Source organism: Citrobacter sp. T1.2D-1 (genome assembly GCF_950098555.1).
Classification (GTDB): Bacteria; Pseudomonadota; Gammaproteobacteria; order Enterobacterales; family Enterobacteriaceae; genus Citrobacter_A; species Citrobacter_A telavivensis.
Genome location: NZ_CATNHH010000001.1, coordinates 228,528 through 343,870, shown reverse-complemented (window position 1 = coordinate 343,870; position 115,343 = coordinate 228,528). Strand labels below are relative to the sequence as shown.

General features: G+C 52.7%; 104 protein-coding genes and 1 tRNA gene (2 of these 105 cut by a window edge). 51 read left to right on the top strand and 54 right to left on the bottom strand.

Annotated features, from left to right (window positions below; genetic code table 11):
• Both sdhE and QQZ17_RS01615 read left to right on the top strand, forming a co-directional pair.
• Positions 1–49: the final stretch of an FAD assembly factor SdhE gene (gene sdhE, locus QQZ17_RS01620; RefSeq protein ID WP_152402139.1), read on the top strand. 218 nt of this gene lie to the left of the window's left edge; 49 of the gene's 267 nt are visible here — the last part of the coding sequence; its start codon lies off the left edge, out of view; its stop codon occupies positions 47–49.
• Positions 30–437 carry a protein YgfX gene (locus QQZ17_RS01615; protein ID WP_152402141.1) on the top strand — a complete coding sequence of 136 codons (408 nt, stop codon included), beginning with the start codon at positions 30–32 and terminating at the stop codon, positions 435–437. The genes sdhE and QQZ17_RS01615 overlap by 20 nt, the downstream gene beginning before the upstream one ends.
• Positions 438–536: 99 nt before the next feature.
• Here the strand turns inward: QQZ17_RS01615 and fldB are convergent, their stop codons facing one another.
• Positions 537–1,058, bottom strand: a complete 522-nt coding sequence (gene fldB / locus QQZ17_RS01610; protein WP_102603584.1) for a flavodoxin FldB — start codon at positions 1,056–1,058, stop codon at positions 537–539.
• A gap of 100 nt (positions 1,059–1,158) precedes the next feature.
• On the opposite strand from fldB, the gene xerD reads away from it, so the two are divergent.
• The 5 genes from xerD to lysS all read left to right on the top strand — a co-directional run bounded on the left by xerD (position 1,159) and on the right by lysS (position 7,262).
• Complete coding sequence (gene xerD / locus QQZ17_RS01605; RefSeq protein ID WP_152402144.1) at positions 1,159–2,055, top strand: site-specific tyrosine recombinase XerD; 897 nt, start codon at positions 1,159–1,161, stop codon at positions 2,053–2,055.
• Positions 2,056–2,078: 23 nt separating this feature from the next.
• The gene (gene dsbC / locus QQZ17_RS01600; protein WP_152402146.1) at positions 2,079–2,792 is read left to right on the top strand and encodes a bifunctional protein-disulfide isomerase/oxidoreductase DsbC; all 714 of its coding nucleotides are present in this window, start codon (positions 2,079–2,081) and stop codon (positions 2,790–2,792) included.
• 5 nt (positions 2,793–2,797) lie between these two features.
• On the top strand, positions 2,798–4,531 hold the full coding sequence (gene recJ, locus QQZ17_RS01595) for a single-stranded-DNA-specific exonuclease RecJ (protein WP_152402148.1): 1,734 nt from the start codon (positions 2,798–2,800) through the stop codon (positions 4,529–4,531).
• A 105-nt stretch (positions 4,532–4,636) separates the two neighbouring features.
• Positions 4,637–5,735, top strand: a protein-coding gene (prfB, locus tag QQZ17_RS01590; protein ID WP_152402150.1) for a peptide chain release factor 2 whose coding sequence is annotated in 2 segments (ribosomal slippage) — positions 4,637–4,711 and positions 4,713–5,735 — 1,098 coding nt in all. Because the reading frame shifts where the segments join, the coding sequence is not laid out codon by codon here.
• 9 nt (positions 5,736–5,744) lie between these two features.
• Positions 5,745–7,262 (top strand): lysine--tRNA ligase, encoded by a 1,518-nt coding sequence (lysS, locus tag QQZ17_RS01585; RefSeq protein ID WP_152402152.1) that lies wholly within the window; start codon positions 5,745–5,747, stop codon positions 7,260–7,262.
• 67 nt (positions 7,263–7,329) lie between these two features.
• On the opposite strand, the gene idi is transcribed toward lysS, so the two are convergent.
• The 11 genes from idi to mocA all read right to left on the bottom strand — a co-directional run bounded on the left by idi (position 7,330) and on the right by mocA (position 23,016).
• Complete coding sequence (gene idi / locus QQZ17_RS01580) at positions 7,330–7,875, bottom strand: isopentenyl-diphosphate Delta-isomerase (RefSeq protein ID WP_152402154.1); 546 nt, start codon at positions 7,873–7,875, stop codon at positions 7,330–7,332.
• Positions 7,876–8,008: 133 nt separating this feature from the next.
• Complete coding sequence (locus QQZ17_RS01575; protein ID WP_268878668.1) at positions 8,009–8,134, bottom strand: hypothetical protein; 126 nt, start codon at positions 8,132–8,134, stop codon at positions 8,009–8,011.
• 1 nt (position 8,135) lies between these two features.
• Positions 8,136–9,584: a nucleobase:cation symporter-2 family protein gene (locus QQZ17_RS01570; protein ID WP_152402156.1), complete on the bottom strand. Its 1,449-nt coding sequence runs from the start codon at positions 9,582–9,584 to the stop codon at positions 8,136–8,138.
• A gap of 61 nt (positions 9,585–9,645) precedes the next feature.
• A complete protein-coding gene (gene ghxQ, locus QQZ17_RS01565) occupies positions 9,646–11,013 on the bottom strand; it encodes a guanine/hypoxanthine transporter GhxQ (RefSeq protein ID WP_152402158.1) in 1,368 nt (455 codons plus the stop codon).
• Between the two features lie 32 nt (positions 11,014–11,045).
• Entirely contained in the window at positions 11,046–12,362 is a 1,317-nt protein-coding gene (guaD, locus tag QQZ17_RS01560) for a guanine deaminase (RefSeq protein WP_152402160.1), read from the bottom strand.
• A gap of 17 nt (positions 12,363–12,379) precedes the next feature.
• Positions 12,380–13,780, bottom strand: a complete 1,401-nt coding sequence (locus tag QQZ17_RS01555; RefSeq protein WP_152402161.1) for a nucleobase:cation symporter-2 family protein — start codon at positions 13,778–13,780, stop codon at positions 12,380–12,382.
• A 162-nt stretch (positions 13,781–13,942) separates the two neighbouring features.
• Positions 13,943–16,813, bottom strand: coding sequence for a molybdopterin-dependent oxidoreductase Mo/Fe-S-binding subunit (locus tag QQZ17_RS01550; protein WP_152402164.1), 2,871 nt, complete (start codon positions 16,811–16,813; stop codon positions 13,943–13,945).
• A complete protein-coding gene (gene ygfM / locus QQZ17_RS01545) occupies positions 16,810–17,589 on the bottom strand; it encodes a molybdopterin-dependent oxidoreductase FAD-binding subunit (RefSeq protein ID WP_152402165.1) in 780 nt (259 codons plus the stop codon). The genes QQZ17_RS01550 and ygfM overlap by 4 nt, the downstream gene beginning before the upstream one ends.
• A 46-nt stretch (positions 17,590–17,635) precedes the next feature.
• Positions 17,636–18,964, bottom strand: a complete 1,329-nt coding sequence (gene ssnA / locus QQZ17_RS01540; RefSeq protein WP_152402167.1) for a putative aminohydrolase SsnA — start codon at positions 18,962–18,964, stop codon at positions 17,636–17,638.
• Positions 18,965–18,966: 2 nt separating this feature from the next.
• Positions 18,967–22,065: a putative selenate reductase subunit YgfK gene (gene ygfK / locus QQZ17_RS01535; RefSeq protein WP_152402170.1), complete on the bottom strand. Its 3,099-nt coding sequence runs from the start codon at positions 22,063–22,065 to the stop codon at positions 18,967–18,969.
• Between the two features lie 378 nt (positions 22,066–22,443).
• A complete protein-coding gene (gene mocA, locus QQZ17_RS01530; RefSeq protein WP_152402171.1) occupies positions 22,444–23,016 on the bottom strand; it encodes a molybdenum cofactor cytidylyltransferase in 573 nt (190 codons plus the stop codon).
• 48 nt (positions 23,017–23,064) lie between these two features.
• On the opposite strand from mocA, the gene yqeC reads away from it, so the two are divergent.
• Both yqeC and yqeB read left to right on the top strand, forming a co-directional pair.
• Positions 23,065–23,832: a selenium cofactor biosynthesis protein YqeC gene (yqeC, locus tag QQZ17_RS01525; protein WP_152402173.1), complete on the top strand. Its 768-nt coding sequence runs from the start codon at positions 23,065–23,067 to the stop codon at positions 23,830–23,832.
• Positions 23,833–23,880: 48 nt separating this feature from the next.
• On the top strand, positions 23,881–25,506 hold the full coding sequence (yqeB, locus tag QQZ17_RS01520) for a selenium-dependent molybdenum cofactor biosynthesis protein YqeB (RefSeq protein WP_152402178.1): 1,626 nt from the start codon (positions 23,881–23,883) through the stop codon (positions 25,504–25,506).
• A gap of 103 nt (positions 25,507–25,609) precedes the next feature.
• Here yqeB and arcC read toward each other — a convergent pair whose 3' ends face one another.
• The 5 genes from arcC to ygeW are packed head-to-tail and all read right to left on the bottom strand — an operon-like array spanning position 25,610 to position 31,721.
• Positions 25,610–26,542 carry a carbamate kinase gene (gene arcC, locus QQZ17_RS01515; protein ID WP_152402180.1) on the bottom strand — a complete coding sequence of 311 codons (933 nt, stop codon included), beginning with the start codon at positions 26,540–26,542 and terminating at the stop codon, positions 25,610–25,612.
• Between the two features lie 13 nt (positions 26,543–26,555).
• Positions 26,556–27,962: a dihydropyrimidinase gene (gene hydA / locus QQZ17_RS01510; RefSeq protein WP_152402183.1), complete on the bottom strand. Its 1,407-nt coding sequence runs from the start codon at positions 27,960–27,962 to the stop codon at positions 26,556–26,558.
• Between the two features lie 48 nt (positions 27,963–28,010).
• On the bottom strand, positions 28,011–29,222 hold the full coding sequence (locus tag QQZ17_RS01505) for a YgeY family selenium metabolism-linked hydrolase (RefSeq protein ID WP_152402185.1): 1,212 nt from the start codon (positions 29,220–29,222) through the stop codon (positions 28,011–28,013).
• 58 nt (positions 29,223–29,280) lie between these two features.
• Entirely contained in the window at positions 29,281–30,477 is a 1,197-nt protein-coding gene (dpaL, locus tag QQZ17_RS01500) for a diaminopropionate ammonia-lyase (RefSeq protein ID WP_152402188.1), read from the bottom strand.
• A 56-nt stretch (positions 30,478–30,533) separates the two neighbouring features.
• Positions 30,534–31,721, bottom strand: a complete 1,188-nt coding sequence (gene ygeW, locus QQZ17_RS01495; protein WP_152402191.1) for a knotted carbamoyltransferase YgeW — start codon at positions 31,719–31,721, stop codon at positions 30,534–30,536.
• Positions 31,722–32,188: 467 nt separating this feature from the next.
• On the opposite strand from ygeW, the gene QQZ17_RS01490 reads away from it, so the two are divergent.
• On the top strand, positions 32,189–33,967 hold the full coding sequence (locus QQZ17_RS01490) for a sigma-54 interaction domain-containing protein (RefSeq protein ID WP_152402193.1): 1,779 nt from the start codon (positions 32,189–32,191) through the stop codon (positions 33,965–33,967).
• A gap of 65 nt (positions 33,968–34,032) precedes the next feature.
• Here QQZ17_RS01490 and xdhC read toward each other — a convergent pair whose 3' ends face one another.
• From xdhC to xdhA, 3 genes are read right to left on the bottom strand one after another with little or no spacing between them, the layout of a single operon-like run.
• Positions 34,033–34,512 carry a xanthine dehydrogenase iron sulfur-binding subunit XdhC gene (gene xdhC / locus QQZ17_RS01485; protein ID WP_152402195.1) on the bottom strand — a complete coding sequence of 160 codons (480 nt, stop codon included), beginning with the start codon at positions 34,510–34,512 and terminating at the stop codon, positions 34,033–34,035.
• A complete protein-coding gene (xdhB, locus tag QQZ17_RS01480) occupies positions 34,512–35,387 on the bottom strand; it encodes a xanthine dehydrogenase FAD-binding subunit XdhB (protein WP_152402197.1) in 876 nt (291 codons plus the stop codon). Before xdhB ends, xdhC begins: the two co-directional genes overlap by 1 nt.
• A gap of 10 nt (positions 35,388–35,397) precedes the next feature.
• On the bottom strand, positions 35,398–37,695 hold the full coding sequence (gene xdhA / locus QQZ17_RS01475; RefSeq protein WP_152402199.1) for a xanthine dehydrogenase molybdenum-binding subunit XdhA: 2,298 nt from the start codon (positions 37,693–37,695) through the stop codon (positions 35,398–35,400).
• Positions 37,696–38,016: 321 nt separating this feature from the next.
• Here xdhA and actS point away from each other — a divergent pair, with 321 nt between their 5' ends.
• Positions 38,017–38,766: an amidase activator ActS gene (gene actS / locus QQZ17_RS01470; RefSeq protein WP_152402200.1), complete on the top strand. Its 750-nt coding sequence runs from the start codon at positions 38,017–38,019 to the stop codon at positions 38,764–38,766.
• A 79-nt stretch (positions 38,767–38,845) separates the two neighbouring features.
• A tRNA-Gly gene (locus tag QQZ17_RS01465) sits at positions 38,846–38,919 on the top strand.
• A gap of 396 nt (positions 38,920–39,315) precedes the next feature.
• Here the strand turns inward: QQZ17_RS01465 and QQZ17_RS01460 are convergent.
• Complete coding sequence (locus QQZ17_RS01460) at positions 39,316–40,068, bottom strand: hypothetical protein (protein ID WP_152402202.1); 753 nt, start codon at positions 40,066–40,068, stop codon at positions 39,316–39,318.
• Positions 40,069–40,483: 415 nt separating this feature from the next.
• On the opposite strand from QQZ17_RS01460, the gene arsR reads away from it, so the two are divergent.
• From arsR to QQZ17_RS01375, 16 genes are all read left to right on the top strand, one after another.
• Entirely contained in the window at positions 40,484–40,837 is a 354-nt protein-coding gene (gene arsR, locus QQZ17_RS01450; protein ID WP_152402204.1) for an As(III)-sensing metalloregulatory transcriptional repressor ArsR, read from the top strand.
• A gap of 47 nt (positions 40,838–40,884) precedes the next feature.
• On the top strand, positions 40,885–41,568 hold the full coding sequence (arsD, locus tag QQZ17_RS01445; RefSeq protein ID WP_152402206.1) for an arsenite efflux transporter metallochaperone ArsD: 684 nt from the start codon (positions 40,885–40,887) through the stop codon (positions 41,566–41,568).
• 45 nt (positions 41,569–41,613) lie between these two features.
• Complete coding sequence (gene arsB, locus QQZ17_RS01440; protein ID WP_152402207.1) at positions 41,614–42,903, top strand: arsenite efflux transporter membrane subunit ArsB; 1,290 nt, start codon at positions 41,614–41,616, stop codon at positions 42,901–42,903.
• Between the two features lie 12 nt (positions 42,904–42,915).
• Positions 42,916–43,341, top strand: coding sequence for a glutaredoxin-dependent arsenate reductase (gene arsC / locus QQZ17_RS01435; RefSeq protein WP_152402209.1), 426 nt, complete (start codon positions 42,916–42,918; stop codon positions 43,339–43,341).
• Positions 43,342–43,638: 297 nt separating this feature from the next.
• The gene (locus QQZ17_RS01430; protein ID WP_152402211.1) at positions 43,639–44,643 is read left to right on the top strand and encodes a D-cysteine desulfhydrase; all 1,005 of its coding nucleotides are present in this window, start codon (positions 43,639–43,641) and stop codon (positions 44,641–44,643) included.
• On the top strand, positions 44,636–45,355 hold the full coding sequence (locus tag QQZ17_RS01425; protein WP_152402213.1) for an aspartate/glutamate racemase family protein: 720 nt from the start codon (positions 44,636–44,638) through the stop codon (positions 45,353–45,355). Before QQZ17_RS01430 ends, QQZ17_RS01425 begins: the two co-directional genes overlap by 8 nt.
• Before the next feature lie 56 nt (positions 45,356–45,411).
• Positions 45,412–46,419: a taurine ABC transporter substrate-binding protein gene (locus QQZ17_RS01420; protein ID WP_152402215.1), complete on the top strand. Its 1,008-nt coding sequence runs from the start codon at positions 45,412–45,414 to the stop codon at positions 46,417–46,419.
• Positions 46,416–47,186, top strand: a complete 771-nt coding sequence (locus QQZ17_RS01415) for an ABC transporter permease (protein ID WP_152402217.1) — start codon at positions 46,416–46,418, stop codon at positions 47,184–47,186. Before QQZ17_RS01420 ends, QQZ17_RS01415 begins: the two co-directional genes overlap by 4 nt.
• Positions 47,186–47,962, top strand: a complete 777-nt coding sequence (locus tag QQZ17_RS01410; RefSeq protein ID WP_152402219.1) for an ABC transporter ATP-binding protein — start codon at positions 47,186–47,188, stop codon at positions 47,960–47,962. The genes QQZ17_RS01415 and QQZ17_RS01410 overlap by 1 nt, the downstream gene beginning before the upstream one ends.
• Positions 47,963–48,015: 53 nt before the next feature.
• Positions 48,016–49,233, top strand: a complete 1,218-nt coding sequence (locus QQZ17_RS01405) for a M20 family metallopeptidase (RefSeq protein WP_152402221.1) — start codon at positions 48,016–48,018, stop codon at positions 49,231–49,233.
• Positions 49,234–49,255: 22 nt separating this feature from the next.
• Positions 49,256–50,818: an ABC transporter substrate-binding protein gene (locus tag QQZ17_RS01400; protein WP_152402223.1), complete on the top strand. Its 1,563-nt coding sequence runs from the start codon at positions 49,256–49,258 to the stop codon at positions 50,816–50,818.
• A 12-nt stretch (positions 50,819–50,830) separates the two neighbouring features.
• Entirely contained in the window at positions 50,831–51,787 is a 957-nt protein-coding gene (locus QQZ17_RS01395; RefSeq protein WP_152402225.1) for an ABC transporter permease, read from the top strand.
• Positions 51,784–52,644 carry an ABC transporter permease gene (locus tag QQZ17_RS01390; RefSeq protein ID WP_152402228.1) on the top strand — a complete coding sequence of 287 codons (861 nt, stop codon included), beginning with the start codon at positions 51,784–51,786 and terminating at the stop codon, positions 52,642–52,644. The genes QQZ17_RS01395 and QQZ17_RS01390 overlap by 4 nt, the downstream gene beginning before the upstream one ends.
• Positions 52,637–53,626, top strand: coding sequence for an ABC transporter ATP-binding protein (locus QQZ17_RS01385; RefSeq protein WP_152402230.1), 990 nt, complete (start codon positions 52,637–52,639; stop codon positions 53,624–53,626). The genes QQZ17_RS01390 and QQZ17_RS01385 overlap by 8 nt, the downstream gene beginning before the upstream one ends.
• A complete protein-coding gene (locus tag QQZ17_RS01380; RefSeq protein ID WP_152402232.1) occupies positions 53,623–54,423 on the top strand; it encodes an ABC transporter ATP-binding protein in 801 nt (266 codons plus the stop codon). The genes QQZ17_RS01385 and QQZ17_RS01380 overlap by 4 nt, the downstream gene beginning before the upstream one ends.
• 213 nt (positions 54,424–54,636) lie before the next feature.
• The gene (locus QQZ17_RS01375) at positions 54,637–55,671 is read left to right on the top strand and encodes a LacI family DNA-binding transcriptional regulator (RefSeq protein WP_152402234.1); all 1,035 of its coding nucleotides are present in this window, start codon (positions 54,637–54,639) and stop codon (positions 55,669–55,671) included.
• Positions 55,672–55,711: 40 nt separating this feature from the next.
• Here the strand turns inward: QQZ17_RS01375 and QQZ17_RS01370 are convergent, their stop codons facing one another.
• From QQZ17_RS01370 to QQZ17_RS01355, 4 genes are all read right to left on the bottom strand, one after another.
• Positions 55,712–56,131 carry an RbsD/FucU family protein gene (locus tag QQZ17_RS01370; protein ID WP_152402236.1) on the bottom strand — a complete coding sequence of 140 codons (420 nt, stop codon included), beginning with the start codon at positions 56,129–56,131 and terminating at the stop codon, positions 55,712–55,714.
• 47 nt (positions 56,132–56,178) lie between these two features.
• Complete coding sequence (locus QQZ17_RS01365; RefSeq protein WP_152402237.1) at positions 56,179–56,943, bottom strand: SDR family NAD(P)-dependent oxidoreductase; 765 nt, start codon at positions 56,941–56,943, stop codon at positions 56,179–56,181.
• Positions 56,944–57,061: 118 nt separating this feature from the next.
• The gene (locus tag QQZ17_RS01360; RefSeq protein ID WP_046486785.1) at positions 57,062–58,936 is read right to left on the bottom strand and encodes a TRAP transporter large permease; all 1,875 of its coding nucleotides are present in this window, start codon (positions 58,934–58,936) and stop codon (positions 57,062–57,064) included.
• Positions 58,937–59,016: 80 nt separating this feature from the next.
• Positions 59,017–60,060: a TRAP transporter substrate-binding protein gene (locus tag QQZ17_RS01355; protein WP_152402239.1), complete on the bottom strand. Its 1,044-nt coding sequence runs from the start codon at positions 60,058–60,060 to the stop codon at positions 59,017–59,019.
• 449 nt (positions 60,061–60,509) lie between these two features.
• On the opposite strand from QQZ17_RS01355, the gene QQZ17_RS01350 reads away from it, so the two are divergent.
• Complete coding sequence (locus QQZ17_RS01350; protein ID WP_152402242.1) at positions 60,510–61,244, top strand: aspartate/glutamate racemase family protein; 735 nt, start codon at positions 60,510–60,512, stop codon at positions 61,242–61,244.
• A 7-nt stretch (positions 61,245–61,251) separates the two neighbouring features.
• Here QQZ17_RS01350 and hypT read toward each other — a convergent pair whose 3' ends face one another.
• The 4 genes from hypT to QQZ17_RS01330 form a co-directional block, all read right to left on the bottom strand.
• The gene (gene hypT / locus QQZ17_RS01345) at positions 61,252–62,160 is read right to left on the bottom strand and encodes a hypochlorite stress DNA-binding transcriptional regulator HypT (RefSeq protein WP_152402243.1); all 909 of its coding nucleotides are present in this window, start codon (positions 62,158–62,160) and stop codon (positions 61,252–61,254) included.
• 70 nt (positions 62,161–62,230) lie between these two features.
• Positions 62,231–63,397, bottom strand: a complete 1,167-nt coding sequence (gene iadA, locus QQZ17_RS01340; protein ID WP_152402245.1) for a beta-aspartyl-peptidase — start codon at positions 63,395–63,397, stop codon at positions 62,231–62,233.
• Positions 63,398–63,409: 12 nt separating this feature from the next.
• Complete coding sequence (locus QQZ17_RS01335; RefSeq protein WP_152402246.1) at positions 63,410–63,871, bottom strand: YjiG family protein; 462 nt, start codon at positions 63,869–63,871, stop codon at positions 63,410–63,412.
• On the bottom strand, positions 63,868–64,554 hold the full coding sequence (locus tag QQZ17_RS01330; RefSeq protein WP_152402248.1) for a nucleoside recognition domain-containing protein: 687 nt from the start codon (positions 64,552–64,554) through the stop codon (positions 63,868–63,870). The genes QQZ17_RS01335 and QQZ17_RS01330 overlap by 4 nt, the downstream gene beginning before the upstream one ends.
• Positions 64,555–65,013: 459 nt before the next feature.
• Between QQZ17_RS01330 and evgA the strand changes: the two genes are divergently transcribed.
• From evgA to QQZ17_RS01295, 7 genes are all read left to right on the top strand, one after another.
• A complete protein-coding gene (gene evgA / locus QQZ17_RS01325; protein ID WP_152402249.1) occupies positions 65,014–65,643 on the top strand; it encodes an acid-sensing system DNA-binding response regulator EvgA in 630 nt (209 codons plus the stop codon).
• Positions 65,640–68,825: an ATP-binding protein gene (locus tag QQZ17_RS01320; RefSeq protein WP_235922358.1), complete on the top strand. Its 3,186-nt coding sequence runs from the start codon at positions 65,640–65,642 to the stop codon at positions 68,823–68,825. Before evgA ends, QQZ17_RS01320 begins: the two co-directional genes overlap by 4 nt.
• A 459-nt stretch (positions 68,826–69,284) precedes the next feature.
• The gene (locus tag QQZ17_RS01315; RefSeq protein WP_152402251.1) at positions 69,285–69,809 is read left to right on the top strand and encodes a helix-turn-helix transcriptional regulator; all 525 of its coding nucleotides are present in this window, start codon (positions 69,285–69,287) and stop codon (positions 69,807–69,809) included.
• Positions 69,810–69,922: 113 nt separating this feature from the next.
• Complete coding sequence (locus QQZ17_RS01310) at positions 69,923–70,441, top strand: fimbrial protein (RefSeq protein WP_152402253.1); 519 nt, start codon at positions 69,923–69,925, stop codon at positions 70,439–70,441.
• Positions 70,442–70,485: 44 nt separating this feature from the next.
• Positions 70,486–71,163: a fimbrial biogenesis chaperone gene (locus QQZ17_RS01305; protein WP_152402255.1), complete on the top strand. Its 678-nt coding sequence runs from the start codon at positions 70,486–70,488 to the stop codon at positions 71,161–71,163.
• Between the two features lie 11 nt (positions 71,164–71,174).
• A complete protein-coding gene (locus QQZ17_RS01300; protein ID WP_446715165.1) occupies positions 71,175–73,676 on the top strand; it encodes a fimbria/pilus outer membrane usher protein in 2,502 nt (833 codons plus the stop codon).
• A 12-nt stretch (positions 73,677–73,688) separates the two neighbouring features.
• On the top strand, positions 73,689–74,702 hold the full coding sequence (locus QQZ17_RS01295; protein WP_152402258.1) for a fimbrial protein: 1,014 nt from the start codon (positions 73,689–73,691) through the stop codon (positions 74,700–74,702).
• Between the two features lie 139 nt (positions 74,703–74,841).
• Here QQZ17_RS01295 and QQZ17_RS01290 read toward each other — a convergent pair whose 3' ends face one another.
• Together QQZ17_RS01290 and QQZ17_RS01285 are read right to left on the bottom strand one after the other, a co-directional pair.
• Positions 74,842–76,140: an anaerobic C4-dicarboxylate transporter gene (locus tag QQZ17_RS01290; protein ID WP_152402259.1), complete on the bottom strand. Its 1,299-nt coding sequence runs from the start codon at positions 76,138–76,140 to the stop codon at positions 74,842–74,844.
• A gap of 111 nt (positions 76,141–76,251) precedes the next feature.
• The gene (locus tag QQZ17_RS01285) at positions 76,252–77,682 is read right to left on the bottom strand and encodes an aspartate ammonia-lyase (protein WP_152402260.1); all 1,431 of its coding nucleotides are present in this window, start codon (positions 77,680–77,682) and stop codon (positions 76,252–76,254) included.
• Between the two features lie 138 nt (positions 77,683–77,820).
• On the opposite strand from QQZ17_RS01285, the gene QQZ17_RS01280 reads away from it, so the two are divergent.
• Positions 77,821–78,762, top strand: coding sequence for a LysR family transcriptional regulator (locus QQZ17_RS01280; protein WP_152402263.1), 942 nt, complete (start codon positions 77,821–77,823; stop codon positions 78,760–78,762).
• Positions 78,763–78,865: 103 nt separating this feature from the next.
• Here the strand turns inward: QQZ17_RS01280 and QQZ17_RS01275 are convergent, their stop codons facing one another.
• The 3 genes from QQZ17_RS01275 to QQZ17_RS01265 form a co-directional block, all read right to left on the bottom strand.
• A complete protein-coding gene (locus QQZ17_RS01275) occupies positions 78,866–80,224 on the bottom strand; it encodes an MFS transporter (protein WP_152402265.1) in 1,359 nt (452 codons plus the stop codon).
• Between the two features lie 116 nt (positions 80,225–80,340).
• The gene (locus QQZ17_RS01270) at positions 80,341–81,135 is read right to left on the bottom strand and encodes an enoyl-CoA hydratase/isomerase family protein (protein ID WP_152754356.1); all 795 of its coding nucleotides are present in this window, start codon (positions 81,133–81,135) and stop codon (positions 80,341–80,343) included.
• Positions 81,128–82,342 (bottom strand): CaiB/BaiF CoA transferase family protein, encoded by a 1,215-nt coding sequence (locus QQZ17_RS01265; RefSeq protein WP_152402267.1) that lies wholly within the window; start codon positions 82,340–82,342, stop codon positions 81,128–81,130. The genes QQZ17_RS01270 and QQZ17_RS01265 overlap by 8 nt, the downstream gene beginning before the upstream one ends.
• A gap of 164 nt (positions 82,343–82,506) precedes the next feature.
• Here QQZ17_RS01265 and QQZ17_RS01260 point away from each other — a divergent pair, with 164 nt between their 5' ends.
• On the top strand, positions 82,507–83,658 hold the full coding sequence (locus tag QQZ17_RS01260) for a carbohydrate ABC transporter substrate-binding protein (protein ID WP_152754355.1): 1,152 nt from the start codon (positions 82,507–82,509) through the stop codon (positions 83,656–83,658).
• 28 nt (positions 83,659–83,686) lie between these two features.
• Here QQZ17_RS01260 and QQZ17_RS01255 read toward each other — a convergent pair whose 3' ends face one another.
• A complete protein-coding gene (locus tag QQZ17_RS01255; RefSeq protein ID WP_152402271.1) occupies positions 83,687–84,346 on the bottom strand; it encodes a GntR family transcriptional regulator in 660 nt (219 codons plus the stop codon).
• A gap of 351 nt (positions 84,347–84,697) precedes the next feature.
• Between QQZ17_RS01255 and QQZ17_RS01250 the strand changes: the two genes are divergently transcribed.
• On the top strand, positions 84,698–85,000 hold the full coding sequence (locus QQZ17_RS01250) for an antibiotic biosynthesis monooxygenase family protein (protein ID WP_152402273.1): 303 nt from the start codon (positions 84,698–84,700) through the stop codon (positions 84,998–85,000).
• 282 nt (positions 85,001–85,282) lie between these two features.
• On the opposite strand, the gene QQZ17_RS01245 is transcribed toward QQZ17_RS01250, so the two are convergent.
• Entirely contained in the window at positions 85,283–85,741 is a 459-nt protein-coding gene (locus QQZ17_RS01245) for a helix-turn-helix transcriptional regulator (RefSeq protein ID WP_235922366.1), read from the bottom strand.
• Positions 85,742–87,577: 1,836 nt separating this feature from the next.
• On the opposite strand from QQZ17_RS01245, the gene QQZ17_RS01240 reads away from it, so the two are divergent.
• Positions 87,578–88,213 (top strand): acyl-homoserine-lactone synthase, encoded by a 636-nt coding sequence (locus tag QQZ17_RS01240; protein ID WP_152402277.1) that lies wholly within the window; start codon positions 87,578–87,580, stop codon positions 88,211–88,213.
• Between the two features lie 13 nt (positions 88,214–88,226).
• Here QQZ17_RS01240 and QQZ17_RS01235 read toward each other — a convergent pair whose 3' ends face one another.
• From QQZ17_RS01235 to QQZ17_RS01185, 11 genes are all read right to left on the bottom strand, one after another.
• A complete protein-coding gene (locus tag QQZ17_RS01235; RefSeq protein WP_152754354.1) occupies positions 88,227–88,910 on the bottom strand; it encodes a helix-turn-helix transcriptional regulator in 684 nt (227 codons plus the stop codon).
• A 186-nt stretch (positions 88,911–89,096) separates the two neighbouring features.
• Positions 89,097–90,518 (bottom strand): EAL domain-containing protein, encoded by a 1,422-nt coding sequence (locus tag QQZ17_RS01230; RefSeq protein WP_152402279.1) that lies wholly within the window; start codon positions 90,516–90,518, stop codon positions 89,097–89,099.
• 16 nt (positions 90,519–90,534) lie between these two features.
• Positions 90,535–91,440 (bottom strand): fimbrial protein, encoded by a 906-nt coding sequence (locus QQZ17_RS01225; protein ID WP_152402281.1) that lies wholly within the window; start codon positions 91,438–91,440, stop codon positions 90,535–90,537.
• Between the two features lie 16 nt (positions 91,441–91,456).
• A complete protein-coding gene (locus QQZ17_RS01220; protein WP_152402283.1) occupies positions 91,457–91,957 on the bottom strand; it encodes a fimbrial protein in 501 nt (166 codons plus the stop codon).
• A gap of 12 nt (positions 91,958–91,969) precedes the next feature.
• A complete protein-coding gene (locus QQZ17_RS01215; protein ID WP_152402285.1) occupies positions 91,970–92,497 on the bottom strand; it encodes a fimbrial protein in 528 nt (175 codons plus the stop codon).
• A 10-nt stretch (positions 92,498–92,507) separates the two neighbouring features.
• Positions 92,508–95,144 (bottom strand): fimbrial biogenesis usher protein, encoded by a 2,637-nt coding sequence (locus tag QQZ17_RS01210; RefSeq protein ID WP_152402287.1) that lies wholly within the window; start codon positions 95,142–95,144, stop codon positions 92,508–92,510.
• 77 nt (positions 95,145–95,221) lie between these two features.
• Positions 95,222–95,923, bottom strand: a complete 702-nt coding sequence (locus QQZ17_RS01205) for a fimbria/pilus periplasmic chaperone (protein ID WP_284554097.1) — start codon at positions 95,921–95,923, stop codon at positions 95,222–95,224.
• A gap of 56 nt (positions 95,924–95,979) precedes the next feature.
• Entirely contained in the window at positions 95,980–96,519 is a 540-nt protein-coding gene (locus QQZ17_RS01200) for a fimbrial protein (RefSeq protein WP_152402289.1), read from the bottom strand.
• A 68-nt stretch (positions 96,520–96,587) separates the two neighbouring features.
• The gene (gene fimA, locus QQZ17_RS01195; RefSeq protein ID WP_152402290.1) at positions 96,588–97,136 is read right to left on the bottom strand and encodes a type 1 fimbrial major subunit FimA; all 549 of its coding nucleotides are present in this window, start codon (positions 97,134–97,136) and stop codon (positions 96,588–96,590) included.
• Between the two features lie 494 nt (positions 97,137–97,630).
• The gene (locus QQZ17_RS01190) at positions 97,631–98,227 is read right to left on the bottom strand and encodes a tyrosine-type DNA invertase (protein WP_152402293.1); all 597 of its coding nucleotides are present in this window, start codon (positions 98,225–98,227) and stop codon (positions 97,631–97,633) included.
• A gap of 468 nt (positions 98,228–98,695) precedes the next feature.
• Entirely contained in the window at positions 98,696–99,301 is a 606-nt protein-coding gene (locus QQZ17_RS01185; RefSeq protein WP_152406262.1) for a tyrosine-type DNA invertase, read from the bottom strand.
• 842 nt (positions 99,302–100,143) lie between these two features.
• Between QQZ17_RS01185 and QQZ17_RS01180 the strand changes: the two genes are divergently transcribed.
• Both QQZ17_RS01180 and QQZ17_RS01175 read left to right on the top strand, forming a co-directional pair.
• Positions 100,144–100,719, top strand: a complete 576-nt coding sequence (locus tag QQZ17_RS01180) for an LOG family protein (protein ID WP_152406263.1) — start codon at positions 100,144–100,146, stop codon at positions 100,717–100,719.
• A 167-nt stretch (positions 100,720–100,886) separates the two neighbouring features.
• Positions 100,887–101,411, top strand: a complete 525-nt coding sequence (locus QQZ17_RS01175; protein ID WP_152402295.1) for an HD family hydrolase — start codon at positions 100,887–100,889, stop codon at positions 101,409–101,411.
• Here QQZ17_RS01175 and QQZ17_RS01170 read toward each other — a convergent pair.
• Positions 101,408–102,031 carry a DNA-binding protein gene (locus tag QQZ17_RS01170; protein ID WP_152402297.1) on the bottom strand — a complete coding sequence of 208 codons (624 nt, stop codon included), beginning with the start codon at positions 102,029–102,031 and terminating at the stop codon, positions 101,408–101,410. The genes QQZ17_RS01175 and QQZ17_RS01170 overlap by 4 nt on opposite strands.
• Positions 102,032–102,311: 280 nt before the next feature.
• Between QQZ17_RS01170 and QQZ17_RS01165 the strand changes: the two genes are divergently transcribed.
• Positions 102,312–102,863 (top strand): hypothetical protein, encoded by a 552-nt coding sequence (locus tag QQZ17_RS01165; RefSeq protein WP_152402299.1) that lies wholly within the window; start codon positions 102,312–102,314, stop codon positions 102,861–102,863.
• A gap of 45 nt (positions 102,864–102,908) precedes the next feature.
• On the opposite strand, the gene QQZ17_RS01160 is transcribed toward QQZ17_RS01165, so the two are convergent.
• Together QQZ17_RS01160 and QQZ17_RS01155 are read right to left on the bottom strand one after the other, a co-directional pair.
• Positions 102,909–103,391 (bottom strand): hypothetical protein, encoded by a 483-nt coding sequence (locus QQZ17_RS01160; protein ID WP_152402301.1) that lies wholly within the window; start codon positions 103,389–103,391, stop codon positions 102,909–102,911.
• Positions 103,384–104,232, bottom strand: a complete 849-nt coding sequence (locus QQZ17_RS01155; RefSeq protein WP_152402303.1) for a winged helix-turn-helix domain-containing protein — start codon at positions 104,230–104,232, stop codon at positions 103,384–103,386. The genes QQZ17_RS01160 and QQZ17_RS01155 overlap by 8 nt, the downstream gene beginning before the upstream one ends.
• An 814-nt stretch (positions 104,233–105,046) precedes the next feature.
• Here QQZ17_RS01155 and yjdI point away from each other — a divergent pair.
• Together yjdI and QQZ17_RS01145 are read left to right on the top strand one after the other, a co-directional pair.
• Entirely contained in the window at positions 105,047–105,277 is a 231-nt protein-coding gene (gene yjdI / locus QQZ17_RS01150; RefSeq protein ID WP_152402305.1) for a 4Fe-4S mono-cluster protein YjdI, read from the top strand.
• Positions 105,278–105,289: 12 nt separating this feature from the next.
• Positions 105,290–105,562: a GNAT family N-acetyltransferase gene (locus QQZ17_RS01145; RefSeq protein ID WP_152402307.1), complete on the top strand. Its 273-nt coding sequence runs from the start codon at positions 105,290–105,292 to the stop codon at positions 105,560–105,562.
• A gap of 39 nt (positions 105,563–105,601) precedes the next feature.
• On the opposite strand, the gene QQZ17_RS01140 is transcribed toward QQZ17_RS01145, so the two are convergent.
• Positions 105,602–106,534 carry a LysR substrate-binding domain-containing protein gene (locus tag QQZ17_RS01140; RefSeq protein WP_152402309.1) on the bottom strand — a complete coding sequence of 311 codons (933 nt, stop codon included), beginning with the start codon at positions 106,532–106,534 and terminating at the stop codon, positions 105,602–105,604.
• Positions 106,535–106,647: 113 nt separating this feature from the next.
• Positions 106,648–107,142 (bottom strand): DUF1097 domain-containing protein, encoded by a 495-nt coding sequence (locus QQZ17_RS01135; RefSeq protein WP_152402312.1) that lies wholly within the window; start codon positions 107,140–107,142, stop codon positions 106,648–106,650.
• 254 nt (positions 107,143–107,396) lie between these two features.
• Here QQZ17_RS01135 and QQZ17_RS01130 point away from each other — a divergent pair, with 254 nt between their 5' ends.
• The 6 genes from QQZ17_RS01130 to QQZ17_RS01105 all read left to right on the top strand — a co-directional run bounded on the left by QQZ17_RS01130 (position 107,397) and on the right by QQZ17_RS01105 (position 114,294).
• A complete protein-coding gene (locus QQZ17_RS01130) occupies positions 107,397–108,002 on the top strand; it encodes an ankyrin repeat domain-containing protein (protein ID WP_152402314.1) in 606 nt (201 codons plus the stop codon).
• A gap of 39 nt (positions 108,003–108,041) precedes the next feature.
• Positions 108,042–108,905 (top strand): DUF2877 domain-containing protein, encoded by an 864-nt coding sequence (locus QQZ17_RS01125; protein WP_152402316.1) that lies wholly within the window; start codon positions 108,042–108,044, stop codon positions 108,903–108,905.
• Positions 108,895–110,442, top strand: coding sequence for an acyl-CoA synthetase FdrA (gene fdrA / locus QQZ17_RS01120; RefSeq protein ID WP_152402319.1), 1,548 nt, complete (start codon positions 108,895–108,897; stop codon positions 110,440–110,442). The genes QQZ17_RS01125 and fdrA overlap by 11 nt, the downstream gene beginning before the upstream one ends.
• Positions 110,442–111,860, top strand: coding sequence for a DUF1116 domain-containing protein (locus tag QQZ17_RS01115; RefSeq protein WP_152402321.1), 1,419 nt, complete (start codon positions 110,442–110,444; stop codon positions 111,858–111,860). Before fdrA ends, QQZ17_RS01115 begins: the two co-directional genes overlap by 1 nt.
• Before the next feature lie 88 nt (positions 111,861–111,948).
• Complete coding sequence (locus QQZ17_RS01110; RefSeq protein ID WP_152402323.1) at positions 111,949–112,899, top strand: carbamate kinase family protein; 951 nt, start codon at positions 111,949–111,951, stop codon at positions 112,897–112,899.
• Positions 112,900–112,911: 12 nt separating this feature from the next.
• Positions 112,912–114,294, top strand: coding sequence for an amidohydrolase family protein (locus QQZ17_RS01105; protein WP_152402325.1), 1,383 nt, complete (start codon positions 112,912–112,914; stop codon positions 114,292–114,294).
• Between the two features lie 15 nt (positions 114,295–114,309).
• Here QQZ17_RS01105 and QQZ17_RS01100 read toward each other — a convergent pair whose 3' ends face one another.
• Both QQZ17_RS01100 and stbD read right to left on the bottom strand, forming a co-directional pair.
• Entirely contained in the window at positions 114,310–115,035 is a 726-nt protein-coding gene (locus QQZ17_RS01100) for a fimbria/pilus periplasmic chaperone (protein WP_152402328.1), read from the bottom strand.
• Positions 115,001–115,343, bottom strand: partial view of a fimbrial usher protein StbD gene (gene stbD / locus QQZ17_RS01095; RefSeq protein WP_152402330.1) — the final stretch only. It continues 995 nt past the right edge of the window; the window shows 343 of its 1,338 coding nt (coding positions 996–1,338); the start codon falls outside the window, past its right edge; its stop codon occupies positions 115,001–115,003. Before stbD ends, QQZ17_RS01100 begins: the two co-directional genes overlap by 35 nt.

The window sequence follows — 115,343 nt, the reverse complement described above, 5'->3', positions numbered from 1 at the left end:
ACGACTCATTCAGACACGGAATCGGGATCGTGGTCCTGTGGCAATCTGATCTCCGCGTCTCATGGCGCGCACAGTGGTTATCGCTACTTCTGCATGGGCTGGTCGCTGCGGCTATTCTATTAATGCCATGGCCGCTGAGCTACACGCCGTTGTGGTTGATACTGCTTTCGCTGGTTGTGTTTGACTGCGTCCGTAGCCAGCGTCGAATTAACGCCCGTCAGGGGGAGGTCAAACTTCTGATGGATGGACGGCTCCGCTGGCAGGGGCAGGACTGGCTTATCGTCAGTGCGCCGTGGATGATTAAAACCGGCATGATGTTGCGCTTGCGGTCAGAAACCGGTAAACGCCAGCATTTGTGGCTCGCGGCAGACAGTATGGATAAAGCTGAATGGCGAGATTTACGCCGCCTGATGATGCAAAATTCGACGCTGGGATAGGCGTAATGGGTGGAATGCGCTGGCAGGGCTGACGGTTTTTACTGCCAGCCCTACGGGTCAGGGGTTTTGTCTCAGATAATCGGTATCAGGAAATCGGTATCAGGAATAGTGCTCGGCCATTTCACCAAGAATTTGCTCGCACCATGCCTGAATACGCTCATCGCTGAGATCGTATTGATTGGTTTCATCCAGGGCGAGACCGACGAACAGCTGACCCTCGGCAATGACCGGTTTAGGGCTGGTGAACTCGTAGCCTTCGGTAGGCCAGTAACCGACGAATTTGACCCCTTTGGTCGACAGTTTGTCATGCAGCATGCCCAGCGCGTCAAGGAACCACTCGCCGTAGCCTAACTGGTCGCCCATACCGTAAAGTGCGACAATTTTGCCTTCGAGGTTGAGCTCGTCCAGTTGATCCCAGACGGCCTCCCAGTCTTCCTGAATTTCACCGAAATCCCAGGTGGGAATGCCTAAGATCAGCACATCGTACTGCTCCATCAGGGCCGGGGCATCATCTTTCAGATTATGCAGTGTTACCAGTTCCGGGCCGATGATGTCGCGAATTTTCTCTGCCGCCATCTCGGTGTAGCAGGTGCTGGAACCGTAAAAAAGACCAATATTCATCGCGTAAACGTCTCAATACTTGCTATGACTTTGCGCGTAGTGTACCAGAAACCCGTATCATTGAGTCATAATGGCGGGTTGCAGAATCAAAGAGGCTGATGTGGAACAGGATCTTGCGCGCATCGAACAATTCCTTGATGCGCTCTGGCTGGAGAAAAATCTGGCGGAAAATACGCTGAGCGCCTATCGCCGCGATTTGACCATGTTGGTGGAGTGGCTCGCACACCGTCAGGTGTCGCTGGATACCGCGCAAAGCGACGATCTGCAGGCATTACTGGCCGAGCGGATGGACGGCGGGTATAAAGCGACCAGTACCGCACGACTGCTGAGCGCGGTGCGGCGGCTTTTCCAGCATCTTTATCGCGAGAAGATCCGTTCAGACGATCCAACAGCGACGCTGGCGTCGCCTAAATTGCCACAGCGCTTACCGAAAGATCTCAGTGAAGCGCAAGTTGAGCGATTATTACAGGCGCCAGTGGTTGACCAACCGCTGGAGTTACGCGATAAAGCCATGCTTGAGATCCTGTATGCCACGGGACTGCGTGTGTCTGAACTCGTCGGGCTGACGATGAGTGACATCAGTCTGCGCCAGGGTGTGGTTCGGGTGATCGGTAAAGGCAATAAAGAGCGACTCGTTCCATTGGGCGAAGAGGCGGTGTACTGGGTGGAGACGTACCTGGAGCATGGGCGTCCGTGGCTGCTGAACGGCGTGTCGATTGACGTGCTGTTTCCCAGTCAACGCGCCCAGCAGATGACGCGCCAGACCTTCTGGCACCGCATTAAGCACTATGCCGTATTAGCGGGAATCGACAGTGAAAAGCTGTCACCGCACGTTTTACGCCACGCATTTGCCACGCATTTGCTCAATCATGGCGCCGATTTACGCGTGGTGCAGATGTTGCTGGGTCACAGCGATCTCTCCACCACGCAGATTTATACTCATGTTGCGACAGCGCGCTTGCGTCAACTTCATCAACAGCATCACCCAAGAGCGTGAATGCTGAGCGAACAGGAAAGGTTATGAAAAAAGGTTTAATGCTGTTTACCCTGCTGGCCACCGCGTTTTCCGGCCTGGCACACGCCGACGACGCCGCGATCCGCCAGTCTCTGACGAAACTGGGCGTGCAGAGCACGGATATTCAACCCGCCCCAATTGCCGGGATGAAAACGGTGCTGACCAACAGCGGCGTGCTGTACGTGACGGAAGACGGTAAACATATCATTCAGGGGCCAATGTACGACGTCAGCGGTGCGACGCCGGTCAACGTGACCAATCAGCTGCTGATGAAGCACCTGAACGCGCTGGAAAATGAAATGATCGTCTATAAAGCGCCACAGGAAAAACACGTTATCACCGTCTTTACCGATATCACCTGTGGCTACTGCCACAAGCTGCATGAAGAGATGAAGGACTACAATGCGCTGGGCATTACCGTCCGCTACCTCGCCTTCCCGCGCCAGGGACTGGAAAGCCAGGCCGAACAGGATATGAAGTCCATCTGGTGTGCAAAAGACAAAGCCAAAGCGTTTGATGACGCGATGGCTGGCAAAGGTGTGAAAGCGGCAACCTGTGATGTGAACATCGCGGATCACTACGCGCTGGGCGTGCAGTTTGGCGTAAGTGGCACGCCAGCCATTGTGCTGAGCAACGGCTATGTCGTACCAGGTTATCAGGGGCCGAAAGAGATGAAAGCGTTTCTTGACGAGCACCAAAAACAGACCAGTGGTAAGTAATTCGCGTGAAACAACAGATACAACTTCGTCGGCGGGAAGTCGATGAATCGGCAGAACTGCCTGCCGATCTCTCGCCGCTGTTACGCCGCTTGTACGCCAGTCGTGGTGTACGCAGTGCCCGGGATCTCGAGCGCAGCGTAAAAGGCATGCTGCCCTGGCAGCAACTGAGCGGCGTCGAAAAAGCGGTCGAAATCCTCTATAACGCCTTTCGCGAGGGGACGCGCATCATCGTGGTCGGCGACTTCGATGCGGACGGCGCAACCAGTACCGCCCTGAGCGTGCTGGGGATGCGCTCGCTGGGCTGCGATAACATCAGCTACCTGGTGCCAAACCGTTTTGAGGATGGTTACGGTTTAAGTCCGGAAGTGGTCGATCAGGCCCATGCGCGCGGCGCGCAGCTGATTGTCACCGTCGATAACGGTATCTCTTCCCATGCCGGTGTGGATCACGCCAGGGCGCTGGGGATCCCGGTGGTGGTTACCGATCACCACCTGCCGGGCGAGACGTTGCCAGCAGCCGAAGCCATCATCAACCCAAATCTGACTGACTGTGATTTCCCGTCGAAATCGCTGGCCGGCGTGGGCGTGGCGTTTTATCTGATGCTTGCCCTGCGCACTTTCCTGCGCGATAAGGGCTGGTTTGACGAACGTGGCATTGCGCCGCCTAACCTGGCGGATCTGCTCGATCTGGTCGCGCTGGGCACCGTGGCGGACGTGGTGCCGCTGGATGCCAACAACCGGATCCTCACCTGGCAGGGCTTAAGCCGCATTCGCGCCGGAAAATGCCGTCCGGGGATCAAAGCGCTGCTGGAAGTGTCCAACCGCGATGCGCAAAAGCTTGCCGCCAGTGATTTAGGTTTCGCCCTCGGTCCGCGTCTGAACGCCGCGGGTCGGCTGGATGATATGTCCGTCGGTGTGGCGCTATTGCTGTGCGATAACATCGGCGAAGCGCGAGTACTGGCCAATGAGCTGGATGCGCTGAACCAGACGCGTAAAGAGATTGAGCAGGGGATGCAGGCGGAAGCGCTGACCCTGTGCGAGAAGCTGGAGCGCAGCCGCGAGACGCTGCCTGGCGGTCTGGCGATGTATCATCCTGAGTGGCATCAGGGAGTGGTTGGGATCCTCGCCTCGCGCATTAAAGAGCGTTTTCATCGCCCGGTGATCGCTTTTGCACCGGCAGGTGACGGCACGCTGAAAGGCTCCGGGCGATCCATTCAGGGTCTGCACATGCGTGATGCGCTGGAGCGGCTGGATTCGCTGCATCCGGGGTTGATGATTAAATTCGGCGGCCATGCGATGGCGGCGGGACTGTCGCTGGAAGAGGCGAAATTCGATCTGTTCCAGCAGCGTTTTGGCGAGCTGGTCACCGAATGGCTGGATCCGTCGCTGTTACAGGGGGAAGTGGTCTCTGATGGCCCGCTGAGCGCGGCGGAGATGACGATGGAGGTCGCGCAGTTGCTACGCGACGCCGGTCCGTGGGGGCAGATGTTTCCGGAACCGCTGTTTGACGGGCGTTTCCGCCTGCTTCAGCAGCGTCTGGTTGGCGAGCGGCATTTGAAAGTGATGGTCGAACCCGTTGGCGGAGGACCGCTGCTGGACGGCATCGCCTTTAACGTCGATACCGCCTGCTGGCCGGATAACGGCGTGCGCGAAGTTGAACTGGCCTACAAACTGGATATTAACGAATTTCGCGGCAACCGTAGTTTGCAGTTAATCATCGATAATATCTGGCCCGTGTAATCTGACCACTTTACCGTCACTATTCTCTATAAAAAAGAGCGTGGATTGGTTACAATCCCGCTCTTATCACCGCATTTTGACAAGTCCAATAAAAGAAATCAGACCATGTTTGAAATTAATCCGGTAAAAAACCGCATTCAGGACCTCACGGAGCGCTCTGACGTTCTTAGGGGGTATCTTTGACTATGATGCCAAGAAAGAGCGTCTGGAAGAAGTAAACGCCGAGCTGGAACAGCCGGACGTCTGGAACGAACCCGAACGCGCGCAGGCGCTGGGCAAAGAACGTTCCTCGCTTGAAGCGATTGTCGACACCCTCGACCAAATGTCTCAGGGGCTGGAAGATGTTTCCGGCCTGCTGGATCTGGCTGTAGAAGCCGACGACGAAGAAACCTTTAACGAAGCCGTTGCGGAACTTGAAACGCTTGACGAAAAACTGGCGCAGCTGGAGTTTCGTCGTATGTTCTCCGGTGAATATGACAGCGCCGATTGCTACCTCGACATCCAGGCCGGTTCCGGTGGGACTGAAGCGCAGGACTGGGCAAGTATGCTGGAGCGTATGTATCTGCGCTGGGCAGAAGCGCGCGGCTTCAAGACCGAAATTATTGAAGAGTCAGAAGGGGAAGTGGCCGGGATCAAATCCGTGACCATTAAGATTTCTGGCGAATATGCCTACGGCTGGCTGCGTACGGAAACTGGCGTTCACCGTCTGGTACGTAAGAGCCCGTTTGACTCCGGCGGTCGTCGTCATACCTCGTTTAGCTCCGCGTTCGTTTACCCGGAAGTGGATGACGATATTGATATCGAAATCAACCCGGCAGACCTGCGTATCGACGTGTATCGCGCATCCGGCGCGGGCGGTCAGCACGTTAACCGTACCGAATCTGCGGTGCGTATTACTCACATCCCGACCGGGATTGTGACGCAGTGCCAGAACGACCGTTCCCAGCACAAGAACAAAGACCAGGCCATGAAGCAGATGAAAGCAAAGCTTTATGAACTGGAAATGCAGAAGAAGAACGCCGAGAAGCAGGCGATGGAAGATACTAAATCCGACATCGGCTGGGGAAGCCAGATTCGTTCTTACGTCCTTGATGACTCCCGCATTAAAGACTTGCGTACCGGGGTTGAAACCCGTAACACGCAAGCCGTGCTGGACGGCAGCCTGGATCAATTTATCGAAGCAAGTTTGAAAGCAGGGTTATGAGGAACCAACATGTCTGAACAACACGCACAGGGCGCTGACGCGGTAGCCGATCTTAACAACGAACTGAAAACGCGCCGTGAGAAGCTGGCAGGACTGCGCGAGCAGGGTATCGCCTTCCCGAACGATTTCCGTCGCGATCACACCTCAGACCAACTGCACGCTGACTTCGATGCGAAAGAGAACGAAGAGCTGGAAGCGCTGAACATCGAGGTGTCCGTTGCAGGCCGCATGATGACCCGTCGTATCATGGGTAAAGCGTCCTTTGTTACGTTGCAGGACGTGGGGGGGCGTATTCAACTGTACGTTGCCCGTGACGATCTGCCGGAAGGCACTTACAACGAGCAGTTTAAGAAATGGGACCTCGGCGACATCCTTGGTGCGAAGGGGAAACTGTTCAAGACCAAAACGGGCGAACTGTCTATCCACTGCACCGAATTGCGTCTGCTGACTAAAGCGCTGCGTCCGCTGCCGGATAAATTCCACGGTTTGCAGGATCAGGAAGCCCGTTATCGTCAGCGCTATCTGGATCTCATCTCTAACGATGAATCCCGTAACACCTTTAAGGTGCGTTCCCAGATCCTGGCGGGCATCCGTCAGTTCATGGTCGGTCGCGGCTTTATGGAAGTTGAGACCCCGATGATGCAGGTGATCCCAGGCGGCGCCTCTGCGCGTCCGTTTATCACCCATCACAATGCGCTGGATCTGGATATGTACCTGCGTATTGCACCGGAACTGTACCTGAAGCGTCTGGTGGTGGGTGGTTTCGAGCGCGTGTTCGAAATCAACCGTAACTTCCGTAACGAAGGGATCTCCGTACGTCATAACCCAGAGTTCACCATGATGGAACTCTACATGGCGTATGCGGACTACAAAGATCTGATCGAACTGACCGAGTCTCTGTTCCGTACCCTGGCGCAGGATGTGTTAGGTAAAACGGAAGTCCCTTACGGTGATGAAGTGTTCGACTTCGGCAAGCCGTTCGAAAAACTGACCATGCGCGAAGCTATCAAGAAATACCGTCCGGAAACGGAAATGGCTGAACTGGATAACTTCGACTCCGCCAAAGCGATCGCCGAATCTCTCGGTATCAAGGTAGAGAAGAGCTGGGGTCTGGGCCGTATCGTGACTGAAATCTTCGAAGAAGTGGCCGAAGCGCATCTGATTCAGCCGACCTTCATTACCGAATACCCGGCAGAAGTGTCTCCGCTGGCGCGTCGTAATGACGAGAATCCGGAGATCACCGATCGCTTTGAGTTCTTCATCGGCGGCCGTGAGATCGGTAACGGCTTTAGCGAGCTGAACGATGCGGAAGATCAGGCGCAGCGCTTCCAGGATCAGGTTGACGCGAAAGCGGCGGGCGACGACGAAGCGATGTTCTACGACGAAGACTATGTGACTGCGCTGGAGCATGGTCTGCCGCCGACGGCGGGTCTGGGTATTGGGATTGACCGTATGGTGATGCTGTTCACCAACAGCCACACTATTCGTGACGTGATCCTGTTCCCGGCGATGCGTCCGGTAAAATAAGCGGTGAAATGTTGGATAGCGTTACGCTTGCCGTAGGCCGGATAAGCGTAGCGCCATCCGGCGTCAATTAACGTCGGCAATATTCTCGCAGTCGCTCGCGCGCATTATCATCAGCAGCCTGCATCACCATCCACGGACTGAAGGCCCACGGCGTCGCGTCAGTTCCGCGTAAAACATCCTCCAGACTGCTCCATTGATAATCCATCACTTCGTCGTGATTGACCTGCAGTTCACTGGTTACCCGTGCCGCATAGACCGGACAAACCTCATTTTCTACGATCCCACTGGGATCGGTCGCCCGATAGCGGAATGCAGGGTAGACGGGGGTCAGGCTGGCAATCTCTACGCCAAGCTCATGACGGCAGCGGCGGATAACGGCCTCTTCGTGGCTTTCACCCCGTTGAGGGTGGCCGCAAACCGAGTTCGTCCAAACTCCCGGCCACGCTTTTTTCGCAAGCGATCGGCGAGTCACCAAAAGTTGCCCCTCTGCATTGAACAGCCAGGAAGAGAAGGCGAGATGCAATGGTGTGTTGGCGGTGTGGGCGCTGTATTTTTCCAGCGTGCCGGAAGGGGTGTCCTGTGCATCCAGCAAAATGACGTGTTCCTGTCGCATAATGTCTCACTGTAATTCTTAAGCACGTACCAGTATATGAGATCTCACGACGTATTGATTAACTCTGGGAGCGTTTAACGGCGGAATTTGACATCCGTATCTTGCGGTACGGATGTCGGGCGCAGGCGCGATTTTAGAAAAACAGCAGCATAAACTGGAAGCGACTTTCGATACCCAGCGCAATGCCGTCTGAAACGGCGGGGATCGACATCAGCATAAGCAACAGCAGGGTTATCAGGCAGCGCAAAAAGAGACTCATGCTACTCATCCTGCTGATTTTTTTTCAGCTTGCGCATCAGCAGCCACATTCGCACCGTTCTGACCTTCAGGTTTTTATCCGAGATGGATTCCTGTACCAGTCCGGTATGGTGGTGATAACCATTGAAAAACAGATTCAATACCACCGCGCTGAAGGTGGCTAGCATAATGCCGCTGTGCAGCAGCGGCTGGAGTACAGCAGGCAGGCGAGAAAAAAAGTCATGTGATAACGTCGGCGTCATGCCAACGCCCAGGCTGATGGCCACAATGTAGAGGTTGTAACGGTTCGCGGTGTAATTGCAGCGTGAGAGAATGCGGATCCCGGTCGCCAGTACCATGCCAAACATCACCAGCCCTGCGCCGCCGAGGACGAACTGCGGAATGGAGGCGACCAGAACCGCCATTTTCGGCACCATGCCAAACAAAATTAAGATGACGCCAGAGGCGATGCAGACCCATCGACTGTGCACGCGCGTGACGCTGACCAGACCAACGTTTTGGGAAAACGAGGTATGCGGAAAGCTGTTAAACAGTCCGCCAATCATCGTCCCGACGCCATCCACGCGCAGGCCGCGAATGATATCCTGCGAAGAGAGTTTGCGACCGACGATTTCACCGAGCGCCAGGAACATCCCCATCGATTCAATAAACACAATAATCAGCACGGCCGTCATGGTCAGAATCGACACTGGATCAAAGACGGGCGTACCGAAGGCCATCGGTGTGACAATCGCGAACCACGAAGCATCGTGCAGGCCTGACAAGTTCACTTCATTCATCATCCATGAGAGCGCAAAGCCAAAGATGATCCCCAGCAGGACTGCGACGTTGGACATAAAACCTTTGGCATATCGGGTGATTAATAAAATAAAAATTAAGACCGCAAACGAAATGCCCAAATAGACCGGATTCCCATATTCAGGATTGCCTTTCCCGCCTGCTGCCCAGTCAACGCCCACCTGAATAATGCTCAGGCCAATTGAGGTGATCACCACACCCGTCACCAGCGGCGGAAATAACGGCATCAGGCGACCGACAAGCGGCGCTAAGAGTGTGGTTATCACCCCAGCGGCGATAGTTGAGCCAAAAATGCCCAACAGACCGATATCCGGATTGATGCCAATCGCAATCATCGGCGTCACGGCGGCAAACGTCACCGACATAATCACGGGCAGGCGAATCCCCATAAAGCGGCCGATGCCAATACATTGCAGTAGGGTAACGATCCCGCAGCAAAAGAGATCAGAACTGATTAACAGCGTGATGGCTTCTTTACTGAGGCCGAGCCTGTCGCCAATCATCAACGGGACAGCGACCGCGCCTGCGTACATGACCAACACATGCTGTAAACCGAGTACGACCAGTTTGCCTGGCGATAACAGGCGGTCTACCTCATCGGTGGCGCGGTCTTGCCCCGAAGGTGAGGGATGTTGGGAATCTATGGCGCTCATGCGTTTTCTCCTGAAGGGCGAGGCCGATAGAACAGCTCCGCGCGCGTGCGCGGAGCATCGCTTAAATTGCCCATCCGCCGGCGTAGAACGCGACCAGCGCGACGGTAATGATGACGGTACCGATATTCAGCTTCTGCCATTCCCGGGCAAAAACACGACCAACAACCAGCGTCACGAAACCGAGCATAATGCCGGTAACGATGTTACAGGTCAGGACGATAAAGACCGCGCAGACCAGACCGGCCATCGCATCGATAAAATCATCGAAATCCAGTTTTGAGACGTTGCTGAGCATCAGTAAGCCTACGTACATCAGCGCAGGGGCAGTCGCATAGCCTGGAATCAGGTAAGAGAGAGGAGATAAAAACAGGATAAGCAGGAATAAACAGCCGACGATGGTGGCGGTCAGCCCTGTTTTCCCTCCGGCGGCGGTTCCTGCAGCGGATTCAATATAGACGGCAGCCGGTGCTGCGCCTACCAGCCCGGAAAACACGGAGCTGATGGAGTCGCTGGTCAGCGCTTTACCGCCGTTGATTATCTGGTTGTCCTTATCCAGCAGATTCGCCTGTCCGGCGACGGCGCGGATGGTGCCGGTGGCATCGAATACCGCCGTCATCACCAGCGCCAGTACGCTTGGCAGCACCGCAGGTTGTAAGGCCCCCATAATATCAAGGCTAAAAATCAGAGACTTACCATCTTCGCCGCTCAGACTGGGCATGGCGACCAGACCGTGATATTTGACGGCAGGGTCAAATATCAAACCGATAATGGAGATGGCGATAATCACCAGCAGGATCCCGCCGGGGACGCGGCATTTCTCCAGCCCGAAGATGACCGCCAGCCCCAGCAGACTCATCAGCACCGGGAAAGAGGTAAATGCGCCGAGTGCCACCGGAAGTCCTTCCAGCGGATTTTTAATCACCATGCCGACACCGTTTGCCGCGATCAGCAACAGGAACAGCCCAATACCGATCCCTGTGCCGTGTGCAATACCCATGGGTAAGTTTCGCAGGATCCAGGTCCGGACCCCGGTTACCGAAATGGCGGTAAAAATCACCCCCATCAGGAAAACCGCGCCGAGGGCGACAGGAATCGAGATCTGCTGGCCCAGCACCAGGCTGAATGCGGTAAAAGCAGTTAGAGAAATTGCGCAGCCGATAGCCATCGGCAGGTTGGCCCAGAGTCCCATCAACAGCGAACCGAAGCCTGCGACGAGACAGGTGGCGACAAAGACGGCGGCGGGTGGGAATCCCGCTTTCCCCAGCATTCCGGGCACGACAATGACTGAATAGACCATCGCCAGAAAGGTGGTCAACCCGGCCAGTATCTCCTGGCGCACGGTACTGCCACGCTCAGTAATCTTGAAGTAATTATCCAGCGCGCCGCGAGGTTTCGACGCGCCGGGGGTTTGCAGTATATCTCCAGACATAATAATGTCCTCAGCAGGATGTTAGCGTTCTGTCAGGTCCGTTCGTACACCAGACGCCCATCGACGTAGGTGCGGTAAATAGAGCGATCGTCGCCCAGCGTCATCATCACGAACAATTTGTCGACCAGGGATTTAGAGTTGTCATAGCGCAGTTGCTGTAGCGGCGTCGCCGTCGGTTCCAGTACCACGAAGTCCGCCTCTTTGCCGGGCATAAAGTTGCCAATAAGATGGTCGAGGCCCAGCGCTTTTGCGCCGCCGAGGGTCGCCAGGTAAAATGCTTCGTATGCCGAAAGGCGGTAACCCTGCAATTGCACCACTTTGTAGGCTTCGTTCAGCGTTTGCAGCATATTGAAAGTGGTGCCCGCACCGATATCGGTTCCCATGCCGACGCTGATCTTCTTACGCCAGGCTTTCTGCAGATTGAACAAACCGCTGCCGAGGTAGAGGTTAGAGGTTGGACAAAAGGCGATGCTGGAGCGGGTTTCACTCAGGCGATCCCACTCTTTCTCTTCGAGATGTACGCAGTGGGCGAAGACGCAGTTTTTGCCGGTCAGCCCGTACTGGTGGTACACATCCAGGTAGCCGTCATGTTCAGGATAGAGTTCCTTAACCCAGGCAATTTCGTCTTTGTTTTCACAGAGATGGGTATGCACCCAGGTATCGGGATATTCCTCACGCAGACGCTGTGCCATCGCCATCTGCTGTGGAGAAGAGGTCGGCGCAAAGCGCGGCGTGATGGCGTACAGCAGGCGGCCATTTTTATGCCAGCGCTCAATCAACGCCTTACTTTGCAGGTAGCTGCTTTCGGCGTCGTCCAGCAGGTAATCCGGTGCGTTACGATCCATCATCACTTTGCCGGCGATCATACGCATATTGATGTGGCTTGCGGCTTCGAACAACGCGTCAACGGACTGTGGATGGACCGTACCAAAAACCAGTGCGCTGGTGGTGCCGTTACGCAACAGCTGCTTGATGAAAAAAGCCGACATCTCGCGTGCGTATTCCAGATCCTCGTAGCGTTTTTCGGTCGGGAAAGTGTGTTTATTCAGCCATTCCAGTAACTGCTCGCCATAGGCGCCGACCATTTCGCTCTGGGGGTAGTGGATATGCGTATCAACGAATCCCGGCACGACCAGTTTCCCGCGATAGTCGCGGATACGGATGGCGTCAGGGATCCGTTTTTTCCCTTCTTCCCACTCGCCAAACCATTCGACTTTCCCCTGGCGAATCAGCAGTAATCCGTCTTCCACAAATCGCAGCGCTGAGGCAATTTCTTCCGGGTCTTCGGCGGTGCGGGTGACATCAATAAAGCTGCCGCGCACCGCTTTCAACGTGTGTTCTCCAGACATCGTAAACTCCTTTACCGTTAATCCGTTTCCTCCGCAGAGGCGATGCCAGGCAGCACTTCTTCAGGCCGGTAGCCTCCAGGGAGAATGATATTCAGTAGAATGGCGGTCAGACCGCCTGCGCAGATGGGGTTTTCCACCAACACATAAATTGAGGCAGGCAGGATTTTGAAAATTTCCGGGTCATAGGAGACGCCCAGACCCAGCCCCAACGAGGTGGCGACAATCAGCGTTTCACGGCGCTTAAGCCCGTTGGTGATGATGATGCGGATCCCGGCGATCGCGATCATCGAGAACATCAGCGTCATCGCGCCCCCCAGCACCGCCGAGGGAATGGTAGTGAAGAAGCCGCCAATCATCGGAAACAGCCCAAGCAACACCAGCATGATGGCGATGGTGCGTCCGATATAGCGTGAGGCGACGCCGGTCATCTGGATAACGCCGTTGTTTTGCGCAAAGGTCGTCAAGGGGAGTGAACCCACCGCAGAGGCAATGACCGAGACCAGTCCATCGGCCAGCACGCCACCCTTCAGGCGCGACTGATATTCATCTCCCTGAATCGGACGCCGGGAAACCATCGCTGTCGCGGTAATGTCGCCTACAGCTTCCAGCACGCTGAGCAGATAAATGGTCCCGACAACCAGGAAGTGATGAAAATTGAACTGGAAACCGTACTTAAACGGGGTCGGGATGGTGACCCACGGCAGATTGCGTATACCACTGAAGTCCACCATGCCAAGGCACAGAGAGACGATATAGCCCACGCAAAGGCCGATCGCGATACCCCCCATTCTCAATAACGGACTGCGACAGCAGTTAAAACCGATCACCACGACCAGTACCAGCAACCCGACGCCGATGTTCTCGTAATTCCCGTAGGTGCCGCTGCTTTTCGCCGCAAAGCCGCCGCCAAAATCGATGATCCCGACTTTAATCAGGCTCAGGCCAATCATCAGCACCACAATGCCGCTGACGGTTGGGGTGATGACTCTGCGCAAGTAAGGCAGAATGAAAGACGACCCCACCACCAGAAATGCCCCGACAAAGGAAACGCCGAGCAGCGATGACATGATCAACTCTTCATGGAAGCCGTCGTTTTTCATCCCGCTGCCCAGCGCAATCATCACCGTGACAAATGAGAAGTTCACCGACTGAATCGAGAGTAAACCGGAGCCGACCATGCCATAGCGATTGACCTGCAGCCAGGTGCCGATGCCGGAGGCAATCATCGCCATTGAGACCAGATAGGCGGTGGTTTCCGCCGAGAGCTGTAGCGCGGTGCCGACAATTAATGCTGGCGTAACCATGGGAACAAAAATGGCCAGCAGGTGGGTGATCGCGCCAATAATCGACTGATGAAAGGGAGGGCGATCCTCCAGTTCGTAAATCAGATCTGAGCCTGCACGTGATATATCAGACATCCCTTCACTCCTTAATAAGTAAATTTGATCATCTGAATCAGCAGAATTAAATTCTGCGAATTTGAGGCGCAGGTTGCCCTGAGAACGGCTTATCTCATTTCCGCAGACGGCATTTAATCATTATTGAGTCATGAACACGGGCCGCCTGAGCGGCCCGCGTCGCTACAGTTTTTCCAGCGCGGTCAGTATTTTCTCCGGTGTGAAATGCCATTCGCGCAACCACACGCCGCAGGCATCATGAATCGCGGTAGCAATGGCAGGCGCCGCGCCATTTACGCCAATTTCAGAGATCGATTTAGCGCCGAACGGGCCGACCTTATCGTCGCTTGGCACCAGCACGGCACGAAAATCCCGGGGGATATCGCCAATTTTGGGCGCGCCATAGCTGCGCAGGTCGCGGGTCAGAGGATGGCCTTCGGCATCATAGAGGATCGCTTCGCTCAGGCTATGACCGATGGCCCGCATTGATGCCCCGTAGATTTGCCCCAGCGCGAGTTCCGGGTTAACCGGCGTGCCGCAGTCCAGCAGCGCGTAGAACTTGTCGAGACGGATTTCGCCGGTTCGGGTATTCACCGCGACTTCGGCGAAGTTCGCCCCATAGGGGAATGCGAAGTCTGCGGTGATGTAACTGGCCGTGGCGACCAGTGTGCCAAAACCGGTCCCCGTCTCCGCTTTATGCGCGATGTCACCGTAACTCACTTCTCCCTGCTTGCCGCGCACGACGCCAGGGGCCGCCAGTTGAACGTCAGAAACGGGTTCGCCCAGCATTTGCGCACCGTGAAAGAGGATTTTCTCGCGCAGGTTTTCCGCCGCCTTACGCGCCGCGTTCCCCGAGAAGCAGGTGCCGGATGAGGCATAAGCGCCTTTGTCGAAGAGCGCATGGTCAGTATCGCCGGAGATGACATGCACTTCCTCTGGCGCGCAGTGCAGCACTTCCGCCGCCAGCTTGGTGACCACGGTATCCAGTCCGGTGCCGATGTCCGCCCCGCCGGAATGGACGATGAAGGTGCCATCGGACTCCAGTTTGATCATGCAGTTGGCCTGATCGATATCCGGGATCCCTGATTTCTGCATGATAATGGCGACCCCGCGACCGGTATGCCAGTCACCGTCCTGCGGTTTGGGGGAAGACCAGTCGATCATCTTCCGCCCCTGGCGCAGGATCTCTTCCAGCGCACAGCTGGCGGCGGAAGGGACAGAGGTCGGCGCTTTCCCTTCACCGATTGCGCCGAGGATTTTCAGTTCCTGTCCTTCGTGAACCCGGTTGCGCTCGATGATCTCCAGTTGGTCAATTTGTAACTGTTCGGCAAGCTCGGCTAACGCCATCGTCATTGCAAAGGTGCCTTTCGGCGCGCCATAGCCCTGATACGCCCCGGTTGGACAGATATTGCTGTAGTAGGTGGTGACCTGGAAATCGACGTTGTCGCAAGGATACAGCGGTAGCGAGAGCGCCGGACCGTTGCTCGGCACGGTCAGCGAATGGTTGCCGTAAGGGCCGGTATTGGCGCGGAAGTCCATTTTTACCGCCGTCAGGCGACCATCGTTCTTCGCGCCCAGTTTAACCGTGACTTTCGCAACGTGGCGGGAGGTATTGGCAATAAACTCCTCTTCACGGGTATAGCGAAAATAGACCGGGCGTCCGGTCACGCAGGTCGCCCAGGCACAGACTTCTTCCAGCAGGATATCCTGTTTGGAACCAAAGCCGCCGCCGACGCGCTCCTTGATGACGTGGACCTTGTGCTGCTTCATGCCGACGAGACGGGCGACCTGGCGACGAAGGTGCCACGGCACCTGCGTTGAGGCGTGAATGATCAGGCGATCGCCGTCCATGCGGGTAAAACAGATGTGAGGCTCAGCCGGGCACTGCTGCGCCTGTGTGGAATGGTAGGTACGCTCAATAATCACATCCGCTTCGGCGAAACCTTTCTCCATGTCGCCGATATGACCATGAATACTGGCGGCGATATTCTTGCGCGGACGAGAACCAATCGGAAAGTTGATGATCATGTGCTCGCCACGCTGGGCGGCATGGCGGTTGTCTTCTTCCAGCGTCTCCGGCGCGCCAGCAACATATACCACCGGTTCATCGTGTACGACTGGCGCATCGTCCGCCATCGCTTCGTCAATCGACAATACCGGTTTAAGCACGTCATATTTCACGTCGATAAGCGCCAGCGCTGCCAGTGCAATCTCTTCGCTTTCTGCAACCACGGCGGCAACACGATCGCCGACGTGGCGCAGTTTCTTACCGAACATGCGACGGTCAAGCGGGGAGGGTTCCGGCGCGCTTTGCCCGCCTGGCGTATAGTAGATATCGGGACAGTTACGGTGGGTGATAACGTGAACCACGCCGGGTAACGCTTCGGCTTTGCTGACGTCGAGATGAGTAATCAACGCATGGGCATGCGGACTGCGCAGCATTTTAATCACGCAGGCGTCAGGGGTGATGCGATCTTCCACATAGCAGGGCTTGGCCTGGACCATTTTTGCGGCATCGGTTTTTGGCCAGGGCTTGCCAATGACCGCGAGATCGTCGCGGAACGTGGGGGCGACATTGATATGGGCTTGCGGATCGCTTTTACGCGCTACCGCCAGTTCGATCACCTGATAATATTGCTGCCAGCCCGCGTCGCGACTGAACAGACCGGACAGCGCATCGTCAATCTCTTCCCGCGTGGGGAGTGCGATACGCTCCAGCAGATCGCTGATGATAAGCGCAGCGGCAGGATCGTTGTAACCGGACTGTACAACGCCGACATCCACCATCGCCTGTTGTACCAGGCTCAGCGCATTCCATTTACCGAGTGATTCGCTGGTGCGGATCTCCGCGTGATCCAACTGCGCGGCAATCAGTAATGAGGCATTGACGATGCGACCGTTGTAGAGAATCGCATCCGAACCGGCGAAGCCGAATCCGTCGTCGCTGTTGCGCACCGAGTGCATACCGAGGTTGAACAGCAGTTTCTGTACGTTTTCGCCCGGGTTAATCTTCATTTCACGGACCATGCCGTTCAATGTGAAGTGAATCATCATACAACGTCCTCCCCGGCCATCAGGCAGTCGGCATACAGATCGGCCACCACCACGCCGGTGATATAGCGCTTATAGGCGGCGCTGCCCCGTATATCTTCCTGCGGGAATATCGCGTTAGCGACCGCCTGTTCCAGTTCCGTACCTTCACGCGTTTGTGTTTCCACATCACGCAGGCGTTGTGCTTTGTCCGCCACGCCGTCCAGCGCGATGCAAATCCCTCCGTGTTCGGTTAACGCGACCGCCGCCGTCACGACGGTGAGTCCGGCCTGTGAACGGCTCACTTTGCGAGTGGCGCAAGGGCGGAAGGGATCTTTAATGATAACTTCGGTGATCAGGCGATCGTGCGGGGAGGCGAGATAGCTTTCCAGCGACAGGGTTTCGCCATCACCAAAAACCAACTGAGCGTCCAGCGCCAGCAGGACGGGGAGTAACACGGACTCTTTCTGGTGCGCGGCAATCTCTCCGCCGAGGGTTGCCTGGTTGCGTAAATGACGCGAGTAGATAAAGCCGATTGCCTCCCGCAGTGCCGCCGGGAGATAGCGGGCGTCGCGTAACGGTTGCAGGCGAGTCATTGCCCCAATACGCAATGCGCCATTGTCCCAGTCGATCCACTCCAGCTCCAGCTCCTGCAGTGAAATGGCAATCCGCTTATCGGTACGCGTTGGCGTGGCGTTGAGTTTGCTGCCCCCGGCAAACCAGACGGCGTCCTCCTGATAGCGGCGCTTGAGTTCCAGCGCCTGGTCAACGGAGTCGGGCCTGAAAAATTGTTCAATCATCAATCATTCCTCATCACTCCCTCTCCCGTTCAGGAGAGGGTATGGGCTATGCCAGCGCATCCATTCGCCGCCACATGCTGGCGGCGGCTTTTCGGGCCTGCGCATAAATGGAATCGGTATCGAAAGTGAACTGACGGTCTTCATACACCATCACACCATTCACCATCACGCTGTGCACGCTGCCTGAACCGAGGCCGAAAGCGATATGCCCGGCAACGTTTTCAGCGATCAGCGGCGTCGGCGACGAATAGTCGAGGAAGGTTAAATCGGCTTTATAACCGGCTTGCAGTTGACCAAAGTTTTCCCCGAAGTTGCGGTGCAACAGTTCGTTGCCGTTCGCCAGCGCTTTCGCAAAGCTGTCAGGCCACAGAGGACCGCCCGCGTCACGATGTTTGAAGAAGGCAAATTTCATCTCTTCAAGCATGTCGGAGCCGATGCCGTCCGTCCCCAGCGCCAGATTGCGAATGTGGGTAAGGTGGGGGTTGTAACCCACATGGTTATTCATGTTGGAGCGGGCATTGTGTACCAGGAAGGCATCCTGCTGATTCAGCAACGCGATATCTTCCGCAGACAGGTACAGTCCGTGTGCCACCAACGTTTTACTGTCGATAAGTCCGTATTCCGCGAGCCTTACCAGCAGGTCTTTACCGTACAGGTGATGACTGTGGGAGACATCGTAGCTGTCTTCCGCCGCATGAATGTGCAGGCCGCGCCCGGTGGCGTTGATGGCCTCGCGCAACATCTTCAGACCGGCGTCGGATACGGTAAACGGGGCGTGCGCGCCAATGTGCGCTTCCACCAGATACGGCTCGTTACCGGTCTCCCGCGCGTGGTCTATCTGACGGGCGAAGCGGATATTCTCTTCAACGCCGGCCTGCAACTCGTTGATTCCCTCGTTACGGTCGGTGGTTTCAAAGCAGGTCATTGCCCGCAGGCCCACCTTTATAAATGCTGAACGCAGCGTAGAGAGCGACCCCTGTATGTAGCCCGGCGAAGCGTGGTGATCGATAACTGCAGAGCATCCGCTCTTAATCGCTTCCATCGAGCAAATCAGCCCGCTGTAGTAGAGCGACTCTTCGTCCAGAGCCCGGTCCAGACGCCACCACAGGTTCTTCAACGTTGAGATAAAGTCCGGGCTGGGGGCAATATTGGCCTGGATCCCACGCGATAAACCGGAGTAAAAGTGGTTATGCGCGCAGACCAGACCCGGCATCACGATTCGCCCGTGCATCTCTTTCCATTGCGCCTGCGGGTAGCGCTGCGTCAGCGCATTGCCCACTTCGACGATGGCGTCTTTATCTATTGCAATATCCACGCCTTCGCGCACGCTGGCCGGATGAAGTTGTACGGCGGTGACATTTTTTAGAATCAACATGATTACACCTCCACGCGGCCTAACAGGTAATGGTGATGCTGGTGGACATAGCTGATGATGCGGCACATGTCATCCAGCTCCGGCGGGATGCTGGCGAACTGCCCATCACTGCGGATGTTCAATGTCCAGCGTTGGTCATTCAACCGGACCCTGACCCGACCGTCTTCCACCAGGAAACCGGGGTTGCTGCTGTTGTCGAAATCCTCGGCCAGGCTAAAGAGCGTGACTTTGTCTTTATACGGTTTGCCCTGCCATGGGCAGAATTGGGCGCAGTTACCGCATTCGTTGCAGTAAGCGTCCAGGTGCAGCGTCTGGAAGCGGTTCTGGAAGCCAGGAACGGGAATCGACACATTGGCGCGGTTCGGACAGACGTCCACGCATTTGCTGCAGATATAGTTACATTCAAGGCAACGGGCCGCTTCCTGGGCGACAAAGGCGTCACGGTCGTCTTTATCGACCTTCGCGACCGCTATCTCACCTTTACGCTGATAGATTTCAGCGGGACTGACGTTACCCCAGCGCTTATCGCCGTGGTGGGAGCGGATATTTTCCCGCCAGAGAATTGTATCTGTGGCCCGTCGCGCAGAGCCGATGGCGGCAACAATGGATAACGGGCCGCGCTGGACATCGCCAATCATGAACACGTTGGAGAGACGGGTTTCGCCATTGTTGTTCACCGCAGGCCAACCTTTGCTATCCAGCGGTACGCCCATTGCGCTCAGCGCGTCGCTATCCTGCTGTTCACCGATGGCGGTAATCAGGCTATCGATGTGCAGGGTCAGCGTTTCGTCGGTTTCCACCGGACGGCGACGCCCTTTCTCATCCGGTTCCCCGAGCGTCATGACGCGCAGGGTGAGCGTACCATCCGCATCAAAGCGTTCCGGATTGTTGAGGAAACGGAATTCAACTCCGTCGTGCAGGGCTTCTTCATACTCTTCACGCCAGGCGGGCATCTCCTGTAGCGAACGACGGTAGACCACCGTGACGTTTTCCACGCCCGGCACGCGCAGTGCCGCACGGGCGCAGTCCATCGCCGTGTTGCCCGCGCCGACGATCGCCACATGTTTACCGAGCGTCAACGCCGTTCCCTGGTTGTATTCACGCAGGAAAGGAAGTGATTTCCAGATGTTGGGGTTGTCGCCGTTGAGCTTCACGCCGCTGTTTTTATCCGTACCGGTTGCGATCAGGACATAGTGGAAACCCCGATCTTTCAAGCCCTGAACGGTCAGATCCGGTGTACAGCCATATTCGAACTTCACGCCGTGTTCGGCGACAAAATCGATATCGTGCTGAATGAGCTCTGCCGGAATACGGAACTGGGGAATAATATTTTTCACCACGCCACCCGCATTGGCTTCGCGCTCGAATAGCGTCACCGGATGTCCTGCCCGGGCAAGGAAATAACCGGCCGCAAGCCCGGCCGGACCCGCGCCGATGACCGCAACAGGATGACGTGAACCCGAGCCTGCAGGTTTATGCCAGCGCCGTTTGTACTCTTCCCAGCCTTTTTCCAGCGCCACTTTTTTCAGTTCACGAATGTTAAGCGCACTGTCGTAGTCCAGACGGGTACAGTTGTACTGGCATTGATGATCGCAGATATGGCCGGTGATCGCGGGGAGGGCGTTTCGCTGATAAATCAGCTCCAGCGCGTCGGCATAACGCTGCTCGCCAAGCAGGCGAATATACTCCGGAATATCCTGTTTGATGGCGCAGGCTGTAATACAGGGGGCCACGTAGCAGTCGGTCAACGGTAAGCCGTCGGCCACGTCAATGCGCTCTTCAGGCTTCCAGTGTTTCTGGGTGTAGGCCATCGTAACGGCCTCTTCCGCCAGCCGATTCAGGCGATCGACATCGACATGTTCCATTCCCCACGTATCCGAGGATTCCAGCTCACGCATACAGGCGCTAAGACGCAGATAACCGCCTGGTTTTAACAGGTCGGTCGCCATCGTGATCGGGCGGATTCCGGTGTCGAAGATATCGCGGATGGTCAACTGGCTGGCGCCGCCGGAATAGGAGATGGGTAATTTGCCGTCAAAGGCCCGGGAAAGCACGGCTGCTACGTTGATCGAGAGGGGAAACAGCGCCCGGCCGGACATATACATCTCTTCACCGGGAAGCGCGCCTTTGTTATTAATGGTGCCCAGCGTATTGGTGAGTTTGACGCCGAAACCCAGTGATTTTTCTTTTGCCAGCGTCATCAACCGTTGCAACATTTCCAGCGCCTGGGTGAGTTTGAGATCGTGCTCGAACGACTCCTCTTTTAAGCCGATATAACCAAAGCCGCAGCGGTCCAGAATTTCATGTGCGCGTGGGTAACCCAGCAGCGTCGGATTCAGCTTCACAAAGGTATTCAGGCCTTTCTCTTCCAGCATGTAGCGGCAGATGGCTTCTATTTCGTGCGGTGGACAACCGTGCATCGTGGACAGCGTGACGCCCTGCACCAGTTTTGCGGGAATGCGTGCTGGCAGCGCCTGTAGACGCTGTCGATGTTCGTTCAGCCCGTGGCGAGCCAGGAACGTCTCATCGTGCAGCCAGTGCTGCAGCGTGTCGCGATACTGCGCGAACTTAGGATGCGCCGACGCGTCCATCATGTTGTCGATGAACTGCTGCATGGGCGGTTGCTTGATGCCGTCAAGGTTATAGCCGACACTCATATTAAAAATGAACGACTTACCAGCACCGGAAGGTTGCAGCAGTTGTTCCAGCAAATGCAGTGCGAACCAGGCTTTAAGATACTCATCCCACGCTTTCAGCAGGGTAAATTCAGTTGACCATTCGGTATTGAAGCACTCATCCTCCGCATCAATACAGGGTTTTTCCAGCTCCAGCCGATCGAGAATCTGGACGGTTTTGAGTTCGATGAACCGGCCGCCTGTCAGCCAGGCGGTGATGATATTTTGGGCGAGTTGAGTGTGCGGGCCGGCGGCGGGGCCGACGGGGGTGGCACAGGTTTCACCGAAGACGCTTACCGATTTGCTTTTTTCCGGTGAATAGAACTGCTGCTCAGGAATACCAAAGATCGAGCGCTGCTGCTGATATTCATCAAATAGGCGCGTCAAAAGTTCCTCAAATGGAATCGGACGCATTATATCCCCCATAACCCTCTCCTTAGCTTTACTCGACCTCCTTCAGGGAGTTGCAAGGCAACGGGAAGGAGCGCGTGTTCATAGATGTCATTGGTTGACCGGGACTAATAAGGCCAGCGGTTTGGAGAGATAGAGCAACATTCGCACCACTCTGACAAAACAGCGCTATAAAAATATAATTTTGTGAAGCGGTTCTAATCTTAAGTCCGCTTTGTGAAATATCTCACAAACGCTAAATGAGAATGAAAATCAGCCGGGGAGTTATTGCGATAAGGCAATTTCATTGCCGCATTCTATTTTCTCAAAAATGGTGGCCTCTTATCATTATGATAAGTGGGAAATGAGGCGGGAGAATATTTGAACGCAATCGTTTAACTACTGGCTCTCTATTTATTTGTGTCGGTTCTGCGCATTGATAAAATCCTCTGGAGTATCGATATCCAGAGTGATCCGGGGATCGTTCATTTCAGCGATATTATGTTTCCCGCGCAGCAATGCCTGACGCATGCTGTTGACATTCGGCTGTGATATGGCCTGCAACAGGCATTTTTTAGAGAGTAAAATAGGATGCCCTGGCTGGCCCTGATAGCAGGGGATAAGGGCGCTATCATTGCGTAATGCCCAGATTTTACGAAAGATATCGCGGTTCAGTTCTGGCATGTCACCGTGCGTAATGAAGCAATATTCACTGCGCACGGCGGCGGCGCCGACCTTAATTGATGTAAATAAGCCCTGAGCATAATCTGGATTGTACGTAATAATAATATTCGGCTGATTAGCATAGCGATTATGTATCTCAGTTGCGCGATGACCGGAAACTAATATCACCCTGTTGCAAAATTGCAGCGCGTTTTTGATACTTGCATCAAGAATTGTTCCCCCATGCCAGGGTAACATCATTTTCCATTTTCCCATTCTGGATGATAACCCAGCAGCAGTAATTATACAGTCGACCGCAGGCATAGCGACTCCATAATGTCTATTAGACGTTGCGTCACTTCAGAGAGGCTTATGAGTATATCGGGTCATGCTTCTTTATTCTTTGATTTGGGTGCACAGAAACGGCCTACGGTTATTTCGGTTGTCGGTGCCGGTGGGAAAACCAGTACCCTTTTCTGGCTCGCTCGCCTCTTTCAATTATCAGGTCGACGGGTATTTATCACCACCACGACGCATATGTTTCTGTCTGACCAACCCTGGCCGACCCTTTTCTGTCGGGAGCCCGCCGGGTTGCCATATCACACCTTAATGCAACCCATCATAACCTGCTTTCAGTCATGGAAAGCGGCATCAGGAAAAGCGTGTGGCTTCTCGCCAGACGCCATAGATGCGCTAGCCCGGCGGGCGGAATGTGACGTGGTTCTCGTCGAGGCAGACGGTGCCCGCGGAATGCCGCTCAAAGCGCCAGATGAGCACGAACCTTGCATACCTGAAAGCAGTTGCTGCGTGATTGCCGTTATGGGTGGACACCTTATGGGGAAAAGCGTGGGGGGAGAGCAGGTGCATCGCTGGCCGCAGTTCGCCGGGATTACTGGTCTGACGGAGGGATCCCCCTTACCGCTGAAGGCGCTTATCCGACTGGTTCAGCATCCACAGGGGGCATTCAAAAATGCACCGCCTGCCAGTCGACGAGTCTGGTTTCTCAATCGTTTTTCTCAATCTGAGAATGCTATTGATGAAAGTGAGCTCATCCAGCCGTTGTTAGACGGTGATGTGGAGGCTATCTGGCTGGGAAATGCACAGGAAACACCTGCAATCGCGCGCAGATTTGTGAGATAGCGACGCCGGGAACACCGGGTTACTGAAAGGATATCCATTGAGGTTCGTATGAATATTTTCACAGAGGCTGCAAAACTTGAAGAGCAAAACCGCCCCTTTGCGCTGGCGCAGATTGTCGACAGCCGGGGTTCCACCCCCCGCCATTCGGCACAGATGCTGGTGCATCAGGATGGATCTATCGTCGGGACTATTGGCGGGGGCATGGTGGAGCGCAAGGTTATCGAGGAGGCGCTGCTGGCGTTGCAGGAGAGAAAGCCGCGCATGTTCCATGGCCGGATGGCCCGCAACGGTGCCGATGCCGTTGGCTCGGACTGCGGCGGCGCGATGTCGGTCTTTATTAGCGTGCACGGCTTGCGTCCGCGACTGGTGCTAATTGGCGGTGGGCATGTGAACCGGGCGATTGCGCAGAGTGCGGCACTGCTAGGGTTTGATATTGCCGTGGCGGATGTTTATCGCGAGAGTGTCAATCCGGACGCTTTCCCCCCTTCGGTACAGTTGTTACATGCCGATTCTTTTTCCGCGGCGGTGGATGCGCTGGAGATTCGTCCAGACAACTTTGTGCTTATCGCGACGAATAATCAGGATCGGGAAGCGCTGGACAAATTGATCGAGCAGCCCGTCGCGTGGTTGGGTTTGCTGGCGAGTCGTCGAAAAGTGCAGTTGTTCCTGCGTCAGTTGCGGGAAAAGGGCGTCGGTGAAGAGCACATTGCGCGTCTGCATGCGCCTGTTGGTTACAACATTGGTGCGGAAACGCCGCAGGAAATTGCGGTTAGCGTGCTGGCGGAGATCCTACAGGTTAAAAACAATGCCCCAGGCGGACTGATGATGCGAGCCGCACATCCATCCGGTCATCAGCGCGTGGTGATTCGCGGCGCGGGCGATATTGCCAGCGGCGTGGCGCTGCGTCTGTTTCATGCCGGTTTCAAAGTGATCATGCTGGAAGTGGAGAAACCGACCGTCATTCGCCGCAGCGTCGCGTTTGCACAGGCGGTCTTTGATGGCGAAATGATTGTAGAGGGCGTGACGGCCCGGTTGGCCACCTCGTCAGCAGAGGCGGCGGCGTTAGCCGAACGCGGCTTCATTCCCATTCTGGTTGATCCCGCCGGTTCGCTGATTGACGCACTGAAACCCGTCTGCGTGGTCGATGCTATCCTGGCAAAACAGAATCTGGGCATGCGCAAAGAGATGGCGCCCGTCACCATTGCGTTGGGGCCAGGGTTTACTGCCGGTGAAGACTGCCATGCGGTGATTGAAACGAATCGCGGACACTGGCTGGGACAGGTGATTTACGCCGGTTGCGCGCAGGAAAATACCGGTATTCCTGGCAATATCATGGGGCATACCGCACGACGGGTGATCCGTGCGCCTGCCGCAGGCATCATGCGTGCCAGAGTGAAATTAGGCGATCTGGTGGAAGAAGGCGACGTGATTGCCTGGATTGGAGAAAACGAAATCAAAGCGCCACTGTCGGGTATGGTGCGCGGCCTGTTAAGCGACGGACTGGCGGTGGTGGGCGGCTTTAAGATCGGCGATATCGATCCACGCGGCGTGACGGCTGATTTTACCAGCGTCTCCGACAAGGCGAGAGCGATAGGCGGCGGTGTGCTGGAAGCGCTAATGATGCTGATGCATCAGGGCGTGAAGTCAACGAATGAGGTGCTTGAAGTGGCGTAAAACGCGTTGCCGGATGGCGCTGCGTTTATCCAGCCTACGGGGAGTAAACGGTAGGCCGGGCAAGCGAAGCCCCCCGGCAAACGCGCTGGATAAACGCATTAGATTACTGACAGATTACGGTTCCGGTTTTTCCTTCAATCCCTTCTTTCGCTTTACTCAGCACCGTAATCAGGGCTTCCCGGCCGGGACGGGAGCGGGCAAACGACGCCGCGGCCTCGACTTTCGGTAGCATAGAACCTTTGGCAAAATGCCCCTCGCGGATAAAACGCTCCGCGTCGCTCAACGACAGACGATCCAGCCATTGTTCATTTTCTTTGCCAAAGTTAATCGCGACTTTTTCGACAGCCGTCAGGATGATGAGCATATCCGCATCAATCATCTCTGCCAGGCGGGCACTGGCCCAGTCCTTATCGATCACCGCGCTGGCACCACGCAGATGATTACCCTCTCGAATCACCGGAATTCCGCCTCCGCCCACGGTAATAACCACCTGTCCGGCCTCAACCAGCGCGTTGACGGTCTCTTTCTCGATGATGTCCACCGGCTTAGGAGAAGCAACGACGCGACGATAACCGCGACCCGCATCTTCTTTGAGCGTATAGCCTTGTTTCTCCAGCTGTTCCGCTTCCTGCTGCGTGAAGAACGAACCGATGGGTTTGGTGGGATTCAGGAACGCCGGATCGTTGGCGTCGACCTCTACCTGCGTCACCAGCGTGGCGACAGGTTTGTGCATCCCACGTGAGAGTAATTCTTCACGCAGCGCGTTTTGCAGATCGTAGCCGATGTAGCCCTGGCTTAATGCCACGCAGACGGACATCGGCAGCATGGGAGAGTGCGCTTCTGTTTTTGCCGCCGCTTCAAATGCCTGGTTGATCATACCTACCTGCGGCCCATTACCGTGGGTCACGATAACTTCATGGCCCTGCGCAATCAGATCCACAATGGCCTGCGCCGTAATTTTGACGGCCTGCATCTGTCCGGCCAGATCCTCACCCAGCGCGTTACCACCCAGCGCGAGAACTATTTTCTTCCTCATTTTTCCTCACTTATCATACACAGTTGTCTGTTTCACAAACGCCGGGCGGGGTAAACGGTTTACGTCGTAAGAAGCGGCCCCGACCTGCTTTCCCTGTAAAGATGCCGTCGCCGAAGATCGTTTCGCCACGCGACAGCGTTCTGACAATCGTTCCCTGACAGCGGAAACCCTCCCAGGGCGAATAGTCAGCGTTATCGTGCAGGCGGGCATGATGGATTTCCTGACTCTGACGGGGATCGATAATCACCACATCGCCATCAGCGCCAGGTGCCAGCCGACCCTTTTGCGGCCACAGGCCGAACAGTCTGGCGGGCATCGCACTGGTCAGCGCGACAAAACGTTCAGGGGTAATTCGTCCGCTCATAACGCCTTCAGAAAAGAGCAGTTGCAGGCGGTTTTCCACGCCGGGCAAACCATTCGGACAGCGGCTAAAATCACCGCCTGAGATCTGCAGGCGTTGGGCCATTGAGAAGGTACAGTGATCGGTTGCCACCACGTCGATGGCTCCGTCACTGATGCCGCACCAGAGCTTGTCCTGCTCACGAACATTGCGTAACGGTGGGCTGAGAATGAAGTTCAGGCCATCTTCCGCGTCATAACGGCGTTCATCCAGCAGCAGATATTGTGGGCAGGTCTCTATCCACACGGACTGATGATTCGCTTTCGCCAGACGTAAATAGTCCAGTCCCAGACCGTTGGACAGGTGAACGATATACAACGGCGCGTTCCCTGCAAGCTGTGCAAGGTTGATCATCCGGGCGATGGCCTCGGCTTCACATTCCAGCGGTCTGCTCAGGGCGTGATAGCGCGGCGAGGTTAAGCCAGCGGCAATGAATTCGGCCCGTTTACTGGCGATAGCGGCATCGTTTTCCGGGTGGACGGTGGTCAGCGCGCCGGACTTGTGCAAATGGCGCAGCGCCTGCAAGGTTTCATCATCGTTGAGTTTGTACTGGTAGGTCAGATAGAGCTTGAAGCTGCTGATGCCGTCTTCCACCATCATCGGGATCTCATCGAGGATGGCGTGATTAACGTGCTGAATGACGCCGTGGAAACTGTAGTCGATCGCCGCTTTATGCGCGGCATATTCCTGGTAGACCTCCAGTTGATGGCGCAAGCGGCAGCCTCTCGGACCAAATCCCATATGATCGATAATGGTTGTTGTACCGCCACACGCCGCCGCGCGGGTGCCGGTAAAAAAATCATCACAGCTACGGGCGAGGCCTGTGTCGATATTGAAATGTGTATGCACATCCACGCCGCCGGGAAATACGTAACATCCCGCTGCGTCAATGACGTCACAAGAGGGAGGCGGCGCGATCTCCGCGTCCAGTTGGCGAACAATGCCGTTCTCAATCAGTAAGTCCTGTTTTGCCTGTCCGTCGGCGTTAACGACGATGCCATTTTTAATCAATACGCGCATAGCACACTCCAGAAATCCCCCGGTAAACCGGGGGAGGTAGATGGATTGTTATTTCGTTGCCAGCCAGGACAGTGGAATGGCTGCGTACATCGCGGCGCAGGTCACCAGATGTGATTTCCAGGTTTTTTCGTTTGGCGCGTGGGCTTCGGGTTCTTTACCCGGACCAAAGCCGATCACCGGAATACCGTGACGTCCCATAATCGATACGCCGTTGGTGGAGAAGGTCCACTTGTCGACCACCGGCGCTTTGCCGAACAGTCCTTCATAGGCACTGACCAGCGCTTTGACGGTGAAGTGATCTTCTTCCACCTTCCAGGTCGGGAAGTAGCATTCGGTGGGGTAAACCAGCCCGGTCCAGGAGGGGCGGTCATAGTTGTACATCGAGACCACTGCATTGGCCGCTTTCACTGCCGGCAGGGCGCGAATCTCTTCCAGCGCACCTTCCCAGGTTTCGCCCCAGGTCAGACGACGGTCGATGGAGACGGCGCAACTGTCCGCCACGGCGCAACGACTGGGTGACGTGAAGAAGATTTCGGAAACGGTTAAGGTTCCTTTACCGAGGAAGTCGTCCCAGGCCAGATTCTGTGACAATTCCTGTAGCTCGTTGAGGATGGGGCCCATTTTGAAAATGGCGTTATCGCCGCGCTCCGGGGCGGAACCGTGGCAACTGACTCCCTGTACATCAATGCGTATCTCCATGCGTCCGCGCTGCCCACGATAGACCTGGCAGTCGGTTGGTTCGGTGCTGACGACGAATTCCGGGCGGATACCGGATTGCTCGATGATGTACTGCCAGCACAGGCCGTCGCAGTCCTCTTCCTGTACCGTACCGGTGACCAGCAGCGTGTACTCATCTTCCAGACCGAGATCTTTAATGATCTTCCCGGCGTAAACCATTGACGCCATGCCGCCTTCCTGGTCAGACGTGCCGCGTCCGCCGATCAGTTCGTCGGTCTCCATCCCTTCGTAGGGATCGAAATTCCAGTTCTTGATGTTGCCAATACCGACCGTATCGATATGCGCGTCCATCGCAACCAGGCGCGGACCATGGCCGATGTACCCCAGAATGTTGCCCATCGGGTCGATCTCGACTTTATCAAAACCGACTTTCTCCATTTCCTGCTTGATACGATGGATGACACGTTTTTCATCGCAACTCTCGCTGGGAATGGCAACCATGTCGCGCAGGAAACGCGTCATGTCCTCTTTGTAGTCGTTTGCTTTTTCAAGAATCAGTTTAAAGGGAATGTGCTTCGCCATGACTTTTCTCCAGTGTTCGCTCCCGAATCTCCTGGGGAGCGTTGTCCAATAGGGGTGATTACAGTGCGACCGGATGTTTGCCTTCCCAGACCACTTCGCGGTAGTGCTTCACATCGGTATCGCCTTCGGTACTGATGACCAGCACAACGGCGTCTTTATCTAACGCCAGTTTGTCCATTAAGGCCTGACGCTGTGGGTGATGATGGACGGCTGCCAGAACGCCTAGCCCTACGGCTCCGGACTCTCCGGAGATCACGCGTGGGTCGTGGCCAAAGGGATTGCCCAGTACGCGCATGCCCAGCGCGGCAACGCTGTCCTGACAGGAGATAAACTGTGTGGCGCAGTTGCGCAGAATTTCCCAGCCAAGCGGGTTAGGTTCGCCACAGGCCAGACCGGCCATGATGGTTGCCATATCCCCACCGACGTTGACGATGTCGCCTTTCACGCCAGAACGATAAATGCAGTCCGCTTTGTCCGGTTCGACGATGATGCTGTGCAGATTTTGTGGGCCATAGACGTCCACCAGATAGCCCAATACGCCGCCCGCCATGGCGCCAACGCCGGCCTGTAACAGCACGTGGGTTGGCGTGACGCCCAGGGCGCGCATTTGCTCAACGGCTTCATCGGCCAGCGTGGCGTATCCCTGCATAATCCAGGTGGGAATTTTGGTGTAGCCTTCCCAGGCGGTATCCTGCACCACTTCCCAGCCGTTTTGTTGGGCATGCTGCATCGTCAGACGAACGGTATCGTCATAGTTCATGTCGGTGACGATGCACTCCGCGCCGAGGTTGAGAATGGCGTCCACGCGCTCTTGCGCAGAGCCTTTCGGCATGTAAATCACCGCATGTTGTCCAAGCTGTTGTGCCGCCCACGCGATACCGCGACCGTGGTTACCGTCGGTGGTGGTGGCAAACGTCATTTTTTCGCCGATGGCGTTTTTGAGCTGTTCGAAAGAGAGCGTCTCAATATCAAGATGATATTTCTCACACAGCAGGCAGGCGATGGCCCAGGCCCCGCCGAGCATCTTGAATGCGTTGAGTCCAAAGCGTTTTGATTCATCTTTGACGAGAATTTTCTTCACGCCGAACAGGCAGGCAAGGTCATCCAGCGCACAGAGCGGCGTTGGGTGGTAGCCGGCGATCTTTTGATGGAACTGGCGAGCGACTTTGGCCTGTTTTTGCGAAAAAAGGGGCGACGTTTCACCGTTATAAAAGCGGTTATCGGCAATATCGATCTTCAATGAGAAAACGGACATATCCTATCCTTTTGGCCTCCGGAAAGGAGAGCCGACCGGCAGGTCGGCTCAGGGGGTTATTTCACGCGCGGTTGCGCTTCTTTCAACAGTTGTTCCAGCAGTACGCCTGGCTTCGGATATTTGCGGGAGAGGATCATCGCGGCGATGATGTAGGGCTTCCAACTGGCTTCTTTGTAAGTCGCGATGCGGTATTTTTCGAATACGGCGTCGGTGACTTCGCCTTCTTTGCAAGAGACGCCGCTGATATCCGCTGGCAGGCAGTGCATATACAGCGCTTCGCCGTCGCGGGTGAGTTGCATCATTTCTTCAGTGCAGTGCCAGTTTTTATGCTTCGCGTTCTGTTCAAGGCACTGTCTTTCCAACGCTTTCAGGGCCGCATGATCGTTAGCCCGCAGAAGTTCAGTACGCTCTTCCATCACTTTGTAAGGTGCCCATGACTTCGGATAGACGATGTCGGCATCTTTGAAGGCTTCTTCCATGCTGGTGACCTGACGGAAACTGCCGCCGGACGCGTTCGCGTTGTTTTTCGCCACGTCAATCACGTCCGGAATCAGGTCATAACCTTCCGGATGCGCCAGGGTGACGTCCATACCAAAGCGGGTCATCAGACCGATAATGCCCTGCGGCACGGAGAGGGGTTTGCCGTAACTGGGTGAGTAGGCCCAGGTCATGGCGATTTTTTTGCCTTTGAGGTTTTCCAGAGAGCCGAAGTGCTCACGCAGCCAGGCCAGATCTGCCATCGCCTGTGTCGGATGGTCAATATCGCATTGCAGGTTAACTAACGCCGGACGCTGCGGGAGTACGCCCTGTTTATAGCCGTCATCAAGCGCGGCGCCGACTTCACGCATATAGGCGTTGCCCGCACCAAGATACATGTCGTCGCGAATACCAATGGCATCGGCGCAGAAGGAGATCATGTTGGCCGTTTCGCGGACGGTTTCGCCGTGCGCGATTTGTGATTTCCCTTCGTCCAGATCCTGCTGAGCCAGACCGAGCAGGTTAAGGGCGGAGGCATAGGAGAAGCGGGTACGGGTGGAGTTATCGCGGAAGACGGAAATTCCTAATCCACTATTGAAGACTTTGGTCGCGATATTTTCGGCACGCAGCATTTTCAGCGCGGCAGCGACGTCCAGGACTTGTTTCAGTTCATCCGGCGTCTGTTCCCACGTAAGCAAAAAATCCTTCTCGTGAAGGTGTGAGGTCAGCGAATTGATATCCTTTATCAGCTCATTAACAGTTTTCATTGTAAGATCCTGGTAGTGGAATGACGGCAAGGTGGCTTATTCGCGGTAATGACAAGCGGCATCACCGATATACCAGGGACTAACAATAAGCGTGCCAAAATGAATCCGGCGGCGGATAAACAGAAATTCATCCGGCAATATGTGGTTTCGATCACAGAATAAAGCTATCTGTAATTCGTCATGAATATACGAAAACGTTTGGCTTAATAAATATCGCAATCTGTCAATGAAATTACTGGCGGAATAATACCCGGAAGGGGTGTAAATACCGTCAGTTTGATAAACTCACTCCGCTGATTCTCATATTGATATGGAAATGTGATTTCTCTTGCATATTTTCATTATAAAATGATAAAGAGCCTGTGTTTTTATCAAAGCAAAATTTGTCTGAGTTAGTATCCTTATATTCTACGAACCATCAATGTCTTCAATGATCAATCATTTAAGTGATTCCGGAAGGTAAGACTATGGTGCTTGCAACAACGCAGTCCGTTTTGATGCAGATTCAACCGACCATTCAGCGTTTCGCCAGAATGCTTGCCAGCGTTTTGCAACTCGAAGTTGAGATCGTCGACGACAACCTCTGCCGCGTCGCAGGTACCGGCGCCTACGGTAAATACCTCGGACGCCCGTTGAGCGGTAACTCCAGACTGTTACGCTATGTACTGGAAAGTAAAAAAGAAAAGGTTGTGACGCATTCCCGCTTTGATCCGTTGTGCGAAGATTGCGATAGCAAGGAGAACTGTCGTGAGAAAGCTTTTCTGGGAACGCCGGTCATTCTACAGGACCGCTGTGTAGGCGTGATCAGTTTGATTGCCGTAACGCATGAACAGCAGGAACATATCAATGACAACCTGCGCGAGTTTTCAGATTATGTTCGCCATATATCCACCATTTTTGTTTCAAAACTTCTCGAAGACCAGAGTGGGAGTGACAACATCAGTAAAATATTTTCGACAATGATCGAGAATATGGATCAAGGTGTGTTAGTCATTGATGAAGATAACCGCGTACAGTTCGCGAATCAAACCGCGTTAAAAATTCTCGGTGCGGCGCAGAATAATATGATGGGAAAGTCGGTCAGGTTCCGGCCATTAACGTTTGAAAGTAATTTCACCCACGGGCATATGCAGCATATCGTCTCCTGGGATGATAAAAGTGAACTGATTATTGGTCAGTTGCATCATGTTCAGGGGCGGCAGTTATTCCTGATGGCCTTCCATCAGTCGCATACCAGTTCCTCTGTGTCGATTGCCACCGATGAGCCGCATATTGAGCAACTGGTTGGTGAATGTCGGGTCATGCGCCAGCTTAAGCGACTGATTAGTCGCATTGCACCCAGTCCGTCCAGCATCATGATTGTGGGGGAAAGCGGCACCGGGAAAGAGGTGGTCGCGCGCGCCATTCATAAACTGAGTGAACGACGCAATAAACCGTTTATCGCCATCAACTGCGCTGCGATACCGGAACCGTTGCTGGAAAGTGAACTGTTCGGCTATGTCAAAGGCGCATTCACCGGCGCTTCCGCCAATGGGAAAACCGGCCTGATTCAGGCGGCGAACAGTGGAACGCTGTTTCTCGATGAAATTGGCGATATGCCATTGATGCTACAGGCTAAACTGCTCAGGGCAATTGAAGCGAGAGAGGTGTTGCCGCTGGGGGCGAGCAGCCCGGTTCAGGTCGATATCCGCATTATTTCAGCCACCAATCAGAACCTCGGGCAGTTTATCGCTGAAGGTAAATTCCGCGAAGACCTGTTCTATCGACTGAACGTTATCCCACTGACCCTGCCGCCGCTACGTGAGCGACAGGACGATATTGAACTGCTGGTGCACTATTTTCTGCATCTGCATACTCGCCGCTTAGGGTTGGTCTACCCGGGTATTGCACCGGATGTGGTAACCCTGCTCAGGCACCATCAATGGCCGGGCAACCTGCGCGAGCTCAGCAACCTGATGGAGTATCTGGTCAACGTGGTTCCTTCGGGTGAGGTGATAGACAGTACGCTCTTACCGCCAAATCTCATCAACAACGGTAAAGCGCCGGAATCGGTTGGTGCGGTGGCTCACATGGCGCAGCTGCTGTCCGATGACACTGGTGGAACCGCGCTGGAAGAGATGGAAAAGCAGATGATCCGCGAAGCGCTGTCCCGCCACGCCAACAAAAAGCAGGTGGCGGATGAGTTAGGCATCGGGATTGCGACGCTCTATCGCAAGATTAAAAAGTACGAGCTGTTGAACGTTTAACTCGGCACGCAAACGTGTGAATGCCTCCATCCCGGAGGCAATCTGAAAGAGGCGGCGTCTATTATTTATTCTGGTCCGGTGCAGCGCTGTACGGTATCGACAATCATCTGATATCCGGTGCAGCGGCACAGATTTCCCGCCAGTCCGCGACGGATCTCCAGAATGGTCAACGGCTGTTCCCGCGGCTTTGCCAGCATTGCGGTGGTCGCCATAATCAAACCTGGCGTACAAAAGCCGCACTGTACGGCGCCGGATGTGGCATAAGCCATCTGGACACGTGAAAGTTGACCGCCAGCCGATTCGCCTTCCAGTGTGCGGATATCTTTTCCTGCTGCCCACGCGGCAAGATACAGGCAACTGTCAATGGCCGTACCGTCAACCAGAACCGTACAGGCACCGCATTCACCGACACAGCATCCCTGTTTGACGCTCAGCAACCCTTGTTCGCGCAGGAGTTCAGAGAGCGGCATTCCCGCCAGAATGCTGAGCTGAAAAGGGTGACCATTGATGACGCATTCCAGCGTGATTCGGTTAGTGTCATTCATTACAGCTTTCCTCCCGCCGCGACAACGGCTTCAGTTACAACTTTCCGGGTCATCGTCTGGATGAGATGCAGACGAAATTCCTTACTGGCCCGCCAGGAAGAGCGCGGGGCGACGTCTTGCAGAACGGATTCAGCGATCGCGTCCAGCGTTTGCAGGGTCAATGGCGCATTTTGCGCCGCGCTCTCCGCATGCTGACAGCGAACTGGCGTGGGAGCCGCAACGCCGAACGCCAGGCGAAGTTCTTTAATACCGCCGTTATCCAGTTGGCATCGTGCCGCGCAGCCAATGGTCGAAATGTCCATCGCATCACGCATGGCGTATTTAAAATGCGCGCTGCCGGTATCGGCCCTGGGCTGCGGGGGAAAATGAAAGGCGACAAGGATTTCATCTTGCTCAAGAGCGACTTTTCCGGGGCCGGTGTGAAAACCGTTGATGCTGGTAAAACGCACCCCTTTCGGCGAGGCTATCTCAAGCGTGGCGTCATAAATCAGCGTTGGCGTCGCCGAGTCTGCGCTGGTTGCGCCGTTGCAGATATTCCCGCCGTAGGTGGCGACATTACGGATTTGCGGTCCGGCGATAGAGGCGGCAGCAGCGCACAGGGCTGGCAGATATCGTTGCGTAATGGGGTGCTCGATAATCTCGCTAAAAGTGGTGGCGGAACCGACGCGCAACCCCTCCTCCTTCGTCAACGTCATTCCCTGGAGCTCGGGCAGATCATGGATGTCAACGATATGGCGGTAACGCGCATTATGATGATGAAGTTGGATCAGGACGTCGGTTCCACCGGCGAGCAGTTTCGCCTGTGGATAGCGCGCCAACAGGCTGATAGCCTCGGCAATGCCTGACGCGCGATGGTAAGAAGCAAAGTCAAACATGGTCTTATCCTCAAATCAAGCCAGCCTGGTGGAACTCCGCATACAACCGTTTTGGCGTCAGGGGCAGCGTATTAATCGCAACGCCGGTGGCCATTTTCACGGCGTTACGAATGGCTGCAGCCACCGGGATAATGGGCGGCTCGCCGAGGGATTTATGCCCATACGCCGATTGCGGCTCCTGGGTTTCAACGAATGCGCTTTCCAGTTGCGGCAGGTCGGGCATGGTTGGCATTTTGTAATCGAGGAGATTGGGGTTTCGCACCAGGCCACTTTCCGCATCGATGATCATCTCTTCAAACAGCGACCAGCCAATGCCCATCCCCATCCCGCCGTGCACCTGTCCTTCCGCCAGTTGTGGATTCAGAATATGGCCGGAATCGTGGACATTGAGGATGCGGTTGATAGTGACCTTGCACAGGGCGATATCGACGCTCAGATCGACAAACGTGCAGCCAAACGCCGGTGGGTTGGTGGTTGTTTTCACGGAACATTCCGCTGACAGTTGGCCACCGCGTTCCGGGTGATAAAACGCATCCATTGCCAGGTCTTTTAATGACAGCAACGGAGAGTCCGGGCGATCGATAAGGACGATGCTACCTGCCGTCAGCGTCAGGTTCATGACGGACTGATGCAGCATGTCGGCAGCGTGATGGAGGATTTTATCGCGCAGTTGCATTGCCGCTTTGCGCAGTGCCGGTGCGGCGACATAGCTTTGGCGAGAGGCAAATGCGCCGGGGTCGAACGGGGTAATATCGGTATCCTGGGTCGAAATGACGTGTACATCGCTGACCGGCACGCCGAGGGTTTCCGCTACCATCTGTGAGAAGACGGTATCCGCCCCCTGACCGATTTCTGTGGCACCGCTCTGAACGTTGATCGTGCCATCCTGATTCATAAGCAGACGGGCACCGGCGATTTCCACGCCGACCGGCCAGGTGTTGGAGGTGTAGCTAAAGCAGGCGACGCCGACACCCCGGCGGATATTGCCCTGCTGGTGCTGACATTCAGCACGACGGGCATCCCATTCAAACAGCGCGCGGCCTTTTTGCAGACACTCCGGGAGTCCCGCGCTGTAGATGCGTTTGCCGGTAATCGGGTTCTTGTCGCCTTCGCAGGCCGCATTACGCAACCGAACCTCGAGCGGGTCGAGACCCAGCGCCGTCGCGGCGTCATCCAGCATCGATTCCACGGCAAAGATCACCTGCGGCGCGCCGTAGCCGCGCATCGCGCCAGCGGAAGGGAGATTGGTATAGCAGGTGGTGGAACGGTAAGCATACGCGCTACGGGGATAGAGCCAGGCCACTTTGTTGCCGCCCGCCGAGGCGATTGAATGTCCGTGCGAGGCATAGGCGCCGGTATTTGACAGGACATCCAGACGATAGCCTTTCAACGTGCCGTCGCGATTGAGTCCCATCTGTCCATCAATCGTGAACGCATGGCGGGTCCGGGAAGCGAGAAAACACTCTTCGCGACTCAGCGAAACTTTCACCGGAATACCGCCCAGTTTACGGGTCAGGAACGCGGCCATTGGCTCTTCCAGCACATCCTGTTTGTTGCCAAATCCGCCGCCGACGTACGGTTTGATGACCCGCACGCATGACCAGGGAATATCCAGCGCCTGACCCACAACCCGCCGTACAATGTGAGGAATCTGCGTGCTGGAGACGATGGAAATACGCGAGTCATCTTCCATCCAGGCAAATGAGGTGACGCTTTCCATATGGCAGTGTTGAATGACTGGGGTCTGGTAATGTCCCTGGAGTTGATAATCTGCGGCATCAATGGCCTGCTGCACATTCCCCGTAGTCATTTCACTGCGATTGAGCAGATTACCGCCGGGGTGAATGGGGACTGCCTCCTGCGTCAGAGCGGCCTCTGGCGTAGTAATCACCGGGAGTTTTTCCCATTCCACCTTCACCCGCAGGGCGGCTTTCTCCGCGGTTAACTCGTCTCTTGCCACGACAATCGCGACCGCATCGCCATGATGGCGTACGTGACGGGTCAGCAGTAAACGGTCGGCGGTGTCGCGTTTGTTCTCATCCAACGTCCAGGCGTGTCCTGCCGTGGCGAATGGAATATCAGGTACATCTTCCCAGGTAAACACGGCCAACACCCCGGGCAGGGTTTTCGCCTCGTCACAGTCGATGCTGGTGGCGTAACCGTGGGCAATCGGGCTGCGAACGTATTTGGCATAACACATACCCGCCATCATGTAATCATCAGTATATCGAGCCCGCCCGGTCACTTTAGCAATGGCATCCACGCGCATACATGACTCACCGGTAGCGGTTGCTTCCCGCGCATCCATAAACGTCCCCTTGATTTGACTATTCGGTTCCTGAACAACCGTTAAATCAGGCAAGAATTACGCCAGAAGCGCAAAGTCGAACGGTGGGAGACGGGAAGTGTGACGGAGATAATAATATGACCTGATAAAGGGGATAACAGACCGGGAAAAACGGATGTCTTGCGTATCATTATGAGTTTAATCAACTCATTGTGATACACGGTAAGTGGCAGTGATAGCGTTTATCTGGCAGTCTGTGATGATACTTACCGACTCAATAAATTTGGCATCCGGATTATGACTGCTATCATATGGCGTCTGTGAATGTTGCGAGGAACGGTTTTGAGCGCAGGACGCCTGAAGAAAAATAGCCTGGGTATTGCCATGCTGCTTTGTGCAGGATTGCTGATCGCAGGCTGCTCGGGGAGCAAATCGTCTAATTCTGGATCCGGGGCTGGCGCCGTTTATACCGTTAAACGGGGGGATACGCTTTACCGTATTTCACGCACTACCGGCACCAGCGTCAAAGATCTTGCGCGTCTGAACGGCATTTCTCCGCCGTATACCATTGAGGTGGGGCAAAAGCTGAAGCTCGGTGGTTCGAAAACGGCCTCAGCGAAATCCACTAAAAAATCGTCCACCAAAACGGCAGCGGTCAGACCGTCCTCTTCTGTGCCGCAATCGTCCTGGCCTCCGGTGGGACAACGTTGCTGGCAATGGCCTGCCAGCGGTAAGGTGATCCTGCCTTACTCCACGGCGGAAGGTGGCAACAAGGGGATCGACATTTCCGCTGCCCGTGGTACGCCTGTTTACGCTGCCGGGGCAGGGAAGGTGGTCTACGTGGGCAACCAACTGCGCGGCTACGGTAATCTCATCATGATCAAACACAGTGAAGATTACATTACTGCCTACGCGCACAATGACACGATGCTGGTGAATAACGGGCAAAGCGTGAAGGCCGGACAGAAAATTGCCACGATGGGCAGTACTGATGCGGCCTCGGTGCGGTTGCATTTCCAGATTCGCTATCGTGCGACGGCCATCGATCCGCAGCGTTACCTGCCACCGCAGGGCAGCAAACCAAAATGCTGACGGCGAATTAATCGCCAGTCAGCAGGCCTGTCCCTTGCCAACAAGAGCGTAAGGTTTATAATGCCTTACGCACACCAAAGCGGGCGTAGTTCAATGGTAGAACGAGAGCTTCCCAAGCTCTATACGAGGGTTCGATTCCCTTCGCCCGCTCCAGACTCAAGTCTCCTGAAGTCTACCAAACTCAATTTTCCCTTGATAAATCAGCAGTTATTGCATTCTATTAGTCTATTGAACGCAATTGTACTCCCTCAGGGTCAAGCTCTATGTGGGGGTATGGATGGGGAATACTTTCAGTCAGCTACAGCCATTTTGCCTGCAGCATTTCTGGTGTGACAACTTTTGCCCCGATGCGCCGTTTCGGCCGAACAAATAATGAAGATCTATGGCACATGACAAGACGCAACAAAGCGGGTGCGCTGAACGACACCGGCGATCTGCCGGTGTACAAGCCCGTGGAACGATTATGGAGAAGAAGCGAGTGGCAGCTGTTACCGCGTGAATACGATATTTTCAGAGCAACTATCGTCACACTATTGTATCAACAAAGAATTAAAAGTTATTCATACAGTTAGTGTAAATGAATTTCGCTGAAACCTGAGCGTCCTGTTTCGGGTGTTCATATACGTAGTCAACGAAAGTCTTATAGAGCGTAATCATCTGGGGAGTGACTTCGGACTTGCCATTCATATTATCGAGACGCTGATAATATTCTCCTTTGGTCATTCCTCCGTTTCGGCCCTCGGTTACGTTTGCGGTAAATTGGGCCATACCCATGCACATTTGATCTTTGTCGCTACTCGCTTTATCCGGGTAGAGGGCACCTTCAAGCACTTTATCACCACTAATGGCATGTTGCGCCCACGCTGAATTGTTGGCGATAAACTTTTTGGAGCCAGTAGCAATACCGTATTCGATGCGAATGCCATTATCGTGATAACTGCCATCTGCGTCTTTGGTTGCGAGCTTTAATGAGATTCGGCAACCGGGCAACGTTTTGTTTTCCTGAACAGAAACTATCACCGTGTCCGTGTCGCAATCGGCAAAGCTGTATTCGGGATTAACGTAAGTATTCGTTTTAACCAATAATCCGGTTAAACCGTTTTTATAGCCTTTTGCCGGTAGGGTTTTGTAGGCGTTGCGGTCGCCCTTTTTTATTGCTTCACGGAAGTGATCCATTCCGATACGTGTAGCCAGTTGATCAATGCTTTCGGTTGCGTAGGATGATGTTGACGCTGTGATGAGTAAAGTGCCTAACGCTGCCTTGCACATAAAGCCTGTTTTTCTAATCTGCTCTTTAAACATGTTGTTCTTTCCTCGAAATCCACCCATGCGGTGTTTCTAACAACATAATAAACGTTTGATTCGTAATATCACGATAAGTGAGTGGCTCTTTAGTGGTCATCTGCGCAAATTCAGCGATGAAAAAGTCCCTTCGAACCCTGTTTGAACAACGAGTAAAAGCATTGTGCATTGCCACCGGAATGCGTCAGGAAGCTTTTGCTTATATCGGACCCGTCCCGTCAACAATATCAACCGACGGAGTTGTTTGCTGTTCTCTTAAAGACAGAAGCACGAGTGCAGCGGAAAAGATCCGTAAGGCCAGCCAACGGTGTGGCGGCGTATTCAATCATCTCTCATTTCATATATGAAAATTCAAATATAATTTTGACATTTTATGGTTGCAGAGAGAGACTGCCAGACAGAAGCAGGAGGGCTTATGCCGCAATTATCATCAATACAACTCTTCAAAAACCTCTCCGATGAAACTCGTCTGGGCATCGTGTTGCTGCTCAGGGAGATGGGGGAACTGTGCGTGTGCGATCTCTGCACGGCGCTGGAACAGTCCCAGCCCAAGATCTCCCGGCACCTGGCAATGCTTCGGGAAAGTGGATTATTGCTGGATCGCAAGCAGGGTAAATGGGTTCATTACCGCTTATCACCGCATATTCCTTCCTGGGCTGCGCAGGTGATTGAGCAGGGCTGGCTAAGCCAACAGGACGACGTGCAGGCCATCGCCCGTAAGCTGGCATCGGCTAACTGCTCTGGTAGCGGTAAAGCTGTTTGTATCTAAAAAATTTGCCTGTACATATATGCTTTATCGAATGTGAGGTGTTAAAGATGAAGGCGTTAACGGTGTTTGAACCGGCGATGTGCTGCAGTACCGGCGTTTGTGGTTCCGATGTCGATCAGGTTCTGGTCGATTTTTCTGCGGATGTGCAGTGGTTGAAAGGGCGTGGCGTGCAGGTTGAACGTTACAACCTGGCGCAGCAGCCCATGAGCTTTGTTCAGAACGAGAAGGCGAAAGCATTCCTCGACGCATCTGGAGCAGAAGGGCTTCCGCTGCTGTTGCTGGACGGTGAAACGGTGATGGCGGGGCGATACCCAAAACGCGCTGAGCTGGCTCGTTGGTTCGGTATTCCGCTGGATGCAACCGGGGCTTATCACCGTGAGATTGCTAAGAAAATGGGCGACAAGGGTCATTTTACCACCCCGATGATGCAGCTTCAGGATCCGGAACGTACCAACGTTCTGCTTGTCACTCTGCCTGAAACCACACCTGTGCTGGAAGCGGCAAATTTGCAGGCCGATCTGGAACGCGCGGGGATCCACCCCTGGGGCTGGATAATCAATAACAGCCTTGCTATTGCGCAGACGCGTTCACCGCTGCTTTGCCAGCGTGCCCGGCAAGAGTTGTCTCAGATTGATGCCGTGAAGAATCAGCATGCTAACCGCATCGCGTTAGTACCGGTACTGGCGACAGAACCTACTGGCATCGAAAAACTCAGAGCGCTGGCGGGTTAATTCTAGTGTATACAGGGCGGCAGAGTCGCCCTGTCAGGAGGATGTATGTTACTGGCAGGCGCTATTTTTGTCCTGACCCTCGTTTTGGTTATCTGGCAGCCGAAGGGAGTAGGGATCGGCTGGAGTGCGATGTTGGGCGCGGTGCTGGCGTTAATCTCGGGCGTTGTACACATGGGCGATATTCCGGTGGTATGGAATATCGTCTGGAACGCTACCGCAACGTTTATTGCCGTGATTATCATCAGTCTGCTTCTGGATGAATCCGGCTTTTTCGAATGGGCGGCACTGCACGTTTCACGCTGGGGTAACGGTCGTGGCCGTTTGCTCTTTACGTATATCGTTCTGCTTGGCGCAGCGGTCGCGGCGCTGTTTGCTAACGATGGCGCAGCGCTTATTCTGACGCCGATTGTTATCGCCATGCTGCTGGCATTAGGTTTCAGTAAAGGCACTACGCTGGCATTTGTCATGGCTGCCGGGTTTATTGCCGATACGGCCAGTCTGCCGCTTATCGTGTCAAACCTGGTGAATATCGTTTCTGCTGATTTCTTCGGACTGGGGTTTACTGAGTATGCGTCGGTGATGGTGCCGGTGGATATCGCCGCCATTATCGCCACACTGGTGATGCTGCATCTGTTCTTCCGCAAAGATATTCCGCCGACTTACGATTTAGCCCTTCTGAAAGCACCGGCGAATGCGATTAAAGATCTGGCAACGTTCAGAACCGGCTGGATAGTGTTGATTCTTCTGCTGGTTGGCTTTTTCGTCATTGAGCCGCTCGGTATTCCGGTCAGCGCCATTGCGGCTGTAGGGGCTGTCATCCTGTTTGCGGTGGCGAAACGAGGCCATGCCATTAATACCGGTAAAGTGCTGCGCGGTGCGCCCTGGCAAATCGTCATCTTCTCGCTGGGGATGTATCTGGTGGTCTACGGTCTGCGCAACGCCGGGCTAACGGAATATCTCTCCGCTGTGCTGAACGTGCTGGCAGATAAAGGACTTTGGGCCGCGACGTTGGGTACGGGCTTCCTGACGGCTTTCCTCTCTTCCATCATGAACAACATGCCTACCGTGCTGGTTGGCGCGCTCTCGATTGATGGCAGTACCGCAACCGGCGTAATCAAAGAGGCGATGATTTACGCCAACGTGATTGGCTGCGACCTGGGGCCGAAAATTACCCCTATTGGTAGTCTGGCAACGCTGCTCTGGCTGCATGTCCTTTCACAGAAGAACATGACCATCACCTGGGGGTATTATTTCCGCACCGGGATTATCATGACGCTGCCCGTGCTGTTTGTAACGCTGGCCGTGCTGGCGCTACGCCTCTCTTTCACTTTGTAATGAGATACTGATATGAGCAACATCACTATTTATCACAACCCAGCCTGCGGTACGTCGCGTAATACGCTGGAGATGATCCGCAACAGTGGTACTGAGCCGACGATTATTCATTACCTTGAGAATCCACCGTCACGCGATGAGCTGGTCAAACTCATTGCAGATATGGGCATTTCAGTCCGGGCCTTGCTGCGTAAAAACGTTGAGCCTTACGAAGAACTGGGGCTTGCGGAAGATAACTTTACTGACGAGCAGTTAATCGACTTTATGCTTCAGCATCCGATCCTGATTAACCGTCCGATTGTGGTGACGCCGCTGGGAACGCGTCTGTGCCGTCCTTCAGAGGTGGTGTTGGATATTCTCCCTGATGCGCAAAAAGGCGCGTTCGCGAAAGAAGATGGCGAGAAAGTGGTTAATGATGCAGGTCAAAGAGTGAAGTAAACATCAGGGGGGAGGAATGTCCCCCCTGTTTGTTGACCATTTAAATTATTGACCTTTTAAAACAACGCATGATTTCTATGAAGTAAGCCTTCCTGTAACGCTTTGCGGAAGGAAAGCGTTATTCTTTTTTGCCGCAAGCCATTCCAGAACAGAATATATCTTATCCCGTCAGCCACTCTTTTTCTGCTTATTCATTTTTCAGTAATCGTTATTTAGTATTCTTGATTGGCCCCATCATGCAGATGTGTATAGTGAATTTCACTTTTATAAAGCCCTTTTTATTAGCAAGGAGCATTTATGCATCTGGCCCGGTTTCCACGAATTTCACTTGGTCATTTTCCCACGCCGCTGGAGCCGCTGAATAATTTAAGCAAATTATTAGGCGGACCTAAAATATGGATTAAACGCGACGACGCAACCGGTCTGGCAACGGGCGGAAATAAAACCCGCAAGCTGGAATTCCTGCTGGCGGATGCGCTGGAGAAAAAAGCCGATGTGGTCATTACCCAGGGGGCGACGCAGTCAAACCACGTGCGCCAGACGATCGCGGGCGCCGCGCGTCTCGGGCTGAAAGCGAAGGCGCTGCTGGAAAAACGCGTTACCGATTTTGGTGAAGATTATCAGCGTTCAGGTAACGTATTGCTGGATACGCTGCTCGGCGGCGACATCGTCGCCCACCTGCCGGGCGGTACCGATATGCAACAGGCGATGGAGGAATACGCGGCGACGCTGCGTGAACAGGGGCACACGCCGTATATCATCCCCGGCGGTGGCTCGAACCCGATCGGCGCGCTGGGCTACGTGGCCTGCGCGGAAGAGCTGTTGTACCAGTCATCAGAGCGCCGTCTGCGCATCGATCATGTGGTTCACGCCACCGGCAGTACCGGCACGCAAGCTGGGTTAGTCGCCGGTTTTACCGCCACCAACAGCCATATTCCAGTGCTTGGCATTAGCGTGCGGGCGCCAAAAACAAAACAGGAAGAGAACGTCTGGAATCTGGCCTCGCGGACACTGGATCTGCTCGGTGTGCCGGGGGAACTGTCGCGTCATGCGGTGGTGGCGAACAGTGATTATGTCGGTGATGGGTACGGTTTGCCGACAGAAGGCACGCTGGAAGCGTTGGCGCTGCTCGCCCGCCATGAAGGCATTCTGCTCGATCCGGTCTATTCCGCCAAAGGCATGGCCGGGCTTATCGATCTCATCCGTAAAGGCCATTTCCGTCAGGATGAAAACGTCGTGTTTATCCATACCGGCGGCGCGGCGGGTCTGTTTGGTTATCGTCAGGTACTGGAGCATGTCTAAGCCTTTCCTGCTTGGCGTACTGGGTGGTATGGGGCCGCTGGCAACACTGGATTTTCAGCGCCGCCTGCTGGAGGCCACGCCCGCACAGAGCGATCAACAGCAGATCCCCACGGTCGTCTGGAATGTGCCGCAAATTGTCGATCGCCAGGACGCGCTGGCGGGCAAAGGACCATCGCCCCTGCCGCAGTTGCTTCACGCTGTTGAGAAGCTTAACCAGGCAGGGGCAAGCCATATCGCCATACCGTGCAACACGGCGCACCACTGGTACGACGCGCTGAGTGAAGCCAGTAATGCGCCCATTTTGCACATTGTTGATGCCACGCTGGATGCGCTGTCACAGGCTGAGGATAAGCCTCAGCGGGTGGGGGTGATCGCCACCAAAGGCACGCTGGAGGCGGGCTGGTATCAGGAGCGACTGGCAGCGCTGGGTATTGAGGCAATCGTGCCAGTCCCTGAGGAACTGGATCACTGGTTTGTACCGGGCTGCTACGCAGTAAAACGAGGTTCGCTAAATGAAGGTGGGGAATTACTGACGTTGCAGGCCAACGCACTGTTTGCCCGAGGTGCGCAAAAGTTAGTGCTGGCCTGTACCGAAGTGCCGGTTGCGCTGGAAGCGGCCAATGCGCCTTTCCTCCATCTCACCTGGGATCCGGCTCAGGCACTGGCAGAGCGATGTTCGCAATTATGGCAAACCTACGCACAGTTTAATTAGAACGCTGTCCGGTGCGATAACGGACGATAAATTCAGAACAATCACGGGAAAATAAAATGAAGAAAAGTCTCTGCTTATTAATTGCGGCGGGTGGGGTATGGGCAAATATAAGTTTTGCAGCAACGCCAACTGAAGTTCGTGTGGCCTATAGCGGTGGTTCCCAGGTATTAATGCTGGCAAAAGCCGACGGCTCTCTGGATACCGCGTTAAACAGCAAAGTGAAATGGGTGCAATTTGCCTCTGGTGCAGATGCTTTGAATTATTTCGCCAGTAACGCGATCGATATTGCCAATTTTGGTTCCAGCCCGGCGACAGCGGGTATTGTGCGTAAATTACCGGTCGAAATTATTGGCGTTTCGGGCGTGATTGCCAGCTACGAGCGACTGATCGGCAAAGACGGCGTTGTGAAAATCAATGATATCGAGGGCAAGCGTGTCGCCTATCCACCCAATTCAACGGCACAGTACGCTCTCGAAGCCGCGATCGATGTAAACAAACTGGATCGCAGCAAAATTACGCTGCTGCCGCTGCGTCCAGCAGAAATGGTGGCGGCCTGGAAACGTGGTGACATTGATGCTGGTTATGTCTGGGCGCCGTTTGCGCAGGAGCTGGAGGCTTCGGGTGGCCATCAGGTCTTTGCGACCAAAGATCTGCAGAAAGAGGGTTACCTGATTTACAACAACTATGTGGTGCGTAAAGCCTTTGCCGAACAGTATCCGGAAGCGGTGACCGCCTTCCTGCGCGTACACCAGCAGAAAGTGGATGAGTTCAGGAAAGATCCGGAACGCGCCGCAGCCATTGTCGCGAAAGAAGTGGGTGCTCCGGTCACCACCGCCGCCAATACGCTGGGCGGGCTGGAATATCCCACGTTGGCCCAGCAAGGGACGGCTGACTGGCTGGGAAATGGCACCCAAACCACAGACAGTGGTATTGGCAAAGCGTTGACCAAAACCTCCCGCTTCCTTGCCGACATCGGTGAGATTCGCAAGCGTGATATTCCCGCCAACTGGGATACCGCGATTGATTCCCGCTACATTCGTGATGCGGCGGTGGCGGCGCAATGAGATTGAGTCAGCATATCGCCATCAGCGTGGTGTCGGTGGCGATTTTCTTTATCGTCTGGCAAGTGGCGGCAACGCAGCAGTGGGTCGATCCGCTGCTGTTACCATCGCTGACGGACATCGGTTTGACAACTGAAGAGCTTTTGGCCGATGGCTATCGCCAGGTGCCGCTCTGGGAACACATTGCGGTGAGCCTCGCGCGTGCACTTGGCGCGTTTTCCGTGGCGATTATCATCGGTATTCCGCTGGGTTTACTGATGGGGCTGTCTGACGGCCTGGCGGCGGTGCTTAATCCCTTCGTGCAGTTCCTGCGTCCTTTGCCAAAAATTGCGCTGATCCCGCTGGCCGTCGTCTGGCTGGGGATTGGCGAGGCCTCCAAGTTTTTCCTGATTTTCATCGCCACATTTTTGAGCGTGGTGGTGGGTGCATCGGCGGCCGTTGAGCGTATTGGTCGTTCGCGCATCCGCGTGGCGCAGACGCTGGGCGCATCACGCAGGCAAATCTTCCTGCGCGTGGTGTTGCCGGATGCGCTGCCGGATCTCTTTACCACCGTCAGGCTCTCCATTGGCATCGGCTGGACGTCGCTGATTGCCGCAGAGATGGTCGCTGCCAGCTCTGGTCTGGGTTGGATGGTGATCAACGCCAGCGCTTACTTGCGCACCGATATTGTCATGCTTGGTATTTTGCTGTTGGGCGGTATTGGCTATCTCCTGGATTTATTGCTGCTGGGGTTACAGCGCCTGATGGTGCCCTGGGCGGGGAAAGAATAATGAGTGCTATTAACCTGGAAAATGTGTCGCTCTCTTTTGCGGCGAAACCGCAGCCGTTTACAGTGCTGGAAGATATCAACCTGAGCCTCAACAGCGGCGAGTTTGTGGTCCTGCTTGGGCCGTCTGGCTGTGGTAAATCCACCATCCTGAACCTGGTCGCCGGGTTTAGTAAACCGGATCGGGGGCGAGTGGTGGCTGGCGGCAAAACGGTACGACAGCCTGGTCCCGATCGCGGGATGATCTTCCAGCAACCCAACCTGTTCCCGTGGCTGTCGGTGCTGGAAAACGTCACCTTTGGCCCACGTCTGGGCAAACACCACAAGGATGAAACCAACGTGCAGGCGCAGGCATGGCTTGAGCGAGTGGGGCTGAAAGGCTTTGAACATCACGCCCCCTGGCAGCTTTCAGGCGGCATGAAGCAGCGCGTGGCGCTGGCACGAGCCTGGCTTCCCGGCCCGGAAGTGCTGCTGCTGGATGAGCCGTTCGGCGCACTGGATGCACAAACCCGGCTGATGATGCAGGAACTGCTGCGTGAGGCCTGGCTTTCCACCGGCACCACGTTGCTCTTCGTCACTCACGATGTCGAAGAGGCGCTGTTTCTCGCCGATCGCATTCTGATCATGTCAGCAAAACCCGGAAAAATCGTCGATGAGATCGTTCTGCCCTTTGGCCGCGATCGGGATATCGAAACGCTTGCCGAACACCCCGCCTACAGCGAGATCAAACATCACGTTCTGCATCGGGTGCGCCAGGAGGCGAAACGGCACTTATCTTAAACGTAGTTCCCGGTGTCGGGAATGAATCAACCGTCATGACTGAGGTGGAAGCAATGAGCAACAGCGAATTACGAGACCGTCTTGAAACCAGTATTCAACAGCACCGGGATGAATATGTGGCCATCGCCAAAGATATTCACGCCCACCCGGAAACGGGCAACAACGAGTATTACGCCAGCGGCCTGCTGACTCAACTGCTGGAGAGGCACGGCTTTGTTGTCACCCTCAATGTCGCCGGCCATGAAACGGCTTTTTATGCGGTAAAGGAGAGCGGCAAACCCGGTCCAACTATCGCGTACCTCGCGGAATACGATGCGCTTATTGATATTGGCCATGCCTGTGGCCACAACATCATTGGGGTCACCAGTATCGCCGCAGCGGTTGCCCTTAGCGAAACGCTGGACACGACAGGGGGTAAGGTAGTGGTACTCGGTACGCCTGCGGAAGAGGGCGGACTGCGGGGTAAAGGCGGCCCGAATGGTAATGTGAAGGCCCGGTTCGTGGAGCACGGTTTCCTGAAGGGCGTCGATGCGGCGCTGATGATCCACCCGGCGGGTAAAACGCGACTGTCTGGCCCGTCGCTGGCAAACAATCATCTGTACTTCCATTTTTATGGCAAACCGTCCCACGCGGGCAGCTCGCCGCATAAAGGCGTGAATGCTCTGGATGCGCTTGTGCTGCTCTACAACGGGATCAGCGTTCTGCGCCAGCAACTGCCGGACGGCATCCGCGTTCACGGCATTATTACCAACGGCGGTCAGGCGCCGAATGTGATCCCGGAGTATGCCTCGGCGCACTATTACATCCGCGCCCATACCCGTGAAGAGGTGGTAGCGCTGGAACCGCGCATCCGCGCGATTGCGGAAGGTGTTGCGCTGGCAACCGGCACCACGGTGAAAATTGAGCACCAGGTCGGGCCGCGAGATTTCAATATCAACCACACGCTGAACGGCGTGCTGCTGGACGAATTCACCGCCGCAGGAGAAAACGTCGAGCTGAAGGAAAAAGAGGGGCTGGGCTCCACCGACGCAGGCGATATCAGCCACGCGGTGCCGACCGCACATCCGTACATCAAGATTGGCCCCGATGAGTTGATTGGACACACCGTGGCGTTTCGCGAAGCCGCGAACTCAGTGCAGGGATATGACGCGCTGATCGCGGGGGCACAAGTGCTGGCGCGAACCGGGCTGCGTCTGTTAACCGATGCCGCACTGCTGCAGGAAGCGAAAGACGAATTTGCCGGGCAAACCGCCGCCACGCAAGCCGCATGACCTTAGCCGGAGTATCATAACAATGAAAATGCTGTTTTCTGCCGCCGCACTCCTGCTGGCGGCGGTTTTACCCCTGGGAAGCGCGCAGGCTGAGAACGTCGATCGTAACGCTTCGCTGAATATTGCCTACGGAAACCGGCCGGGCACGCTGGATCCTTATCTGACGACCAACAACGCCACCTCAGACGTGGACAGGCATATTTTCGAAACGCTGTTCACCATCAACGCTAAATTTGAGCCCGTACCGGAGCTGGTACAACGCTATACCCTGAGCGACGATCGCAAGACCTACACCTTTGTATTGCGCGATGGGATCCATTTTCATGACGGACAACCGCTGACTGCCGATGACGTGGTGGCTTCAATGAACCGCTGGCTGGCGGTGTCCACGCAGGGGAAAGCCAACCTCCCCGGCGTGCAGTTCAGTAAGGTGGATGATAAAACAGTCACCTTTACGCTGCCTGCTCCGTCGCTCATTACACTCAACGTGCTGGCGGACGTGAAGAACATTGCCGCAATTATGCCGAAACGCATTGTCGACGAGGCCAACAGCAGCAAAAAGCCGATCGCTGAACTGATAGGCACCGGCCCTTACAAGCTGGCGGAATTCAAGCCTGGTGATTATTTGCATCTGACCCGCTATGACCAGTACCAGTCACGCGCCGAACCGGCGAGCGGCCTGTCGGGCGAAAAGAAAGCGGACGTGAAGGACATCTGGTTCCGCTATATAACCGATGAATCCACGCGCCTGGCCGGGGCGATGACCGGTGAATACGATCTGGTATTCCAGTTGCCGAAGGACAATATCGACACGCTTAGCAGCGCGCCGGATCTGTCGCTGTTTCAGCCGCAAAGCGGCGGCTCGCTCATTACCTACCTGTTCAATAAAAACCAGGGGCCGTTCGCCAACGTGAAGCTGCGGCAGGCATTTAACCTGGCGCTCGACGTTCATCAGACGCTGCTGGCGGGTTACAGCGATCCGCGTTTCTTCAACGAAGATCCCTCACTGGGCTTCCCGGATCAGGTGGACTGGTACAGCGAAGCCGGCAAACCCTTCTGGAATCAACATAAGCTGGACGAGGCTCGTGCACTGGTGAAGGCCTCGGGCTACAAGGGTGAAGAGGTGGTGATCATTGCCACTAAAGAGTATGCCGAACTGTATAACCTGGCGATTGTGGCCCAACAGGTGCTGAAACAGATTGGCGTGAAATCGCGGCTGGACGTGTACGACTGGCCGACGGTGCTGCAACGCCGCCAGGATCCGAAAAACTTCGATCTCTGCGCGCTGGAATTCTCAATGCGTCAGGTGCTGCATCAGTATCCTTTCCTGGATTCCCGGGCGAAATTCCCCGGCCTGAGCAACAGCCCGGAAATTGACAACGTGCTGGATCAGATTAAACAAGCGTCGTCGCTGAAAGCGGCCAAACCGTTGGTGGATAAACTGAACACGCTGAGCTGGCAATATCTGCCGGTTATCGTGCTGGGCCGTACTACGCCGGATGCGGTGGCGATCAAAAGCAATGTGAAAGGCTACCAGGATCTGATAGGTCCCGTGCTGTGGAACGTTAGCGTGACGAAACCCTGATGGAGAAAGGCGATGAAAAGATACCTTTTTCACCGCCTGCTGGCACTGCTACCGGTGCTGCTGGTGGTGTCGGTGGTGGTGTTCTGTCTGATTCACCTGGCGCCGGGCGATCCGGCGCTGGTGATCCTGGGGAACGATGCCAGTCCTCAGGATATTGCCGCGCTGCGCCAGCAGATGGGGCTGGACAGGCCGTTGTTTGTGCAGTTCTTTAGCTGGTTTGGCGAGATACTGACTGGCGATCTGGGGCATTCACTGTTTTTGAATACCAGCGTCATGTCGCTGTTTTTACAGCATCTGACGCCGACGCTGGCGCTGGCGTTATACGCCCAGCTCATCGCGCTCATTCTTGGGCTAGCGGGCGGCGTGGTAAGCGCCTGGCAACATGGCGGCATCGCGGATCGCATCATTCGTATGTTGGCGACGTTTGGCATGTCGGTGCCGGGGTTTTTGCTTGGCCTGTTTCTGATCTTTTTCTTTGCCGTTCAGCTGCGCTGGTTTCCGGTGGTGGGCTATCGCTCCACCAACGATTCTTTCTGGCTAAACGTCTGGTATTTAACCTTGCCTGCATTCGCGTTGGGACTGCGCATTGCCGCGCTGATAGCCCGTATGACCCGGGCTGTGATGCTGGATGTCATGCAGGAGCCTTTTATCAACACCGCACGGGCAAAGGGGGTTCCGGAGCGGCTGGTGCTGCTGCGGCATACTTTGAAAAACAGCCTGATCCCGATTCTGACCATTTGCGGCGAATCGTTCGCCTCGCTGGTGACCGGCACTCTCGTTATCGAGAGTGTGTTCGGTATTCCGGGCGTGGGTTCGCTGATTGTGGATTCGATCGAACGGCGTGACGTGACGGTGATCCAGGGCGTGGTGCTACTGATCACGGTTTGTTACGTGTTGATCAACCTGGCGGTGGATCTGCTGAGCTATCTGGCCGATCCGCGACTGTCTATAGACGGAGGGGAAAAATGAACCTGTCGAGAAACCCGACGCTGTTGATCTGGCCCGCCGTACTGGTGTCGATCGTACTGTTGTCGTTTTTTGCCAGCCTGGTGAGTCCTTACGATCCCTACAGCATCGATCCGTTAAGCCGCCTGAAACCCCCTTCCGTTGAGCACTGGTTTGGTACCGATAACTTCGGGCGAGACCTTTTTGTTCGCGTGGCGCTTGCGGTGCGGGTGTCGTTCTCGGTTGGTGCTGCGGTGGCGCTGATTGTAGGCGTCACGGGGATCGTCATCGGTTTACTGTGTGCCTGGTATCGTCCGGTCGACAGAGTGTTAATGCGTGTCTGCGATGGTCTGTTCGCGTTTCCGTCTCTGTTGCTTGCCATCGCCATTGTGGGGGTATTGGGGCCGAATATCGCCAACGTGGTGCTGGCGTTGTCGCTGGTTTACGTACCGTCGATAGCCCGGGTGATCCGCGGTGCGGCCATGGTCATTAAAGAGAAGAATTTTATCGAAGCCCTGCGCGCGCAGGGGGCGAACGCTTCGCGCATTATCTGGCTGCACCTGCTGCCTAACGTCATCTCGCCGTTTATCGTGCAGGTGAGCTGGGTATTTTCGGTGGCCATTCTTACCGAAGCGGCGTTGAGTTTTCTCGGCTCCGGCGTGCCTGCGCCAATGCCCAGCCTGGGCAACCTGTTACTGGAAGGTAAGGCCGTTATCTTTAACGCGTGGTGGATGACCTTTTTTCCAGGGGTTGCCATTGTACTGCTGATCCTGGGGCTGAATATCATAGGCGACGACCTGAGAGATAATGCCGATCCCAGCCTGAAGCCTCTGCCGCGTCGCGTGTTACGGCGGCTAAAACAAGGAGGTCGCCATGGCTGATATCTTGCTTGACGTGAAGGAGCTTGAGGTTCATTTCGCTACCCGGCAGGGCGTTGTCTCTCCGGTGCGTGGCGTCTCCTTTCGGGTTAACACACATGAGACTCTCGGTATTATTGGTGAATCCGGCTGCGGTAAGAGCGTGACCGCGCAGGCACTGATGGGGCTACTGTCTCCCCGTACCTGTCGGGTTCACGGCGAGGTAACGCTGGCAGGAAAAGCATTGCATTCGCTGTCGGCGAAAGCGCGCCGTCAGCGAAACGGGCATGAAATGGCGATGATTTTTCAGGACCCGCTCGCCAGCCTGAACCCGGTGATGACCATTGGCTTGCAGATTGATGAGAACCTGCGGCTACATACCTCGTTGAATCGAGCGCAGCGTCAGCAGAAAATTATCAGCCTGTTGACGCAGGTTGGTATTGTCGATCCTGCCCGCAGCGCGGGTGCCTGGCCGCATGAACTCTCTGGCGGTATGCGTCAGCGCGTGATGATTGCAATGGCCATTGCGACGTCACCGTCGTTGCTGATTGCCGATGAGCCCACCACGGCGCTGGACGCCACCATTCAGGCACAAATCCTCGATTTGCTGGAGGAAATTAACCAGAAGTCGGGGATGGGCATTGTCATTATCACGCACGATCTGAGCGTGGTCGCACGGCTTTGTCAGCGGGTGGTGGTGCTCTATGCCGGACAGGTTGTGGAAGAGGCGGATGTACACACGCTGTTTGAGCGTCCACGTCATCCGTATACCCGTGCGCTGCTGGCGGCGCGTCCGTCGGCGGATCACACACCGAAAACGCCGCTGGCGGAAATTCGTGGTCAGGTGCCCGCGTTGCATGACTTGCCTTTAGGCTGCACTTACGCCGATCGCTGCCCGCTGGCGCAGCCGCGCTGTCGGGCACAGGCACCTGAACTGCGGGCGGTAGGGCACAAGGCACAACAGGTTCGCTGCTGGCGGGCCGACGAAGCGGGAGTGTTGAGATGACGACACCGTTGTTAAGCGTTAAAAACCTGTCGAAAACCTTTAGCCGTCGTGGGCAGTCGGTACAGGCGGTTGATAACATCAGTTTTACCCTGAATGCGGGCGAAACCTGGGCGCTGGTGGGGGAATCCGGCAGTGGAAAAAGCACGACCGGCCGCCTGGTGCTGGGGTTGACGTCCGCAAGCGCGGGCGAGATAGCGTTTGAGGGGCGACCGCTTGCGGGGCGTAACGCCGTTGGATGGCGGAGCGTGCGCCGCGACATGCAGATGATTTTTCAGGACCCGCTTTCATCGCTCGATCCAAAACGCACCATTGGCTATAGCCTGGAAGAGCCGCTGATTATCCATGGTGCCGGTAATCGCAAGACGCAGGTTGCTGAGATGCTGGAGCAGGTTGGCCTGCGGCCACAGGATAGCGCCCGCTATCCGCATGAGTTTTCCGGCGGTCAGCGCCAGCGTCTCGGTATTGCCCGGGCGCTGATCCTGAAGCCGAAGCTGATCGTCTGTGATGAGCCGGTTTCCGCGTTGGACGTCTCGATCCAATCGCAAATTCTCAATCTGCTGATGCAATTACAGCGTGACTATGGGCTGGCGTATCTCTTTATCTCTCATGATCTTAACGTGGTCAGGCACATTGCTGACAGCGTGGGGGTGATGTACCGGGGAGAGATCGTTGAGCAGGGAGAAACCGCAGAAGTCTTTGCTGCACCGCGTCATGACTACACGCGCTATTTGTTGAATGCCATTCTGCCTGAGTATCCCGACACGCAGGGAGAAACACGCATCGTCGCTAACGGTTAAGTCTGCAAAGGGGGCATTCCCCCCCTTTCTACTGACACTTCTCCTGTTAATCATCGTCTCTCGCTCAACTCCGTTTTCTTTTCGCCAACACATTGCATTGACAGCAAGACCTGTAACGTTACACTAAACCGTTGTAGTTCATAATTCCTAAGAAGATGGCGATGCCGGGTGTTAGTGTCTTCCGCCATTCATCGATTGCCGCAAAGGAGATGTATGGCGAATATTCGTGATGTCGCAAAGCATGCTGGCGTTTCCGTCAGTACGGTATCCAATGTGCTCAACGGTCGTACCGATCAAATGCGTGCCGAAACGCTGGCGCGCATCCAGCAGAGCATGCAGACGTTGAATTACTTTCCAAACCGGGTGGCGCAACAGCTCAAAACCGGGCAGGCCAAAATGATTGGCCTGCTGGTGCCGTCGATTGTGAATCCCAGCTTTGCCGCCCTGGCCCGTGAAGTTGACCTGGCGGCCAAAAAGCGTCAGTTCCGGGTGCTGATTGGTAATACCTACCGGCAGATTGAAGAAGAAGAGGCCTTTCTGGACGACATGTTTTCTCACGGCGTCCGCGGGATTATCGTTGCCGCCTGCGATATTGAAAAAGCGCACTTTGCGCGAGCGGTAGAGCAGGGCATGGTGATGGTGAACTATGATGGCCGCATGCCTGCGCGCGCTCAGTCAGACCATTTTGCGCTGGACAGCGTATCCATGGACAACATTGATGCCGGGCGAATGGCGGCAGAACACCTGATCGCGCAGGGATGCCGTCGTCTCGCATTTGCCACGGTGGAAGGGATGACGCCGAGCCGCGCGCACAAAATCGAAGGCTTTCTTCGTGCGGTGCAAGACCATGGACTTTATCGGGAAGGGATGATCATTGAAGGCCAGGCCGTGGCCGCCTATGGCGACACGGAAATGACGGAACTTGGGCGGGCGCTGGCGTTAAAAATCAGCCAACAGCCGGCGTTCCCGGATGGCATCGTGGCAATCAACGACGCCCTGGGTATTGGTCTGATGGCTGGTCTGCATCAGGCGGGGATCCATGTGCCACAACAAATTTCTATTGTGGGTATCGACAATATCCCGCTCTCCGGACTGGTTTTCCCTGGCCTGACCTCCATCATGCCGCCACTTCGGGAGATGGCAGAGGTGATGGTTGAACGGTTGATTGACAGGACCGAAAACCCGGCCATTCCGCCAGAGGAGTTTCTGTTCCCTCCGTCGTTGGTCTCCCGGCAATCGGTACGGTAACGGCGTGGCAGGAGAAGAACATTACGTTCTTCTCGTTTTGTCATACCAGCGTTGGGGCTACGGTCAGCAGGATATTGGCGAAGCGGCGGGTTTCTCCGGACGCGATAACCAGGATAGTGTCGGACGATTTGGCCAGCGAATAAAACGCGTTGCGTTCAACGTGCTCAAACTCGATGGTCTCAGAAAGCATGCCGCGGTATTCGCGCTCGACCGTATTATCAAAATCCGCCGGGCTTGCCATTAACGTGGCTTTTTCCACATTAATATAGCCGAGGATTTTCTCCAGAATGACGACGCTGCCGATCATTCCCGGAGTGAAATTAAGCCAGATAATCCGTGCCTGCGCAGAGGTATTGGTTAAAAAAGAATAATTGGCATCGGTGATTAAAATATTCGCCTTGTGTCCGCACTGTGCCAGTGCCTGTAATAAATCAGGATGAATAATATCTGACTTGATCATATGTCATACCTTTTTAAAACTGGCGGGCTTGATTGCCCGCCACATTTTTATGCCCGGTAAATACCGCCGTTAATGTCAATGGTTGCGCCGGAAACGAAACCGTCATATTCAGAGGCGAGGAAACAGATGACCCTTGCCACATCTTCCGGCGTACCCGCTCTTCCCAAAGGAATTGCCTGGATGGTCTGGTCGGCAGAGGCCTGCGTGGTGTGTTGATTATGAAAACGCGTACCCAGAATCAGCCCTGGGGCAACGGCATTGACGCGGATGCCGTGTTCACCGAGTTCTGCGGCGAGCGAGCGTGTCCAGGTCAGCACCGCGCCTTTGGTGGTGGAATACACCAGAGAACCCGCGTGGCCGCCGGAACGTCCGGCCAGAGAGGCCAGGTTGACGATACTGGCGCCTTCTGGCGCGGCTTTCAGCCACGGTAATGCCTGCTGAGTGACATTCAGCATCGTCGTCATATTGACATCGATAACGGTGCGCCAGAAATGTGGCTCAATCTCGCCCAGCCATTTGCGGGCAATAATGCCGCCGACGTTATTGACCAGAATATCGATACCGCCGAGAAATTCCGCCGCCTGCGCCACACAGCGGGCCGCATCTTCTTCATCGGTTAAATCGGCGAAACCACAGGCCGCCCGACAACCCTGTTGTTCGGCGAGGGCGATTAATTCCCGTGGGCCTTCTTCGCCACTGAAATAATGAATATAGATATCGCATCCCGCTTCAATCAGTTTTCTCGCACTCTCTTTACCAATGCCTTGTTCTGCACCCGTAATAAATGCTTTTTTACCCGTTAATAATCCCATTTCATACTCCCGTTATTCATATTTAAAACGGCATCAGGCAATGACGTAACATCGTTTTGCCGTTTTTTACGCGTGGATATCCCTGCCACCTGAATGTGGCAAATACAGAACTTAATTATCAGTAGCCGGCCAGTCCAGGCAGCCAGGTGGTTAACGGTGGCGCCATGGCGACAATAATGATGCCGACAAAAATCACCGCCAGATATTTCGCCATAGGTCTGATGACGTGTTTCATTTCCACTCCGCAAATCGCGCAGGTGGTGTACAAACCCAGGCCGATCGGGGGTGAAAACAGACCAAAGCCCATCGCCATGATCATCACAATGCCAAAGTGCAGCGGGTTAAAGCCAAGCTGAATTGCAATCGGCACCAGAATAGGGGCGAAGATGATCAGCGCAGGCGCACCTTCGAGAACCGCACCAAAGATGATCAGAATGACAATGGTTAACATCAGGAACAGCCAGGCACCTTGCTCCATACCAATTCCCACCAGCAGTTCAGCGATCTGCTGCGGGATCATCTGAATGGTCAGGGCATAAGAGAGGCTGGTTGCACAGGCCACGATGAACAGCAGAACGCCGGACATTGCGGCAATATCAACGAACATTTTAACCGTGGCTTTCAGCGTCAGTTCACCAAACGCCAGGCGACCCACCACAATGGCGTAGATAACCGCGAAGGCGGAAATTTCTGTGGAGGTGGCGATCCCCATCATGACGCCACGACCAATCATGAAGATCATGACCAGGCCAACAGCGGCACCCAGGTAAAGCTGAGTTCTCGGGCGTAATACCGGGTAGGCTTCGCTGACGTTAATTTTTCCGCCGAAACGGTTGGCGGCAACCATTAACAACACCAGCAGGCAGGCCGCAGGCACCAGGCCGGCGATGAACAACGCCCCGATGGAAATATTCGCGACAAAGCCCATCACAATCAGGTTCACGCAGGGAGGAATGGTCTCCGCCATCACTGCGGAGGCGGCAAATACCCCGGCGGCTTCTTCGCTATCCTGCTTCGCACGGCGTACCGCTGGCATTAACACCCCGCCGACGGCCGCTACATCCGCCAGTTTGGAACCGGAGATGCCGGAGAAAAAGGCCATCGATAGCACGGTTGTCATGTTCAGACCGCCGCGAAACCGTCCCATACCGCGCACAATCAGTTCGACCAGTCGCGTGGACATGCCGTTGATTTCCATTGCCGCACCGGCGAGCAAGAAGAACGGAATCGCCAACAGAACAAAGTGGTCAACGCCCGCCGCCACCTGCTGAGAGAAAAAGACAAAAGGCAGGGAAGGGTCGCAGATGAAAAAGACCATTGCGGACATGCCGAGCGTGAAGGCGATCGGCACACCGGCCAGAATGCCGAGCACGAAGCAAATCAGCATCAGGCCCGCCGCTGCGCTGGCAGGATCGGCCATCAGCGACAGTTTCAGATAACCCAGCGCCGCCAGCACCAGGATCCCAACACCGCTGAGCAACACCACTTTGGCGCGTTCATGCAGGGCATGTTCCAGCGCGGCCACCATCATAACGACGGAGCCAATTAACACCGGGATCACGTAGATGGTCTGCGGCAGGCCCGTCTCGGTGGTTTGCAATCGCGCGGCCTGTACCAGGTCATAACTGGAAATCACCAGCCCGACGGAGACCAAAAACAGGATCCAGCGACTGGCATGGATAACGTAAGGGCGAACGCTTTCAGGCAGGAAGCGTAAGAACAGATCGACACCAATGTGTCCGCCTCTGCCCGTTGAGGTGGCAACGCCAAAAAAGACCAGCGCAATCATCAGCGCACGCGCCACTTCTTCCGCCCAGTGGATCGGTGAATGCAGGGCGTAACGCCAGATCACCGAAGCGAATACCACCAGCACGTTGATAAACAGCACCAGCGCCCCGGCCCACGACGTTAAGGTTGTCAAAAATCGACTCAGCCGCCCCAACAGCGTCAACAAAGTATTTTCATCCTTTGTTTTCATCGAGATATCTGCCATGGTGAACTCCTTTCATGGTTTGTTTGGGCAACATCGCCGACCCGCGAAATTCCGCAGGCCGACGATGCACGGCTTATGGCTTATGGCTTGTCGCTCGGCGCCGCAGCGCTGATCTCGTCCACCATAGGTTTCAGATCCGGGTATTTATCAAGGAAGGTTTTCCAGACAGGCTGTACGGCCTGCGCGAAGAACGCGCGATCGGTTTCCCGGAAAGTGACGCCTTTGGCCTCCAGGTTTTTAATCGCTTCCAGCTCTTTCTGGCTGGCCTGTTGGCGTTCGTATTCCGTGGCTTCTTTCGCAGCGGCCAGCACGTCGGCACGTAATGATTCCGGGATCTGCTCGAAGCTCTTCTTGTTCATGGCGATCATCAGTGGATTATAGCTATGGCGGGTCAGCGTGCCATTCTTGATGATTTCATAATATTTGCTGGCGTAGATGGTGGGCGCATCATGCTCGACGCCATCGATCACGCCCATTTGCAGGCTGGAATAGACTTCCCCGCCCGGCATTGGAATCGCTACTGCTCCCATGTGATTCAGCGTGGCGATAAAGTTAGGTACCGGCAGAACGCGGATTTTCAGATTCTTTAAATCCTCTGGTTTTTCAATCGCCTTCTTGGTGTACACGTTACGTGCGCCGAGGTTATAGCCATAACCCAACACCATCACGTTCGCTTTATCCATCATCAACTTAGAAAGCTGCTCACCGGGTTTGCCGTCCAGCGCTTTCCCGACCTGGTCATAGTCTTTAAACAGATAACCCAGATCCAGAACACCGACTTCAGGGACCAGCGTGGCCCAGATTGAGGTGCCTGAAATCATCATGTTAATGGCACCGATACGGACCTGCTGTGTGGCATCGGCTTCTTTTCCCAGCATGGCGTTGGCGAAATAATTAAGCTTAATCTGTCCTTTTAACTTCTCGTTTTTATTCAGGTTTTCCTGGAATCGATTGAACCAAATATAGTGCGCAGAGGAGTCATCTCCTGGCAGAGACGAGTAAACACGAAAATTGATTGCTGCCTGTGCTGAAGCGCTCAGCACGCTACCTGCAATCAGGGCGCTACTGAGGCAAGCGAGTGCCAGAAAACGTCTGGCTGAACGAAACGGTGTTGTTTTCATCATGATTATCCTTTCTCACAGTGTAGAGGTCGCGATAACGCCATCTGGCAAGGCTGACACGGCCAGCTGGTTTAACGAAAAAGTCGCTGAATCTGTTTTCTGTAACGTTTTAGTGTAACGTTACAGACGCTATCCGACTCACTGTGCAAATGCAATATGCTTCCTTTCATCAACGCCAGTGATATGTGAATTTTGTGGCGGGCATCGCTAATTTGCGGGTGGGTGTTACAAAACCGAAACGGGGTGTTCGCTGTTTAGTCACTGTTTAGCGGCGCAAGGCTCAGAAAACGGTCCTTCGCAGACAGCCGAAGGCGCTGTCAGCCCTCTGTGTAAACAGATTCGCGTCTGTCAGGCGATAACTTTTACGCATAGCGGCTAAGAAAATGGCATTTTTTACATATGCATCAAGCTGATAGTGTCATTTGAAATAGCAGAGAAAGAGCGGTGCGGTAATGAAACATACCATTGGGATTCTGGGCGGCATGGGGCCTGCTGCAACGGCGGATATGCTGGAAAAATTTGTTGAACTTCGCAGCGCCAGCTGCGATCAGCAGCATATTCCGCTAATCGTTAGCTCAATTCCTGACATTCCCGATCGTACAGCCTGCCTGCTTTCTGGCGGTCCCTCTCCCTGGCACTATCTTGAGCGTTATCTGCACATGCTGGAAGATGCGGGGGCTGAATGTATCGTCATACCATGCAACACTGCGCACTACTGGTTTGATGATTTACGGGCAGTGGCAAAGGCGGAAATGATCAGCATTCTGGATGCCACGCTGAGTGATATTCCTTCCGGCGTGACCCGTGTCGGCCTGCTGGCCACGAATGCCACGCTGGCGACGGGGTTGTACCAGAAAAAAATGATTGCGCAGGGACTCTCTCTGGTTCAGCCGGAAGAGACCGGTCAGGAGCAGGTGATGCAGGCCATTTACGCATTGAAAAGCGGCGATAAATCCGCAGCGCAAAGGTTGCTGTTTCCCCAAATTGAGCGACTGATTTCCCACGGTGCGCAGATAATTATTATGGGCTGCACCGAGATCCCGTTAATTGTGGTCGGGCATGAGAACAAATTTGGGCGCCGGTTTATTGATTCAACTGCGTCTCTGGTCAACGCCGCCATTCGTTGGTATGAGTCATGGCCGGATACGCAGGTGGATGAGCCTGTGCAACAGGTTGCCTGCGTGTGAATGGCGATCAGGGGACCGTATGCAGGTGATGCAACTCCTTCCAGAACCGTTCCGCCAGGGGAGTCATCCGCGTATCCATCCGGTAAGCATAGGCCTGGATAGGAATAATTAACGCGTCCTGGTCCAGCACGACGAGCTGTTTACTCCGAATCTCCTGACGAATCGCGTACTCCGGGAGCCAGGCGATTCCACAACCGTCCAGCGCAACCTGTTTAAGCAATTCACTCATTGAAGAGACAAAAAATGTGCTGAAACTCAGCTCGGTATGACGGGTCAACGTTCGGTTGATAAGCCGCCCCATGTAGGAGTTCTGGCTATAGTTGAGCAGCGGGAAAGAGGGTTGGTCGAGTGTGTATCGCGGTTTTCCGTTCGCATCGCTTGCGCAGACGGGAAACAGTTGCGACTCGAACAGGGGAATATTGGCAAACGGAGGCTGGAGCAGGTTTTCATCATAATAAGAGAAGATGAAATCACTTTGTCCTTCCCGCAACATATCTACTGCCTGATCGACATCGATCGCTTCAACTGACCAGGTAAACTGGGTTGGCATCTGGCTGACGATACCGGGTAACAACCCCAGTGAGAGGGAGTGCGCCGCGGCAATCTTGATTTTACGCAGCATGAAATCGCTGCCGCCACGCAGCTCAGCCAGGTTGCTTTCCAGCTGTTGTAGCAAATGACGTATCTGAGAGTGAAAGATTTTTCCCTGCTCGGAGAGCTGCAGCGGCGAGACCTGACGATTGAACAATTCAACCCCTACCGCGTTTTCCAGTGCGCGAATACGGCGGCTGAACGCGGGTTGCGAGACATTACGGATAATCGCGGCCTGGGAGAAATTTCGGCACTTTTCCAGTGTCAGAAAGTCATACAGCCATTTCGTTTCAATGTTATACAAACCTGCACCACTCACATCCATTTATCATCACCTGTCAGCCGTCTGTCTGCGCCATTTTACGGGCATTCACACGGCTGACAACCGATTGAGCTTACTCGAAGGTACCCTTCACGCAGGCTTTACCGTCAACCACCATTTGTTTGCCGTGAGCATAAACCTGCTCAATACCTAATTCTGGTGTCATAACCAGCAGATCGGCATCCTTCCCTGGCGCGATTTCGCCTTTAGTGGAAAGGTTAAGAAAGGCAGCCACACTGGTCGTCAGCGGACGCAGTGCGTCGGTCAGGGTAAATCCGTAATCGTTTATTAGCGATTGTACGGTCTCAAGCAAACTCTCGAAGCCCGCCACGCCAATTCCGGTGAGTTTTCCGGCATCATCAAACAACGGCTGGCTACCATTACCATCAGAACTGACTGTTATTCGGGCAAGCGGTATACCGGCTTTCACTGCCCGAGCCACACCCTCAGCCGGTGCGACCGGGTCGGGAATACCGCTGGTGATATCGATGGTGCCGCCTTTGAGAGCAAAGGCCAGCGCTTCTTCGAACAGCGCCTCATTGCGGTTAACGTGGGTGGGAAGCAGCTTACTCATCGGCACATCGCTATTTTCCAGAATGTCGTACAGCGGTTTGAGTCCTTTTTTGCTGTCGCCCATATGGAACACGCTGACCCCCGGTTTGCCGCCCAGCAGGCCACCCACGCGGGATTCAGCGGCCATGTTTGCCAGTTGATAATCGCCAGGGGCGGCAGAGCGGTGGTCAGAAACGGCGCATTTTACGCCGATGACGCGGTCGATCAGCGCCACATCTTTTTCTACGGAACCGGTGATCGTCGGTGAAGGGACATGATAAGCGCCGGTTAACATCCAGGCGGTGATCCCTTCTTCATTCAGCGCCCGGGTTTTTGCCAGCAGTGATTCCGGATGACGAGTTACGGAGTCGGTGCCGAGTAGGCCAATGACGGTCGTGACCCCGGCTTCGGTCAGTCTGCTCAACCTGACTTCTGGCGTTCGGGTTGTGGGGCCGGCTTCGCCGCCGCCGCCAATCAGGTGAACATGCTGATCGATAAAGCCAGGACACAGAATCCGTCCTTTGAGATTGATAACCTTACAATCCGGCACGATCTGAGGAGAGATATCGCGTGCTACGGCAATAATCTTGCCGTTGGCGAGAAACACGTCGCAAATCCCCAGGTCTTCAGGGGTGTAAAGGTGTGCACCTTGCAGCAACGTAAAATCTGCGAAGGATAAATCAGGCATGGTAATTCCCTTTTAAACAATGAGTTGCATAACCCAAATCGACAGCAATGCGTTGATGGCGCACACTGCAATGATGTGGGGATAATATTTGGCATTCACTTCGGCGGTACCGAGGCAGCGGCCTACGTTCTGCACTGGGTTACCCATCAGGTATATCGCCGGGAGCAGAACCGTGACGTCGTGACCATTTAATGCCCCCGCCGTGAGCAGACTGGCGGAAACGCCTACCGCGCCGCCCATGCTCATTAGCGACGCTAACAGCACGGTGGCCGCTTCACCGGGAAGCCCCCAAAGCGCCATGATCGGTTGGCAAATGTGTCCAACCCAGTCGAGTAAACCGGTAATTTTCAGCGCCTGAATAATGACGAACGCCATGACCACGTTTGGCAGCAGGTTAGTGGTGGCAATAGTAAAGCCGCGGCGGGCACCGTCGATAAACATGTCCATGACATTTTTGCGAACCTGAGTGGTCATGCTTGTGCTCCTTGCGTTGGGTTACGGCGTTCTTCAAAATTGATCCAGAGACGTAGCAGATTGGCACCGACAAATTTAAACACCAGAATGACGGCCAGCGGGACGATAACAGACGTTCCCAGAAATGCGAAGACGGCGACGCCAGAGGAAAAATAGTTGGTAATAATCGCGCTACCGCTGGTCTGGTATGCCGCAAAAATGACTTTATCACGCTCAGTGATTTCGCCATCCTGCGCCAGTTCTTTCGTCATACCCGCAGCCGCATCGGTATTTTGTAAGTTCGCGATGAGCGCCAGCGAGCAGATGCCCGGAATGCCAAGCAGCGGCTTCAGGATTGGCGTCATCAGTTGTTGAGCCGCACGCAATCCGCCAAGACCGTCGGTGATAGAAATAATGCCCAGTGACAAAATGACTGACGGCGCGAGCTCCAGCGCGAAAAGAAAACCATCTTTTGCGCCAGTACCGCCCGCCCCCCGGAAGGTTACAGACGTTTGTCCAGCCCCATTCGCGATTTGGCCAAATGAACCGTTCAGCACAGTAAAATCAAAAACACGCCACCAACCTTCCGTTCCGGAAAATACGCCGGAAAAGAAAATGATGGTCAGAAAAAATGCCAGATACCCTTTAAGTCCGACTTTTTCTGTTGCAAGCGGCAGCGCCGCCTGTTCCCCTTGTTGCGCCATAGCGAACCCCGTTATTTTTTTGATGATGTGTGTTTGTCGCGACAGGCCAGAAGTGGCCCGAACTCAATGACCTTATCAGTCATGCGGATATGGGGAAAATGCAAGAATGTTTCGCGCTATGCGTTTCTTGCATAATGCGGCAGGAAGCGTGGGCATGAAACCCCCCGTCTGTTTCCGTCTGGTTTTAATGTTGCCGGTAATTTCGCCCTCCGTTCTTGTAACGAGAGTCAATACAACGGCATGCTTCCCGGCATGCGAAAGCCGCAGTCATCGCGATCGCGTATGCGTGAGCATCCGATACCTTATTTTTAAATATATTCAGCTGAACAGAGCGTGGAACTGACGAAAACAGTGAATGACTCCTCATGACAAAGGGTAATGTAGGGGATAATCTGCCGTATCGTTTACGCTATTCTTAGTGACATAGCGTGTTTATGCATCATGGTCTTCGGGGGAATTATGAGTGGAATGCGTTCCCGCACGGCAATTATTGTGGACGATCATCCTCTGGCGCGTATGGCTATTCGCGGTGTGCTGGAAAAAGATCACATTACGGTTCTCGGAGAGTATGAAGACGGTGCGATTGCGTTGAAGAGTCTGGTAAAAACGACAGCGGATATTGTCGTTATTGACGTTGAGATCCCCGGCATCAATGGTGTCGAACTGGTGGAAAAGCTCAGATCGGAACGCTATTGCGGTGTGTTAATTGTCGTCTCAGCGAAAAACGATCGTTACTTCAGCAAACGTTGCGCGCAGGCGGGGGCGAACGCGTTTATCAGTAAAAAGCAGAACATGGATAACATTCTGGCGGCTATTAATGCCGCGCAGAATGGGTATACCTATTTTCCATTTTTCTACGAAGAAGCCTCCGAAATCCTTACCGATTCGCAGCGTCTGGAGTCCCTCTCAGCACAAGAGATGAAAGTCATGGGACATGTGCTTAACGGTCTGGACAATTCGCAGATCGGTGAGGCGATGCATATTAGTGGTAAAACCGTCAGTACTTATAAAACGCGACTGATGGAAAAACTCGGTTGTAAATCATTAATCGAACTGCTCTCTTTTGCTCACCAAAATAAGCTGACATGATGATGAATAAATGGCTGATAGTGGTGTTCATTGTTTTATCTGTAGGTGGACGCACCGTTTACGCACAGCAAAAACCGCCCGTTGAGCTGGAACTATCAGGATTCAATTATATAACGCCTGTACCGGTTTATCTGAGTGAGGATGACAAACGCTGGCTGCAACAGAAAAAAATACTCCGGGTCGGCGTTTATGAACCCGGTCAGCCACCGCTTGTTCTGACAACGCTGACGGGACGTTATCGGGGAATGAATGCTGACTATCTGGCATTGATTCAACATTCCCTTAATACACGAATCAGTGTGATGGTATTTCCGGGGCAAACGGACGCTGTCGACGCGCTAAAAAAGGGCGAAGTCGATATGGTGTTAACCGGGCTAGAGAGTCAATCCTGGAGTGAAGCAAGTGTTCAGGTTTCTCTACCACTGATTCATTCCTGGCCAAATTTAGTGACTTCCCTTGGCAACGTTATGGCGCCGTTGCAGAGCGCGCAACGTACGAGTGTGGCGATTGTTAACCACTATCCGGATGACAATTTTATCCGCCAGTCCTTTCCCGATGCCGAGATAGATAACTATAACAGCTATCAGGAGGCGCTGAATTCCGTTAATAATGGACGCAATACCTGGTTTTTCGGTGATTCACTCACTACCAGTACCTGGCTTTCCCAGGAGTTCAGTCTTGCGCTGACAACGGTAAAGTACTGGCCAGCACCGCAAAGAAAGAGCTACTTTTTATTTTTACCCGCACAGCAACGGTTGCGGGAAATTGTGAACAATACGCTTAGCGCAATTGATGAAAATATCCATGGGCAAATTGCCCAGTCGATGATTGATAAAAGCAATCTCTCCTTCCTGATTGAACCCCTGAACCTGACGCCACGCGAAAAGCAGTGGTTGAATAATCACAAAACGCTACGTGTGATTATCAATCCCTGGTTTGCCCCCTACACGATGGTTGATGGCAGCCAGCAGACGCGAGGTATTGTTGGCGACATCCTTAACTTGATTGGCCTGCAAACGGGTATTCAGTTTGAGACGGTTGTCGTCAAATCGAATAAAGAGATGATCGCTGAGATGAAGAAAGGTAACTGGCATATTGTGCAGGCTGCAACCTATGATCTCAGCCGGGAAAATTATCTCTCTTTTACTCACCCCTTTATCACCACACAATTCGTTGCCGTGACCAGAAAAGAGGAAAGTAAAGAACATGCGCTGCGACCCGGTAATCATGTGGCAATAAGCGCCGATCACACTTTACTGACCAAACTGAAGGCGCAATATTCAGGCATTCTGTGGGAAGAGGTGGAAAATTCCAGCGTGGCGTTGAATCTGGTCGCAACAGGAAAAGTGGATGCCGCCATTTCGAATCAACTGACCGCGCGTTATCTGAGTGAACATTACTATCCCGATCAGCTTTCCTGGATACCGCTTACGGGAGAAGATCCTGCGGCAATTAGTTTTGCGGTGCCCCGCACTGAACCGGAGCTACGGCAAATTCTGGATAAAGCGTTAGATGATATTCCACAAAAAGAGGTCCTGCAGATAGTCAGTAAATGGATCCGTCTGCCGGATGTCAAAATAGATACCTGGGAGTTATACAACAGGCCTTTTTATCTGGTAGCTACGTTAGCATCGTTACTGGTACTCAGCACCTTGTTATGGGCAGTCTATCTGGTGCGGGAAGTCCGTGTCAGAAAACGTTCTCAACGCTTACTCAAAGAGGAACGGAACAGGGCTCTCAGGGCTAATGAGGAGAAGAGAGAATTTCTTTCTCATATGAGCCATGAGATACGAACCCCGGTAAGCGCCATTATGGGATTTCTTGAATTACTGCAACTTTCTCCTGCGAAGTTTAGCCCGGAAGATAAAGCGTCAGTGGACCAGGCTGCTCAAGCCTCACGTTCGTTATTAAAACTCATCGGCGAGATCCTCGATCTGGAGAAGATCGAATCGGGTTTGTTAGAGGTTGTCCCTCAATGGAAATATCCGGACGGTCTGGTACAAGACAACATTGCGCTATTTAGCGCGCTGGCGGCGCAAAAAGGGATCGCGCTGCATTACGATTCTCGTTTAGATGCACGTGAAGCGATGCGACTGGATCCACAATTATTGGGGCAGGTTCTGACCAATATTATCGGTAATGCGGTGAAATTTACCGAACGCGGTGATGTGCGAATTTCAGCGGAGAAGCATGAGCAAACGCTGGTGATCTCGGTGAGTGATTCAGGGCCGGGGATGAGCGAAGAAGAACAGCGTCGTTTATTCACCGCTTTTAGCCAGGGAAAAGCGGGAGTGCATCATCGTGGTTCGGGGCTTGGATTAGCAATCAGTCGGGCATTAATGAAGCAAATGGGAGGAACAATCGAACTGCAAAGTGAGCTCAATCGAGGAACGACCGTGACGTTGAGCCTGCCAATCCAGACGTCGTTTGATATCACGCCCACCGTTGCGGACGTTGACTCGCCTCTGCCAGCATTTCAAGGAACGCTCCGGGTATTAATCGCTGATGACCTTCCTTTCAGCCGATTACTCCTCAAGCGTCAACTGGCAACACTGGGCATCATGGCGGATGAAGCCGACAACGGAGAGACCGCATTACATTATCTTCAGCAAAGAGATTACGACTTGTTGATTACCGATCTCAATATGCCGGTTATGGAGGGTATTGAGCTTGCCCGCCAGGTAAGAAAATTTAATACGACGCTTGTTATCTGGGGGCTCACGGCAACGGCGCAGGAACACGAGCGCGAACGTTGTTTGTCGGCGGGTATGAATGCCTGTCTTTTCAAACCGATCACGCTGTCGCAGCTTTCTCATTTACTCTCCGGTGTGAGTGACGCCCACGACACCGTATTTGATCTCGAAAGACTGGCGATGCTGGCGCAAGGGAATCGGGCATTGATGCTTCGCGCATTAAAAGATGCGCAGGTAGAAAATCGCTGCGATTTAACCGCGGCTCATAAAGCCAGTGAGTCTGGTGATTATCGTCTGGTTAAACATCATATTCATCGCATTAACGGGACCGCCCAGCTATTGGGGGTTGAGACCTTGATGACGGCTGCACAGTCTTTGGAGGATAAACTCCCGGATGCTATTACCGCCACAGCACTGTCTGGTGAGCTTGAGCATATCCAGACGCTGCTGGACGAACTGGAGCTCGCAATCGAGAAGTTCACGCCCTAATTCCCCTTCCTACACGTGTAGGCGGTGCCTGACAGAATAATAAGGCACCGCTGATGTTGCTCCAGTGTTAACCAGGTAAAATAAGCCCTGTTCCAACAGAATAAAATTAGTTAATTAAACCTGGTATATTTCCTAAGAAAAATCCATGTTTTTGTTTATTACAAGTTTCAGCTATTAAACATGCTCGGATCATTAAACCAAACCTATCCATGTAGTCAGTGTTTAATTCTTATTTTGTTCTTCTGTGTGGGCTTTTGTATTGGTTAAAATAGTTAAATGTGGATCGTTGTTCTTTTGATGATGAAAAGATAGTAGAAACGATCGTTTTTATTTTTTCTGACGAAATCCACGACTTTTGTGATGTCATGCTGAATTATTTTCTGTAAATTTTACAGCGAAACATGAAGTGACTTACTGACGTTAAAAAAGCAAACAGGACGTGTCGAAAAGGGAAGTTTTATGAAATTATCAGACTCTGTTTTTTCTGATGATTATTTTTTTATTGTCGGCATAAGTGCGTTGTTAACGCCGGAGTTGATTGATGAAAATTACTATATAGTCGATGTTGATGAGTCTAGTTTTCAACGGAGTACTGAGTATTTGTCGCCTGGTAGGAAAATCATTGCATTTATCACCAATGATCTAGACTACTATGCTTTGAACCATTTGAGCGATATTACCTTTATTGATAAGAAACGCCGGATAAACGAAATTCTCTCGTGCCTGTTTGTCAATGACCCTCGGTATGCTTATCGGGTGAAATACACACTTTCATTCCGGGAAAATGAGGTTCTTGCTTGCATGCAAAAAGGAATGGATGCGAATGAGATTGGTAAGTTATTGGGCATGTCGATGAAGACGTTTTATGCACATCGTCGCAGTTTAATATTTAAACTTCAACTCGGTAATCGAGTGTCTCTGTATCGCAATATCGCGCGAATAAGGATGTGCAAACAGTGTACTCATGAATCTGGCCTTGCATAAATTGTTGCATTAATGTCAGGGGCGATAATATACAGAGGAGGTGAACGCGGGAATAATTATTTTTAACATCCATGCTTTTAATTACTTATTAACTTAACTATCTGGATTTATATATGAAAAAAATTGCACTGATCTCCGCGATTTTATCGCTTTCTACTCTGCAAGCAGCCAATGCAGCCGATGGCGTAATTAACTTTACCGGAACGATTACGGGAACGGCGTGCGTGGTTGATCCTTCTGCGATTGCACAACCTGTTGAGCTGGGTACCGTCTCAACGGCGGCATTTTCTGGCGGGAATGGCGCAACCGCGGCAGCCAAGCGCTTCAATATTGTGCTGAAATCCTGCCCGGCGAGTGTGAGCAGCGCCAGCATTCGGTTTGACGGTGCCACTAACACGGCGAATCCTTCGATTCTGGCGTTGACCACGGGGCAAACGGCGACGAATGTCGGAGTCGCTATCTATGAACAGGACAGCGCCACATTGATCCCGGTAGGCTCTTCCTCGGCTAACGTGACGTTGTTGGAAGACGTCAACAATACGTTGACCTATTTCGCGAAATATATGGCCACGGGGACTGTCGGCGCGGGGACGGCAAACGCGTCAACGTCCTTCACCGTGACTTATCAGTAAAAGCAGGGCCACCAGTGGCCCTGAGTAATCAATCAGGAACTCTCATGTTTCAGCAATTATATAAAACGCTTGCTGTGGGGATGATATTGGTCTCAACAGCGGCAGTCAGTGGTGTTGAAATAGGCGGCACCCGTCTTATTTATAATAGTAATGCCAGTCAGGCCACAATAAGCGTGAAAAACCCGGACAATAAACCGTATTTAATCCAGTCATGGGTGAGTAAAAGTGAAAATGGTGATGACAGTGGAAGCGAATTTACCACGACACCACCCTTGTTTAAATTAAACCCAAATTCACAGAATTCCGTTCGCGTCATGCTGGCAGAAAACCACTTACCTTCGGACAGGGAAAGTGTTTACTGGTTGAATATTAAAGCGATTCCGTCATCCTCGCCGGATGCGAAAAATGAATTATTGATCGCAGTAAAAAGTAAAATGAAGCTATTTTATCGTCCCGCGGGATTAAAAGGCGATCCGTCATTAGCGTACCAGCAGTTAATTTTTTCGCGCGAGGGCGGAAAGTTGACTGTCAATAATCCAACGCCTTATAGCGTGTCGCTTAATGAAGTAAAGGTGAACGGCAGAACGATAACAAAACCTCCAATGGTATTACCATTTAAAACAGTAACGCTACCACTGTCGGGGATAACAGGCGGAGAGGTATCATGGCGTGCGATTAATGATTTTGGAGGCGTCACGACTGAACAAAAAGTTAAAATGTAGGTTAATTACTTATGCTCCATCTCAATGCGGTCTCAGGTTTTGCAACGTTAACAAAATTATCAATCCTGGTCTATCTGACTACACATGCTTCAACTGTGTTAGCTGAGGATTATTTTTCACCAGACTTTATTGAAACCCGAGGGAATATCCCACGTGATATTGATATCTCTCGTTTCAGCAGAACTGACGGACAGGTTCCCGGTGTTTATCACGTTGATGTCTATCTGAACGGAAATTATATCGAATCTCGTGATATCACCTTTCTGGGTAAAGCGAGTGAATTGACGCCATCGTTAACTTACGCCGATTTCGTGAAATGGGGTGTGAAGCATAATGCACAGCCTGACTGGATGAGTATGGCGGATTCCGCAACCATCGATAATATTGGTGAGTTACTCCCCGGAAGCCAACTCAATTTTCAGTTTGACAGGATGCGGCTGGAGATTTCAGTACCGCAAGAATATATGCAGCGCGATCCGCGCGGTTCAGTCTCACCGGAACAGTGGGACGACGGACTGAATATGTTGTTCCTGAATTACAACTTCTCTGCTGCCAATAGCCATGGCAAGGGAGATTCGCGTAATGACAGCTATCTGAACCTGCGTAGTGGGATTAACGTCGGTCCCTGGCGGTTGCGTAATTACTCGACGTATAACAATAACCAAGGGGACGGTCGCTGGAACACCCTCAGCACTTCACTGGAGCGTGATATTAAAGTGCTGAAAAGTCAGTTCAGTGTGGGTGACGGTTATACACAGGCTGGCGTATTCGACAGTGTTCATTTCCGCGGCGCACAAATTTATTCGGATGACACCATGCTACCGGAAAGCGTACGTGGATTTGCGCCTGTGGTCCGTGGTATTGCGCAAAGTAACGCACAAGTCACCATTCGTCAGGGCGGGAATATTATCTGGCAGTCTTATGTTCCGCCGGGGCCGTTTGTGATTGACGATCTCTATCCTACTGCCGCTAGCGGCGATCTTACCGTGGCTGTGCGTGAAGCCGATGGTTCGGTACATCAGTTTATTCAGCCATTTTCGGCTGTGCCGATCATGCAGCGTGAAGGCCAGTTTAAATATGCGTTGGCCGCAGGGAAATATCGTGCGTCAAACAGCACGGATAAGGAACCGGAATTCCTTCAGGCCACAATGAGTTACGGGTTGCCGTGGGACACCACGCTCTACGGCGGCACGCTGGCGTCGGGGGATTACCAGGCTGCGGCAGTCGGTATCGGCAAAGGATTGGGTGATTTTGGTTCGTTTTCTTTTGACACCACCTTTGCACATACGCAGATGCCAGGCAAAACGGAAGGCGGTATCTCGCTTCGTGCGCAGTACGCCAAAGATTTTTCATCCACGGGCACCTCGCTGAGTCTGATGGGGTATCGGTATTCCTCTTCCGGTTTTCATGATTTTCAGGAAGCGAATGGCGATGTGAATAAATACCGGATGGCGAGTGATAACGCTCTGGAAGGAAATGACTGGCGCTATCAGCGTAACAAACGCAGTAAGGCACAGGTGACGCTGAACCAGCAGCTCGGTGATTTCGGGAATCTCAACCTTTCGGCCTGGCACCAGGACTACTGGGGCGGCGATAGCGAACGTAACGTCAGCCTGGGTTACAACACCAGTATTAACAATATTAATTATGGCCTGAACTATAGCTATTCCCGCGGTCCCTGGCACAACGACAATGATCATATCGTCTCTTTTACGATGCAGATTCCGTTCTCCCGATTCTTGCCAAATAGCTGGATGACGATTTCGGCAAGCGCGAATAAAAAAGGCGATGCCACTTCACAGGTAGGGCTGTCCGGTTCCGCGCTGGAAGACAGAAATCTGAGCTGGAACGTCCAGCAGGGATACAACAGTAAGGGGTCAGATGTGACGGGTAGCGCGTCGGCAAATTATAAGGGGCGTCACGGTGAATATCAGCTTGGTTATAACTACTCTCGCGATAACCGACAGGTGTCGGTTGGTGCGATGGGGGGGCTGGTGGTTCATCCGTATGGCGTCTCTGCGACTCAGCCTCTTGGCGAGACGATGGCGTTGGTGAGGGCCGAGAACGCGGCAGATGCGAAAGTGGCGAATAACAGTGGCATTTACACGGACAGTAAAGGTTTTGCCGTTGTGCCATACGTTTCGCCATATCGGCAGAACAGTCTGACGTTAAATACCGACGCCTTGAATAACAATACCGATGTGTTGAATGACACGCGCACGGTCATACCCACAAAAGGTGCGCTGGCGCTGGCTGACTTCCCGACCGTTACCGGCTACCGGATCATGCTGCAATTGACGGGTAAAACGATTCCGTTTGGGGCGACGGCAAAGATAAACAATCGCGACAATGCGCCAGAAGGAATTGTTGACGATCGTCAGCGAGTTTGGTTTAGCGGTGCACCGGAAAAAGGCTCCGTGGTGGTGAACTGGGCTGGGGAAAGTTGTCAGGCAAGTTATCAGATTGCGCAGGTTTCTGACAAAACGCATAACGTCACCGCGGAGTGCAGGTAAGTGGAGAGTAAGATGAATCGAATTATAGTGAGTTTACTGTTGGTGGCTCTGGGACTGTTTTCACGTACTGCGCTGGCGTGGGATTGTTCGACGGTCACACCATCAACAACATTATCGCCGCAGAATATCACTATCTCCAGGGATCTGCCGGTGGGGGCCGTTATTGGTACGCAGATAATGACCCCGACAGTGAATGCGTTCAGTTGTTTTGACTCACAACAAGGAGTCATTTCCAATCAAACGTTTGGCGTAAAGGCGATTGGTACCTTCGATTCGATGGTTAATGGAGTACGCGTTTATAAAACCAACGTTAACGGTATTGGCTATGCTATTTCCGGTACAACGGCAAAGTGTGCCGGAGGGAATGCCAGCGTCACCGGGTCGAATACTATTCGAGGGGATATTAACACCGCTCAACTGTGTCAAAATACCACGGGAATGATAAGCCCCGGATTAAATGGGTCAGTCACGGTGACGTTTTATAAGACGGCGACGGAGACGGGTTCTGGGACGATATCGGCAAGAACGGTGGGGTCGTTGGTATTGCTGAATAACTCGCTGCTCTGGCAATCCCCAGAGGCCGCAGTCAATATCAATGCGTTCACGGTGACCACGCCGGCCTGCAAACTCACCACAGCATCAATCCCTGTCGATATGAAAGAGGTCGATAAAAACGCCTTTAATGGCAAAGGCACGACGCCGGGAGAGACATATACCCAGTCATTCAGTCTGCCGATGACCTGCAATGCCGGAACGGCGGTCAGCGTCAGGATGGAAGGCGATATTTATGACGCAACGAAAGGCGTTATCAATACGACCAGTGGGAGTAACGCCGCCACAGGGGTCGGGATCCAACTGCTTTATGACAATCAGCCGATGAGGCTGGGCTCAGATGTTGCGGTTGGGGCATCAAGCATTGGGGGCGGATTCTCGGTACCGCTTAAGGCGCGTTACTATCAGACGGGCGAGCGCATCACCACCGGGGCGGCGAATGGCGTCCTGTCTTTTACGATGACATACCAGTAACTAACAGGCGAATGCACATCAGAACAGGTTAACGTCAACCTGTTCTGAGCGGATTGTTAATCAGGACACATTTAATGCGGCTACGTTTGCGATGCCGTAGGGAGAAAGCCGCCAACGGCAGAGCATTCCGTATTTGCCATTACAAAATTATCTGTGCCAGTAAAAAGCCAAACGGTACCGAGAAAATAATCGACAAACATCCCGGCAGGAAGAAGGGATGATTAATGATCCTTGAGCCATTCCAGCGTGGACTGAGAAATGATCCCGTATCATCAGTGGCTATCGCAAACGCGGTTGTCGGATAAATATTCGTGATATAGAGTGCGCTGACCGCGACAAAACTGGCTAATATGGCATCTGCGCTAATGCCGATAGACGCGGCAATAGGCATCAGTAATGCACTGGTTGCCCCCTGGCTGAACAGCATTGCGCTGGTACAGAAAAATACGGCTGCTAATAAGACCGGCCAGGTGCGCAATATGTCACTGGCTTCCATTTTGATTTCATCAATATGGGCACCGATAAGCGTGCTGCTTAACCAGACAATCCCTAAAACAACCACCAGCGATTCCGCACCTGATTTAAATATCGGTGAGTTCTTCAGCTCTTTCATGTCCAGCTTGCAGGTAAAAATAATGATGGTGGACACGACAAACATCGTAATAATAATTAAGTCGCGGGAGTTGATGGTATGCCCGATAAGCGATTTAAATAGCAGCATACACACCACAAAGACAACACCTGCCAGGAATATAGCAACCGAAGATTTTCCACCAGCGGGAATCGGGCGGTGGGTATGTTTATTCAGTACAATTTTATTCTCCTGCATGATTTTTTGACACACAGGATCGTCGGCCAGTTTTGCGCCCTGTCTGCTGGCAATAAACGCCGCGATCAGCATGGCGAATAACGCGGTGGGCAGGATAACCAGCATTGCATCGCCGAAACTGACGCCCATCACTTCAACAGTGCCGTACATGATAGCCGTGGCGGCAGAGATCGGGGAGGCGGTAATCCCCAATTGTGACGCCACAACCGCAGAGCTCAGTGGCTGGCTGGGCCGGATACCATTATCTTTCGCCACTTCCTGAATCACGTTCATCACCGACATCGCGGTATAACCGGTACCGGAAAGTACCGTCAAAATAAAGGTCACGGTGGGGGCGAGAATATTAAGATAGCCAGGATGATGACGTAATAACTTTTCTGTCAGGGTGACGAGATAATCCATTCCACCGGCCTGTTGCATGGCCGAAAGTGCCACAATGGTCGACAGAATAATGAGCATCACGTCGACAGGCGGAGATCCCGCTGGAACGCCAAAGATAAATACCGAAATCGCTAATCCGATCCCGCCGGCAAACCCGACGCCAATTCCGCCCCAGCGGGCGGCAAGCATGATGGTTCCCAGCAATAAAACGACATGTAATATCACCATATATTTAACCTGCTCTTTGTTATATTTTATTTATCGGCAACGAGGTGGCGAGGTAATGAATAGTGAATATTCATTACCTGCAGTTAACGCTTATTTCTCGAAAACAGATGATTACGACATATTCATTTCTGTTTGATAGCGTTTAATCGCTGCCGTACTTTTTTGCGGGTCGGTCATATTCATCGGATCAAGCAAATAGTCCGCCTGTTCCGGCGTCAGCAGTTTTTCTGCCAGCACGACCTGCTTTACGCTGCACTGTTGTTGATACGCGGCTTTTGCAATTCGCGATCCCACCTGATAACCAAACAGCGTTGCCACGACGGTGGCCAGCGCCGTACTTTCCTCGGCGTAGCGAGCGCTCACTTCTTCATTGATCGCAATATCTTTCAGGCATTTATCGATGAATAACGGTATCCCCCGACTCAGTAACGAACAGGATTCGAAAAGCGCCTTCAGCAGTACAGGTTCCCACACGTTCAGGTCAAGCTCGCCACCCTCAACGGCCATGGTCACCGTGACGTCATTACCTATCACCTGATACGCAATTTGATTCATCAGTTCGGGCATCACCGGGTTGATTTTGCCCGGCATAATGGACGAGCCCGGTTGCACGGCCGGGACGATAATTTCATTAAAGCCTGCGCGCGGTCCTGAACCCTGAATACGAAAATCGGTTGCCATTTTGGAGAGAAAGGCGGCGATTTTTTTGAGCTGTGCGGAGAATTCAATATAAAAGTCACCGTGTTGCAGACCATCGAAGAAATCCGTTTCTGGTCGATATTTTTCGCCTGTGAGGGTTTCCAGCCACTGATAAACGGCCGGAAGATATCCCTCATGTGTGGATAACCCCGTGCCGATCGCCGTCGCCCCCAGGGGTAAACACAACGCCTCTTCGTTAACCTCGGTCAGCTTTTCTTTGAGTCTGCTGACCTGTGTGCGATACGCGCCAAACTGCTGACCAAACGTCATTGGCACCGCATCCTGAAGGCAGGTGCGGCCTAACTTCACCTTGTCGGCAAACAGACGGCTTTTGTCCGCTAACACGGCTTCCAGTTTTTCCAGTTGCACGAGCAAATGTTTAATATTCATGCGGCTGGTCATTTTCATTGCCGCAGGAATGACGTCGTTAGTTGACTGTCCCATATTGACGTGCGTATTCGGGTGAATCGCGTCATATCCCCGTGCGCCGGTGAGAAGTTCATTCGCGCGGTTAGCGACGACTTCATTCATGTTCATGTTGGTCGAGGTGCCGCCACCGCCCTGAAAAACATCAATCGGGAAATGGGCAGCAAAATTTCCGTTCATCACCTCCTGCGACGCCGTCACGATGACGGCGGCTTTCCGCGGTTCCAACGCGCCAATTTGCGCGTTCGCCTGAGCCGCCGCTTGTTTGATCGCGGCGATAGACCACAGGAAATGCGGAATATCGCCGGCCGTTTGTCCCGATACTGAAAAATTCAGTACCGCCCGTTGCGTTTGAATACCGTAGTAGGCGTCATCCGGCACCATTAAAGTTCCTAATAGATCCTTTTCTTCACGCATCGTTATCTCTCTTCCTGTATTAAGGTGTGTCGCTACCTTAATTTGCTGGCAGTACAGATAATTTGAAGTGGCTCAAAGAAAAAAAACCATTGAAAAGATAAATATTCATTATTAAAAAATGTAATAGTAGAGGCGGAGATGAAGGACATTAACTTCGATTTTAAGCAGTTACAGGCGTTTTTAGCGGTGATTGAGACCGGTTCATTTACCGCTGCGGCAAAGAAGCTCAACCTGACTCAATCCTCGATTTCTCAGCAGATAGCGAATCTGGAAAATGGCCTAAAGACAGACGTTATTAACCGCTCACAGCGACCCATTCAGATGACGATAGCCGGGCAAGCGCTGTATCCGCTGGGGAAAAAGATTATCGATAGCGGCATTTATTTGCAGGAACATATTAACGCGATCAGTCACGGGCATATTTCACATTTGAAAATTGGTTTTGTTGATTCGATCGGTAAGTCCATTGGGCTGGATATCCTTAAGTTCCTGCAACCGCAGGTAAAACATATTTTTCAGGTTACCGGTACGGCATCGGGACTGCTTTCCGCACTGAATACAGGCAGCATTAACCTGGCAATCACCATGCTGCATACTGAGATGCCGCCTAACGTCAGAATGTACCCGTTGATTGAGGAAGAGTTTCTGTGCGTTTGCCCCAAAGCCTGGTCGGAGACGCGACTGGAAGAGTTGTGTAAAAACAGGAACTACATCGCCTACACCCCCAGTACGCCAACCGGCATCCAGACGCTCAACTGGTTGAAATGGAATAACCTGTCTCCATCCATACAGTTTGAAATGGACAATGCTGATGACATTCTAAAACTTATTTCCTACGGTTATGGATGGACGCTGACCACGCCGCTGTTTATGACCACCATTCCCACGTTTACCGACTCGCTGAAGATCATCCGTATTAACAACCGTAAAGAGCGGCGCAAAATTGTCCTGTTGTGTAAGGACGACGAACTGTCTGAGTTTTATAAACATCTGGCGATTGAAGTCCGGTCGATACTGGAAACGAAACTGGAGCAAGGGTTTTACAGTAAGCTCGATTCGGATGAGGATGTGTCGTTATGAAACGAGTTTTCATGGTGAAAATGAAACCCTGACACAGGTTTTGAAAAGGCCGGATAAATAATAACCCCGGCCTTTTAATTCAACCTTAGAATATTAAAGCAATTTATACGGAGCTCTTTGAGTTCACTTGATGAAACGCGCCTGCGTTATCGGTCGTTTTTTTTACCTCATTACTGGCAACGTGAGTGAGGTCTAACTTGTGAGTTTCGGGGGCAAACCACACAGCAACCATCGTGATGACGCTCATCGCTACAGCCAGGCATGCGACAGGCCAGGATGCGCCGTCCGCCATACCGGAAAGCAGAACCGCAGCGAGCGGCGCGATGCCGCCAGAGGCAGCCGCACTGATTTCGCGGCCCAGAGATAATCCGCTGAAGCGGACCCTGGACGGAAACACTTCAGAGAAAAACGCGCCCTGGGTTCCCAACATCGCGGCAACGCCGATACCGACACCCAGCGTCATGGCAACGATCACTCCCCATGTGGTTCCGGTATTTACCAGCCAGAAAAATGGGAACGCAAAAAGTGCTGAGAAAACGGCACCAAACATGTAGATGGCTTTACGACCCCATTTATCAGATAAAGCTCCAAACATGGGGGTGGTAAACATGGCGAAGGCAGCCGCGACCGCCACAGCAACTGGGCCGACCGAAGGTGCCATATGTAGCGTCCCGACAATATAAGCAATAACAAAGGTCTGGTAGACGTAACTGACACCACTCTGGGCGACCTGAGAGCCAGCCACGACAAACAGGCTCTTCTTCTCCGTTTTTACCAGGTCGCGTAGCGGGCTTTTACTGACCGATCCGGACTTGGCCAGTTTCTCAAACGCGGCTGTCTCAGAAAGCTTCATACGGATGATCAAAGCCACAACAACCAGCAGTGCACTGAATAAAAATGGAATTCGCCAGGCCCAACCAAGGAAAATTTCTTTCGGAAATTGAGTCAGGATAGCGAAGGTGCCAGCGGACAAAAGCAGGCCGATATAAACGCCAACACCCGGGAATGATGAGTAAAACCCTCGCCGATTGACCGGAGCACTTTCCGCAGTCAGAATTGCCGCACCGCCAAATTCAGCCCCAGCGCCAAATCCCTGAATCAGACGCAGACAGACCAGCATGATCGGCGCCCATACTCCGACAGAATCATAAGTGGGTACGAAACCAATTAAGGTGGTAGCCGATCCCATCAGCAGTAGCGTGATTACCAGGACTTTTTTCCGTCCTATTTTGTCACCGAGTTGGCCGAAATAAATCGCCCCGAACGGACGAACCACAAAACCAAGCGCTAACGTTGAAAATGCCAGAATGGTTGAGACGAAATGATCCCCTTTCGGGAACATGATTTCATTGAAGACCAGAGCAGCTGCAGTGCCATACAAAAAGTAGTCAAACCATTCCAGTGCGGATCCCACTAAAGAGGCTGCGGCGACACCCTTCATTGATTTTTTCTGAGTACTCATCGGGTTTCCCCTTAATTAAAATGGTGGAGTTCGCTCATTACATTATGTAATTGAGAGGCGTGTATAAAATAAAGACTGGAAATGCGAGCCCGTCATGTACGGACTCAAATATGGCGTCATTCCCCGCGGAATTGCGGAGCGCGTTTTTCTTTAAATGCCGCTTTGCCTTCGCGGGCATCATCGGTATAGAAGCAGATAGTACGGAGATCCCTTTCGTAACGGACGGCCTGATCGAGCGGCATATTGCCGGCTGCGCGCATATTTAATTTGGCTGTCTGGGCAGCGATTGGGGGCCTCTCGCTGATAGTTATCGCCAGTTTGTTCACTGCAACCAGCATCTCTTCCTGGGAATTAAACAGTTCGTCAACAATCCCCCACGCGCATCCTGTTTCAGCGTCAATGGGATCTCCGGTGTACAGCATTCTTGAGGCTCGCGATGCACCAATCGTTTTGTTGAGATATACCGCCATCCCACCGCCGCCAACCCAGCCGAGTTTAATTTCAGGGGCTCCGAACAACGCGTTACGGGTGCTGACGCGGATATCACAGCACAATGACAGCTCGAGTCCTCCACCCAGCGCATAGCCGTTAATAGCACAGATAGTGGGTTTGTTTATCTCGGCAATGGCGTCGCAATGGTCACTCTTCATACGGTGAGCCCAGGGGGAGTGATAGGTATCCAGTTCTTTAATATCGCTGCCACAGCAGAATGCTTTAGGACCGTTTGCCGTCAGGATCACGACACGTACATCCGGTGATTCATTACAGAAGGCCGCAATTTTCGTAATGGTAACGGACATCGACGGCGTGATCGCATTTAACTTTTCCGGACGGTTCAGAGTGATGATTGCCACTCTGTTTTCAAGTGAAAACTGCACGTTCGGATCAATTGCAAAACTGAGCTCAGCCATTGATTTTTTCTCCATTAGTACGGGTTACGGTGCCGGTCTCTTTCAGAGAGGCAATATCCTGTTCGCTGTAACCCAGCTCACGCAGGATTTCATCGGTATGTTGACCCACAAACGGTGTCGGGCGTTGAAGGGAAGAAGGGGTTTTACTGAATTTAATGGCAAATCCCGGTGTTTTCACTTTGCCTTCGCTTGGATGGTCATACTCAATAAAGGCTTCGTTATGAATAACCTGAGGATCGTTAACCACATCCTCATAGCCATAGACTTCACTACTCCAGAGGCCCTCAGCATCAAAGATGTCACGCCACTCTTGGGTTGTCCGCTCCACGAGTTTTTCCCGGGTTACGCGAAAAATGAAATCACGCTGAGGTAGAGTATGACCATCCACTTCATCTTCCATCGTTTCAAATTCCGGCACGCCCAGAATTTTACCCAGAGTGGGCAGGTGAGGAGTGACCAGGGTAATAAAACTGTCTTTCGTTCTGAATACACCATAAGGTGCACGGATATAGCAGTGGCCATGCGGCTCTTCGCTGCGGCGTTGAGGTTTGAGCCCTTGGGTAAATACCGTCATTTCCTGCATCTGATTCGCAATGATCGCATCGAGCATGTTGATCTGTACCAGTTGGCCTTCACCCGTACGTTCACGATGCAGCAATGCCGCCAGTGCGCCTTCAAAGGCAGTATAGGCAGTAATCGCATCAACCAGATATTGTCCGGCAGGCTGTGGCGGGGTGTCATCTACTCCGGAGCTCAGCATCGCGCCGCTTAGCGACTGCAGCAGCAGATCCTGACCAGGGCGTTTCGAGTACGGGCCAGTCTCGCCATAACCTGACATCGATACATAGATCAGATCGGGTTTTATTTCTTTCAGCGTGTCGTAATCCACGCCAAGACGGGTGGCCACTCCCGGACGATAATTCTGGATAAACACATCAGCGGTTTCTACCAGCTTGTAAAGCAGAGCCTTACCTTCCTCATCCTTCAGGTTCACCGCCAGACTTCGCTTATTGCGGTTCAGGGAAAGGAAAGACGTGTTGATGATATTACCGTAGGCCCCCCCGGCTGAAGTATGGCGCTGCCATTCCCCCGTTGTGGGCTCCACTTTAATGACGTCTGCTCCCATATCTCCCATACGTAAAGCCGCAAACGGGCCCGCCATGGCGATTGAACAATCCAGTACCCGATACCCTTTAAGAATTGACATATAGCTACCTCGCTTATCCGTTGTCATTTATTACCGCCATCGGGCGGCTCTGTTGATGTCTTTTACGTTAGATGAAGAGCATTAGATATTATATATAATATTTAATAAATTGTGATGACGATCGATATTTGAACAACTTCAAGCCGATAAGATGAGCGGCGTTCATGAACAGAATGTCGACAAATCAAGAGGTTAAAATGAATTATTTCAAGGGGTTAACATGGGATCATCCGCGAGGTTATCGTCCACTACAGGCATGGGCAAAAGCAGATGAAACGCTGAAGGTTGAGTGGGACATCCAGAAACTTGAAGGTTTTGAGTCACATCCTATCGATGACCTGGCAGAAAAATACGACCTGTTAATTGTAGATAATCCGGGTATTGGCGAGGCTGTTGAGAAAAAGTGCCTGTGGCCACTTGAAGATCTCCTGACATCTGAACAAATGGCTTACCTGCGTGAGACCAGTACCGGCGATTCCTGGGACAGCTACCAGTACAAAGGGAAACACTGGGCAATTCCGGTGGATGCTGCATCCCAGGTTTGCGCGCTTGCCGATAGCAATATCGGTATCGCGCCGGTGAGTTGGGATGATGTGCTGTTGCTTAGCCAGGAGCATGAAGGGCGGGTTGCGTTATCACTGGGAGGGCCTCATGCTTTGCTGACTTTCTTCTCCATTTGCCAGTCGTTAGGAGGAAAGCTGTTTGAAGGCCACTGTTTCGTTCTCGATACAAGAACCGCAATCCAGGCACTGCACATTATGCAGGCTCTTTATCGTCGTCAAAATAAAGCCCTAACATCGCTTAATCCGATTGGTTTGCTGGATGAAATGGCCAAAGGGACCTTTGATTTGTGCCCGGCTATTTTTGGATATATTAATTTCAGTACACCGGATAGCGGCAGGCGAGTGAAATTCTATAACACTCCTCATTGTGGCGATTCGACAGTGCATGGGTCCGTGTTAGGGGGAACCGGTCTGGCGGTGTCTTCGCGTTGTACTCCGACCCCAGAACTTATCCGGCATATCATGACATATGTGTCTGAAGAGATGCAGAAAACACTTGTCGTGGAAAACGGCGGGCAACCAGCCAATATCTTAGCGTGGAAAGATAAACGCGCTAACGATCTGACTCACCATTTTTTTTCCGGCACGCTTGAGACAGTAACCCAAGCTTATCTTCGCCCAAAATATCATGGCTATATTTCATTCCAGGATACGTCTTCTGCAATTATTCGCAATGGCCTGATAGACGGCCTCTCAACGGAGGACATCGTTTTGGCAGTCAAAGAGAATCATAGAAAATTTCGTCTGGAATAAATCAAAATGCCGCGATGACGCGGCGTTTTCAATGACCAGTACTGTATGAAATCTGGCGATCAAAACCTAAGATAATATGGTCACGGGAACGCTGGCGATACCCCTCTACATCAGCAGATTCAATAGTGTTGATAATTTCATCGTGTTCATCACACAATAAATTGATATCAGGCACCCCTCTGGATTCATGGAAACGGCCAACCTGGGGGCCATAGTTTAAGGTACGGTACATTTCGATGATAAGATCATTACGTGTTGCCTGAACAATATAATTATGGAACTCAGCGTTCAGGTTGATAAAAGAACTGTACTGTTCATAGCGTGGTCCGTACTGTTGCGAGCGCATCGCCTGATTCAATTCCCGAAGATGTATAATTTCAGCACGGGTAATATTTTTAAGCACCATTTCCGCAATTTCAGGCTCAATAAGCAGACGCGCTTGCTGCCACTGGTAAATATCCTGTGCATCCGGTTTTGGGGCGACACGAAACCCTTTGTTATGCTCAAGAACTATCAGTTTCTCAGCGGCCAGACGAAAGAGCGCCTCACGAACCGGGATACCGCTGATCCCAAAACGCTTACTGAGGGTATTCACAATCAGTCGGGCACCAGGTTCCAACTGGTTAGAAATGATCTCCTGCTTCAGCAACTCATACACTTTATGGCTGATACTCTCGTGTTGCAGCATGGGCTTTCCCTGAGAAATTGAACAAAATATATAATATCAGTAATAAATGACCGGAGCAATTTAACAAAATAATAACAATAAGGTGCGGTATTTTACTGAGGATATTTTATTCTTTAAATTTCAATTGATTAAGTTATCTGTAAAAACAAGGAGGACTTCTTCCGGGCGGGACTGCCTTTCAAAAACAGTAAGTAAATGTATTGTCCCTGCGCGATTTTGGCCTCAATGCATTCGTGTCAGCAGTATCGCCTGATATTTACATAACCCCAATCCTTCATCATTCGGTCTCCAGCGAAGTATTGCCCGCAATTACCCTCTAAAGTAGCGGAAGTGCTTATGCCGGAGGTTGCTATGATTGCAGTGATTTTTGAAGCGGATGCGGTGCCCGCTCAGCAGGAACGATATTTACAACTCGCCGCTGAACTCAGGACGGAACTCGTTAATATTGAGGGTTTCATCTCAATTGAGCGTTTCAGAAGTTTGAGCAAGGAGGGGCGGATTTTATCGCTGTCGTGGTGGGAGAGTGAAGACGCCGTTACGGTGTGGAAAAACAACATGAAACATCGGGCCGCGCAAATGGAAGGAAGGGAGTCGATATTTTCGTTTTACCGAATCCGCGTTGCGCACGTTCTGCGTGATTATTCATCCGAATGAGAAGCGAATGGAATACCCCCCGACGTCGCTTCTGGCCGTCGGGGGAGGGTTATATCTCTGTTCTTCACAGGTACACGATTACCGCCTGAATGCCTGCAAGCTGGTCAGGTTGCTCTGCGTTTCGATGTTGAGCAGAAAATCCAATAACCCATGACATTCTGTAACCAATACAGAGGAAGGGGAATCACCGCCATTACGCAAGCAGAATGGTATCCAAAGCACACAGGGGAACGGAAAGTACATACGCTGGGGCGCTATTTCTGAGCCACTGTGAATGACAGGTCATTGCCCCGCAATCTGACAGAAAATAGCATTGGTTCGACAGCCAAATTTATTTTCCAGACGTAATTTTCTGACATAGACTTCTTTGGGTTTGAGTTGATCAAGTTCGATGATTTCTTTAAACCCTCTGCCAGCAATAAAATGAGCCAGTAGGGAATACTCAGCCCGATTCAGCGTTTCTCCCATCCGGCGATTGGCTAACTCACCTCTGAATAATCGCTTGATTTTTTGTTCAATGGCATCTTCTCTATCACAGGAGTAAATAACGCCTCTGATTTCCTGACGATTGACAAGCCAGTAATTCGCTAAGGAACTCATTTTTTTATCGGCGATCAGGATAATGTACATTTTTGTACCGATCAGGTAATCAACCCAATCCGATTTAACAAAATATCTCAGGTTAGCAAAGGAGAAGTCGATAAAGATAAAACCACGTGGTAAATGGTTTTTATACTTCATTAAAAATTTCTCAATGACCCCATTTTTAAAATAAATATTCACCTCCGGCCATACTGCGAATTGAGTATGGTCACAATACAGAGAACAGACGCTCTTCTCTGGGGAAATAAGACATGACGTCTCACAACTAATACAATGAATCTGTTTTTTCAAATACGCATTCATATATAAATTCTCCCAAGTCGTTCTCATTCATTTGTTAGGTTTCTATACACGTCTGAGATTTTTCCAAAAAATGTTAAAAAACTATCCGTGTAAAATAATTTTTCCAGTGGGAGAGGCGTATTCAAAGGTTCCATGCCCGGACTATTGATCGTCAGGCCCTCGTCATGAACAGAGAACGTATCGGTATTCCTTTGCCAGACACAGGAGAGTGTTGTCGTGTTTTTGGTAATTATCCTGGTGCTCGCGGGTGGCATATACGTCTCAATGAGCACAGGTAAATCGGTTCCCGGACCCAATTCCTTTAAACAGTCGAATGCAATACAGAACGTCTGGGGGACGGGATACTGAGAAAAAAGAGTCACAGAAACACCTGACGCACCAGGTAAATATTTTTTTGAAAATAGAACCATCTCCTGTCCTTAAGGTGGAACAATATAAAGTAAGACTATTTGACACGTTACTAATCAATTTTTCATATGTATGACTTTTATGAAAAGTAAAGTCAATATTACGTGATGTCAATAGTTCTACTATTGAAATGAGCCTATAATGCGTGTGGATAAAATACCGTAAAGGGTAAAATTCTTATATTTAAAGCAAGCATGATTTGCGATGATTTCATGCAATATATGCAAATGGAACTATTCTCTTACACGAGTAAAATAAGAATTTATTCCATACATTAAGCCATTATTGCAAGGATTTGAAGGGTATCAGAAAGAAAAAACAGCACTTTATGTTAAAGTGCAGAGCAAATGAAGTTTAGCTATCCGATAGCGTGTTGGTTACTTCATTTGAGAGAAACCTCACCGTGGATCTGTTGAGATTGAAATTCGTCAATATATAAATCGTCACGGATAATACCGCCTTTTCGCTGCCGTAGATGAGGGGGATATAACCTTTAACCCATAAATAATTTGTGGGAATACAGGTACTGCCGTTATCCGACGCCTGGACGACAATCCTGACAGCGCACTGGTCGCCGTCAAATTAGCAGAGGGATGCCAGGCTGAGCCATCAGCACCATCGGAACGTGCGGTTGACCCGAGAGAGAAGAGAGATGTGTTTCTTCTGTGTAAAGGGACAAACGGCGTTAGGAATAAACGATGCTCCGCTGAGAATTATTGCGAAATTGTTTGGTGGTCATTTTTACCACGCGTTGCCTGGATGAGGATCACCAACAGGGCAGAATTGCCTTTCATAGCGACTTACCGGCAAGCCGTTGTTTTCTTACTGAAAGTAGTGATGACGTTGGCATTGAGCGGATTTGTCGCCGGAAGGTGGTATAAGGAAAGATTGAGCGTCGTGATGACAAGGGACTGAAACTAGGCAGGACTGTACTGAATTTTTGAATTAATGCGACCCTAAATATTACCCCTTGAAAATACAAGGGGCAATATAATAAAGGTGAATATTTGATATTTGTCGTATTTTAATGGTTTTTTATTGATTAAGTGCTTATTGCATTCTGTACCCGAGGGACTAAATGTTAGATAATCTCGGGTGGATTTATCCCTGGTGTTACGTTGGTCTTTGACCGCCTGACTAGTATGCGCCGCGAGCGCTATTAGTCAGGTATTTTTTAAGTATAAGGAAGACCCGCCCTAAAAAAAAGCTGTCCTAAAAGACAGGGGATAATAATTTCGGAATGTTATTATCAGGAATGAATAAATGAACTCTTTTGTTGAGTTTTTTTTGCTTGATCGCGATAAGTTGCCGTCAGGTTTTGCCACTGAACTCTACAGACTGCGAAACCGAACATTTCGTGAGCGACTCGACTGGAAAGTGGAATGTATTGATGGCCTGGAAAAGGATCAATTTGATAACGAAAACACGACTTACCTTTTAGGCATGCATGGGGGAGAGATCCTGTGCGGCGCCCGATTTATCGACGCCACGCAACCGACGATGATCAGCGAAATATTCCATGAGTACTTTGATAATATCGCCCTTCCCACGGATATTCCCTGTTGCGAAGTGAGTCGCCTGTTTTTAGATAAAGCCAGACGTGATTCCGGGAATCTTCGCGGGATGCCAGCCAGTAAGGCACTGTTCCTCGCGATGATCATCTACTGCATGAAAAAACAGTATCGGGGTATGTACGCCGTTGCCAGTCGCGGCATGTATGCCATATTTCGTCATGCTAACTGGAAAATAGACGTGATTCAGAAAGGTCTTTCTGAGAAAGGTGAGACTATCTACTATATTTTTATGCCGGCAAGTGAAAGCGCGGTCGAAAGCATCATCAGTAAAGACAAGGACAGCCACTGGCTCCGCGAGATACTTCAACAACTTCGCCGTATGTAATTGCGCACGGAGTTCAGTTATCCAGTAATCTGAGCTCCATTCCGAGTTTTACCGCATGTCTGGCGTTGTTCACGCCCAGCTTCTTCATCGCATTACCCATATGAAATTTCACGGTTCGCTCAGCAATTGATAAAATAACCGAGACTTCAGCGTACGTTTTACCTGCACTGACCCATTTCAAAATCTGCCGTTCACGCGGTGACAAAAAAACGTTCTTTTTTTGATGAACTTTACTGTAGAGATCGAGTGTCTTCTGATGTAACTGAATGAGAAAATGCATGAAATGTGCACGACAGGTTTCCATCTCAATACCCGAATCCTTCTGGCTGATGATGGACAACACGACAAGATTATTCAGATAGTCATGCAGGGGAAACGTTTGGCCCTGAAAAATATTGTGTTCAGAACTTTCACTGAAAATGCGGGTAAGATTATAACCGCTTGCCAGCAAAACCTTGTTCTCCCAGAAAAAATCCTCAACGCTGCTTAATGCCCTAATAATAACAGGGTCAATAAACTGATATTTTCTTTCAAGATAGATATCAAACCACTCAGGATTATTATTGATAATCTGCATTTGCGAGGGATCTTTCTTGTTCATGATCGCATATGCGTAGACCGTATTTTTGTAGTCCTTAATGAACGTATTCAGTTCATTCTGGATTAACGCATTGATCCCTTCATCGCTGTAATACATATCCTTCACGCCAGCTGCTGCCTCTGAGATGAGTGTTTGAATAAGTATAACCTGCCTCGTTGCCTGACAAAATGGACTTATCCCACAACAGTCGATATTTTCTGTCCTCTTGACGAGTCTGTTTACCGCCTGAAAAGGTCTGATTTGATGCCAGTTCGCTATCGTGCAGGCGAAAAGCATGTTTGATCAGAATGATATGGCGTTGCCCATAAACGTTTCGAGCATATTCCCGCCTACCGGCGGGGAGATGAGATATCCCTGAAAGCGATCGATACCTAAGGCTTTTAATATCGCAAATTTCTCTGCACTGTCCACCCCTTCGGCAACGCAGCGACTGCCTGTCAGCATACAGTAATAGTTCAGGCTTTTTATCAGCGCCAGTGCGTGTGGATCGCGTTGCATATCATTGATAATGCCCCTGTCCAGCTTATATTCGCTAAACTGGATCTGCCTGACCGGAAACATCACGCTGCCTTGTGAAAAGCAGTCATCCAGCATAATACGAAAGCCGAGCTGTTTTAATTTGTCGATGTTCGCGGCGGTTTTTCCTCTTTGACTGACATCGATGGTTTCAGCAAATTCCAGTACCAGCCTCTCCGTTCGCTGCGGCGAATGCAACTGCTGTTTTGCGGTTTCCAGCATTCGCGGAAGGCATTCATGACCGGCGATGGCGGCAGGGATGTTCAGTGAGAAATAAAACTCCCCGGGATGCTGGTTGATTCGCTGTATGGCTTCCTGCAAAACAAACGCAGTCAGTACCTGCCAGGCGTATTCGGCGCGTATCTGTGGCAAAAATTCACCGGGTTGCAGGACCGTTCCATTGCGACGCCAGCGTGAGAGAATTTCCACACCCTGTAATCGATGGGTGCTATCAACAATCGGTTGAAATACCGGAAAGAGTTGTCGGCAATGGATGGCATGGACGAATTCACGTTCGAAGGGGGATAGCGGATTGATGCCGCTTCTGTTCTGCCGGGTTTCCGGATTGCCGGGAAAATGTGCTGCCAGTTTTGGGTGATGTTCTGCCATCTTTTTGAGTCCTGATGTCCTCTGGTTATAAAGCGTTTTTTGGCTGATACCCTGCTGTTGTGCCCGCTCCATGATGTTGTATCCATGCAATAAATCCAGAATGGCGTTTAGCTCAGGTTTGCTGAGGCCAACCGCCGGTTTGCCATAAACCAGCCTCGCTTTTTCTGCTCGTTGCATCAGAAAAGGGGCCTCCTGAAATCCATGCCCGCGCAGCTGTGCCGCAATGCAGCGAGTTGGCAAGTCGGAGGCGGCGACCCGGATTTCGCTAAGCAGACTGCGACGGGTAACAAGATGCCCCAGCGTGTGCCACAACCAACGGTCAGGACAGCGGCTAAGGATTAGCATCGGCAGGGGAGCGGCGGACTGGTCCAGCAAAACCGCCGCTTGCTGCAGCGTCGTGAGCAACCCAAGGGGATCGTCAGGAAGAAACACCACGATTCGGCGTGCTGGCGCCAGGGCGGGAAGCGCCGAAATATCCAGCGACTGTGCGTCCAGTTGCGTCAACTGCTGGCGGTCTGACGCCATCATCCTTGCGAGTCCTTCGCCAGCATAGGGGCAGGGCGACAGAATGTAGTCCATCGTGGGGCTTCCCGTATCACTGATAAACAAACGTCACCCCGATGATTGACTGAACATTTCCCGCCGTAACCTGTCCGCTGGTTCGCGCGTAATTGGCCGTTAAGCCGAGGCTCACGGCAGAGGTGCTGACCGTCCCTAATGACACGGTGCTGTTGGTGGGGACGACACTGCCGTTGCGCGTGAGTTGGACGCCAATGCCCAATGCCGGAGAGGACGATGCGGTATTGGTGAAGATTGAACTGGCGGAATCCGCCGTGGTTCCCGAGAGGTAATACGCCAGTTTCTGGCTTTGCGCGCAGTAAACGGTCAGAGGGATGGGCATGGAGCCTGGGTAGTCAGGCAGGGTCACCGTCACGTCGCGGGCGGAGACGTCGCAGCCGCCGGTAGGAATGACCACATTGTTGTTGGCGTAGATGTTCCAGACGAACTGAAAGTCATCGCTGTCTTTGCTGTTGGTCTGGCGGAGAATCAGTTTGGCAATAAGCGTTCCGGTGCTTATCGCCACGCCGCCGGCAGAGCTGATCGGCGTCAGATACAGTACGGTCGGCCAGGGTTTATCGATTTTCGAGTCATAGATCATCCGCGCGGTTTCGCTGGTGGTGGGAAACGGGTAGCTGGAACCGTTGTATTTTACTGTGCCGGAAAAACTCGCTAACACGCCGCCGTAAGCGGACCCCTGCTGGAGAGTGACATAGTCGGTTATGGTTTCAGGATAATCGTTGTGACAAAAAATCTGCGTTGAGAGATCGACGACCAGGTTTTGCCCGACGTTCACCGCCGGTGCGAGGTCGACATAGACATTAGCGCTGCCGCCGCCAATAGGAATTGTCGCCCCGCTAGCGGTTTTGCAGGCGAAGGACCAGGCATTGACCGACCAGCCCAACAGTAGCAACGTCGTCAGCAGGGTGATGATTTTTTTCATTAACATACTCTCCTGGTCAGGCATAGGTGTAGGTCACGTTAATCACGGCCTGGATAGTTCCCTGGGTTGCGCCGCCGTTGACGGATATCGCTCTGACCTGTAAAGGAAAACGGGTGGCCTGCGTGGCGTCATCCACCTGAACAGACTTTGTCGCGCCGGTGTTCAGTCGGTTACCGCTGTCATCCTGGAGTTCAAGCTGGATATTTCCGGCGCTCCCCTGATTTTTGTAATAGCCGGTACTGTCGGCCGTACCGCTGAAGCTGGCTGTAACGCGGGACGTACCGACCGGACAGTTGCTCAGATCGAGCGCCACGGTATGCCAGGCGGAGGTGGAACCGGCCGAGACCAGACTGAAGGTGTAGAGATCGCCAAGCTCGACGGTGGCATTGGTGGTGGATACCGTGCACGGTTTCGCTACCACTTTTCCGTTCACGGTAATTGTCACGTCGGCTGCCTGTAGCGTTGAGGGGGCTGCCAGTATTACTGCCAGTAGCCAGCCGGGTTGAAACCATCTCATCAGAGCCTCCGCTTACTGAAATTCAAGAGTGAATGTCGCTGTTGCATTAACGTGTCCTGGCGTGACGGGCACCTGCGTCGCCATCAGGCGGGCATAAAAGTTTAGCGTGTTGGTCTGGCCGGGCGTCAGGGTGGTCCAGGGTAGGGTGGATGATCCGGCATTGAGGGGCAGCTCCGTCTGCTGTCCGTTGAGGATCTGGATCCCCATTCCGGCCGCCGCCGAGTTTCCGCTGTCGAGTTGCAATAAATGGGTGTTGTCGTTATCACGAATACCAGTAAAACCGACCTTCACCGCAGTGACTGAACTGCCGCAGGGGGAGAGCACAATACGGAACGGGACGGGAGGCGTGGTCGCGCCGACGCGGCTGAACTGTTTTGCCGCGTTATCCAGTAGATCGACAGTAAAATCTTTGGATTCGCCCGCCACAGCACAGGCGTTATCCCTGACATACCCGCTGATCGTAATGGTGCTGTCGGCGGCAAGCGCGTTAGCGGCAGCCAGCGAGAAAACGACACCCAGCAGATAAAGACGTTTTTTCATCATCATGTCCTTAGCGGCACTCCGCCGTGAGCTGAATGAGTCGTTGTTGCTGGTTCTCTGCGGTCAGGCGGTAATCCGCCACGCAACTGGCGCTCGCAGCGTTCCCCCATTTCACCTGCACCTTTCCCGCCAGCGGCATGCCGCTTAGATAAACCAGACCGTTATCGGCGACGATGCTGCCGCTTTTATTGCTGTCAGAAGTGACCATCGCGCCAAACGGAACCGGTTTGCCGTTGTGGATTAGCGTCATCAGCAGTTTCATCCCGACATGGGCATTAAATTCGGCACGGACGATCGCACCGTGCGTGGGTACGACGTTGATGACGGCATCATCGAGATCAACGTTGTCGGCGAGCGTATTGGTATTCAGCGCAACCCTGTTTTCGCGGTATTCGGTGGCGTAAGGCAGGACGGCGTAACCCCGCCAGTCGGTACGGACTCCGGTCTGGTTTTCGACTTTCACGCCCTCAGCGCCCGGTGCTTTTATTAACACCACCGTGTCATTGAGCGGTTGGCTCAGCGTGACGCCGTTGGCATGCGCCAGTACGCCACCGCTCATCCCGTAATAGAGCTGTTTGAGACCGTCACTACGGCTGTAACCGACGTTGGCGTTGCCGTAACTGCTGCGGTAGTTCAACGCGGCATAGCCTGTGCTGCCGCTGTTACCTTCACCGCCGCCCGCATAGCCGGTTTGCACGCTGTAGCTGAGGTTATTGTCTTCCAGCAAGGTGCCATACAGCCCCGCCAGGTTGGTCATTCGACCGTTAAGGTCGTTCGACATGCTGTAGCTGGCGCTGGCGTGTCGCCAGACGGACTGGCTGTCCGATCGCAACCAGTGGCTGAAGGGGATATTGACGTTAATCGCGAGCATCTGATCGCGCCCCTCCTGCCAGGCGTTTTTGGTCAGGCTGTAACTCAGTGTCCAGTTGATATCGTCGATGGCGGTGTTCAACCCAGCCTGCAACTGTTCGTCGGCGCTGTCGGTGCCCCAGTATGTCTGGTGGCTTCCGCTCAGATAGAGCGTGGCGGTGCGGCCTAACTGTTGGGTCAGACTCACCTGCACTTTGCCGCGCTTGTTATAGGCGAGGTTGTAGTAATCCGTGAATTTTGGCTGTACCTGAATGACCCCATCCTGCGTTTCAACGCTATAGCCGCTCATACGACGGTAAGTGGTATCGGCAAAGCTAAAATAACCGCGTGTGGAGTAGCGATAGCCCACCAACTGGATGTTCGTGCCAACGTCGCTCAGTGATTTGTTATAGAGAAAACGTACCGACTGCCCCTGATGTTTGCTGTCATCGGGCAGGGTGGCATTGGCCTGAGTGACATCTACCGACAGCGCCCCCAACACCCCCATATTTTTCCCCACCCCCAGATTGAAGGCGCGGTAGCGGTCCGCCAGTTGAGTGCCGCCGTACAGGGTCCAGCCTGCCGGAAGGCCGTGGAGTACGGTGCTCTGAAAGAACGTCGGTTCTTCCTGCTGATCGTTACCGCTACGGTACTCTCCGGCGGTGACGGCATAACGGGTGTGGCCTTCACGTTGCAGCACCGGAACCGAGGAGTAAGGAACGGTGAAATTCTGGCTGCTGCCGTCGGTTTCCTTGATGGTGACCTGCAGATCGCCACCGTTACCTGCGGCATAAAGATCGCTAATGGTGAAGGGGCCGGGCGGTACCGTGCTGTGATAGATCTCATAGCCGTTTTGTTTGATGGAGACCTGTGCCGTACCGCGGGCAATACCGTGGATCACGGGGGCGAAACCTTTCTGGCTGTCCGGCAGCATATTGTCATCAGAGGCGAGTTGCGCGCCGCGAAAGTTAATACCGTCAAAGACATCGCCGTTGGTATAGCTATCGCCGAGCGTCAGGCGCGAGCGTAACGGCGTGATATCCCGTTCCAGCCAGGTATTGACGTGCTGCCATGTGTTGTCATTACCAGAAGATCCACCGCCGCTACTGTAGCTCCACGTGGTATTGTCACGCAGACGCCACGCACCAAGGTTAAGCCCACTTTGCAGGTTCAGATATGCATAATTGCTGCTGCCGCCGATGTCGTTCTGGACAGTGTTACCTGTGAAGTTGTAGTTCAGTAACCCTGCCGTAATACCGTTATCCCATTGTTCCGGCGGGATGTAGCCCCGCGCCTGATTACCCATAAACGCCTGAGGGATAGTCAGGTGCAACTGCTGTTGCCCCACGTCTAAACGTGCGGTAGCGTCTTTAATCATCTCCGTTAACGGAACGCAGGCGTCGGTCGCCAGCGCATCCATTCCATTCACTGATGCGGTGTTAAGCCCCATCGCCGCGAGTTGTCCACGCGTCAGGCAAGGAGCCAATTCGTGACTGTTTTCGCTGGCATGGAAGGTGACATCGCGGGTGGTCATATACCCGTCATTCAGCCAGATATCGACGCGGTACGTGCCGGGGGGCAACTCATGCCCTTTCTCAAAACCGGAAAGATCCGCGACGGCAGATGGATCGTCCGCCAGAAAACGCGGGTTAAAATAGAGCTCTGCCCGCGCGGAAAATGTCTGCAAAACGAGCAGAAGGGCAAGGGCTGTCTGCGCAATGATGCCTGCCAAACGTGGCGCGTACTGCCGTATACGGCGGGAGCTCAAACGGTCGAGTCCAAATTTCAGATATGACATTAGTCCCTCCGGTTCGAGATCACCCGGCTGTCAGTTCTTTTTTTATTCAGGGATGACGCTGGTTTCCCCGTGCGTTATTACATTGCGCCTTTCATGCGCGGCGTCAGCGCGCCATAGTCATTAATGGTCTTATAGGTAATTTCGCTGCCTGCATCGGCGGGTAATGCCACGCGGGTTTCGCCCATCGGTGGAACGAGTGCATTTTCCAGCGTTCGGGTGCCCGCGCTGAGTTCAGTCACCGTCAGGTAGTACGGCGTTGGATTGATCAACGTCAGCGAGCCTGCGCTACGGCGAAAGGTGAGTTTTTCGGGGGCCTGATCCGGCGACAGTGCGAGTCCGGCCGGACGGTAATACAGCTTAATGCGGCTGATAATGGCCAACTGTAGGGTGTTGTCGCTGAGCTTCGATTTGTCCATCGACGGGATCGCTTTGACATTCATCCAGAACAGACTTTCCCGGTCCTGGGGCAACTGATTATTGGTCGCATCGAGAATACGCAAGGTGTTCTCTTTTTTTCCCTGCATGGCAAACAGTGGCGGGGTAACGACAAAGCGTCCGTCTTTGACGCCCTCGGCATTTTCAACCCATGACTGGAGCAGATACGTACTGTTGTCATCATTGTTGGTGACCGCCAGTTGCACCTGTTTTTGACCCGCCGGATAAATCACCCGAGTCGCGCCCAGCGCCACGCCCGCTTCGGCCTGGGTGAAGGATCCCATAGCGGTTACCAGCAGCACGCCTGCCAGCAGACGGCGCATCATTGTGCGTGTTTTTTTCATGTTTACCCCTGTTGTTCTCACCGTTATTTCCTGTATTCGATATCTCTGCGGGTTAATTACTGGTAGGTCAAAGAGAACCAGGCCTGTGCGTTGGCGGTTCCTCCGGTGACCTGACGTCCGGTAGAACGATATTTCGCTACGAAATGCAGTGTGGTTGGCCCGCTGTAGAGGCGCGATCCGCTAACCGGTGGAAGGTTAAGAGGAAGTTGGCTGCCTTCTTGATCAAATAACGCTATCCCAATACCGGTGGCGATCCCTGGCCCTTCTCCCACGGAGAGGACATCGGGGTTTTTCCCATCGGCAATGCCATGAAACGTCACCCCGACACGTTGGCTTACGGCTGTATTGCACTCCTGGAGATGAATGTCGAAAGGGACAGGGTTGGCATCTTCCCCTGCCGCATGAAATCGATTGCTGCTGATCTGCCCCATTTGCACGGTCATCTGACGATCGCCTGCCTCAACACGGCAGGATTCGGCAATGATGACGCCCTGGAAACGCATGCTTCCGCCGGGCAACGTGACATTCCACTTGTTTCCAGCCAGCGCGCAGGCGGGGAGTAAAAGCATCAGCAGTCCTGATTTCATCCTGTGCATCGTTATCACCTCAGTCCCATTGCGGATAACAGGCCGTCCTGGCCCCATTCGCTTCCCTGCCTGATGAATTACTGGTATTGAACTTTGAAGGTGGCGTCAGCGTTAGCAGTACCGGCTGTTGCTGCGCCCGTTGCAAAGTAACGGGCCTGGAACGGGATGATGTTGGTGCCATCGTTCAGGGTTGTCGCGGCGCTAAAGGTTGCGCCGTCCAGCGCCAGTGGGGTGCCTTTGTTGTCGAGGATCTGGACGCCAACGTTGGTGGCGCTACCGGCTGCGGAGCTCTGCAACGCCAGTACGGTGTTATTGGTGGTATCAATCGCCGTGCCAGAGAAAGCCACAGAGGCTTTGGTTGATACGCTGGTATCACAGTCATCAAGCTGAATGTTGAAACCGACGGAAGAACTGGTACTGCCCGCCGTCGCCAGTTTTGCCGAGCGAACCTGACCAAGCTGTACGGTTTGATCGACAGAACCGGCATCGACGGCGCAGGCGGCGTTAACGACTTCCCCTTTAAAATGCACTGTACCGCCGTTTACCGTGGTGGTATCGGCCAGAGCCGCCGCGGAAGCCAGAGACAGAGCTGACATAGCAACGATAGCCAGTGTTTTAATTTTCATGCTGTTTTCCTTTAAACAATATCGATATAACGAACCCAAATGGGCAGTCGTTATGCCTTCCAGGCATTCCATGTTTCAACAGAATGGTACGACTGCCGGTTCTGCACAGTTTTCGCCCAACGAATGAGACAATTGGGGCCATTTTGACTCATTGGGATAAATGTCTTGAAATGGCGCTAATTTTTTTATTTGTTGGATTTTTATGTTTTCTTTTTGTGCTTTATAAATACAAAAAACTGCATTGTGATTTTTAACAGGCGGACGGATACAGGGCAGGGTTCAGAGGGCGAAATCCCAAAAGTCTTTAAACGCGGAGGTGGGTGAGAAAAAATATTGAGGATAATGCTATTCTAATCAACGAGATAATTAGTGATTTTTGATAATGCTCAACTTGTTAGTTGCAAAGCTTTACGCATTTTTTTTATGATATAAACAGTTTGGCCCCAATTGACCTATTCATGCAAAGACTTCCCTTTCTATATCAATAAGTTATCTTATTTCTTTTTCTCCTGTGAAATGACTTCTAACAGACTGCTCCTCTCCCATAATCCGGCAAAACGTGCGGCGTTGCTGGCGGTGTAACGGACGGTATGGCGAATATTACGGTGGCCAAGATAATCCTGAATCAGGCGCGTATCTGCCCCCCTTTCGGCAAGTTCATAACCGCAGGCGTGACGTAACATATGGGGATGGGTATGGGTGACGGTTCCGGCATCAATGCCTGCAGCCCGAATAATACGATACGCTTGTTGGCGAGAAAGCGGTGTCCCCCGGCGGGAGATAAACACGGCGTCAGTCCGACTTGCGCCTCTCCAGTCTGCTCGCGCCTGACTCCAGCGTTCAACGGCCTCACGCTCATCAAAACGCAGTGGATGGATGGTGGAAAAACCGTTTTTTAGTCGACGGATATTGATTCGTCCCTCGTTAAGATCGAAGTCGCGGTAATGCAGATCGAGGAGTTCACTGATGCGCATACCGTGACGGAATGCCAGTAAAATAAGGCAATAATCTCGCTCCCCGGTCGCGCCATGCCGGGCGGCCAACATCATAGCGTGTACTTCTTTGCCGGTAAGATAACGACGTCGATTCACAATACATTACTCCTGAAATATGTTTCTGATAGTGAACGCCTGTAGCCAACATCATGCGATTAAAAAATAATCTGCGATGTTAAAGGCATATTATATTTAGGGGATTAATCACAGTTTGTGATTACATCACTTTTACACACGCAGCTATTATTGCTACATGATAAATCTTATTTTTATTGATTTTATCAGGTGCGACAATAGCGTCTGTGGTAGACAAAGTCAGGTGTATAAATTTAAAAGAAAAATAGTTACAGACGGTAGTGATTCCAGCGAAGGTTTGTTTGATGAAACGTTAACTTTGGTAAAAGACATATCATTGTTAATTACAGGGATATAATAAAATTGTTTAATTTTAATGCAAATAAAGATATGCGTGAATAATAAGCATAATAAACATAAGGTTAAATATTATTAATGTCTCGTAGGCCACGGGGTTGTTTTTTAACACCATCCATGGCGTTGAAAATGTCACAGTGAAATAGCATTATGCTGTTTGAGTTTAGCGTCATCCCAGATACCGTAAAATCGACCTGCATTACTGGCAGTGTACCAGACGGTATGGCGAATGTTACGGTGCCCCAGGTAATCCTGGATGAGACGGGTGTCGATCCCCATATTGGCTAACGCAAAACCGCAAGAGTGACGAAGCATATGTGGATGAATTTCAAGCGGGAGTCCTGCGTGATCGCCCGAGGCTGAAATGATTTGATAAAACTGTTGGCGAGAAAGAGGATTCCCTTTTCTTGATAAAAATAACCACTCACTGTTGGAATCGGGATAGGTGGCACGAATAACCAACCAGTTCTTTAATGCCTGAATTTCTTCACTTAATAATGGATGCGTTGTCGAAAACCCCTTTTTCAGACGGTGAATATAAATGCATCGTGATTTGATATCAATATCTGAAATTTGCAGGCGACAGATTTCGCTGGCGCGAAATCCATGAATAAAACACAGTAATGTCAGACAGTAATTGCGGGTAGCGTTTGGTCCGGTATTTGCTGCTTTGAGAAGCGACTCTATTTCATTTTGAGTCAAAAAATTCCTCTTCTTATTATCTGCGCTGTTTTTCATTAGGTTCCCTTTTGATTGCAGGTGTGCACTCATTCTGCTGATTCCCATTAATCCAATGGTCTTATCCGGTTTTAGCTCATTATTTATTAGTACAGCACGGTAGGCGTAAATCGTATACAACACCGCTACGTCACAGAAAGACTTAACCGGATAATGAAAATGGCTGTATGTTGTTACGTCATAACGTCGTGCCATTATCGACTGGTAGCCTCCTCTTATCTTGTGCTCGGGGTTATCTTGCTGAATCAAAAAAATTTATTGCTGCTCTAAGATCGAGTCCATTCTGGAACATCCTGAATGATGTGCAAGGGACTTCGCTGAAGGCGGAGAACAACATAACAACCTCGCTAGCATTCACTGTAGAACTACAACAATGAGTAAACAATACTGCAAAAATCACAGAGAGAATAGTCATAATAGGTATGACAACCGCGTTAAGAGATGTGCCGGGTATTTAACCGGGAGCAAAATGCTCCCGGTTTATCATGCGAAAGGTGCAATGATACGGGTATATTTGACTGACAGGGGCGGGTGGTGAAATTAGAATACAAATGTGATGAAATATTTTGCGACAAATAAAACGTGAGCGGCGGAATAATAACGCTTGAAATTACTCTTGTCCGGACAAAGGTGTTTACGGGTAGCGTTCTAAAGAGACACCGCAGTTTTCTGATATTGTATTGCTGCTGACATTACGCCTCATTTTGGTAATTACTGGAACTCACATGATCGGTACTTTCTTTTTTCAGTCTGACATAGTGTATTGCGTCCCTTTGAATTATGCTGTTCCGACATTGCGTTACTGAAGATTTACGGATTGGGTGATGACTGAAGGAAATTATATGAAGTCTATCGGTATTTTTTGCGGTTCATCTGAAGGTCATGCTCCTGTTTACATGCAGGCCGCGCGCGAAGCCGGAACCTTTCTGGCCCAGGCTGGACTGGGTATTGTTTTTGGTGGTGGTCGGGTTGGATTGATGGGGGCCGTGGCGGATTCTGCCCTGCAACACGGTGGGCACGTGACGGGGGTGATCCCCGTGTCTTTGCTTGAACGTGAAATTGCGCATACCGGGCTGACAGATTTGCAGGTCGTTGAGAATATGCACCAGCGTAAAGATCGCATGGCGGCGCTGTCTTCTGCTTTTATCGCCTTACCCGGCGGGGCTGGCACCCTGGAAGAGATTTTTGAGCAGTGGACGTGGGGGCAACTGGGCATCCATAACAAGCCCTGCGCGTTTTATAACATGAACGATTTTTACCAACCGTTGCAGGCCATGGTACAGAAGATGGCCGATGAAGGTTTTATGAAGCAGAGCTACGTGGATATGCTGTTTTTCTCCGATTCCTTGCCGGAAATTGTTGAGTATTTTGCGACGTATACGCCGCCCGCTTCCAAGTGGACGGCGAGCCGGAATTAAGGCTGTGACAGCCCATCAGCCAAACGCCTTCTCAGCGTTGAGTTCCCTGGGAAGGCGTGCGATGAGCGTTAAAAGATATTTACAGGATAAATGTAAGTACGTAGTGTCTTCAGGGATGTCCTGGCACCGCTGACGCGGGCAAAAACGGTAAGGAAACAGGAGAACGGATGAAATTTATCGCCACCTTAACCGGGCAACACATTGACTACAGCGATATTCGACCGGAACATATCGTGATTGAAGACATCGCTGTGGCACTGTCGAACATCTGTCGCTTTGCCGGACATGTGCCTGAATTTTACAGCGTCGCCCAGCACGTGGTTCTGTGCAGCCAGTTAACACCGCCAGAGTTTGCGCTTGAAGCGCTGCTGCACGATGCCGCTGAGGCCTATTGCCAGGATCTTCCCTCGCCGCTAAAGCGTTTGCTTCCTGAGTACAAAGAGATTGAAGCGCGGCTGGACAACGCCATTCGTCAGCGTTTTCATCTTCCTCTCACGCCGAGCAAGGTGATCAAGCAGGTGGATCTGATGGTGCTGGCGACCGAGCGGCGCGATCTCAAGTTGGATCCCGGAAATGACTGGCCGATGCTGGCAGGCGTGTCGCCCACGACGCGGCTGACCGTCAATCCGCTGATGCCACGGCAGGCGCGAGCGCTTTTTTTATCCCGCTTTCAGGAACTGACAACGGGTTAAAGATGGTATGCCGTCACGGTTCTGTGCGTCCCGGTCAGTGAATCGAACACCTCGACATCCGACGCCTGAACAGGCATTCCCGATGCGCGGAGCCGCTGTATATCTGCGGCAATTCGCTGGATCCCCAACCAGAACAGCCCATCCAGGGCGTTAACCTGCAAACCGCTCTCCAGCGCCAGGCGAAGCCGTTCTTCGGGGTGTTTTGTCTGACTGGCTACCTGCTGATAGGGGGCCGTGGTAATCCTTTCCTCATCCATACGGCGAATACGCGACGACAGACGATAACGAAAGGCATCGGGGACGCGACTGAGATCGGCACTGATGCTGTAAACCTGCCCACGGCGTTTATCATTAATCAGGACGTTTTTTTGGGTGAGGGCAAACTCTTTCCGCAGTTTATCGATCAGTTGCGGGGTGCGGGTGAGCAGTAAACGAAAGGGCAGTTCGAAGCTGGTCACGTAATCGACGTTGAGCAGCGCAATACGCAGTCGTTCTTCAACGCCAGCGTTCTCTTGTTGGCACTCCGCCAGAACCTCCTGCCATTGGCGGGTAATACGCGGCGACTCGTTGATTTCAGTGAAGTGATATTTCTCAATCAGGTAATCGATACGCCTGGTCATTTTTTTCCCCCCATCCCATCTGCCTGTGCGCTAGTGGCACAACATAGCATAGAGAAAGAGACAGAATACAGAAAGAGACGAATTGTCATCCATTTAAGAATGTTTAAGAATCCAAACTAAAATCTATATTTTCAATGAGTTAGGAAAATCATGTCAGTTAAGACTTTTTAATTGAGGTATTCAATTATTTCCTAATATAGTTTTAATACCGCGCCAGATGATATAGCAGAACGGAAATAAACGGCAAGTTAAATGGATTATTAATACGGAAGTAAAAGCGATGACGATATATATTATAAGCAACAATAACTTTTTGCAGGACGGGATAGTCTTGTTGGCAAAAGAGGCCAACCTGGAAATTGTGAAAGAAACCATGCACCACTTGCCTGTAGAAAAACTCACTTTCGACGATACCGTGATTTTGCATCTCAATCTGTTCAACAAAAGTTGTGCCAGGGAAATATCCCGTCTCAACAAAAAATGTAAGTTGCTGATTATACTGAATTCTGAACGCAGCGCACTGGTATTTGATGCCGACATGATTGTCAGTGCCCGACAATCCCTGCTGGCACTGACGATGATTATTACGCGTCTGGCGAGCATGGAAAAGCGGCAGGTTATCCGGAATCATATTCTCAATCGCGTCGAGAAAATGATTATTTGTGAATCGCTGCAGGGAAAAGATATTAACCTGATTGCCGAATCATTGGCGTTGCCTCCGAAACGGGTATACACCTATCGCAATCTCGCGTGCAAGAAATTGGGGGGCCACAGGGTCCACGATCTGCTGCTAATCAAAGAGAATTTACTGGAAGAGACGATGTTTTTGTAAAAAACGTCAGCCCTGTTAAGCCCAGAGCTGACGGCGGTAGTTCGTTTAGCGGGCGCAGTATAACAGGGGGCGTTTTCCGATGGTAAACAGGAACCCGTGGACGCCCTGATTGAGAATAGAGTAACTCACATTCTTATCGGGATAGACGTAGAAATCAGGCAGAATATTGGCTAATAACGCATCCGGTAACGTCTCGATGATTTCGAACTTATTGATTCTGGTTGAGTGTAAGTGATACGAATCCTGGTTTTCTGTCCAGTTATAGGCGACATCTCGTCTGATCCGTCCTTTAAGTTTGTTATCTTCAATGTAGGTCCCGCTGACGGCCACGATGCCGTTCTGATTCTTCAGGGAATACATGTAATTCAGCGTAATATTTGCGCGCGCGTTTTTATGAAATACCACCAGCGACATCGAACATTCCTGTTTATCGTAATGTTTAGCCATAAGAACATTGTATATCGCGCCGATGAGCACACCCGCGAGTAAAAACACCGCACTCATCATCATGATCGTTTTTTTACTCACTTCCTACTCCACGAAAAGAGAGTGTGATACAACCCGGAATAGCTGATTTCAGGTAATTCTTGCGACAGACAAGAACGGCTAATCCGGGAGACGTTTGTGACAGCGGAAAGTACACCCAGGGATACTTTTCGCAATCGAGGCCAGAACCCAAAATCAACGTCTTGAAGCGTGCATAACTGTTTTTATTATCGTGGCTGTCATCCGTGATATAGAAATGACAGCCTTTGTCCTGCTCGACGAAGGTATAGCCAGCGAAGAAAGGCTTCGTATCACTAAAGTGCCAGGCAAAGTTCATGCCGATTGCACCGATGAAAAATGCCGCTGCCATGGCGATGATACCGACGAAGAGGGGCAATCTGCTGCGCTTACTCACCGTTACCGTATGGGCAGGAAGTGCAGTTTCTTCCGGTGTAAACTCCGGCTCAGCGTCAGCGTGGTACTCGACATCCAGTTCATCCTCACCCTGTAGGGTTTCAGAGACCACTTCATCAGCCTGATCTGCCGCAACGCGGGCGATTTTAACGCTTTTGTCGATTTGAAACCCTTTGCGCGGTACCGTGGCGACCAGGATTCGGTCGGTCTCACCGACGGCGCGTAGCCCACGACGGACAATAGAGATATTCTGATAAAGGGTGTTTGCTGGAACCAGCATTCCTTCATCTTCCCACACCTTTTTGAAAAACTCCTGCTGAGTGACCACGTCCGGCGAAGCCTCAAGCAGCAAAAGCAGACAACGGCTGGCAGGCGTTGTCAAAACGACGTTAATTTCTGGATTAGTCACAGAAATTAACTTTTTACTGTCAGGTCTGAATTCAATATTATCGTTAATAATCCAGTACATATAGGTTCACGATGTGCGAAAGTTATAAAGAGTAGAGACTTAAGTGTAGAAAATTCTGAGCATAGTATTACATATACTATATGCGAACACAGTAGCCGTTTGATTTATGAAACTAATGTTTTTGTGCTGTAGTTTCACATATGTATATAGACAATAAGGAATTTTGTTAATAAAACTAGTGGTTTCTGCCGCTATGTTTAATCCGGTAGTGTAATCGTCTGAGCATTTCAATGATTAAACTCGGATTGATTACTGCCGCATTGCGGAAATGTTGATCTTATGTCAAAAAGATCAAACAGTTAGTTTGATTATCAGGTGTTGGACTTGAGAAGCGAATAAATATATTGTACTTGTTATGTTCATTTTGTAGTGACTCCTGCTGGTATTCTGTCCCAAATGGCGTTAGTCGATGACTTTCCGCTTATAAATACGTCATTTCGACTGCCTGACTATCAATTGCGTGGAAAAAACGGAGTAGGAATCTGTTTCAACACGTTGATTTAAGATTCATCATCAGACAATCTTCCCTTTATGTAATCACGCTTCTTGATTAGTATTTTTTTAATGAAAACAAGGGTTTTTAAATCGTTTATTTGAATAAGATATTATGCCGACACAGCATCAAATAGTCAATTAGAGCGAATAACCTTAAATACTGTGAAATGCATAATATAAAGTCTTAAATATCTCCATAACCGGTTTTTTATTCTTAGTGATAAGGGAAAGGTGAGTATTTACTCATCTAACATTAAAGTGGTGGCGGGGGGCATTCACGGGCTATGCTTAGGGGATAAACAAAAAAAGAGGCAATGTCATGGATAAGCAACTTGAGGATGCGGGTTACCGCGTCTATACCGGTGAGAAAATCGATGTTTACTTCAATACGTCGATTTGCCAGCATTCCGGAAATTGTGTACGCGGTAGTGCTAACCTTTTCAATCTGAAACGCAAACCGTGGATCATGCCTGATGAAGTTGATGTTTCAACGGTGACCAGGGTTATCGATACCTGCCCAAGCGGGGCGCTGCAATATCGTCATAAATAAAGCGAGGGAAAGATGGAAATACGGGAAGGCCACAATAAATTCTATGTCAATGATGCGCAGGGGAATCAGGTCGCTGAAATCGTTTTTGTTCCGACCGGTGAGCATTTAAGCATTATCGAGCATACTGATGTCGATGCCAGTCTGAAAGGACAAGGCGTCGGAAAACAACTGGTGGCGAAAGTGGTGGAGAAAATGCGCCGCGAGAATCGCAAAGTTATCCCTCTTTGTCCGTTTGCCAAACATGAGTTTGATAAAACGCGTGAGTATGACGATATTCGGGCCTGATAACATGCCGGACAATGCGCCTGAGCAGTCCGGCTAAATTTACCCTTCCCGATGCAGTAAATCCTGATAGATGCCGGTTAATATCCCCTGCGGTCCAAACTCCTTTTTGATCCACTGGGTCACCTGACCGGTGGCGGAGTGCTGGGTGGCGAGCAGCATCCGCGAATCCTGACGTGGATTATGGATCTGCCGCGTGACCAGCAGCGAATCTTCCATCGCTTCATGCACCATGTAGTCCGGTAGAAAGCCAATTCCTGCACCGAGGATCTGACACTGGCATTTGGTATTGAAATCCGGCACGAGAATCGATTCCTGACCATGCAGCAACCAGCCCACCTTTTTATTAATGGTATGCGCGGTATCTTCCACCATGATATTCGGGTAGAGGCGCAACTGACTTTCGGCGATCGGCTCTGGCATGAAAGCCAGCGGGTGATCCGGTGCGATCGCAAATGCCCAGCGAATGGCGCCAATTTCAGTGTAATCAATACCGCCGCCGTCCAGCAGCGTGTCGGGCGCGCCGATGGCAATATTGGCCTGGTTGTTGATGATGGAGTCCCAGACGCCGTTATACACTTCGGTGGTGACCGTAATCTGGCAGGTCGGAAACTGCTTCTTCAGCACCTGGAGCAATCGCGCGGTATGTTTTGGCGTATATAAGAGCTGATTAATGCAAATACGCACCCGCGCCTCAATGCCCTGCGCAATGGTATCAATGCTGCGCTTAATGGCATGAAAGTCGTTTAGCAGGTCGGTGGCCTTGCGAAAAAAGTAGCGCCCCGACTCGGTGAGTTCAATACTGCGGGTATTGCGGGTAAACAGCACCACATCAAGACCCGCCTCCATTCGTTTGATCGTATAGCTGATGGCTGAAGTCGTCAGGCCCAGCTCCTCCGCCGCCTTGCTGAAACTGCCAAAACGAGCGGCTGTGGTAAAGGCCAACAGGTTTTCTTCCGTAAAAATTGAATTCATGCACTGGTTCCTGTTCCGATCGGCGGTCGTCGCGTCTCCCCGGAGATGACTGTATTGGCTGTGCTTGCCATTGAGCAATCACTTTTGAATAACTTTTAATACCTGAGTCGGGTTCAGGCACGGTTTTTCGACGTGGATTCACTCAGTTTCCGCCCGGTGTACTCCGAAATGAAACCCACGCAGTTCCCGGCTAAAAAACCCAGTAGCGTCACCGTCCAGTTCAGCCCGGTGGCGAAAAACAGCGTCATGCCAAGGAAACCGCCAGGAATAAACGAGGTTAACCAGAAGCGCCCCTGCCAGACGATGACGGCGGAAAACGGTACGGTCATGACCACACCTGCCCAGAACGAAGAAAGCCCGCTCGCGGAAGCCAGCCATCCGGAGGCCAGCGCCGCCAGAAAGGCCCAGACGGCACCGGTGTAGTTCACAAACAGGCTTTTCACAAACCCCGCCTTGCTCCCCCCGGCAGCATAGAAGCTGCAAAACGCGACAAAGCCAATGGTGCCCAGTAATTCCCAGCCTGGAGCCAGCCCAACCCTCGAGGACACCATCTGCCAGAGACCTGCACAAATGCCGACAGTAATGCCTGTTGCGGTGAGTCCGTTCATCTTTATCTCCCGTTATTAACGTCTGGATAGAGTGGTTTCGTCCAGCAACTATATAGAAAGAAAACCCGATTGAGTTAAGGGGAATAGCAGCAAAGAAATAAAGGGTGCACTACAGCACAGTCTGTGCGGATTGTTAAAAACCATTCAATAATTAATCCGCTTATGGCGAATAAAATTTAAGCGGGTTCTTTTCTATAAATTTCGTTGCTATTCTCAGTCCATCAGATACAGCCACAAAAATCAGGGGAATGATCATGACAAATACCAGTCTGATGACAGACTACCTAATGGCTGCGCAGCAGGGTGATGTAAAGAAATTAACCGCCTGTCTGGAACAGGGAGTGGATGTGAATACCTGTAACCGCCAGGGGCAGACGGCCATTATTCTGGCGAGCCTGCATAAAAAATATGACTGTGTTACGGCGTTAATTAGCGCAGGCGCGGATATTAATCAGCAGGATCAGACCTGTTTAAATCCTTTTCTACTGAGCTGTCTGAATAACGATCTCACTCTTTTACGCTTAATTTTAGCAGCCAGGCCCGATCTTAATCGATTAACGCGTTTTGGCGGCGTGGGATTAACGCCCGCCTGTGAAAAAGGCCATCTTGATATCGTCAACGAGCTATTAACGCAGACGACGATTAATGTGAATCATACCAATTTTGTTGGCTGGACGCCGCTACTGGAAGCCATTGTGCTGAATGACGGCGGTGCTACGCAGCAGGCGATAGTTGCCTTACTGCTGGAAAAGGGGGCCAGTCCACATATGACGGATAAATACGGTAAAACGCCGCTGGAACTGGCACGGGAAAAAGGCTTTGAGGCGATCGCCCAATTGCTGATTGCCGCAGGAGCCTGACGAAGGAGAAACGTTATCGACACCCCACGACGGCGGTGTGTGCAAGCGCTAACTGCGGATGCGGGCTTTCTCTGCGAACGCGGTAGTGGGCGGGTCGAACAGGTCTTTTCCCGGGCGGTCAATCTGTATCTCCCGGCACAGCACCAACTACTGACGCTGCTGTGTGAAGAGTATGACAACGCGCCCAATAGCGCCCGGTTAGCACTCACCCACTTTGACGGTCTGTTCCGGCCTGGTGAGTTGGTTCAGTTTCATCCTTCGGGAATAACGGTGGGTGATGATAAATGGATAGACAAGACATCCTGTCATGACTGGCACATGCCGAAACTGCAGCTGAGTCCCGAAAGGTTCCGGCAAATTCCCTGGCAACGGTGGAGCGAACTAATCCATCAACAGTTACAGGAGAATGAGACATTATTTCTCTGGCGTGGAGATAATCCATTTTATCAGGCAATTTGCCACGAACTACAGCTTCGACGAAATACGTTATTACGTGCAATGCGAAAAGGAATCGAAATTGCGCCCGCGGTAATCCAGATGATGGGGTTAGGTATTGGCCTGACGCCCTCCGCAGACGATTATCTGGTTGGTCTGAGCATTATTTTATTTATTGCTGGTCATCCGGCGGGAAAATACAAGGAGGCATTTTGTTCGGCACTGCAATTGGGCAGGGAAAATACCACGCTGCTTAGCGCGATTACGCTGGAAGCGGCATTTGAACAACGTTATCGCGAAAATATTGCCGGGTTTATTCGCTGCATGATTAATGAACCCAACGGCTTTTCTATCCAGTCTATTGCCAATATTAAAAATATTGGCTCAAGTTCCGGTTGCGACATGCTGTATGGCATGGCGGATGCCTGCGCGCTGAGCCAAATATATGGAGGGAATTATGTCAGTTAAGATAGTCATTAAAAAGAATACCTATTTTGATTCCGTGTCGCTTATGTCCATTTCCACCCGCGCCAATAAACTCGACGGCGTCGATCAGGCGTTTGTGGCGATGGCGACCGAGATGAACAAAGGGGTGCTAAAAAATCTGGGGCTGTTGACGCCGGAGTTGGCTGAGGCGAAAAACGGCGACCTGATGATTGTGATTAACGGCAAAGACGGCGCAGACAACGATCGGACGCTGGCGGCCATTGAGGAGTTGTTCAGCAAAAAAGCGGAAAGCGGCTCGCACGAAGCGCGTTATGCCACGCTGGCCAGTGCGAAAAAACATATTCCGGACAGCAATCTGGCGGTAATTTCGGTTAACGGCCTGTTTGCTGCCCGTGAAGCGCGCCAGGCGTTGCAAAACGATCTGCACGTGATGCTGTTTTCTGACAACGTCTCTGTTGAAGACGAACTGTCGCTCAAACAGCTGGCGCACGAAAAAGGGTTGCTCATGATGGGGCCGGACTGCGGTACGGCGATCATCAACGGTGCTGCACTGTGCTTTGGCAACGCGGTCCGTCGCGGCAACATTGGCATTGTGGGCGCCTCGGGGACCGGTAGCCAGGAACTGAGCGTACGCATTCATGAATTTGGCGGCGGCATTTCGCAGCTGATTGGCACCGGCGGACGCGATCTGAGTGAGAAAATCGGCGGCCTGATGATGCTGGACGCCATCGCAATGCTGGAAGACGACCCGGAAACGGAAATCATCGCGCTGATCTCAAAACCGCCAGCCCCGGCAGTCGCGCGTAAGGTACTGGAGCGTGCGCGTGCCTGCCGTAAGCCCGTCGTGGCCTGCTTCCTTGGGCGCGCAGAACCGCCAGCTGACGAGCAGGGTCTGCAGTATGCTCGCGGGACGAAAGAGGCGGCACTGAAAGCGGTGCTACTGAGCGGCGTGAAGAAAGAATCGTTAAACCTGCATTCGCTGAACGAGACGCTGATTGCCGAAGTGCGCGCGCGTCTGACCCCGCAACAGAAGTACATTCGCGGTCTGTTCTGCGGCGGCACGCTGTGTGATGAAACCATGTTTGCGGTGATGGAAAAACATGGCGACGTCTACAGCAATATTCAGCCCGATCCGGCCTTCCGCCTGGCGGATCTGAATCGCAGCGTTAAGCACACCTTCCTCGACTTTGGCGATGACGACTTCACCAACGGTAAGCCGCACCCGATGATCGACCCCACCAACCGTATCAGCCGTCTGCTGCAGGAGGCCAAAGATCCGCAAGTGGGTGTGATCGTGATGGATTTTGTGCTTGGCTTTGGCTCGCACGAGGATCCGGTTGGTTCCACGATCGATGCGATCAAAGAGGCGAAAGCGATCGCCGCCGCTGAGGGGCGTGAGCTTACGATCCTCGCCTATGTGTTAGGCACCGATCTCGATGCCCCGTCGCTGGAAAAACAGAGCCAGATGCTGAGCGACGCGGGCGTGATCCTGGCAAGCAGCAGCACCAATACCGGTCTGTTGGCGCGTGAATTTATCTGCAAAGGGGAGGAAGCCTGATGAGCCAGTCACTGTTTACCCAACCGCTGAACGTCATCAACGTGGGTATCGCAATGTTTAGCGACGATCTGAAAAAACAGCATGTCGATGTCACCCAACTTGACTGGACGCCGCCGGGCCAGGGCAACATGCAGGTGGTGAAGGCGCTGGACAGCATTGCCGATTCGCCGCTGGCGGAGAAAATCGCCGCTGCGAACCAGCAGGCGCTGGAGCGGATCATTCAGTCACATCCGGTGCTGATTGGTTTTGATCAGGCGATCAACGTTGTGCCGGGCATGACGTCGAAAACCATTCTCCACGCCGGTCCGCCCGTTACATGGGAAAAAATGTGCGGCGCGATGAAAGGTGCGGTCACCGGCGCGCTGGTATTTGAAGGGCTGGCAAAAGATATTGATGAAGCCGCTGAGCTGGCGGCCTCCGGTGAGATTATCTTCTCGCCGTGCCACGAGCATGACTGCGTCGGTTCGATGGCGGGTGTCACTTCTGCTTCCATGTTTATGCACATTGTCGAAAACAAAACTTACGGCAACATTGCGTACACCAACATGAGTGAGCAGATGGCGAAGATCCTGCGTATGGGAGCCAACGACCAGAGCGTGATCGACCGTCTGAACTGGATGCGTGACGTGCAGGGGCCCATGCTGCGCGATGCGATGAAGATTATCGGTGAAATCGATCTGCGCTTAATGCTGGCACAGGCGCTACATATGGGCGATGAGTGCCACAACCGTAACAACGCGGGCACCACGCTGCTGATTCAGGCGCTGACGCCGGGCATCATTCAGGCCGGTTACCCGGTTGAACAACAGCGTGAAGTGTTCGACTTTGTTGCCAGCAGCGACTACTTCTCCGGCCCGACGTGGATGGCGCTGTGTAAAGCGGCAATGGACGCGGCGCACGGTATCGAATACAGCACGGTGGTAACCACGATGGCACGTAACGGCGTGGAGTTTGGGCTACGGGTTAGCGGCCTGCCGGGTCAGTGGTTTACCGGTCCGGCACAGCAGGTGATTGGCCCCATGTTCGCAGGGTACAAGCCGGAAGACTCTGGTCTGGATATTGGCGACAGTGCGATTACCGAAACCTACGGCATCGGCGGTTTTGCGATGGCCACGGCACCGGCTATCGTTGCACTGGTCGGCGGAACGGTGGAAGAGGCGGTCGATTTCTCCCGACAGATGCGTGAAATCACGTTGGGCGAAAACCCGAACGTCACCATTCCGTTACTGGGCTTTATGGGGATACCGACGGCGATCGACATTACCCGCGTCGGTAGCAGCGGCATTCTGCCGGTGATCAACACCGCGATTGCGCATAAAGATGCCGGTATCGGCATGATTGGCGCCGGGATTGTCCACCCGCCGTTTGCCTGCTTCGAAAAAGCGATCCTGAGCTGGTGCGAACGCTACGGCGCATAACCACTCACCCCCCGGCGCTTTCTGAGCCGGGGGTTCTTTCTCAACACACACAATAATCCCATCACACTCTGTACCGGAAACCTACACGATGAAAGAACTTGTGGTCGTTGCCATTGGTGGCAACAGCATTATCAAAGATAACGCCAGCCAGTCGGTTGAACATCAGGCCGAGGCGGTGAAAGCCGTCGCCGATACCGTACTGGAGATGCTGGCATCGGACTACAATATTGTGCTGACCCACGGCAACGGCCCGCAGGTTGGACTGGATTTGCGCCGCGCGGAGATCGCTCATGAACGTGAAGGGCTACCGCTGACGCCGCTGGCAAACTGTGTCGCCGATACGCAGGGGGGAATTGGCTATCTGATCCAGCAGGCGCTGAATAACCGACTGGCGAAGCGCGGCGAGCAGAAAGCCGTCACCGTCGTCACCCAGGTGGAGGTGGATAAAAACGATCCGGGATTTACCCATCCCACTAAACCCATCGGTGCGTTCTTTAGCGAAGCCCAGCGCGATGAATTACAGCGGGTTAACCCTGGCTGGCGGTTTGTGGAAGATTCCGGGCGCGGCTACCGTCGGGTTGTCGCGTCACCTGAACCGAAGCGCATTGTTGAGTCGGAAGCGATTAAGGCACTGACTCAGAAGGGCTTTGTCGTTATTGGCGCGGGCGGCGGCGGGATCCCGGTGGTGCGCGGCGAGCAGGGCGATTATCAGAGCGTCGATGCGGTTATCGATAAAGATCTCTCTACCGCGCTGCTGGCGCGCGAGATTCAGGCGGACATTCTGGTTGTCACCACCGGCGTTGAGAAGGTGTGCATTCACTTTGGCAAACCCGAACAGCAGGCGCTGGACTGGGTCGACATCCCTACGATGACCCGTTATATGCAGGAAGGTCACTTCCCGCCGGGCAGTATGCTACCAAAAATTATCGCCAGCCTGGCTTTCCTCCAGCACGGCGGCAAACGCGTCATCATCACTACGCCTGAGTGCTTGCCTGCGGCCATTCGCGGCGAGACGGGCACCCATATCGTCCATTCATAACAGGAAGCAACGATGAAGGAAAACAAAAGCCGCCGTGAGTTTTTGAGCCAGAGCGGGAAGATGGTCACCGCCGCCGCGCTATTGAGTGCTGGCGCGCCGGTCGCCTATGCGGCAACCTCTGGTGCAGCAACCTGTGACGCCAGAGGCACCATGACGATTAACGATACCCATTACTACCTCGACAACGTCCTGCTTGAGACGGGCTTTGACTATGAGGGCACGGTCGCGGTTCACACGCGTACGGCGCTGCAAACCGTGGAGATTCAGGCGGGCAAAATTGTCGCGCTGCGCGACAACAAAAGTCATCCGGACGCCACGCTGCCGCATTACGATGCGGGCGGCAAACTGATGCTGCCGACCACGCGCGACATGCACATCCACCTCGACAAAACGTTCTACGGCGGGCCGTGGCGTTCGCTGAACCGTCCGGCAGGCACGACCATTCAGGACATGATCAAACTTGAGCAAAAACTGTTGCCAGAACTGCAGCCCTATACGCAGGAACATGCCGAAAAGCTGATCGACCTGCTGCAGTCGAAAGGGACCACCGTGGCGCGCAGCCACTGCAATATCGAACCGGTCTCTGGCCTCAAAAATCTCGAGAATTTGCAGGCGGTACTGGCACGGCGTAAAGCGGGCTTCGATTGTGAAATCGTGGCGTTCCCACAGCACGGCCTGTTGTTATCGAAATCAGAACCATTGATGCGTGAAGCGATGCAGGCCGGCGCGCACTATGTCGGCGGGCTGGATCCGACTAACGTCGACGGCGCGATGGAAAAATCTCTCGATACTATGTTCCAGATCGCTCTCGATTATAACAAGGGCGTGGACATCCATCTGCATGAAACCAGCCCGGCGGGCGTCGCGGCGGTGAAGTATATGGTTGAAACGGTTGAGAAAACGCCGCAACTGAAGGGCAAGCTGACCATCAGCCACGCCTTTGCGCTGGCGACGATGAATGCACAGCAGGTTGATGAGATTGCCGCACGCATGGCGGCACAGCAAATATCCATCGCGTCAACGGTGCCGATTGGCACGCTGCATATGCCGCTTAAGCAGTTGCACGATAGCGGCGTGATGGTGATGACCGGCACGGACAGCGTGATCGACCACTGGTCGCCTTACGGTCTGGGCGACATGCTGGAGAAGGCTAACCTTTACGCCCAGCTCTATATCCGTCCCAATGAACAAAGCCTTTCCCGCGCGCTGTTCCTTGCGACAGGTAACGTGCTGCCGTTGAACGAGAAAGGTGAGCGTGTCTGGCCGAAAGTGCAGGATGACGCCAGCTTTGTGCTGGTGGACGCCTCCTGTTCTGCCGAGACGGTTGCACGAATTTCACCACGAAGCGCCACATTCCATAAGGGACAACTGGTGTGGGGAAGCGTCGCACGCTAAACGGGGGAGAGCCCGCTACGGTTGCGACGAGACGGTTTTTTCGTAGTGCCAGGCAGTGCCGTGATCGTTGATCGCGTCATAGCGGATCGACGAACACGGCGCACCACGTCCCTGTAGCGGTACCGGGACAGTAGAAAGCGGTGCGATCATGACGCCGCTTGCACTGCCGGCTTCACAGCTTATTCCGGCCAGCGTGATATGCCACGGGGTAGGGTTGGTTATTTGCAACTGATTCTGTGGTCCAGCATACGTCACGCGCAGCTTTTCTGCGTCGCTTTCCTGGAGCACGCCAATGCCCTGCGGACGGATAAACAGCTTCATGCGGATGCGTAATGGCAGTACCACTTTTTGTGCCGCCTGCGCATCGGTCTGCGTCATGGGGGGAATTTGATACACATTCAGCCAGTAAAGCGCTTCACGATCGCGCGGCAGGGCGGCGGTGTCGGTGAGTTGCAGCGTAATGCTGCGCAACTCGCCGGGCTGCATTTTAAACACCGGCGGCAGCGCGATGACGGGCGTCGTCTCCTCGTTGGGCTGGCTCGACGGATTGCCCGTATCGGTCCAGACCTGAACCAGTGCCGGCTGCTGCGGGGAATTAATCAGCGCCAGCGACGTGCTTTTGTCACCGGCATTAAAAATCACTCGGGTCACTTCGCTATTCACTACCGCGTGGCTGGAGAACGGCAGAACGTTCAGTAGCAACGCGCTACTGAAAGCTAACCACCACCTGAAGTTGTGCATAAACTGATCCTGCTGTAATGGCTTCGCCAGGAATTGCTTCCAGCGAGGCGGTGAATTCACCGTTGTAAAATTCGGTCGAACCGCTTGAGGTTTTACTGGTTAAATCGGCATAGCCATACCACCCTCCGGCGTTGCCCGTCGCGGTCGCCGTCAGATTCGGCAACAGGTTGATGGCGCTACCGCCCAGTTTTTCGCTGTAAATACGAATGCCTACGCCGGACGCCACGCCGCTGGCACCGTAATGGTTATCGAGCAGCCAGGTCCAGGCCCCCGATCCGGTCTTGAGCCCTAACTGGTTCGCCGCATTC

Coding starts and splice junctions, on each gene's coding strand:
- QQZ17_RS01245 (WP_235922366.1), bottom strand. CDS start 85,741: ATGAAGTATAAAAACCATTTACCACGTGGTTTTATCTTTATCGACTTC.
- QQZ17_RS01170 (WP_152402297.1), bottom strand. CDS start 102,031: ATGACCAGGCGTATCGATTACCTGATTGAGAAATATCACTTCACTGAA.
- QQZ17_RS01175 (WP_152402295.1), top strand. CDS start 100,887: ATGAAATTTATCGCCACCTTAACCGGGCAACACATTGACTACAGCGAT.
- QQZ17_RS01365 (WP_152402237.1), bottom strand. CDS start 56,943: ATGGGATTATTAACGGGTAAAAAAGCATTTATTACGGGTGCAGAACAA.
- QQZ17_RS01130 (WP_152402314.1), top strand. CDS start 107,397: ATGACAAATACCAGTCTGATGACAGACTACCTAATGGCTGCGCAGCAG.
- QQZ17_RS01145 (WP_152402307.1), top strand. CDS start 105,290: ATGGAAATACGGGAAGGCCACAATAAATTCTATGTCAATGATGCGCAG.
- evgA (WP_152402249.1), top strand. CDS start 65,014: ATGAGTGGAATGCGTTCCCGCACGGCAATTATTGTGGACGATCATCCT.
- mocA (WP_152402171.1), bottom strand. CDS start 23,016: ATGCCTGCGGTCGACTGTATAATTACTGCTGCTGGGTTATCATCCAGA.
- QQZ17_RS01385 (WP_152402230.1), top strand. CDS start 52,637: ATGGCTGATATCTTGCTTGACGTGAAGGAGCTTGAGGTTCATTTCGCT.
- ghxQ (WP_152402158.1), bottom strand. CDS start 11,013: ATGTCTGGAGATATACTGCAAACCCCCGGCGCGTCGAAACCTCGCGGC.
- QQZ17_RS01570 (WP_152402156.1), bottom strand. CDS start 9,584: ATGAGCGCCATAGATTCCCAACATCCCTCACCTTCGGGGCAAGACCGC.
- arsD (WP_152402206.1), top strand. CDS start 40,885: ATGAAGGCGTTAACGGTGTTTGAACCGGCGATGTGCTGCAGTACCGGC.
- QQZ17_RS01555 (WP_152402161.1), bottom strand. CDS start 13,780: ATGTCTGATATATCACGTGCAGGCTCAGATCTGATTTACGAACTGGAG.
- arcC (WP_152402180.1), bottom strand. CDS start 26,542: ATGAGGAAGAAAATAGTTCTCGCGCTGGGTGGTAACGCGCTGGGTGAG.
- QQZ17_RS01285 (WP_152402260.1), bottom strand. CDS start 77,682: ATGCGTGAAGAAAAGGATCTATTAGGAACTTTAATGGTGCCGGATGAC.
- QQZ17_RS01410 (WP_152402219.1), top strand. CDS start 47,186: ATGAGTGCTATTAACCTGGAAAATGTGTCGCTCTCTTTTGCGGCGAAA.
- QQZ17_RS01220 (WP_152402283.1), bottom strand. CDS start 91,957: ATGAGATGGTTTCAACCCGGCTGGCTACTGGCAGTAATACTGGCAGCC.
- QQZ17_RS01225 (WP_152402281.1), bottom strand. CDS start 91,440: ATGAAAAAAATCATCACCCTGCTGACGACGTTGCTACTGTTGGGCTGG.
- QQZ17_RS01380 (WP_152402232.1), top strand. CDS start 53,623: ATGACGACACCGTTGTTAAGCGTTAAAAACCTGTCGAAAACCTTTAGC.
- QQZ17_RS01390 (WP_152402228.1), top strand. CDS start 51,784: ATGAACCTGTCGAGAAACCCGACGCTGTTGATCTGGCCCGCCGTACTG.
- QQZ17_RS01370 (WP_152402236.1), bottom strand. CDS start 56,131: ATGATCAAGTCAGATATTATTCATCCTGATTTATTACAGGCACTGGCA.
- QQZ17_RS01460 (WP_152402202.1), bottom strand. CDS start 40,068: ATGTTTAAAGAGCAGATTAGAAAAACAGGCTTTATGTGCAAGGCAGCG.
- QQZ17_RS01115 (WP_152402321.1), top strand. CDS start 110,442: ATGAGCCAGTCACTGTTTACCCAACCGCTGAACGTCATCAACGTGGGT.
- QQZ17_RS01355 (WP_152402239.1), bottom strand. CDS start 60,060: ATGATGAAAACAACACCGTTTCGTTCAGCCAGACGTTTTCTGGCACTC.
- QQZ17_RS01505 (WP_152402185.1), bottom strand. CDS start 29,222: ATGGCGAAGCACATTCCCTTTAAACTGATTCTTGAAAAAGCAAACGAC.
- yqeB (WP_152402178.1), top strand. CDS start 23,881: ATGAATATTTTCACAGAGGCTGCAAAACTTGAAGAGCAAAACCGCCCC.
- QQZ17_RS01300 (WP_446715165.1), top strand. CDS start 71,175: ATGCTCCATCTCAATGCGGTCTCAGGTTTTGCAACGTTAACAAAATTA.
- QQZ17_RS01425 (WP_152402213.1), top strand. CDS start 44,636: ATGTCTAAGCCTTTCCTGCTTGGCGTACTGGGTGGTATGGGGCCGCTG.
- QQZ17_RS01240 (WP_152402277.1), top strand. CDS start 87,578: ATGAACTCTTTTGTTGAGTTTTTTTTGCTTGATCGCGATAAGTTGCCG.
- QQZ17_RS01275 (WP_152402265.1), bottom strand. CDS start 80,224: ATGAGTACTCAGAAAAAATCAATGAAGGGTGTCGCCGCAGCCTCTTTA.
- arsB (WP_152402207.1), top strand. CDS start 41,614: ATGTTACTGGCAGGCGCTATTTTTGTCCTGACCCTCGTTTTGGTTATC.
- fimA (WP_152402290.1), bottom strand. CDS start 97,136: ATGAAAATTAAAACACTGGCTATCGTTGCTATGTCAGCTCTGTCTCTG.
- QQZ17_RS01415 (WP_152402217.1), top strand. CDS start 46,416: ATGAGATTGAGTCAGCATATCGCCATCAGCGTGGTGTCGGTGGCGATT.
- QQZ17_RS01575 (WP_268878668.1), bottom strand. CDS start 8,134: ATGAGTCTCTTTTTGCGCTGCCTGATAACCCTGCTGTTGCTTATGCTG.
- QQZ17_RS01550 (WP_152402164.1), bottom strand. CDS start 16,813: ATGATGATTCACTTCACATTGAACGGCATGGTCCGTGAAATGAAGATT.
- ygfM (WP_152402165.1), bottom strand. CDS start 17,589: ATGATTGAACAATTTTTCAGGCCCGACTCCGTTGACCAGGCGCTGGAA.
- yjdI (WP_152402305.1), top strand. CDS start 105,047: ATGGATAAGCAACTTGAGGATGCGGGTTACCGCGTCTATACCGGTGAG.
- QQZ17_RS01235 (WP_152754354.1), bottom strand. CDS start 88,910: ATGTATTACAGCGATGAAGGGATCAATGCGTTAATCCAGAATGAACTG.
- QQZ17_RS01210 (WP_152402287.1), bottom strand. CDS start 95,144: ATGTCATATCTGAAATTTGGACTCGACCGTTTGAGCTCCCGCCGTATA.
- QQZ17_RS01110 (WP_152402323.1), top strand. CDS start 111,949: ATGAAAGAACTTGTGGTCGTTGCCATTGGTGGCAACAGCATTATCAAA.
- QQZ17_RS01270 (WP_152754356.1), bottom strand. CDS start 81,135: ATGGCTGAGCTCAGTTTTGCAATTGATCCGAACGTGCAGTTTTCACTT.
- QQZ17_RS01305 (WP_152402255.1), top strand. CDS start 70,486: ATGTTTCAGCAATTATATAAAACGCTTGCTGTGGGGATGATATTGGTC.
- xdhA (WP_152402199.1), bottom strand. CDS start 37,695: ATGGATGCGCGGGAAGCAACCGCTACCGGTGAGTCATGTATGCGCGTG.
- QQZ17_RS01100 (WP_152402328.1), bottom strand. CDS start 115,035: ATGCACAACTTCAGGTGGTGGTTAGCTTTCAGTAGCGCGTTGCTACTG.
- QQZ17_RS01310 (WP_152402253.1), top strand. CDS start 69,923: ATGAAAAAAATTGCACTGATCTCCGCGATTTTATCGCTTTCTACTCTG.
- arsC (WP_152402209.1), top strand. CDS start 42,916: ATGAGCAACATCACTATTTATCACAACCCAGCCTGCGGTACGTCGCGT.
- QQZ17_RS01280 (WP_152402263.1), top strand. CDS start 77,821: ATGAAGGACATTAACTTCGATTTTAAGCAGTTACAGGCGTTTTTAGCG.
- QQZ17_RS01335 (WP_152402246.1), bottom strand. CDS start 63,871: ATGACCACTCAGGTTCGCAAAAATGTCATGGACATGTTTATCGACGGT.
- ygfK (WP_152402170.1), bottom strand. CDS start 22,065: ATGGGGGATATAATGCGTCCGATTCCATTTGAGGAACTTTTGACGCGC.
- fdrA (WP_152402319.1), top strand. CDS start 108,895: ATGTCAGTTAAGATAGTCATTAAAAAGAATACCTATTTTGATTCCGTG.
- QQZ17_RS01265 (WP_152402267.1), bottom strand. CDS start 82,342: ATGTCAATTCTTAAAGGGTATCGGGTACTGGATTGTTCAATCGCCATG.
- xdhB (WP_152402197.1), bottom strand. CDS start 35,387: ATGTTTGACTTTGCTTCTTACCATCGCGCGTCAGGCATTGCCGAGGCT.
- arsR (WP_152402204.1), top strand. CDS start 40,484: ATGCCGCAATTATCATCAATACAACTCTTCAAAAACCTCTCCGATGAA.
- QQZ17_RS01180 (WP_152406263.1), top strand. CDS start 100,144: ATGAAGTCTATCGGTATTTTTTGCGGTTCATCTGAAGGTCATGCTCCT.
- guaD (WP_152402160.1), bottom strand. CDS start 12,362: ATGTCTGGAGAACACACGTTGAAAGCGGTGCGCGGCAGCTTTATTGAT.
- iadA (WP_152402245.1), bottom strand. CDS start 63,397: ATGCCTGATTTATCCTTCGCAGATTTTACGTTGCTGCAAGGTGCACAC.
- hypT (WP_152402243.1), bottom strand. CDS start 62,160: ATGGATGTGAGTGGTGCAGGTTTGTATAACATTGAAACGAAATGGCTG.
- idi (WP_152402154.1), bottom strand. CDS start 7,875: ATGCGACAGGAACACGTCATTTTGCTGGATGCACAGGACACCCCTTCC.
- QQZ17_RS01255 (WP_152402271.1), bottom strand. CDS start 84,346: ATGCTGCAACACGAGAGTATCAGCCATAAAGTGTATGAGTTGCTGAAG.
- hydA (WP_152402183.1), bottom strand. CDS start 27,962: ATGCGCGTATTGATTAAAAATGGCATCGTCGTTAACGCCGACGGACAG.
- QQZ17_RS01185 (WP_152406262.1), bottom strand. CDS start 99,301: ATGAAAAACAGCGCAGATAATAAGAAGAGGAATTTTTTGACTCAAAAT.
- QQZ17_RS01315 (WP_152402251.1), top strand. CDS start 69,285: ATGAAATTATCAGACTCTGTTTTTTCTGATGATTATTTTTTTATTGTC.
- yqeC (WP_152402173.1), top strand. CDS start 23,065: ATGAGTATATCGGGTCATGCTTCTTTATTCTTTGATTTGGGTGCACAG.
- QQZ17_RS01320 (WP_235922358.1), top strand. CDS start 65,640: ATGATGATGAATAAATGGCTGATAGTGGTGTTCATTGTTTTATCTGTA.
- QQZ17_RS01140 (WP_152402309.1), bottom strand. CDS start 106,534: ATGAATTCAATTTTTACGGAAGAAAACCTGTTGGCCTTTACCACAGCC.
- QQZ17_RS01215 (WP_152402285.1), bottom strand. CDS start 92,497: ATGAAAAAACGTCTTTATCTGCTGGGTGTCGTTTTCTCGCTGGCTGCC.
- QQZ17_RS01350 (WP_152402242.1), top strand. CDS start 60,510: ATGAAACATACCATTGGGATTCTGGGCGGCATGGGGCCTGCTGCAACG.
- QQZ17_RS01230 (WP_152402279.1), bottom strand. CDS start 90,518: ATGGACTACATTCTGTCGCCCTGCCCCTATGCTGGCGAAGGACTCGCA.
- QQZ17_RS01490 (WP_152402193.1), top strand. CDS start 32,189: ATGGTGCTTGCAACAACGCAGTCCGTTTTGATGCAGATTCAACCGACC.
- QQZ17_RS01135 (WP_152402312.1), bottom strand. CDS start 107,142: ATGAACGGACTCACCGCAACAGGCATTACTGTCGGCATTTGTGCAGGT.
- lysS (WP_152402152.1), top strand. CDS start 5,745: ATGTCTGAACAACACGCACAGGGCGCTGACGCGGTAGCCGATCTTAAC.
- QQZ17_RS01395 (WP_152402225.1), top strand. CDS start 50,831: ATGAAAAGATACCTTTTTCACCGCCTGCTGGCACTGCTACCGGTGCTG.
- dsbC (WP_152402146.1), top strand. CDS start 2,079: ATGAAAAAAGGTTTAATGCTGTTTACCCTGCTGGCCACCGCGTTTTCC.
- QQZ17_RS01330 (WP_152402248.1), bottom strand. CDS start 64,554: ATGGCGCAACAAGGGGAACAGGCGGCGCTGCCGCTTGCAACAGAAAAA.
- QQZ17_RS01405 (WP_152402221.1), top strand. CDS start 48,016: ATGAGCAACAGCGAATTACGAGACCGTCTTGAAACCAGTATTCAACAG.
- QQZ17_RS01105 (WP_152402325.1), top strand. CDS start 112,912: ATGAAGGAAAACAAAAGCCGCCGTGAGTTTTTGAGCCAGAGCGGGAAG.
- QQZ17_RS01205 (WP_284554097.1), bottom strand. CDS start 95,923: ATGAAAAAAACACGCACAATGATGCGCCGTCTGCTGGCAGGCGTGCTG.
- QQZ17_RS01250 (WP_152402273.1), top strand. CDS start 84,698: ATGATTGCAGTGATTTTTGAAGCGGATGCGGTGCCCGCTCAGCAGGAA.
- QQZ17_RS01295 (WP_152402258.1), top strand. CDS start 73,689: ATGAATCGAATTATAGTGAGTTTACTGTTGGTGGCTCTGGGACTGTTT.
- QQZ17_RS01400 (WP_152402223.1), top strand. CDS start 49,256: ATGAAAATGCTGTTTTCTGCCGCCGCACTCCTGCTGGCGGCGGTTTTA.
- QQZ17_RS01200 (WP_152402289.1), bottom strand. CDS start 96,519: ATGCACAGGATGAAATCAGGACTGCTGATGCTTTTACTCCCCGCCTGC.
- QQZ17_RS01375 (WP_152402234.1), top strand. CDS start 54,637: ATGGCGAATATTCGTGATGTCGCAAAGCATGCTGGCGTTTCCGTCAGT.
- QQZ17_RS01420 (WP_152402215.1), top strand. CDS start 45,412: ATGAAGAAAAGTCTCTGCTTATTAATTGCGGCGGGTGGGGTATGGGCA.
- QQZ17_RS01165 (WP_152402299.1), top strand. CDS start 102,312: ATGACGATATATATTATAAGCAACAATAACTTTTTGCAGGACGGGATA.
- QQZ17_RS01155 (WP_152402303.1), bottom strand. CDS start 104,232: ATGTACTGGATTATTAACGATAATATTGAATTCAGACCTGACAGTAAA.
- fldB (WP_102603584.1), bottom strand. CDS start 1,058: ATGAATATTGGTCTTTTTTACGGTTCCAGCACCTGCTACACCGAGATG.
- xdhC (WP_152402195.1), bottom strand. CDS start 34,512: ATGAATGACACTAACCGAATCACGCTGGAATGCGTCATCAATGGTCAC.
- ssnA (WP_152402167.1), bottom strand. CDS start 18,964: ATGTTGATTCTAAAAAATGTCACCGCCGTACAACTTCATCCGGCCAGC.
- dpaL (WP_152402188.1), bottom strand. CDS start 30,477: ATGTCCGTTTTCTCATTGAAGATCGATATTGCCGATAACCGCTTTTAT.
- QQZ17_RS01260 (WP_152754355.1), top strand. CDS start 82,507: ATGAACAGAATGTCGACAAATCAAGAGGTTAAAATGAATTATTTCAAG.
- QQZ17_RS01430 (WP_152402211.1), top strand. CDS start 43,639: ATGCATCTGGCCCGGTTTCCACGAATTTCACTTGGTCATTTTCCCACG.
- ygeW (WP_152402191.1), bottom strand. CDS start 31,721: ATGAAAACTGTTAATGAGCTGATAAAGGATATCAATTCGCTGACCTCA.
- QQZ17_RS01290 (WP_152402259.1), bottom strand. CDS start 76,140: ATGGTGATATTACATGTCGTTTTATTGCTGGGAACCATCATGCTTGCC.
- QQZ17_RS01360 (WP_046486785.1), bottom strand. CDS start 58,936: ATGGCAGATATCTCGATGAAAACAAAGGATGAAAATACTTTGTTGACG.